This window comes from Actinomadura barringtoniae (genome assembly GCF_017573505.1).
In the GTDB taxonomy this organism is placed as follows: Bacteria; Actinomycetota; Actinomycetes; order Streptosporangiales; family Streptosporangiaceae; genus Spirillospora; species Spirillospora barringtoniae.
In genome coordinates, this window is the sequence record NZ_JAGEOJ010000005.1 from 394247 (window position 1) to 509138 (window position 114892).

Below are 114892 nucleotides of genomic sequence, written 5' to 3' on the forward strand. Positions count from 1 at the left end.
AAGGAGCCCCTGGTCCGCCTGGGCGTGCTGCGTTCAGCCCCGCTCCTGCGTGCGAACGTGGGCGCGCTCCTCTTCATGGGAGCGTTCGGCGGATTCCAGTTCCTCCTGACGCTCTACCTGCAGGAGCTGCGCGGCTGGTCGGCGCTCCAGACCGGCCTGACGATGCTGGTCGCGGGCGTCGACGTGATCCTCGCCCCGGTCCTCACGCCCCGCCTGGTGACCCGCTACGGCGTCCCGCGCGTGATCCTGGCCGCGATGTTCCTGGCGGCGGCCTGCTACGCGATCTTCCTGCGCGCCTCGATGGACTGGACGTACGCCGCGATGGCCCCGGGCCTCTTCCTGCTCGGCCTCGCGTTCACCCTGGCGTACGGCCCCCTGACCATGGCGGCCACCGAGAACGCCCGCCCGTCCGAGCAAGGCCTGGCCGGCGGCCTCTTCTACACCTCGATCCAGTTCGGCATGGCCCTCGGCATCTCCCTGGTCACGGCTGTCAACGTCGCCGCCCTCTCCACCGACCCCCTGAAGGCCATCCACATCGCCATGCTCGTCCCGCTCGGCGCCGCCCTCCTAGGCGCCACCATCACCGCCACCGGCCTCCGTCGCGCCGCGCGGCCGAGTGCGTCCGACACCCTCGCGAGTGACGCCGCCGCTGCCAACGCCGCCCCTGCCAACGCCGCCCCTGCCAACGCCGCCCCTGCTGACGCCGCCCCTGCCAACGCCGGCGCTGCTGACGCCGGCGCTGCTGACGCCGGTGAGGCCTACGCGGCGACCCGCTAGCCCGACCCGCTAGCCGGCCAGGGCGCGCTGCTGAACGACGTAGTAGCGCGCCCCGGCCGTGAGCAAGATGGCGGCGGGGAGCCAGATGGCCGCGACATGCCAGAACACCTCCTCCGTATGCCCGATGAGCACGAGCAGCAGCGGGGAGAAGAAGCCGGCGAAGAACCAGGCCAGGGCGAGAGCCAAGGTGGCCGCCATGCCCAGCGTGACCGTGCCGCGACTCAGCCGCCAGACGGCCACGGCGATCACGAGCAGGCCGGCCGGGATCGCCATCAGCGCGTAGATGAGGAGCCGCGCGCGCATGTTCGCCGGGGCGGCGCTGGTTCGCTGGGTCTTCCCGTGAGCGGCGATCTCGGTCAGAAGGCCGCGCCAGACGGTGACGGTGACCCGGTCGCCCGTGCGCAGCCGGTCCACGACCGGGCCGTCGTTCGGATACACCGTCTTGCGCACGACACCGTTCTCGCTGGTCAGGAGCGCGTAGGTGTCGTCGTGCCGACTGTTGCTCACATGAGCGCGAGTCACCGTGTACTCGCGCGTCCAGCGGCAGTCGGCGGGGCTCGCCGGGTTCTGCGGGCAGCGCGCCGCCGTCTCGTAGGCGTGCAGGTCGTCGGCTCCGTTCGGCGCGTACTTCGCCAGGACGGCGCCCATGCCCGCCACCACGAGGATCCCGAACAGCAAGGTGAGGACGGCCGCGGCCGTGTGCCGCAGGAGTCTGGTGAACAAGCCGCGAGTCAGCACGCCATAAGTGTGCAGTACGTCCCGTTATGCCCTCCTGGTGGCCTGGCGCAGCGCGGCCTCCAGCCCCAGCGGCTCGCGGGCGATGAGGGTGGCGAGGGTGGGGTCTACGGCGGCGAACTCCTTGGCTCGGGCGGCGGCGAAGATGCCCGTGAACTGGCGGGCCAGGTCGGCGGGGGTTCCGTGGGTGATGAGGTTCTCCTTGAACTGGTCGTCGGGGACCGTGATGCGAGTGATCGCGCGGCCCGTGACCTTGGTGGCGAGGGCGGCAAGGTCGTCGAAGGTGAGCGCCTGGGAGCCGGTCAGCGGCGGGGTGGGGCCCTCGAAGCGGCCCTCGTCGGCCAGGATCGCGGCGGTGGCGTCGGCCAGGTCGGCGTGGGCGGTCCAGGCGACGGGCCCGTCCTCGGGGAGAACGATCTGCCCGGACTCCAGGGTCGGGGCGATGAAGTTGATCGCACTGGAGGCGTAGAAGCCGTTCCGCAGCGAGGTGAACGGGACGCCGGAGGTGCGCAGCATCTCCTCGGTCGCGGCGTGATCGCGGCAGGCCTGGAAGTGGGATGACGCGCTCGAGCCCATCTGGCTGGTGTAGAGGATGCGGCGGGCGCCGGCGGCGACGGCCGCGTCGATGGCGACGCGGTGCTGGCGCGTGACCTCCTCACCCAGCTTGTCGACCGAGACGATCAGCACCTGGGTCGCGTTCTCGAACGCGTCGGCCAGACTCGCCGGGTCGGCGAAGTCGCCGCGGCGGACACGCACTCCCTTGTCGGCGAGCGCCTGTGCCTTCTGCGGGTCGCGGACGCTGACGCCGATCTCGGCGGCGGGCAGGCGCGTCAGCAGGCTGTCGACGATCTGGCCGCCGAGCAGTCCGGTGGCTCCGGTCACGATGATCATGCGGTTCTCCCGTGGTTCCAATGGAAACACTTTGACGTTACCACTGATAATAACCATGGAACCACAGATGCGATATCGTTGATTCATGACGCCGCGTTCGACCGAGGAGACCCGCCTGCGGGTCATCGAGGCCACCATCGACCTGCTCGCGCGCGAGGGCCGGGACGCGGTCACCACGCGCGCGGTCGCGGCCGAGGCGGGGCTGCAGCCGCCGGCCATCTACCGGCTGTTCGGCGACAAGGACGGGCTGCTCGACGCGGTCGCCGAGCACGGCTTCACCACGTTCCTGCGGTCCAAGCACGTCGACCCGGACCCGCCCGACCCCATCGAGGACCTGCGCGCGGGCTGGGACCTGGCGGTCGAGTTCGGCCTCGCCAACCCCGCGCTCTTCACGATCATGTACGTCGCGCCAGCGCGGACCGAGTCGGCGGCCTTCAAGGCCGGCATGGAGATCCTCATGGGCCGGCTCCGGCGCCTCGCCGCCCGGGGTCTGCTGCGCGTCGACGAGACCCTCGCGGCCCAGGTCATCCACGCGACGGCGCGCGGCGCGGTGCTCACCTGGCTGTCCCTGCCGGAGAACGGGCGGGACCCGGCCCTGCTGACCACGCTGCGCGAATCCATGGTCTCGGCCATCACCAACGAACGGCCTGCCGTTCAGGAGCCGGGTCCCGCGGGCGCGGCACGCGCCCTGCGCGCGGCGCTCCCCGATCAGAAAGTCCTCAGCGAGGGCGAGAAGGTCCTGCTGAAGGAGTGGCTGGACCGCATCGCCACCGAGAACGAGTAAGTCAGGAGACGAGTAGGTCAGGAGAGGACCCGGCGCGCCTTGGCTATGGCTGAAGCCGCGCTCGCGCTGACGATGCTCGTGAGATTCATGCCGATCACGCTAGAAATCACGAGCGCGCGGCGCGTCGCTCCCGGCAGCGATCTGCGGCCTCGTCCCCAGGGCGTACACCCCTGGCACACCGCTCAGGGATCACCCGCGCAGGACCCTGACACCGGCGCTATTCGGCGAGGATCCTGGCCTTCTGCGCGGCGAACTCCTCCTCGGTCAGAACGCCCTTGTCCTTCAGCTCGGCCAGCGACTTCAGCCGCTCGATCGGATCGCTCGGCGGCGCCGCCTGGACGGGCTGCGCGGGCTGGGCCGCGGGGGCCGCCTGCTGCTGGTAGCCCGTCTGCTGGTCGTACGCCGCCTGCCTGTCGGCATAGATCTGCGCGTCGCGCCCGGCGAACTTCTCGGCCTGGCGGCGCTGCACGCGCCCGTTCACGGCGGACGCCGTTCCGGCGATGATCGCCGTACGCGCCACTCCCCTCAGCAAGCCTGGCATCGCTCTCCTCCTCAGCCGGCCGCTTCGAGGGCGTCGAGCGCGGCCATCACGTCCGTGGCGGGGATCCGGGCGCTCGCTATGACCTCGCCGCCGCTCTCGCGCGCGGCGGCCACGAACGGAACGGCCCAGGTGTTCTCGTACACGATGAGAGTCGCCACGGTGCCGGTGCGCATCGCGCCGCCGGCCGCCCTGGCGTCGGACTCCCCCAGCAACCCCGACCGCGCTCCGGCCAGGTCGGCGAGCTCGCCCAGCCGCTTGGCCGACGGCTCGGTCAGGTCGACCATGAACAACGTTCCGTCCGCGCCCTTGCCGATCACCATCAGGTCGAGCACGCGGACCACGCCACGGTCGACCAGGTCCATCAGCGCCCGCGTCGCACCGCCGGTGATGCGGTCCTCGGGGAACTCGATGAGAACGAAGTCGATCGGACCATGGACATCTGCCACTGTCATGCCCGCAGATTCCGCCCGGCGGGGTGAACGCGGCATCACCCACCCGGGGTGACCGGCCCGGGAGCGCGGTCCGTGCGCACGATCCGGGCGAGCGATCCGGGGCGGGCGATCCGGCCGAACGGTGACGCTGCGCGGCGGTCTCATCTCGCTCGGTCTCTGATTCATGGTTTCTGATGATCCGTTCGCCACGGAGACGGGCGGCGGCGCGGGCGAGGACCGGCGGGTCGGCGATCGCGCGGCGGGGGTCACAGGCCGTTCGAACGTACGGCGAACGTGTGAACATATTGACCTGTTTGTCGCATTGGCCTGGATGGAAGGAAAGGGACGGTTAGCTGCAGAACACACATGAATGGGAGGGCGTCGCATGTGCGGCATCGTGGGCTGGGTCGACTACGAGCGTGAGCTGGGCCGGGAGCGCGCGACGCTGACGGCGATGACCCGGACGATGTCGCTGCGCGGGCCCGACGACGAAGGGATCTGGCTCGACGGCCACGCGGCGCTCGGGCACCGCAGGCTCGCGGTGATCGACGTCGTCGGCGGCGTCCAGCCCATGTCCCGCGGGCCCGCCACGATCGTCTACAGCGGCGAGACCTACAACTACCGCGAGCTGCGCCGTGACCTCGAGGCGCGCGGGTACCGATTCAGCACCGCGTCCGACACCGAGGTGGTGCTGAACGCCTACCTGGAGTGGGGCGCGGGCCTGGTCGAACGGATGAACGGGATGTTCGCGTTCGCCATCTGGGACCAGCGCTCACAGGAGCTGCTCCTGGCGCGCGACCGGATGGGCATCAAGCCGCTCTATTACGCGCCGACACCCGCGGGTGTGCTCTTCGGCTCGGAACCCAAGGCGATCCTGGCCAATCCCGCCTTCACGGCACGGATCGACGAGGAGGGCCTGTGCGAGGTCCTCAGCTTCTGCAAGACCCCTGGCCATGCGGTCTTCCGGGGGATGTACGAGCTCATCCCCGGCCACACCATCACGGTCTCCCGCCAGGGGCTCGCCGACCGCCGCTACTGGGCGTTGACCGCGCGCGAGCACACCGACGACGTTCCCGCGACCGTGGCCCACGTACGCGAACTGCTGGACGACATCGTCGAGCGGCAGCTCATCTCCGACGTGCCGCTGTGCACGCTGCTGTCGGGCGGGCTGGATTCCAGTGCTCTCACCGCGCTGGCGGACCGTGCGCTTGGAGAGACCGACGTACGTTCCTTCGCGGTCGACTTCGTCGACGAGACGGGCGGCTTCGTTCCCGACGCGATGCGCGATACCCCGGACGGCCCGTTCGTGCACGACGTCGCCAAGCATGTGGGCAGCAACCACAGCGATGTTGTCCTCGCCAACGACCAGCTCGCCTCTCCGGAGGCATCGCACACCGTCTTGCAGGCGAGGGACCTGCCGGGCATGGGTGACATGGACAGCTCGCTCTATCTGCTGTTCGCCGAAATCAGGCGCCAGTCCACGGTCGCCCTCTCAGGAGAGTCCGCCGACGAGGTGTTCGGCGGGTACCGGTGGTTCCACGACCCCGAAGCCATCGCGAAGCCCGATTTCCCCTGGGCCGGCCCGTTCCGTGGTGGCGGGCTGGACCTGCTCGACCAGTCCCTGCGCGACCGCATCAGCGCCTACCAGCGGCAGCGATACCAAGAGGCCATCGAAGAAGTGCCGCACCTTCCCAACGGCAACGGGTCGGTGACTCCACATGAACGCAGGATGCGGGAGGTCTGCTACCTGCACCTCACCCGGATGGTGCAGATGCTGCTGGATCGCAAGGACCGGATGAGCATGGCCGTCGGCCTGGAAGTGCGGGTTCCGTTCTGCGACCACCGGCTCGTGGAGTACGTCTTCAATACGCCCTGGTCGTTCAAGACCTTCGACGGCAGGGAGAAGAGCCTGCTGCGCGGAGCGGTCGCCGACGTCCTCCCGCAGAGTGTGGTGGAACGCCGCAAGGCCCCCTACCCGGCAACGCAGAACCCTGGATACGAACGCATGATCCGGGAACGCCTGGCAGATGTCGCCGCCGACAGTTCATCCCCCGCCCACCCGTACCTCGACCATGCCGCCATAGCGGACACCCTCGCCAAGCCGCTGGGCGGCGTCAGCCTCCAGCAAGACCGCATGTCGCTGGAACGAGCGCTCGCCCTGAACGACTGGCTAGCCGCCTACCACCCCACCGCCAACGGCGCCGCCTGACCCCACACACGCGGCGCTGCAACACGCGGCCTGCCACAACGCGGCACCGCAACGCACGGCACGCGGCACGCGGCACCGCAACGCACGGCACGCGGCACGCGGCACCGCAACGCACGGCACGCGGCGCTGCTAGATGCGGCGCTTGACGACGACGTAGTCGACGAGCATGGGGCGGCCCGAGGCCGTGGCGGCGGTGGGATCGCCGGGGAAGCCGCCGCCGATCGCCACGTTCAGGACCAGGAAGCGGCCCCGGTGCATGGCCATGTTCCACGCCTTGATGCCGGTCTTCTTGGGCGTGAGGGTGAGGTAGCGACGACCGTCGACGTAGTAGCGGATCTGCTCGTTGCGCGTGGAGCGGTCGATCTCGACGGCGTAGGTGTGGAACGCGGCTCCGCATGCCTGGCAGGGCGCATCGGCTCGCAGGCCGCGCTTCTCCCGGCACGGGCCGCCTTCCTTCACGCCGCAGTGCAGCACGCCCAGCGTGGTGCCCTGCCCGTTGCGCGACTCCATGATGTCGACCTCGCCGACCGCGGGCCATGCTGCGCCGCCCGTTCTGGCCTGGTCCCCCAGTGCCCAGAACGCGGGCCAGTAGCCGGCGCCGTTGGCGGTCGTCAGCCTCGGCAGCTTGATGCGGGCCTCGATCCGCAGGAGGCGTCCCTTGCCGCCGATGGCGAAGTCATGCCGTCGCGTCTCCACCCTTCCCGAGGTCCACGCGCCGCTGCCGTCGCGGATCGGGGTGATGGCGAGGTGGCCTTTGCCGTCCGTCGAGACGTTCCGCCGCCGGGCGGTGTAGTTCTGGATCTCGCCGGTCCCCCAGTTGGGGTCCACGCACGGGTTGTAGCAGTGCCCGCGATCGTGGATCCACTTCGCGGTCGACAGCGCCTGGCCCTTCGCCCCCGCGAAGTCGTCCCTGAAGAGGGTCTTCCAGTGCCGCGGCTTCGCGGCGACGGGATCCTTCCGCGCCGCGGTGGAACTGGTCTGCGCTGCTTGAACGCTGGAGTTCTCGGCGACCAAGGCGACGGTGGACGTGGCGACCGCCAGTCCTGCGAGGGCGGTGGTGGCGACGGTCCTGTTCAAGTGCACTCCCGGGCGTTTGGGATTGCTTGGGTTTAGATCCCCGAATGTGCAGACTTTACGCCCGATTGCTCGCCTTAACCAGCCGTCAGTTGTTGGTGAGCCAGGAGAGGAGGCAGGGAATGGACGCCCCCGCGAACCCCCGCGTCCTCTCCTGGAGTCATGGGTCCTACAGCGTGCAGGTCAGCCGCAGGGGGCGGAGAACGGGCCGTCGACCTGGCCGGTGCTCCAGGTAGCCGTGAAGTCGCCCCAGGCGTTCCCGCGGCAGTTGTAGACGGCCGTGACGATGCCCACCCCGTTGCCGCCGCTCCAGACCACTGTCCCGTTGCGCGTGATCCGCACGTTCAGGTTGGCTCCCTCACCGTCGGGCGGGAAGGCCCTGGTGCACTCGCCCTGAGCGACGATGCGCGGTGGCGGGTCGGCGGCGTACCCCGTGTCGTGCTGGGCGGACGTGCACTTGGCGAACGTGGTGGCCTGGGCGGGAGCGCCCTGGGCGGCGGTCAGCGCCGCGGCCGCGGCACCTCCGGCGAGCATCGCCGCGAACGTCCGGCGCCGCGCACGTCCTGACATCGGCGCGATTCGCATCATCCTTCTCCCTTCGCACGGTGTGCTGTCAGGAACGAAGATCGCAGCACGCCGTCCAGCGCGTACGGGACACCGGACGACACCGGACGATGTGAAGGTCATCGGCCGTGGAGAGAGCCCGGTGTCCGGTCACTGCCGGACGGCGCCGGACACCAGTGCGCGCTGGTCGAGCTTCGCCCGGACCCGTGCCGCCTCCGAGTCGGCGAACTCCTCGAAGATGGCGATGGCCTCGCTCCAGGCGGCCTGGGCGGCGGCGACGTCGCCGGTGGCTTGCAGGGCGTCGCCGATGTTGTCCAGCGCGCCCGCCTGACCGGCGAGGTGTCCCGTAGCCCTGAAGAGCTCCAGCGCGCGCCGATGACAACGGGCCGCCTCGCCATGGTCGCGGGCGCCGGCGTGCGCGAGCCCGAGGATCTCCCAGGTGTTGGCCAGGCCGAACGTGTCACCCAGGCGCAGTTGCGGCTCCAGCGCCTGCTCGCACTGCCGGATGGCCTCAACGGGATCGCCCAACTGCACGAGGACCCAGCCGATCGTTCCCAGCGCCCGAGCCTGGCCCGCCAGGCGACCGGTGCCCCGATGCAGGGCAAGCGACTGCCGTGCATGAACGAGCGCGTCTGTGGGGTCGCCTACATGCCAGGCGGCCCACGCGAGGTTCTCCTGCATGACGCCCATGCCGTCGTGGTCGTCCACCTGGCCGAAGAGCTCCAGTGCCGCCTCCATGCCGACGCGGGATTCGTCCAGGCGACCCAGCGACCACAAGGCGTTGGCTATGCCGCGCCAGGCGTGCGCCTGGCCGAGCAGGTCACCGGCCTGCTCGGCAGACGTGAGGGCGACACGATGGCTGGCAATCAGCTCGTGCCAGTGCCCACGCCGATATTGGTAGTTGGTCATCGCCCTGGCCAGCTGCCACGCATGCAGAGCAAACCCGGACTCTGCGGCCTGGTCGATGGCTGCCAGCAACGTCCGGTACTCCTTGCCGAACCAGTCCAACGCGGCTTCGGCCTCACCGAGCTCCTCCGGGGCAACCCCGGACTCCGGCTCGTCAGGGGAATCCCCCACGTAGCGATGGGGGTCCATAAGGACGCCCGCCTGATGCGCGGTGTGCACGTAGTGATCGAGCATCCGATGAACGGCACTCCCCTGCTCATCACCGGCAGCGGCCTGTTCGGCGGCGTAGGCCCGCAACAGGTCGTGAAACTCATAACGACCCGGGCTTCGTTCCGCGACCAGATGCGCCCGGGTCAGTTCGCCCAGTGCGGCGCGCGTCACAGAGGGCGGATCGCCTGCCAGGGATATCGCGACCGCCGCACCGAAGTCCGCGCTCGGGTGCAGGCCGAGCAACCGGAACAGCCGGGCCGCCTCGAGCGAGAGGGAACGGTAGGACCAGGAGAAGACCGCCCGGACGTCCGTAGCGGCGTCCCCTCCCTGGAGCGTGTCCAACGCACCGGCCCGGTCCCGCAGCTCGGCGGCCAACCGGGACAGCGGCAGGTTCGGGTCGGTGGCGGCACGTGCGGCCACGACCGCGAGCGCCAACGGGAGCCGTGCGCAGCGAGCGATGATCTCCTCAACGGAACCATCGTCGGCAAGTGGCCTGCCCAGCCGCCGCTCCAGCAACTCCCTGGCCTCCTCGCCGGAGAGCAGGTCGAGGCTCACCGAGCGGGCGCCCTCAGTCACGACCAGCGGCGTGAGCCGGTTGCGGCTGGTCACCACCACCATGCTGCCGACACCACCGGGCAACAGCGGCCGCACCTGGTCGACGTCACGCGCGTTGTCCAGCACGATCAACATCCGCCGCCCGGCCATCAGGCTCCGGTACAGCCCGATCTGGCCGGTCAGGTCGTCCGGCGTACGTTCGGCCGCTACGCCCAGCGCGTTCAGAAAGCCGCGCAGGGCCTCGGACGGGCCGAGCGCCGCGCCGCCAGGGTCGAACCCGCGCAGGTTCACATATAGCTGCCCGTCAGGAAAGTCGTCGGCGACGCGATGCGCCCAATGCACCGCCAGCGCCGTCTTCCCCACCCCGGCCGTCCCGCCGACGGCCGTGATGAGCACGGCGGGGCCAAGCTCAGCACGTGATGCCAGCAGGTCGTCCAGAACGGCCAGCAGCTCCCGCCGCCCAGCGAAACCCGCCACCGCGGGAGGCAGCATCGCTGGCACGACAGGACTCGCCTGAGCAACGCGTTCCTCTGGCCCGCGTACGGCGGCGTTACCGAACGCGTGCTCCAGCAGGCCGTGGCGCGGGCGCCAATGCTCCTCGACACCCGTGCGCAGCGACAGGCGTTCCGCCCGCCCGTGCTCGGCCGCGTGCCTGTTGATGCACTCGACCAGCGTGCTCACGACCTGCCAGTCCGGCGGGCGCCTGATGCGGCCGTTCAGGATCGCGCCGACCTGGCTCTTGCTGAGCGACAGGTGCCGCTCCAGTGCTCGCAGGCTCGGCCCGCCGGCCTCGACCCACAGCGACCTCAGATCCGCGCAGAACGACCTCAGCAGGTCTAGTTCAGCCTGAGCGGCCAATGGCTTTCCAGACGTGATGTCCAGTCACAATGGATTCACGCGGGCGACCGCTATTTGGTTCATCTCCCGCAAGCGCGAGCTACCGAACTGCCGGGCCGGCGAGCGGCCGGGCCGCTGCGAGGATCCGATAAGCCTGTCCTAATATCGCAGCATCAAAGCGGAGGGATCGGCGTGGAAAACGCAGACAAGCCAATACCGGCCGACATCGATGTCACGGTGCCGCATTCGGCGAGGATCTGGAACTACTGGCTCGGCGGTAAGGACAACTATCCCGTCGACCGGGAGGCCAGCGCTCATTTCGTCGAGATCTATCCCGGCATCATCGACGTCGCGCGCAGCGTCCGCGTCTTCCTGGGCCGCGCCGTACGGCACCTGTCCGAGGACGTCGGGATCCGCCAGTTCCTCGATATCGGCACCGGCCTGCCCACCGTCGACAACACGCACGAGATCGCCCAGCGGGTCGCGCCCGAATCCCGCGTCGTCTACGTCGACAACGATCCGCTGGTGCTGGTCCACGCCCGCGCGCTCCTGACCAGCACGCTCGAGGGCAAGACCGACTACATCGACGCCGACGTCCGCGATCCCGACGCGATCCTGCGCGCCGCCGCCGAGACGCTCGACTTCTCCAAGCCGGTCGCCCTGGTGATGCTGGGGATCATGGGCCACCTGTCCGACGACGAGGACCCCTGGTCACTCGTTCATCACCTGGTGAACGCCCTTCCGTCGGGCAGCTACCTCGTTCTCAGCGACGGCGCCAACACCAGCAAGGCGCGCGAGACGGCCCACGAACGCTACGCCGAGACCGGCGCGGTCCCCTACCACCTGCGCAGTCCGCAGCAGATCGAGCGCTATTTCGAAGGCCTCGAATTCCTGGAGCCGGGCGTCGTCCCCGTCTCGCTCTGGCGCCCCGAGCACAGCCCGTTCGGCACCCCCGCCGCCGTCGACACCTACGGAGGCGTCGCCCACAAGCGCTAGCCGCCCCCTGGTGCGCGGTTAGAGGTGCCGCTGCCGGTCGAGGACCGTACGCGGGGTGAGAACGAAGCCGACGGCCATGCCGAGCGCGATCGCGATCAGCAGCGCGACCATCTGCCCGATGTCGCGGAAGCCGGTGATCGGCTGGCCGCCGACCCAGCTGTCCAGGCCGGTGAGCCCCTTGGAGCCGGGCGTCAGCACGAAGAACGCGGTGAGGAACAGCACGTAGCGGGCCGGGCGGCGCGGTGAGGCGCGGGGGCCTCGGTCTTTCAAACGTCGGCCCCCGCACCCCTGCTCGGCATGAGTCAGGTGCCGGCCACGGCGTCGAGGAAGACGCCGTGCAGGGTCTTGTCCAGCTCAGCGTCCCGGATTCCCGGGAGGGTGGGTGGCGCCGGGACCCGTTCCCAGGACTCGGTCCACGCGTGATGGGCGTTCTGGTACTCGTACAGCCGCGCCACGTCCAGCCGCCGGTGCAGGGCCTCCTTGGTCACCTTGTCCAGCTTGAGCAGCATGGGCCGCTTGGCCGAGCTGAGGATGGTGAAACTGCCGGTGTCGACCTCGGCGGCGGCGTTCGCGAGGATCGCGCCGGCCAGCGCGTACTCGCGGGACATCTCGCTGTGCTCGATGCCACCGCCGTCGGTGCCGAGAACGGTGGGGACGCCGCAGGTCAGCAGCGTGACCAGGGCGTGCTGCTTGAACAGCGGCGCGTTCGGCTGCTGTGCGACGACCGTGGCGGCCTGCTTGATGATGCCCGCCACGTTGCCGGTCTGCGCGCTCAGCGCCTCGGTCTCCTGAACGAACGCCAGCGCGCCCGTCGCCAGGTTGCTGCTCAGGTTGACGTCCGCCCAGATCCCGGCGTCGGCCATCTGCTGGGCCTGGAGGAGCGACGCGTGCGTGACGTGCCCGAACCGCACGCGCACGTAGCGGTCGAAGTCGGTCAGCGCCCGGCCGCCCTCCTCCTTGGCCAGCGCCGAACGGAAGCGCTGCACGGCGTTCAGGATCTGCTGAACGTTGTTCTCCCCGCACAGATAGTGGGCGGGCAGCTTGGTGTCCGGGTCGTACAGAATGCGCAGCCCGGGCTGGTCCTTTCGTTTCATGGCGGCCCGTACGTCCGTCGCATCCGTGTCGACGAAGCCCGGATAGCCCTCGCCGACGTGCACGTGGGCCACGAGCGGACGACGCTGCTCGCGAGCCACCTTGAACAGCATCCGCAGGACCCGCTCGAATAGCAGCGCACCATGCCGCGTGTACCAGGTGCGCTCGGGGCTGGCGATGTCGAACCCGGTCGTGTAGCGGACCTGGTAGCGGACCGCCGCCTCCATCTGGTCGATCCACCCGGCGATCTCCTCGTGCATCGTCGGTTTGGTCCGCTTGGGCCACGGCATCGGCGCGAACTCGGCCCAGCGCCGCGTCCAGTCGTCGTACGGCCCGGCCAGGTGGGTCGACAGGCACTCCAGCGCCGCCCCGGAGGCCCCCGCCGGCCGAACCTCCTTCTCCCGCGCCGCGTCCCGCAGGCGCAGCATCGACCAGCTCGGATCCTCGCGGTACTCGTGACTGTCGCCGACCCAGCCGAGGAACGCGCCCGCCAGCATCGGCAGCCAGCGAACGACGACGCCCTGCTGCTCGGCCTGCTCGACGGCCGTCGCCGCCGCCTCGTTCTCCCGCCACTTGCCGGTCATCGACCACACCGGTACGGACTGTTCGGAGAACTGAATGTTCTGCCGCCGCAACTCACGCATCCCCGCCCCGAGCAGAGCCGGGATGGCGATCGGCAGCAGCCCACGCCCCACGTACGCGCTGTCGTAGTCGTTCTGCGGCGTCGCGGTGAGCGCGTTCTGGCAGACGTGCCGCACCACCTTGGGCAGCCCCTCGTACGCCACCTCGGTCTGCTCGATCGGCACGGTGAGGACCGCCGCCGCCAGCCTCTCCACCGCCGCCTGCTCCGGCCGCTTGCGAGACGTCTCCTTCGCCAGTTCCTTCAGCTCCGCCCGCACCTCGCCCTCGGGCACCGCCGCGGCCACCGCGTCGCACCCGGTACGGATGATCTTGATCAGCGTCCCGGCGTTCTCGGCCAGCCGGGTCTCGTCACCCGCCGAGAGCCCGCCCAGCCCCCAGCCGAGCCCGAGCACCTGCATCAGCAGGAGCCGCGTCTCGAGGTCGTACAGGATCCCCGCGAGCCGCTTCTCGCGTTCCCCGTCCTGCTTGTGCGGCGGCTTCACGTGCACCGGCACCGTCCCGGTCACCGGCGGAATCACGTGCCTGGCCAGGAAGTCCTCGATCACCTCGTTCGACGCCCCGTTGAGCTCCCCCGCGAGCGGCTTGGTCCGCCACTGCTGGATCAGCAGGTCCCCGTCCGGCGTCAGCCTGCCGAGCACCCGGTAGTGCGGGATCCCCGAGAAGTGCGTATGCGGATCGAAGTACCCGCCGTCCCCCTCGGCCGTCCTCTTGATCGTGGGCACGCAGGCCCACCCCCTCCCAAGAAGTGTGATCCAAGTCACACACTCCCGTCATCGCACCACGCACCACCCCCGATCCGCCCGCCCGCAACCGGCCGCCCCCTGCCCGCAACCGGCCACCCCCCACACCCCCCAAATGCGCCGACAACACCCCCCGATCACCCCCACCTGGCCACATCCGGCGTCCCCAGAGATCCCACCGCGAGAGTTCTGAAAGAAATCTCGGCCGGGGTGTCGGGTTGGGGTGGGGGCGTTCGTAGGAGAGGTGAGGCCGCCCGCAAGTGGGCGCCGGACGAGGCGCCGGGCGGTCCAGACTGTGGTGACGAACGTGAGAGAGGATCTTCAGATGCGGTATCTGGTTTCGGTGATCGACGACAAGAGCGATCCCGGCAGCACGGACCGGCAGCCCGCCATCAGCGAGTTCAACGAGCGGCTGATCGCCGAGGGCTACTGGGTCTTCGCGGGCGGGCTCGCGGACACCGACGCGGCCACGGTCGTCGACAACCGGGGCGAGGAGGCGGTGTTCAGCGACGGGCCCTTCGTGGAGTCCAAGGAGTACCTCGCCGGAGTCTGGGTGTGGGAGGCCCCCGATCTGGACGTGGCGCTCAGGCTCGCCACCGAGGCGTCGAAGGTCTGCGATCGCAAGATCGAGGTGCGTCCGTTCCAGTGAGCGACGTCGAGGAGGCGATCACCCAGGCCCACCATGAGGAGTGGGCCCGGGTGGTCGCGGCTCTGACCAGGCGCTTCGGGGACCTCGGTGTCGCCGAGGAGGCCGCAGCGGAGGCGTTCGCGACCGCCGTCGAACGGTGGCCGGCCGACGGCGTACCGCCGAACCCCGGCGCCTGGCTGACCATGACCGCCAACCGCAAGGCCATCGACCGGCTCCGGCGCGAGAGCAAGCGCGACGACAAGCACAAGGAGGCTCTGATGGTGTACGACCGCGAACCGCCCGAGCCTGTCGGCGCGATCGACGACGACCGGCTCCGGCTGATCTTCACCTGCTGCCACCCGGCGCTGGCGATGCAGGCCCGGGTGGCGCTGACGCTGCGCATGGTCGGCGGGCTGACCGTGCCCGAGATCGCCCGCGCCTACCTGGCGCAGGAGACCGCCGTGGAACGGCGCATCACCCGCGCGAAGGGCAAGATCAAGGCCGCGGGAATCCCGTACCGCATGCCGTCCACCGAGGATCTCCCGGCACGCGTCACCGGCGTCCTGGCCGTCCTGTACCTCGTCTTCAACGAGGGCTACCTGGCGACCAGTCCCGACACCGATCCCCTGCGTCGTGATCTGACCGTCGAGGCGATCCGCCTCACCCGCCTGATCCGCGCCCTCCTGCCGAACGACGGGGAGGTCGCCGGGCTGCTGGCCCTGATGCTGCTCACCGAGGCCCGCCACACCGCCCGCGTCTCGGGCGGCGGCGAGCTGGTCCCGCTCGCCGAGCAGGACCGCGGCGCCTGGGACACGACACTGATCGCCGAGGGCCACCGACTCGTACGCGAACGCCTCGCCGCTGCCGCCGCCGGGGTCGCTCCGGGCCGCTACCAGATCCTCGCCGCGATCAACGCCGTGCACACCTCGGCCCGCGACATCCGCGACACCGACTGGTCACAGGTCCTCGCCCTCTACGACCAGCTCGTACGTCTCGACCCTTCACCGATCATCGCCCTCAACCGCGCCATCGCCGTCGCCGAACTCGACGGCCCCGACGTCGCCCTGGCCGAGATCGACCGCCTCCAAGCCAAGCTCGCCGACTATCACGCCTTCCACGCCACCCGAGCCGACCTCCTGCGCCGGCTGGGCCGGAGCCAGGAGTCACGCGAGGCCTACGACAAGGCCATCGAGCTCGCAGGCAACACCGCCGAGACCGCCTACCTGACCCGCCGCCGCGACCAGTTGGGGTAACGCCGGGCGACCTCCCGTGGGTCGCCCCTCTGGGGCCGCGCTCCGGAACGTGAGCGGCCCGCCGGCAAAGCCTGCGGGCCGCTCATCGCGCTCGTGAGGTAACGATGCCTCTCGATGACAAGGCTGCAGGTGGCGCACGATGATCGCGATAAGTTGATCAAGATCGGTTACGGTGAGTACGCGTTCCGAAGGGTACGGAATCGCGGGCGATGATCCGGCGCTGTTCTCCCAGGTGAACGACCCTGGAGCGGCAGTCACCGCCCGCGTTCCGCCCGGGGAGGACGCCAGCACGCATCCCCCGGCGTCATCGAGCCTGTGGCACAGGGGGCACTGCCGGTACCGGGTGCGGAACGTGCGCAGCGGCGCCCGGAGGTTGCCCGTACCTGGACGGTAACGATGCGCACCAAACTGCTCACGCTGACGACCGCACTGGCGTCGGCTCTCACTGCGGGCATCCTGCCCGCAGCCGCCCACGCCTCGGACGTTCCGTTTCTCGAATGCCCGGCCGGAGAGGTCAACGTCAAGGTCTCTCCTGGCCTGACGTTCCTGCCGCAGAACCACGACCTGCACTACTTCCGGCACGAGGTCAGCGGCTGCCGGGTCCTGCGAAGCTGGGGCGTACCGGGCTGGGAGGTCGGCACCGTCCACAACGGCGTCATGGACTACCACGCCGATGGAAGAGGCGGATGCCCGTTCGGCCTCGACAGCATCGTGGACCGTGGCACCGTCGACCTGGCGTGGGATGACGGCCATGTGACCACGCTGTCGGTCCAGCCCTATTCGGCCGGACCGCTCAAGACCGGGCACGTCGACGGCACCGTGGTCAAGGGGCTGGGCAAGGGCGGCCGGTTCGACTCCACCTTCACGCTCGGCAATGCGGTCTCCCAGGCGCCGCTGTGCGTCTTCCCCGGCATCTCCGAGATCAAGGCCACGACCGACTACGTCAAGGTCTGGGACATCCCGACGGCCGCCGCTCCGGCGCAGCCACCCTCGAACGGCTATCCGCCCGAGCAGCCCAACCTCGCCTCGGGGGACGGCACCACGCCCACACGTAAGACCCTGGTCCCGGCCATGAGGCCCTACGGGGTCAGCATCGTCGTCCGCAACAGCGGCCGGACGCAGCTGCAGGACATCACCGCCGTGGACGCCACCGCCAACCCGAACGCCAAGCTGGCGGGTGTCTACTGCCAGGCCCGCGCGCTGGCGCCCGGCCAGATCACCAAGTGCGGCGGCACCGTCACCGTCCCGGCGGGCATCGGCATGAACACCAGCACGTTCGTGGTCAAGGCCACCTCGCCGGAGGGCGTCGCCGTCTCGGTCCAGAAGAACATCTACACCTACACAGGCTGACCGCACCTCAGCCGCGCACGCGAAGGGGACCGGGCCCACCGATGGACCGGGGCCCGCCGATGGACCGGGGCCCACCGATGGACCGGGGCCCGCCGATGGGCCGGACTGCCGATGGACCCGGTCCCCTTCGCACGTCGGCCGGTCCGGCACCGAAGACCGATGCCACGGCTGCCGCACGGCATGAAAATGCCCCTGACCGGATCGCGTTTCCGCAGGTCAAGGGCATAATCTCAGTGGAGGTGGCGGGAATCGAACCCGCGTCCTTCGGTGATGATTCAGGGCTTCTCCGGGTGCAGCCTGCTTAACGTTTTCTCAGCCCCGGCGCTCACGCAGGCGTGTCGCCGACGGGCTCAGTCGCTGTTTGGTGTTCCTACAAGCCCCGCGACCGGGTTCGTAGGTGGAGTCTCCTTACGATGCCAGACCCCGGGTCGGAGACTCTCCCGGGCTGACAGAGTCGCTACTCGCCTCAGGCGGCGAGGGCGAACTCAGACTGCTTCTTGTTGGCAGTTGTGATTCGCTGTCACAGGATTATCGAGGTCACGACAGCCACCCTCGACCCGCTTCCCCTGGCTCGACCTACCGAAGTCGAAGCCGGTCACCCCCATGTTGAGTTGTCAAAACGGGCGTCCCGTAGGACGTCCGAAGTAGACGCTACATGGAGAACGCGGCAGGTGCCAACGAGATTCCCGGCCATTGGATCTCTCGCCACGGGCCGGCATCTGTGCTCAGACAAAGTGACGCCCCGGTGGGCGACGAACTCGTCGTGCCCACCGGGGCCGACCGGCAGGGTCGGGCCGGTCCGGACGGCAGAGCCTCCCCCGAGACGAGGCTCTGGTCTCATCACGGCGACTGAGTCCGCAACCCCCCAAGCGGTGTCTCAGTCACCCATAAAGACGCGTGGGACCCCAGGGAAGGTTGCGACCCGAGCGTAAAGAGATAACAAAGCAGTAACGATGGGTCAGCGGGCCGCTGTAGGGGTGACCCGCGAGGCGGGGGCGCCCAGGAAGCGGGCGGCCAGGGTCGAGGCCGGCACGTCGCCCTCGACGGCGATCGCGAACGCCAGGGTGTCGCGGACGCCGACGAACCACGAGATCGTGCGGGTGCGGCCGCGCTCGGGGTAGTTCACGGTGGCCGCGACGCCGATCACCGAGCCCTTGACGCCCTTGCCCGCGGCCTTGGCGGTGCCCTCGAAGACCGAGCGCTGCATCATCCGGTTCATGCCGGCGGTCGCCGGGGCCGACAGGACCTGCGGCAGCGTGGTCTGCGGGTCTGCCGGGGTCTGGAGCAGGACCGGCGGGCGCCAGAGGCCGGTCTTGGCGCCACCGGCGGCCAGGGCCATCGACAGCGGGCTCACCTGGACCTTGCCCTGGCCGATCATGGTGGTGGCCTTCTCGGCGTCGCTGGTCGGCGTCGGCACCGATCCGGTGAACGCGGGGACGCTCAGCCCCCAGTCCTTGCCGAGGCCGAAGTTGGCGGCCTCCTTGGTCAGCGCCTGCGGGGGCAGGTTGCCGCTCAGCTTGGCCATGGTCGTCGCGCACGAGTAGGCGAAGTTCTTCTCGAGCGTCCGCTTGGCCGTGGTGGCGTACTCGGAGGTGAATGTCTGGCCGCCCACGTTGGCCGTGGCGGGACAGTCCGTGGGCGTGTCCTTCGACGTCCCCGCCTCCAGGAGCGCCTCCCCGGACACGATGCCGAACGTCAGCCCGGGCGGGTAGTGGCCCTCCATGGCGAGGTTCTGCCCGCCCGTGTTGTGGTTGGAGACGGCCAGGACGTTGCCGGTCCCCGCCTGGATGGCGACCAGCGACGCGGGGAAGGGCAGGCCGGCCAGCGTCCGGTCCGCGGCGCCCTGGACCTTGCGGTCGAGGGTCGTCTGAACGGGCTGGGGACCGACGCCGTCCCAGGAGTGCAGTTCCTCGCGGTTCTTGCCGTCCGGGTCCTGCGCGACGACCTTCACCACCGGGATGCCGGCCAGCCTGCGCTGCTGGAGCATCTGCAGGCCGCTGACGCCGATGGTGTCGCCGGGCTGGTAGGGCGCGCCGACCTGCTGGAGCCGGTCGGCGGTGGCCGGGCCGAGGTTGCCGACGACCTCGGGCGCCGCGGCGGCCCCGATCGGCAACTGCCGCTGCTGGACGACCAGCCCGGGGATGCTGGCGAACCGGGCGACGGGGTCACTGGCGGTGGTGCCGCGTTCCAGCGTCAGCAACGGCAGAAACTTGTCCGGGGGCGCCGACCGGACGCGGCCGAGCAGCCGCTCGACGTCGAGCCGGCGGCCACCGTCGATCTTGGTGGCGCGGGCGAGCGACTGGATGGTGCGCTCGGGGTCGCTCAGCCTGCCGGGGTAGACGCCGACGATGGCGGCGTTCACGGGCTTCTGCAGGCTCCGCCCCTGCGCGTCCTTCACCTCGGCGCGCGCCGGCACCTCGGTGATCACCGCGAGGCGCTGACCGGGCTTCAGGCTCGGGTGAACGATCGAGGGGTCCCAGAGGACCTTCCAGTTGCCGCCCTTGCGCTGCAGCTTCATCAGGCCGCTGTAGGTCCAGGGCTGGCCGTTCTCACCGAGGTCGATCCGGACCGAGAAGCGGACGTCGGCGTGGTCGCCCTTCTTGTCGATGCGGCCGAGGCCCAGCTTGAGCGAGGCCGCGTCGAGCTGGCTGCGCACCTGGCCGAGGGCCGCCTGGACCGTCTTCTGGTCGGCGCCGAACGTCTTGTGCGCCGCGGCCTGGTAGTTGCCGACCTGCCAGGCGATCAGGAAGTCGCGCACGGTGGGCATCGCCGACGGCTCGGCGAAGCAGCCCGATGTCAGCCCCGCGACCGCCGTCCCGCACGCCGTGAGGGCGACGGCCCGGCGCCACCTCGCGGTGCCGCGCGTGCCCCGCGCGGCGCCGCGCACGCCCCGTCTCCGGCCTCGGTTGGTCATCGACACCCTTCACCGTCTCCTGAACCGGGCCGCCGCGGCCTTCTGCATCTCCCGGTCGGCTTCCCGTTTAGCGATGGCCTGCCGCTTGTCGTACGACTTCTTACCACGGGCGAGGCCGATTTCGACCTTGGCCTTCCCGTCGCTGAAGTAGAGCGCGAGCGGAATGAGAGTCCAGCCCGGCTCCGACGACTTGGCGATGATGCGCTGGATCTCCCGCTTGTGCAGGAGCAGCTTGCGCGGCCGCTTCTCCGCGTGGTTGGTCCATGTCCCTTGGACGTACTGGGGGATGTGAACGTTCTCCAGCCAGACCTCTCCGTCGCGCACGTGCGCGTAGCCGTCGACGACGTTGGCGCGGCCGGCGCGCAGCGCCTTGACCTCGGTGCCGAGCAGCACCAGGCCCGCTTCCCAGGTGTCGTCGATGTGATAGTCGTAACGGGCACGCTTGTTCTGGGCGATGTTCTTCCGCCCGGTCTCACGTGGCACGTGATCAGCCTCGGTCTCTGTCCATTGCGCCGCCCGAGCCCACCTCCGGCAGCGTCGCGATCAGGCCGCGCAGCACGGTCCTGCCGCGCTGCTCGGCCTCTTCGGGCGGGCGGTCGGCCGAGACCGCCACATCCGGGTCGATCCCGACACCGTCGAGGTTACGGCCGTTCGGGGTGCGATAGCGACCGACGGTGAGCTCGATCGCCGAGCCGTCCTCGAGGCGGACCGGTTCCTGCACCGACCCCTTCCCGTAGGTACGCGATCCTACGATCACCGCGCGGTCCCGGTCGCGCAGGGAGCCCGCCACGACCTCGGCGGCGCTGGCGGTGCCCGCGTCCACGAGGACCACCAGCGGCGTGTCGCCGTCGCCGGGGTGGGTGACGTTCATCCGCTCGGCGGGCCGCCCCTGCCGCTCGTAGGTCACCACCAGCCCGCTCCGCAGGAACGCCGAGGCCGTCTCGACCGCCTCGTCCAGCAGGCCGCCGGGATTGCCGCGCAGGTCGAGCAGGATGCCGCCGCGGTGCCGGTCCGGCGCCTGGTCGACGGCGGCGCGCACCTGGCGGCCGACGCCGCGGGTGAACGCGCCGACCCGTACGAGCTGCATGTCGGGCGGCAGGGCACTCGCCGACACGTCGCCGCTCTGCACCGGGGTGCGGACGAGGGTGAAGCGCTTCTCGTGGTGGTCGCGGTCGACGGCGAGCTCGACGCCGGTGTCGGCCTTGCCGCGCAGGGCCGCCGCGACCTTCGTCACGTCCCAGCCGTCGACGCGTTCGCCGGCCACCCGCGTGACCACGTCTCCGGCGCGTACACCGGCCTTGGCGGCCGCCGAGCCGGGCTGAACGCTGGCCACCCGTACCGGCCCTGGAGCGGCGGTGCCGGGCGTGGCAGAGGCCGACGGCGCAGGCGCGGGCGAGGAGGTGGCGGAGGGCGAGGGCGACTCGGCGGCGGTGGGCTCGTCGCCCTCCGCGGTCGCCGCACGGGCCTGGTCGCGGCCTTGATCGCCGCCCTGGTCCCCGCTCTGATCGCCGCCCTGATCGCCGCCCTGATCGCCGCCCTGATCGCCGCCCTGATCGCCGCCCTGATCGCCGCCCTGATCGCCGCTCTGGTCGCCGCTCGGGGCCTCCGAGGTGCGACCGGCGGCGTTCTGGGGTCCTGAGCCCAGCCAGATGCCCACGCCGCTGTAGCTGCCGTTCAGGCGGCCCTGGAAGTCGTCGAACTCCTCGGCCGAGTAGTAGCGGGCCCACTTGTCGCCGAGGCGCTTCAGCATGCCGTCGATGGCCGCGCGGTCGAGCTCGCCGTGGTCCACGGGCTCGACGGACTCCTGACCGATCTTGGTGGCCGCCTCGTCCAGCAGGGACCGAGGCGAGGGGTCGGGCTGCTTGGCCGCCCCACCGCCGCTGACCACTCCGGCACCGTAGGCGCAGACGATCGCGGCGGCTATGGCGGTCCCCCGCAGCGCACGACCGGTGAACCGGAACATGCGAGCCAGTGTAATTCCCGCTGTTCTCCGGGGTGTGGACGCCCGCCGATCCGTCCCGGTCCGGCCGCCGGCCCGCTAAATCCGCAGGTAGCGGCGCAGGGTGAGGAACGAGGCTATGGCGCAGAGCAGCACGCCGAAGCAGATCGACACGACAATGACCGCGACCACCGTCCCCCAGCCGAGCTGGGTCGCGAACCCGACATTGCCCGCCAATCGGTCAATGAGCAGCATCTTGCTCCCGACCAGCAGGACCGCCGAGAACAGGCCTCCGATCAGGCCCGCGATGGCGCCCTCCATGATGAAGGGCATTTGGATATAGGTGTTCGATGCGCCGACGAGTCTCATGATGCCCGTCTCACGGCGCCGGTTGAACGCCGACAACCGCACCGTGTTGGCCACCAGCAGCACCGCGGCGATCACCTGGATCAGGGCGATCATCAGCGCGGCCCACTGCAGGCCACCGAGGATCTTGAAGAACTTCTTCAGGATCTCGCGTTCGTTGATCACCTGGTCCACGCCCGGCCGGCCCGTGATCGCCTGAATGACCTTCTCGTACTGCGAGGGGTCCTTCAGCTTGATCCGGAACGAGTCGGGAATGTCGCCCGGCTTGGTCGCCGCGACGAACCCGGGCGTGCCGGAGAACCGGTCCTTGAAGCGGTCGAACGCCTCCTGGCGGCTCTCATAGTCGACCTTCGCCACCTGCGGCATGTCCTCAAGGCTCTTCTTGAGGGTGTCGCGCTGCTGCTCGGTCGTGTCACTCCGCTGGCACGCGGGGTTGGAGCTGGTCTTGGCACACAGGTAGACCGACACCTCGACCCGGTCGTACCAGAACCCCTTGGAGGCGTTGACCTGAGCCCGCAGCAGCAGGCCGGTCCCGAAAAGCGCCATGGCGATGGCGACGGTGATGACGAGGGAGATCGTCATCGTCAGGTTCCTGCGGAGACCGATCCAGATCTCCTGGAGAACGAACTGTGCGCGCATGCCTCGCTGTCCTTGATCGCCTGTGCCCGCTGGGGAGCGTGTTCGGTGCGGGCGCGTTCCACTCGTACTTCGTACCGAATGTCATACGCCGGTTTGGACCCGCAGGTTCAGTGCGGTGGTGCCGGGGCGGTCCGCGCCGCCGCCGGCCGCCGACTGCGTGAGCTAGTAGGCCTGGCCGTAGACGCCGCGGGACTGGTCGCGGACGACCCGCCCGTCCTCGAGCTCGACGACGCGCTTGCGGAACGCGTCGACGATCGCGGCGTCGTGGGTGGCCATCACCACGGTGGTGCCGGTCCGGTTGATCCGGTCCAGCACCTTCATGATGCCGATGGACGTCGCCGGGTCGATGTTCCCCGTCGGCTCGTCCGCCAGGAGGATCATCGGCCGGTTGACGAACGCCCGCGCGATGGCGACGCGCTGCTGCTCGCCGCCCGACAGCTCGTCGGGCATCCGGTGCGCCTTGCCTTCGAGCCCGACGAGGTCGATGACCTCGGGCACCACCTTGGCGATGAAGCGCCGCGGCTTGCCGATCACCTCGAGGGCGAACGCGACGTTCTCGAAGACGTTCTTGTTGGGGAGGAGGCGGAAGTCCTGGAAGACGCAGCCGATCCGGCGCCGCAGATGCGGCACCTTCCAGTTGGTCAACCGGCTGAGGTCCTTGCCCGCCACGTGCACGTGACCCTGGCTAGGACGCTCCTCCTTGAGGATCAGTCGCAGGAAGGTCGACTTACCCGAACCCGACGGCCCGACCAGGAACAGGAACTCGCCCTTTTCGATGGCGACGTTCACGTGCTGGAGGGCCGGCCGGCCCTGGTTCTTGTAGACCTTGGTGACGTTGTCGAAATGGATCACGGCTGCATCACGGCGGTTCAGTCTAGGGGTTGGATTACGGAGGAACCTGGAACCCCGAACCTATCCGGGTCTCTGGGCCCTTCCGTTCACCTCCCGGTCGTCCGACCAGGCGGCTTCCGAGCAGTGTAGAGGGGACAGTCAACTGCCTCGGCCCATATGAGGCGGTACGCGGGGAGCGGATCCACCTGGGGCGCGGCGTGTCGGCACCTCCCCGGCCCGTTCGACCGGTTCGTGCCTGAGAGCTCACGGTCTTGCCGGATCGACCATACAGTCCGGCTACGCTGGATGATGGCGAATTGCACGGAGATTGGGGCACACGACATGAGCTGCGAACACCTGATCTGCGCCCGGTGCTCGGGTCCGGTGGCCGAAGGGCGCTGCCCGACCTGCCGGAGCGCACGCGCCGAAATCCACCGCCACGGACCGAACATCCCGCCCGCGCTGGTCCTGGCCGGCCTGGTGGCGCTCCTCTTCCTGGCCCTGGTCCTCCAGCGCGTCTACGGCTGAGAACTCCCGAGTCCGGTGAGGACTTAAGCGGCTAGGACGCCTTCGGGGGCGCGGAGGCCTTGGTGAACGCCCCGTCCTCCCCGAACACCTCGGCCTTGGACTGTTCCTTGGACTTGTCGGTGGACTTGGCCGGATCGAACGCCACGAACTGGAGCGTCTCGGAGGTCTGGATCTGCGGACCCTCCACCCCGTTCTCCAGCAGATGCGCGATCTCCGGCGGCAGCGGCGGGTTCAGCCCCTTGGCCTTGTCCTTGTCCTTCGGCTGGGTGTTGGTGTTGCGCGACAGCGAGTAGAGAACGGTCACACCGCCGTGCTCGGTCCGCAGCGGGAAGAGCGGCCAGGGTGTGGCGACGAACACGGTCTGCAGGATCAGGCCGCGCGACAGCGCCTTCCGGTGGTCCTTGCGGCTCTGGTTGTAGTAGCCGGTCGTGTACGGGCCGTTCTTCATGATGCGGGCGGTCACGCTGTCGGGGCCCTCGAACGCGAGGGTGGCGTGGATGCCCGGCACCTGCTGCGGGCCGATCAGCACCGAGGTGTCGTCGGGCGTGACCCCGGTCGCGTACCCGTCGGGGCCGACCGCGATCTTGGGCATCTTGGCCTTGGGCGCCAGCAGCGTGGACAGGCTCAGGTGCCAGGTGTCGGTCGAGCCCTTGCGGATGAAGCCCATCAGCGCGGTGCGGGTGCTCTTGGGGTCGCCCTTGACGGTCCGCGGCACCTGGGCCACGAACCACTGCGGGAACTCCTCCTTGAGCTTCGGTACGTAGAACTTCGGCGTTCCGTAGTCGAAGCGCTGCACGGGGTCGCCATCGAAGGCGGCCTTGCGGAACTCGGCCGCGGTCAGCATCGCCTGGCCGTCGGAGACCCAGTTCAGCGCCAGGCGCTCGTCCCGGGCCGCGCGGGCCACGTCGTCGTTGCCGACGAACGAGCGGAACTGGCTCTCGGCCAGCTGCGGGGTAAGAGGCTCGGGCGAGGGGGCCACCGTGGTGAGCGCGGCGCGCGGGCGTGCCTTGGACTCCTGGCCCGCGCAGCTCGCGACGGCAGGCGTGACCGCCAGCAGCACGGCGGCACACGCCGCCAGTGTGGTCCTGCGCACCGCCTGCTACCCCCGGCCCTTCCGATGATCCACCCATGATCCCCGATGGATCGCCCCTGCGGACCCGTTTCCGCCACCTGGTGACCTACCGGTCGCCGGCGTGACCGGCCCCGGCCCTGGATTCTGCCATCAGGGAGAGGACCGGGCGAAGCCGGACCTGGCCACCCGAGCTCCGTGACCGCCGGCCACCCGAGCTCCGGACCGCCGGCCACCCGAGCTCAGGACCATCCGTACCGAAGGCCCGGTCACCGGACGCTCGGGCACCCCCCGGACGGCGATAAGCTCGGTCTGTGGCAGGCATCGATCCCGAAGATCAGCTCAAGGAGCTCGGCTCGACCCTCGCGGGCATCGAGCAGGTGCTGGATCTCGACGGCATGCGGCGTGACATCGCCGAGCTGCGGGAGCAGTCGGCCGACCCTGACCTGTGGAGCGACCAGGAGCGCGCCCAGACGGTGACGCGCCGCCTGTCGTACCTGGAGAGCGAGCTCACCAAGGTCGAGGGCCTGCGGCAGCGGCTCGAGGACGTCTCGACGCTCTACGAGATGGCCGCCGAGATGGAGGACGAGGACACCCGCAAGGAGGCCGACGAGGAGCTCCTCGGGCTCCACAAGGCCGTCCAGGCGCTCGAGGTCCGCACCCTCATGTCCGGCGAGTACGACTCGCGCGAGGCGCTGGTCACCATCAACGCCCAGGCGGGCGGGGTGGACGCGGCCGACTGGGCCGAGCAGCTCCAGCGGATGTACCTGCGCTGGGCCGAACGTCACCACTACCCGACCGAGGTCTACGAGACGTCCTTCGCCGAAGAGGCCGGGATCAAGTCGACCACGTTCACCGTCAAGGCGCCGTACGCCTACGGCACGTTGCGCGGCGAGCACGGCACGCACCGGCTGGTCCGGATCTCGCCGTTCGACAACCAGGGCCGCCGCCAGACCTCGTTCGCCGGCCTGGACGTCGTCCCGGTCGTGGAGCAGAGCGACCACGTCGACATCGACGAGAGCGAGCTGCGGATCGACGTCTACCGCTCGTCGGGCCCCGGCGGTCAGGGCGTCAACACCACCGACTCGGCGGTGCGCATCACCCACATCCCGACCGGGATCGTGGTCTCCTGCCAGAACGAGCGCAGCCAGCTGCAGAACAAGGCCACCGCGATGTCGGTGCTCCAGGCCAAGCTGCTGGAGCGCAAGCGGCAGGAGGAGGCGGAGAAGATGTCCGCGCTGCGCGGTGAGGGCACCAGCAGCTGGGGCACGCAGATCCGCAACTACGTGCTGCACCCGTACCAGATCGTCAAGGACCTGCGCACCGGCGTCGAGGCGGGCAACCCGACCGCGGTGCTGGACGGCGACATCGACGAGTTCATCGAGGCCGAGATCCGCTGGATGCGCCAGCAGGAGTCCGGCGCCGAGTCCTGAGCCCGGCCACACCAACCCCTTATCGGGGCATAGCGGACATCTCGGATTCACTGTGTGATCGATCGATTACTCTGTGATGATGTTGGGGAGAGACTGCACCACCGCCTCAATCCCCCGAGGTCCTCAATGCCCCTGCGTACCGCCGCGTCCCTGGCACTCCCCCCGCTGCTGTTGCTGGCGTCCGCCGCCGCGTGCGGCGGAAGCTCGTCGTCCGCCGAGTCGAGCGGGCCGCCGGCGCTGACCAAGACCCAGGCCGAGCAGGTCCTGCAGCGGTTCGTGGCGACGGCCAACCGGGCGAGCCACGACCTGGACGACGAGACGCTCGCCGCGGTCGAGGGCGCACCGCAGCTCACCATGGACGCCGCCGCGTACAAGCTCCGCCGGGCCGCCAAGTACAAGCCCGCGGACGTGCAGGTCGCCAAGCCCACCTTCTACATCCCGCGCCTGAGCGGCTACCCGCACTGGTTCGCCGCCGACGTCATCTCCGGCAGCGGCAAGGAGACCCTGCGGCACGCGATGCTGTTCACGCAGGACAAGGCGGGCGGTCCCTGGCTGCTGACCGGCGACCCGTACCCGACCGACGCCGCGCTGAGCAAGGTCGCGCTGGACGACAAGGGCTACGCGACCGCGGTCTCGCCGACCACGACGAACCTCACGCTGCCCCCCGCCAAGCTCGCCCCGGCGCACGCGGCCCTGCTCAGCGAGGGCCCGAAGGTCCCAGGCGCCGCCGGGCTGGCCGCCGGCCCGAAGACCACCCAGGCCTATGACGCCCTGCGCCAGGCCGAAGATCAGCTCGGCAAGGGCGGCGTCACGCTCACCTCGAAGTTCGCCCCCGAGACCGTTCCCGTCCACGCCCTGCGCACCACCGACGGCGGCGCGCTGGTCTGGTACGTCGTACGCCAGAACGAGGCGTACTCCAGCCCGAAGCGGGGCAGGCTGGCTGTAACCGGTGATCTCATCGGGCTCGCCCCGGCCTCGGCGGCCAAGACTCGCCTGGACACGACCGTCCTCGTGCAGTACCTGGCCACCGTCCCGCCCAAGGGCAAGGGCCCGGCCGCGGTGACCGGCATGTACCGCAAGGCCGTGGAGGCCACGGGTTCCTGATCTCGTCGGGTGCCGGCGCGGTCCCACTCTTCCTGACCGCTGCAGTGGGATCGAGTCCGGCACCCGGCGTGCTTTTTCACCCCCTACACTGACGCGGCAATAGTTCGAGTTATCCGCTGAGGTGTGAAATTGCGCCGTTTTGTGGCCCCGGTGCTAGCCGGGGTGGCCGGGCTGGTCGCTCTCGGGGCCGCCGCGTGCTCGGCCGAGTCGGACGGCGCCACCACCTCGGCGAGCGCCGAGCCGACCGTGAGCCCGGCCGTGGGCACGGACGAGTCGTTCAAGGTGCTCAAGGACTGGGTGGCGCGGCACAACCGGGCGATCACCACGGGCGACGAGAAGCTGTGGCGGGACACCGTCACCGGGTCGCTGGAGGCGCCGGTCAGCGTGCGGGTCCGGACGTACGGCAAGCTGCCCGGGTCGTCGAAGATCAGCCTCTTCAACCCGGTGCTGTACGTGCCGCGGCAGGCGTCCTACCCGAAGTGGTTCGCCGCCGCCGCGCTTTCGGGGGCGGCGGGGCGTGGCCATGGGGGTGAAACACAGCGCTCCGGCGGCAAGGACCAGCAGGTGCTCGCGCTGTTCGTCCGTACGAGCGCCAAGGACGACTGGCGGGCCGCGCACTGGCTCACGTTCAAAGGCAAGCCGCCCGAGTTGGCCTATGACGCGCAGGGTTATGCCATACCGGCGCCGGACCGCGGCCTGCCCGCCGCGCACGGGGCCTTCCTCGCCTCAGGCGACACCTCTGGTTTCTCTCCGGACGCCTACTCGGCCAAGTCCCGGACTCCCACGTACGGCAATTGGCAGACCCCGCCGGGCCGCTACACGCCTGGACCGGGCCCTTCCTATGCGTTGCGCACGAAGGACGGCGGCTCGCTGGTCTGGTACGGCCTTTCCCAGAGCCAGACCTTCACGGGCGGCACGGAATCGACCCTGCCCCAGGAACTGCGCAACTACCTGACCAAGAAGAAGGTCGACGCGGGCTCGACCGTTCAGGCCACGTGGCAGTGGCTGGCCATCGGGTACGCGCCGGTCAGCGGCAAGGGCACGGTCCTCGGCGAGTCCGTGTCCCTTGCCGCTGTGGGCTGATGCCCAGGCCGGCCGATACCTCGGCCGGCTGATACCTAGGCTTCGGTGGACGGCAGGGCGCTGGCGGTGACCAGGGTGCGGATCGAGCCCAGGGCGACCGACAGGGTGGCCAGATCGAAGCTGTCGCTCTCCCAGATCTCGCTGAGCGTCTGCTGGGCGCGCAGCACAGCGGTCTGGTTCTTCTCGGCCCAGTTGGCGAGCCGCTCCTCGGGCTGCGCGCCCGGCGCGCTGGTGATCAGCACGTCCCGGGTGAGCGCCGCGTGCGCCGCGTACAGGTCGTCGCGGAGCGCGGAGCGGGCCATCGAACGCCAGCGGTCGTCGCGCGGCAGCGCGATGATGCGCTCGCGCAGCCGCGACAGCTGGAGCCGGTCGGCGAGGTCGAAGTAGACCTCGGCGACCTCCTCGACCGGGCGGCCGGTGTCGTGCGCGATCGTGACCAGGTCGAACGTGGAGTACGCCGGGACCAGCATCGCGACCTGCTCGGCCAGCTCGTCGGGCACGCCGCGCTCGGTGAAGCTGTCGCGGCGCTGCTCGAACGCCGCCAGGTCCAGGCCCACCAGAAGCTTGGGCAGCTGCGTGCCGAGCGCGACCGCGCCGTCGGCGAAGAAGCCGATCGTCTCCTGGATGTCGAACGGCGGCCGCCGGTTGTGCAGCAGCCAGCGGGCGCCGCGCTCGGTGAGCTTGCGCGCCTCCAGCAGCATCGCGACCTGCGTGGACTCGTCGACCTGGTGCGACAGGTCCTCGACGGTGCGCCAGAAGCGCGGCATGTCGAAGACCTCGCGGGCGACCAGGTAGGCGCGGGCGATGTCCTGCGCGGACGCCCCGGTCTCCTCGTTCAGCCGGAAGTCGAAGGTGATGCCGCTGTTGTTGACCAGGTCGTTCACCACGGCGGTGGTGATGATCTCGCGGCGCAGCGGGTGCCGGTCCATGTAACCCTGGAACCGGTCGCGCAGCGGCGTCGGGAAGTAGTTGACCAGCCACGACTCCAGGTAGGGGTCGTCGGGCAGGTCCGAGGCCACCAGCTGGTCGTCCAGCGTCATCTTGGCGTAGGCCAGCAGCACCGAGAACTCGGGGCTGGTCAGCCCGAGCCCGGACTGGCGGCGTTCGGCCAGGTGCTTGTCGTCGGGCAGGAACTCCAGGCGCCGCTTGAGCTTGCCCTCGCGTTCCAGCTTGCGCAGGTAGCGGGCGTGCACGTGCAGCATCGCCGGGGCCTGCGCGCGCGAGGCGGCCAGCACGACGTTCTGCGCGTAGTTGTCGGGCAGGACCAGGTCGGCGACCTCGTCGGTCATCTCGTACAGCAGCCCGTCGCGCTGCTTGCGGGTGAGCTCGCCGTCCCGCACCACCTGGTCGAGCAGGATCTTGATGTTGACCTCGTGGTCGGAGGTGTCCACGCCGGCGGAGTTGTCGATGAAGTCGGTGTTGACCAGGCCGCCGCCGCGCGCGTACTCGATCCGGCCGAGCTGGGTGAGGCCGAGGTTGCCGCCCTCGCCGACCACCTTGCAGCGCAGCTCCATGCCGTCGACGCGGACCGGGTCGTTGGCCTTGTCGCCGACGTCGGCGTTGTTCTCGACCGCGGCCTTGACGTAGGTGCCGATGCCGCCGTTCCACAGCAGGTCGACGGGCGCGAGCAGCGCGGCGCGGATCAGCTCGAACGGGGTCAGGGCGAGCACGTCGCCCTCGATGCCGAGCGCGGCGCGGATCTCCGGCGTCAGCTTGATCGACTTGGCGGTGCGCGGGAAGATCCCGCCGCCCTTGGACAGCAGCCCGGTGTCGTAGTCGGCCCAGGAGCTGCGCGGCAGCTCGAACATCCGCTTGCGTTCGGTGAACGAGGTCGCCGGGTCCGGATCGGGGTCGATGAAGACGTGCCGGTGGTCGAACGCGCAGACCAGCTTGGTGTGCTCGCTGAGGAGCATCCCGTTGCCGAAGACGTCGCCGCTCATGTCGCCGATGCCGACGACGGTGAAGTCCTCGTTCTGGATGTCCTTGCCGAGCGAGCGGAAGTGGTACTTCACCGACTCCCAGGCGCCGCGCGCGGTGATGCCCATCGCCTTGTGGTCGTAGCCGACCGAGCCGCCGGAGGCGAACGCGTCGCCGAGCCAGAAGCCGTAGGAGGCCGAGACCTCGTTGGCGATGTCGGAGAAGGTGGCGGTGCCCTTGTCGGCCGCGACCACCAGGTAGGTGTCGTCGCTGTCGTGGCGGACCACGTTCGGCGGCGGGACGACCTTGCCGTCCACCAGGTTGTCGGTGACGTCGAGCAGGCCGCTGATGAAGTCCTTGTAGATCGCGATGCCGGCGTTCATGAACGTCTCGCGGTCGGCGGACGGGTCGGGCAGCTGCTTGCCGACGAACCCGCCCTTGGCGCCGGCCGGGACGATCACGGTGTTCTTGACCGCCTGGGCCTTCACCAGGCCGAGGATCTCGGTGCGGAAGTCCTCGCGCCGGTCCGACCAGCGCAGGCCGCCGCGCGCCACCGCGCCGAACCGCAGGTGGACGCCCTCCAGCTTCGGCGAGTAGACGAAGATCTCGTACTTGGGGCGCGGCTGCGGCAGGTCCGGGATGCCCGCCGGGTCGAACTTGATCGAGAGGTAGGGCTTGCCCTGGTAGTGGTTGGTGCGCAGCGTCGCGGTGATCATCGCCAGGTAGGCCCGCAGGATGCGGTCCTCGTCCAGGCTGGCGACCTCGTCGAGCATGCCGCCGACCTCTTCGCCGATCGCCTCGCTGCGCTCGGCCTCGCCGCCCGAGAGCGCCGGGTCCAGGCGGCTCTCCCACAGGCGGATCAGCAGCCGGGTGATGGCGGCGTTGCGGAGCAGCACCTGCTCGATGTAGCGCTTGGAGAACGAGGTGCCGGTCTGGCGCAGGTACATCGCGTACGCGCGCAGCACCATCGTCTGCTTCCAGTTGAGGCCGACGTGGAGCACGAGGGCGTTGAAGCCGTCGTTCTCGATGTCGCCGCGCCACAGCGCCGTGAAGGCGTCCTGGAAGAGCACCTTGCGGTCCTCTTCGGCCACGTCGGCGGGCGGCTCGTACCGCAGGCCGAGGTCGTAGATCCAGTAGCGGCGGGCCGGGTCGCTGGTGCAGATCTCGTACGGGCGCTCGTCGACGACCTCGACGCCCATGTTCTGCAGCAGCGGTAGCACGCGCGACAGCGAGATCGGCGGACCCAGCCGGTAGATCTTCAGACGGCGGTCGCCCGGCTCGGCGGCGTACGGCTCGTACAGGTTGATGGAGATCTCGCCGTCCTCGGAGAGATCGTCCAGGCGGCGCAGGTCGGAGACGGCGGTACGGGCCGGGAAGTCGGCCTTGTAGCCCTCGGGGAACGCGTCGCCGAAGCGGCGGGCCAGGCCCGTGGACTTCTCCTCGCCGCACTGCTCGACGATCGCGTCCGACAGGTCGTCCGCCCACGAACGCGTCGCCGCCGCGAGCCGCGACTCCAGCTCGTCGACGTCCACGTCCGGCAGCGGGCGGCCGCGCTCGGCGCGCACCACCACGTGCAGCCGGGCCAGCATCGACTCGGTCACGTTGGCGCTGTAGTCGACGCTCACGCCGTTGAACGCGCTGCGCAGGATCTCCTGGATGCGCAGCCGGCACTTGGTCGTGTAGCGGTCCCGCGGCAGGTAGACCATGCAGGACATGTAGCGGCCGTACATGTCCTTGCGCAGGAAAAGCTTCAGCTGGCGGCGCTCGCGCAGCCGCAGCACGCCGAGCGCGATCGGCAGCAGGTCCTCGACCGAGATCTGGAACAGCTCGTCGCGCGGGTAGCCCTCCAGTACCTCGATCAGGTCCTGGCCGTCGTAGCTGTCGGCGGTGAACCCGGCGAGCTCGATGACCTCCTCGAGCTTGCGCCGCAGCACCGGGACGTGCGAGAGCGACTCGCTGTAGGCCACGTGCGTGAACAGGCCGAGGAACCGGCGCTCGCCGATCACCTCGCCGTTCGCGTCGAACTTCTTGACGCCGATGTAGTCCAGGTAGGCCGGGCGGTGCACGGTCGAACGCGAGTTGGCCTTGGTGATCACCAGCAGGTGCTTCTCGGTGGCCTTCTCCCGGACCTCGGGGGGCAGCGCCGCGAAGCTGTCGGACTCGCGCTTGTCGCCGCGCAGGATGCCGAGGCCGGTGCCCGGCTCGGGGCGCAGCGCGGTGCCGTCCTCGGTCAGCGTGTAGTCGCGGTAGCCGAGAAAGGTGAAGTGCCCGTCCGACAACCAGTCGAGCAGCTCGACGCCCTCGGCGAGCTCCTTGTCCGGCAGCCCGGGCGGCGTCTCGCGGATCTCCAGCGCGATCTCACCGGCACGCGAGCGCATCTTGGGCTCGTCCTCGACCGAGACCCGCACGTCGTGCAGGACCCGCTGCAGGTCCTTCTCCAGCTGCTCCAGGCGGGCCCGGTCGCTGCACCGGTCGATCTCGATGTGGATCCAGGACTCGTCGATGTCGGTGGGGCTCTCCAGCTTGGGCCGGAACGCCTTGAGGTGGCCCGCCACGTCGCGGTCCACGCCGAGGAGCGGGTGAACGATCAGGTGGGTCGCCAGCTCGTGCCGGCTGAGCTCCATCGTGACGCTGTCGACCAGGAACGGCATGTCGTCGGTGACCACCTGCACGACGGTGTGCCCGGGGTCCCAGCCGTTCTCCTCCAGGGTGGGGGTGAAGACCCGCACCTTCGCGCGCCCCTGCGGCCGGTCCTCACCGAGCAGCCGGTGCGCCATCGCGGGGCCGCAGATGTCGGCGGGGTCGCGGGAGAGAAGGTCCTCGGGGGCCACCTGGCGGTAGTAGAGCCGGAGGTATTCGGTCGCCTCCTCCAGGTCCCCGCCGCGTGCCCCCTGCCCGTGGGCGCACGTCTCGGCCGCCCGCCGGAGTAGATCGTCCTTGGCCTGATCGAGCTTGCCGCCCATCAACACTCCCCTAGAGACCCTCCGCCACATCATTGTGGCGCCGCTCACTGCGCCAGCGTAGCCATGAATCGACCCAAAGCCGACCGGCGGGGCCGCGACTCAAACATGGCTTTAACCGTGCCGCCAACCTTGCCGCCCGAGTGGCGAGTCAGGACGGTGAGTCAAGACTCAGTGATCCGCATCACTACGATTCTCACCGTAGACGCCGCGCACCGTCACCGCAGGAAACGGGCGGATATCCCGCCCGGAACCTCACCCGAACGGCACCCGCACGACCGACCGCGTCAATGGCCGGTCGGCGGTCGCGTCAGCGGCCGGGAGAGCCCGATCCGCCGGCCGTCCAGCCGGCCGTCGTGGCGGTCGCCTAGCCGGTCGTCCAGCCGGCCGTCGTGGCGGTCGCCTAGCCGGTCGTCCAGCCGGCCGTCGTGGCGGTCGCCTAGCCGGTCGTCCAGCCGGTCGTCGTGGCGGTCGCCTAGCCGGTCGTCTTGCCGGTGTCGCCGCCCGTCGGCTTGGTCGGCGGGTCGGTCGGAGGCGGCGTCTTGGTCGGGGGCGGGCTCGTGTCCGGCGGGGAGGTCGGCGGCTTGGTCGGGGAGTCCGACGGGGTCGGCGTGGGCGTGTGCGACGGAGTGGGCGTCGGCGACTCCGACGGGCTCTGCGACGCGGTGTCGGAGGGTGTCGGGGTCGCGGACTCGGTGTGCCGGGGAGCGCGGGTGGGGTAGGTCGGAACGTCCTCGGTCGTCGGGTCCGCGGTCGTCTGCGCCGGCGCGGTGTTGCTCGGGTCGCCGACCCGGGTGCTCGGCTGCGCGCCGCCGTCGCCGCTCAGCGCGAACGCCGCCGAGGCGATCCCGGCCGCGATGAGCAGCGCCGCGGCACCGGCCAGCGCCGCCACGCGCCGCTGCCGACCGCGCGGCGAGCCGGGCCGCTTTCCGCCGCCGCCCGGCAGTGTGTTGTTCTCGAGCCACTCGGCGGGCGTCGGGAGGTTGCGCGCCTCTTCCTCGGAGTACGGGTCGTCGTGGGCCACCTCGTCGGGCAGCGCCCGTACGACCTGCGTTTCGCTGGAAGCCGAGCCGCCGGCGTCATAACCGGCCTCGGCATGCCCACCCGGCGCGTAGACGTCATGGCCGCCCGCGTCGTAATGCGCCGCGTCGCTCACGACCTCATAAGGATCGGTACCGGCGCTGTCGTTCAGGCCCTGAGCCGCGGCGGCACCCAGCCCGGCTCCTGCGGCGCCGCCCGCAGCGGCACCGCTTGCGGCCGCGACACCGGGAGTGGCGAGGTCGTCCTCATCCCCGAGCTCGGCCGCCAGCACGCTGCCGACCGCGAGCATCGCGGTCGCGGCCTCCTCGTCGTGCGCGGCCGGGTCGGTGACGACGGCGGGCGTCGGGCCGGTCTCCTCGTGGCCGAGCAGGCGCATCAGCACCTGGCGGGCCTTCGGACGCGCGGCGGGATCCTTGCTCAGGCAGTCGAGCACCAGCTCGCGCAGCGGCCCGTCCAGGTCGTCGCCGAGCTTGGGCTGCTGGTTCAGGATGCGGTTGATCACGGCCGGGATGCTGTCCTGGCCGAACGGCGAGGACCCGGTCGCCGCGTACACCAGGGTGGCCGCCCAGCAGAACACGTCCGCGGCGGTGCCGATCTCCTCGCCCTGGATCTGCTCGGGCGCCATGTAGGAGGGCGTGCCGATGACCTTGCTGGTCAGCGTCGTGGAACCGCTGATCGCCCGGGCCACGCCGAAGTCGATGACGCGCGGGCCGTCGTTGCCGATCAGCACGTTGTGCGGCTTGAAGTCGCGGTGGATGATCTCGGCCTGGTGGATGGCCGACAGGGCCGTCGCGGTGCCGACCGCGAGCCGTTCCAGCGCGGCGCCGCGCAGCGGACCCTGCTCGCCCACCAGCTGGTGGAGGGACGGGCCGGGCACGTACTCGCTGACGATGTAGGGCCGGTCACCGTCGGCGTCGGCGTCGATGACCTGGGCGGTGCAGAACGGAGCGACCCGCTTGGCGACGTCCAGCTCCCGCAGGAAGCGCGCCCGGGCCTTGTCATCGGAGGTCAGCTCGGAGTGCAGCAGCTTGATGGCGACCCGGCGGCCGTCCTCGCCGGTGCCCAGGAAGACGGTCCCCTGACCGCCCTCGCCGACCCTTCCGATCAGGGCGTACGTACCAAGTCGCTCCGGGTCCCCCGACCGCAGCGCCCCAACCAACATGCGTGGAACAGCCCCTCTCTGGACTTGCTGAACCGATCCACGGACATGATCGGACCAAACGGACCGGTTCTCCCATGTGTGGGACGCCCCAGGCCTGGCAGGCGTTGTCCTGACCCCGCGACCATACGGCGTGATCTGACCCACCGCTTCCCGTTCAGGACAGATTTGCGGCAGAGGGCGATCCTAGTGCGATTCACACCCACGGCGATACCCGCCAACACGCCCCAACTCCGACAAAACCCCAGCTCAGAACGCCATTTCGCTAAGGTTTCAGGCGTGTAATTCGCGCGCGCCGGGTAGAAGGCCGCCTGACGATCTTCGTCGAAGGAGGTAAGACAGGCATGTCCATTCCGTTAAAGGCCGCCTACTGCGCGACCACGGTCGCGCTGGTCATCGCCCCAGGCGTCGCTGAGGCGGCCGATGACTCTCCATCAGCCAAGATCCCTGACGGCACCACCGCGACCAGCAGTGTCCAGGTCGCCGAAACGGTCAGCAGACTGCAGTTCAGTCGCGCCACGAGCCGCCTGCAGATGACCGCGACCTCAAGTCGCCTCTACCTGACCCAGGCCACCGGCTCCCTGCACCGCCGCATCCAGGCGGTGGCCGGGATGCGCACCAGGGCCTCGCGCGCCCACCTCAACGCCCAGCTGCTCGTACGGCTCCAATCCGCCGTACGCCTGCAGCGCGCCCGCATCGAGGCGCAGTGGCGGCACCGCGCCGACCGCGCGATCACCTTCGCGCTCAAGCAGCGCGGCCGCCCCTACGTCTGGGGCGGCACGGGCAAGCGGGGCTACGACTGCTCCGGCCTCACCCAAACGGCCTGGCGCAGCGCCGGCATCCGCATCCCGCGCGTCGCCGCGACCCAGTACCGCCGCATCAAGACCCGGGTGGCCAAGCGTGAACTCCGCGCAGGCGACCTGATCTTCTTCAACAGCCTCGGCCACGTAGGCATGTACCTGGGCAAGGGCAAGTTCATCCACTCGCCCCGCCCGGGCCGCACCGTGAGCGTCGAGCGCCTGAGCGGCTACTACAAGCGGAACTACGTCGGCGCCGCACGCCCGGCCTGGCGCCCGCTCCCGCAAATCCCGCTCAGCCTGGGCTGACGTTCGGCCGCGTCCCGCCCCAGGCGGGACGCGGCCGAAATAATGCCCTCATGACCACTCTCGACGGCCGCCGGGTCCAGACCCGTTCCGAGCTCATGGAGACCTACGACCTCGGCCGCAGCACCCTGGAGAAGTGGTTCCGCGAACGCTCCCAGAACGGCCACCCTGAGCCCGCCGGCACCATAGGCAACCAACTCGCCTGGGACGCCGAAGAATGGGCCCGCTGGTACAAGACCCGTGACACGTCCCCCCAGACACCCTCAGGCCTGGCCACCCGAGACGACCTCATGGCCAAGCACAACCTCACCCGCCACACCCTCAAAAAGCTCTGGGCCGAACGCGACACCAACAACCACCCCGCCCCAGCCCACCAATCCGGCAAGTCCCTCTACTGGAACGAGTCCGCCTGGACCACCTGGTACACCAACTACACCCAGTCCGCTCCCGCCGAATCCCCCGACGACCTGGTCACCCTCGCCGAAGCCGCCCGCATCCTGGGCCTGGCCCAATCAAGCGCCACCGTCTACGCCAAGCGCCCACCCGCAGGCTGGCCCGAACCCGCCGAAGAGGTCCCCCTAGCCGGAGGCCGAGTCCGCCGCCTCTACCGCCGCTCCGACATCGAGACCTACGCCGCCAAGAAACAAGACCCTCGCTAACGCTCGGGAAGAGCAAGGCCCTCGCTCCGCTCAGACAGCCCCATTAGGGCTCCGCCCCAAACCCCGACTGGGGGCAAGCCCCCAGACCCCCACCCCTTAAGTGGTTCAAGCCCTCAGCACGGCCACAGACAAGGTCGGGGCCATGATTCCAAGCTGGGCTCAAGCCTGGATAGCGAGGAGCGCGAAGCACAGGGCGGCCACGGAGGTCCCCGCGACAATGTCACCTTTCTCAACCAGGTCCCGCACCCTGGCGAGCGGCACCCATTCGATCCGCTCAGCCTCCCAGTCCTCGACCGGCGGGCCCAGATGCGTTGCTCCAGCAGCCAGGAAAATGTGGTGCCTGGCATCGGAGATCCCCGGCGTGGGGTGCACGATCGTCAGCAGGCGCATCGGGCCCGGACGCCAACCGGTCTCCTCCTCGACCTCCCGAGCCGCTGCGGCCTCAGGCTCTTCGCCATCCTTGATCCCGCCGACAGGGATCTCCCATGCCCAGGTGTCCGTGATGAATCGATGCCGCCAGATCAGGAGCACGTTCTTCCGCTGCTCGTCGAGCACTACCGCGCCCGCGCCACCGGACCGTGAGCGCATCACCCGATGTTGAAGGTGCCGTCCGCCTGTGATCTCGACGTCAGCAAGGCGGATGTCCAGCCACTCATCTCGATACAGCGGTTCCTCAGAGTGCACGATCCAGCGCATGGTCCCCCTGACGTCGGCGTCGCAGTCTTCATCACCGGTGTCATCCTCTATTGCCTGCTGACCTCAGACGCGTGGTTCACGTCCACGTGTCCGGGCCAGCCGCATTGATGGCCGGTGAGGTGCAGTCAGAGCTTGAGCACCAGCGCATCGTCGATGTCGGCCCCCGGCTGGGACTGCACTTTCGCCACCTCAGTCCATCCCCACCGGTCATACATCGCTCTCGCCGGTGCATCAGGCTGTGCCAGGAGCATCGCGTACTGCTCCGGCCGTCCCTCCAAGAGCTCGTTCAGCAGTCTGCGAGCCAGTCCGCGTCCTCGATGCTCGGCGGCCACCACCAGCTCGATCACCGAGAACTTTGACGCCGACACGACCTCCTCAGGCGGCGTCGAACCCGAGACATCGCGCCACCACCTCCCGGCCCCGAAAGGCAAACCGAAGGAGAAACCGGCGAGTTCGCCCGCATGCGACCGGGCGGCAACCAGAACGAAGCCGTCTCTGTTGGCCTGCCGAGTGGTGCGTTCTACGAAAGCCTCGCGACTGAACATCGGATGTGGCTCATAGGGCGGTTCGGCATAGGCCGGTACGTAAATCTCGGCGACTTCGTCCAGCAGGAGCAGAGCGTCCGATCCGTTCAGTCTGGTCAGCGCGTACTGATTCTCGTCAGGCATGCGAAGGCGCTCCAATCAGGCTGAAGGCCATGCGACAGGTCTGCCTGGCATCGTCGCGAGGGTTGCCTTGAAGTGTGGCGGCGAAGTTCCTGATCTTGCGCGTGATCCGTGCGCTTGTCATCTCGGTCAGCAGCGCGAGGTTGTCGTCGAAGACTCTGATCGCCTCGCCGATCTCTCCGGATAGAGCAAGCGCATCGGCCTGCAGAACGCGGTAGTAGGCGCGATTGCGAGGCTGCATGCTCGCCGTGATGCCACACAGCAGTGCCGCAGAGCGCGCGTAGTGCCCAAGGTAGCCCTGCGCGATCGCTTCCAGACCGAGCACCTCGCTCTCGCCGAAGAACCGGAACCACTCGTCCTGTAGAGGTGAGCTACCGGCCTTTCCGAGCAGATCCCAGGTGGTCCCACGGAACGACTCGTACCGAGCCTCGTCGCCGAGTCGCGCATGGCCGAGGGCGATCCTCATCGCGAGCAGGGCCCTGAGTTGAGGGTCCACCGGCCGTTCAGTGTCGAGCGCACCCTGAGCTATCGCCACGGCCTTTACCGGCTCGTCCTTGGCACGGGCGACCATCGCCATGGTGTCCAGGACTTGGAACCTGAGACCTGCGTCACCTGCACAGTGCGCAGCGTAGAGCCCGTCCTTCAGCCGTTCCTGAGCTCTGTTCAAGTCGCCGTGCTCGTAGGCGAACCAGGCGGCAGCGGCGGTGATCTCGCCGACCACCGCGTAGACGAAAGGTTCATCAGAGGGTTTCAGCGACACCTGCCCGAGCTGTCTGTTGATGCTGGAAAGGCGCGCTTCGGCGAGGTCAACGAGCGCGGCGCCACCGTGGCGCGCGTCCAGGTCGAAGAGATCCGCGACGACATCCGAGGGACGTTCCAGACCATTGATCACGTTCACGTCGCTGTCGGCTGCCCGCCGAGTCCCAGTTCCGCCGAAGAGAGGGATCGCCAGACCGGCGAGCATCAATGTGGTTCCGAACTCGCGGCGCCTCACAGCGGGTTCCGACTGATCTTGCGGGGGGCGAACGTCTGGGTTGGCCGTCCCTGCGAGATGACCGAGTCCCTTGGGCGAGAGCCCGGCCAACAGGCGAGGTGCTCCGAGCCCATCGAGCAACTTGAGCGCGGTCTCGATCGTGCAGCCGGCGGACTTGCCCGCCATGAGCCGCGAGACCGTGGCCTGTGAAAGTCCCGTCTGCTGCGCGATCGTGCTCTGCGTGGCCTGCGCGTGCCGGTGAACTCCGCGAAGCACCGTCGCCCAGTCCCAGATCGACAGTGCGTGGGCGACGGTCTCGGAGAACCAGAATCCGAGCGGCAGGTGGATGAGGCGAGGCGGGGAATCCCTCTGGGCGGTGACACATGGACCACAGACATCACCTGTCGTGTAGCGGCTCAATGGCTGATCGCACCTTGAGCAGAGCCTTCGCGTCTCGCTCATGATCTAGCCCCTCAGACCGGCCACTACACCGATTATTCATCGACGCATGACACGCAGCCGTTTCTCATGCGGTGCTGTTCTGGTCACCGGTCGACTACTCAGCGGATCCTTCTTCACGAGCACGCTTCGTCAGCGCAAGGAAGGACCGTAATGACGCTCGCCGCGATCTCCGGCCGAGACGATCTCACCTATCGACTCATCGTCCCGGCCGATGTGATGACGATCCCTGTACCGCGCAAGCTGGCCGAGATCGCGCTCGAGAACTGGCAACTCACCCATCTCAAAATGGCCGTCGCCACGGTCGTCTCCGAGCTGGTCACCAACGCCTGCAACGAAGTTCCCGGCACCGTGATCCAGACCGCTCTCGGACTCGAGGGCGGTTGGCTGCGGCTGGAGGTCCGCGACTGCTCGCCAGTCATTCCGAAGGTTCCAACAGAGCTGAGGCTGGATGCCATTGGCGGCCGGGGGCTGTGGGTGGCCTCTCACCTGGCCGACAAGTTCGGCATCGACCCACACGCCGATGGCGGCAAGACCATCTGGGCGATGTGGCTGCAAGACCCTCCGGGCGGGCGGTGTTTCCCGAGTGCGTCACAACACCCCGTGAGCCACCCGTCCGGCGGCAAACAGGTGCGGCGACCGGTCGCGCCCAGAGCTTCCGAGGAGGAAGCCGAATGACCATCACAGCCGCTAGGGCGGTGGCGCCGATCGCCGCCAACGATCTAAGGAATCTGGTCTCTTCGGAGTTGTTCGCGCGGCTCGTGCGACGCACTGCCAAGGAGCATGACCTTTCGGAGGAGATGGCGCAGCGCTCGGTGGCCCAGGCCGTCATGATGCTCGGAGCCATTGGGGACAACCCCGGCGTGACGTTCTACCCCTCCGTCGCCGTAGATCACGGCTGGCACACGTTCATCCTCGACACGCAGCACTACCACAAGTTCTGCGAACGAGTCGCAGGCACGTACATCCACCACAACCCGATCGAGGGCGCCACCGATGGCGGCGCGCTCATGAGGCGGACAGCCAATTTCCTGCGGGAACACGGCTACCCGGTGGACGACGACCTGTGGGCGGCGGTTGAGTCGGTCCACTGCTCGGGCGGCGAGAGCTGCGACAACACCATCAGGTGCAGCAGCTAGCCTGCGCCGCGCGGCCTGGTAGGTCCGGCATCCTGGGCCTACCAGGCCAACCCGAGGGAGCGTCAGTGCCTGCCGAACGCATCCACTGGGAAGACCTGCCCTGCGCGGCAAGGCAGCAGGTCGAACAGCACACCGGCCAGGTGGTGGCCGTGCGAACGGTCTCGACAGGACGTAATTCCGCTGTGGCAGCGGTTCTCGAAAGCGAGCGTGGCCGGGTCTTCATCAAGGGGGTGGATCACTCACAGCCACGGCGATGGACCCAAGACATGGAAGAGATGATCAACCCTTACGTCCTGAGCTTCACCCCCCGGCTACTTTGGCGGGTGAACGGTGACTGGGACATCCTCGGATTCGAGTATCTCGACGGCCGTCATGCCGACTACGCGCCGGGTTCCCCCGACGTCGACAAGGTTGTCCTGACCTTCACCGAGCTTGGCAGGCTCCCGTGTCCAGACCTGCCCCTCAAGCGTCCCGAACACCGATGGGGCGCTCACGTGGACGACCCTGCCGACCTGGAGTGGTTCCGCGGCGACCGGCTCCAGCACATCGATCCCACGCCTCCCAACCTGGTGATGGCCGAGGGCAAGGCATCCCTCATCGACTGGGCCTGGCCGACCCGGGGCGCGGCCTGGCTTGATCCCGCCTGCTTGGTCATCCGGCTGATCGAAGCCGGGCACACTCCCGAGCAAGCCGAAGACGTCGTAGGAGCCGTCCCCTCCTGGGGCACGGCTCCACCTGAAGGTCTGCGCGCCTTCGCCCTCGCCAACCTCCGAATGTGGTCCAAGGCCGCCAACGGCCGCCCCTTCGAGATCACGAAGGCCGCTCAAGCGTGGTTCGAGTACCGGACAGTGCAGACGGCCGCTTCCTGAATATCGGCCGGCGACCCGTCCTTGCAGACTCGAGGGCTACGCGGAGTGGTAGTCGCGGTGCGGAACAGCGCGCGCCCAAGCGGACTCAAACGCCGATCGACACTGTTCCACTACATCCGCCTCAGTCCAGAGTTGCTGCTCAGCCCTTCCGTCGTCGCCGTCGAGAACGTTGAAGATGACGACCTCGCCGTCGAGCACAAAGAAGTCGTTGCCGGGCAGGAGAAGGTCAGAGGTCTGTCGACGAGGCAGCCAGCGGGTGTCCTCTCCGGCGTTCACCAAATGCCCGGCCACGTCCAAGGCGTGTCGCATGTACTCCGACGAAGGCTCCGAGAGCACTTTGATCCGCCTGATGCTCACACCGTCCGCGACCTGTGCGGCAATCCGGACGGCGACCGGCTCGACGCACTCACGTACGGCGGCGACATCACCGCGCCGCCAGGCTGCCAGGGCTGCCTCATCGACTGCATAGTGGTCTCTCAGCTCCAGCTCGTGAGGGACAGGTGGAGATGGCTAGCGAAGCTGAGCGGTTGGTGGGGTTTCTGTACGAGGTCGGGCTGCTCAAGCGGTACAAGCGCACGGGGTGGCTGATCGCGGGGGTGAAGGAGCCCGAGAGCATCGCGGACCACTCGATGCGGGCGGCGATCATCGCGAGTGTTCTTGCGGTGATGGAGGGCGCTAGTCCGGAGCGGGCCGCACTGCTCAGTCTCTTTCACGACAGCCAGGAGACTCGTCTTACCGACTTGCCTTATTTGGCCAAGCCGTATGTCTCCAAGGCTTCCAATGAGGAAGTCACGGAGCAGCAGGTGCGCGGGCTGCCTGCTGGGGTGGCGGCGATGATCAGCGGGATTGTTGCAGAGTACGAGGGTGAGGGCAGTCCTGAGGCGGTGTGCGCTCGGGATGCGGACAAGCTGGAGTGCCTTATCCAGGCGATCGAGTATCGCGAGCATGGGAACCAGAACACGCAGGCTTGGATCGATAGCTCGCTGGCCCAGCTTCAGACGGCATCCGCTAAGCGCCTTGCCGAGGAGGCTCAGAGGGCTGGGTCGCTGGACTGGCTGACCCGTGCGCTCGCCGGTGACGACTGAGACGGAAGGCTCGCACCACTTCAAGGCGTGGGGGTCTGGGGGCTTGCCCCCAGCTCGGGGCTTGGGGCGGGAGCCCCGATAAGGCTGTCCGAGCGGAGCGAGGGCCTTTAGGGCTTGTGGGTGAAGTGCTCCAGGACTTCGGGGTTGGCCATGGAGTCTCGGTTGGCGGCCTGGTCTATGGGGGTTCCCAAGAGGATCTTGCGGACGGGGACTTCTAGTTTCTTGCCCGAGAGGGTTCTTGGGATGCCGGGGACCTGGTGGATCTCGTCCGGGACGTGGCGGGGGGAGAGGGACTTGCGGATCTCGGATTTGAGGTTGGTGGTGAGGGACTCGGTCAGGGTTTCGCCCTCTGTCAGGTGGACGTAGAGGATCAGGCGGCCCTCTTGGCCCAGGCGGCCGGTGTCGATGACGAGGCTGTCGGCGATCTCGGGGAAGGCCTCGACGACTCGGTAGAAGTCGGAGGTGCCCATGCGGATGCCGCCGCGGTTGAGGGTGGAGTCGGAACGGCCGTAGATGACGCAGCCGCCGTCGGGGCGGACCTTGATCCAGTCTCCGTGGCGCCAGACGCCCGGGAACATGTCGAAGTAGGACTCGCGGTAGCGGTCGCCGTCGGGGTCGTTCCAGAAGAAGACCGGCATCGAGGGCATGGGCTCGGTGATGACGAGCTCGCCCACCTCATCGATGGTGGGTTTTCCTTCGTCGTCGTAGGACTCGATCCTGGCGCCCAGGCATCGGCATTGGATGACGCCTGCGTGCAGGGGTAGGAGGGGCGAGGGGCCTACGAAGGCGGTGCAGAGGTCTGTGCCGCCGGACATGCTGCCGAGGAGAAGGTCCTTGCCGACGTGGGAGTAGACCCATGTGAAGCCCTCGGGGGGCAGGGGGGAGCCGGTGGAGCCTATGCCTCGGAGGGAGGTCAGGTCGTGGGAGCGGCCGGGGGTCTCACCTGCTTTGAGGCTGGCCATGATGTACGGGGCGCCCACGCCGAAGTAGGTCACGCCGGTGTCGGCGGCCAGCTTCCAGAGGTCGATGGGGGCGCCGTCGTACATGACGATGGTGGAGCCCACCAGAAGGCCGCCGATGAGGTAGTTCCACATCATCCAGCCGGTCGTGGTGTACCAGAAGAAGACGTCGCCGTGGCCGAGGTCCTGGTGGAACGAGAGGGCCTTGAGGTGTTCGAGGACCACGCCTCCGTGGCCGTGGACGATCGGCTTGGGCAGGCCGGTGGTTCCTGAGGAGTAGACCACCCAGAGGGGGTGGTCGAAGGGAACGGGCTCGAAGGCCAGCGGAACGCCCTCGCGAGGCAGCTCGCTGTAGGGGATGCCTACGCGGAGGTCTGTGGGTGAGGCGGCGGGGTCTAGGTAGGGGACGAGAACGGTGGCACGCAGGGTGGGGAGGCTGGCCTCGATCTCTTTGACGGTGTCCTGGCGGTCGAAACGCTTGCCGTTGTAGGCGTAGCCGTCGACGGCGATGAGGACCTTGGGCTCGATCTGCGCGAAGCGGTCGATGACCGAGGACGAGCCGAAGTCCGGGGAGCAGGACGACCAGATGGCGCCCAGGGACGCCGTGGCCAGGAAGCAGATAAGGGCTTCGGGGATGTTGGGCATGTAGGCGGCCACTCGGTCGCCCTTGCCCACGCCTAGGGCGACGAGGCCGGCGCGTACCTCGGCTACGTGGAGGGCCAGCTCGCGGTGGGTGATGATGCGGTGGCCACCGGCTTCGGAACGGAAGATCAGGGCGGTCTCTTCGGGGGCCTCGGAGGCGCGGCGCAGGGCGTTGGCCGCGTAGTTGATCGTCGCGCCGGGGAACCATTCGAGGCCGTCCACAGGGGTGGGGCCGCCGGTCCCTACAGGGCCGTCGCCTCGTTCGCCGACCACCTTGAAGTAGGCCCAGATCGAGTCCCAGAAGGCCTCGACCTCGGTGACCGACCACTTCCACAGCTCGTCATAGGACTCGACCAGGACGCCGCGGTCCCACAGCCAATGCATGTAGTGCGTCACGCGCGCGTTGGCGACGACCTCTGCGGAAGGCTCCCAGAGGGCCACGCCTTCGGCGGTCAGCTCGTCCATGACACCGGCCTCCTCGTCCAGACCCGCGCCACGCTGCGCGGATTTCCAGCATCGTGCGCCATACGGGTGCCGCGCAAATCAGGCGCGGGTCGGCTGTGGGTCAGTTGGGCGGCTCAGCTGTGGGTCAGTTGCGCGACGGCGTTCAGGACGGCCTTGGTGTTGGCCAGCCCGGGAAGCACGACCTCTGCCCCTGCGGAACGGAGCTCCGCCTCGGTGGCGCTGCCGGTGGCCACGGCGACGATCGGCGAACCGGCGATGTGGGCGGCCTGGATGTCGCGGGGGTGGTCGGCGATGTAGACGGTCGTGGACTCGGAGTAGCGGTTGCGGTGCTTCTCCCCCGCGCGCGTACGAGCCACCTCCAGCAGGGCGGCCTTGCTGTAGACGCCGTTCTCGTAGCCGCCCACGTCGAGTTCGAGGCGGTCGGCCAGGCCCAGCTCGGTGACCTTGAGGGTGGCGCTCGCCTGGATGGAGCCGGTCAGGACCGACTGGACGGTCCCGTGCGTGCGCGCGAGGGCGTCCAGCGCCTCGCGGGCGCCGGGCAGGACGCGGCCGTGCACCTTCAGGTCGTGGCGCCGGGCGGCGAACGCCTCGGCCAGGGCGTCCATGAAGGCGGGCAGGTGGTCGTCGGTGGTGACGATGTCGTTGAACGCCAGGGTCTCGAAGATGATCTCGGACTCGGTGCGGCCGGCGGTCGGGGCCAGCCGGACCAGCTGGCGGCCGGTCGTCCGCTGGAACGCCTCGGCGTAGGCCTCGCGGGTGACCCGCCCGACGTCCACCAGCGTGTGATCGATGTTCCACAACACCAGGCGGTTAAGCGCAGCCATCCCGTTCCCATGCACGTCCAGAGGCGCCTGCGGGCGCCGCCCGCGGGGGGCGGGTCAGAACATCGTCGGGCCTGGCGCCTACTTACCGCAAGCGGGGGAACCCTTCAGTGGCGGCCCGGCGGCCCCTCAGGTGGAGGCCCGGCGGCCCCTCAGGTGGAGGCCCGGCGGCCCCTCAGGTGGAGGCCCGGCGGCCCCTCAGGTGGAGGCTCGGGAGCGGGCGGTGCGGAAGATGCCCTTGGTGGCCTGGCGTTCGCCCAGGACGTCGTAGCTGACCTGACCGCCGTTGGCGGGCGCGAACGCCGCCAGGAAGGTGTTCAGGGTGAGCACGTCGCCGGGGTGCCTGGTGGCCTCGGCCTGGCCCTTGACCTTGACCGTACGGCTCTCTCCCGGCCCCATGAGGTCGAACTGGCAGTGCAGCCCGCGCCAGGGGCGGCAGGACGGCTCGCTGACCGACAGGATGCGGAACTGCTCCCCGGCCCGGCCGCCGATGACCTTTTCGGTGTGCACGACCAGCTGCCGTACGGGCGCCGGTCCGGTGTTGGTGACCCGGAACTCGTAGGTGTACTGGCCGCCGGGAACGAGCGAGGGCGACCCGACCGGCGTGACGGCGGGGTCGGTCTCCAGCTCCAGCCAGTCGCGCACCGAGGCGGCGTCCACGGCGCGCTTGGACCCGTCGGGACGGAGCGCGACCGCGGCCGCCGTTGCCACGGCGACCGCGGCCACGATGACCACGACGACAAGCCTGCGGCGCACGACCACTCCCCCGATTGGCGCGTTTTACCTGGTCAGGGAGGATACGTGACATCGGGTGCACTTTCCAAAACGGAACGTTACGCCCCGGTAGGCCCTAGCCCATGTGCGGGTAGCGGTAGTCGGTCGGCGGCGCGAACGTCTCCTTGATCGACCGGGTGTTGACCCAGCGGATCAGGTTGAAGATCGAACCGGCCTTGTCGTTGGTGCCGCTGGCCCGCGCGCCGCCGAACGGCTGCTGGCCGACGACCGCGCCGGTGGGCTTGTCGTTGATGTAGAAGTTGCCGGCCGCGAAGCGCAGCCTCTCGGCCGCCGCGGCGATGGCCCGCCGGTCCTGGGCGATGATCGCGCCGGTGAGCGCGTACTGGGCGATGCCCTCCATCTGGTCGAGCATCGCGTCATAGTTGGCGTCGTCGTAGACGTGCACGCCGAGGATCGGGCCGAAGTACTCGGTGGTGAAGATCTCGTCGGTCGGGTCGGCGGACTCCAGCACGGTCGGGCGCACGAAGTAGCCCTCGGAGTCGTCGAACCCGCCGCCCGCCAGGACCTTGATCGAGTCGGCGGCCTGGGCGCGCTCGATGGCGGCCTTGTGCTTGGCGAACGCCCGTTCGTCGATCACCGCGCCCATGAACGCCGAGAGGTCCTCGGCGACGTTGCCCATGGTGAGCGCCTCGACCTCGTCGCAGAACTCGTCCCGGATCCGGCCCCAGAGCGAGCGCGGGACGTAGGCGCGCGAGGCCGCCGAGCACTTCTGGCCCTGGTACTCGAACGCGCCGCGGACGAGCGCGGTCTTCAGCACGGCCGGGTCGGCGGACGGGTGGGCGACGACGAAGTCCTTGCCGCCGGTCTCGCCGACCAGCCGCGGGTAGGACCGGTAGCCGGCGATGTTCTCGCCGACGGTCCGCCACAGGTGCTGGAACGTCCCGGTGCTGCCGGTGAAGTGGATGCCGGCCAGGTCCGGGTGGGGCAGCGCGACGTTCGACACGGCCTGGCCGTCGCCGGTGACCAGGTTGATCACGCCGGGTGGCAGGCCCGCCTCCTCCAGGATCCGCATGGTGAAGTGCGCCGCGACCTGCTGGGTCGGCGACGGCTTCCAGATCACGGTGTTGCCCATGAGCGCCGGGGCGGTGGGCAGGTTGCCCGCGATCGCGCTGAAGTTGAACGGGGTGATCGCGACGACGAAGCCCTCCAGCGGGCGGTACTCCATCTGGTTCCAGACGCCCGGCGAGGAGGTGGGCTGCTGGGTGAGGACCTGGCGCCCGAAGTCCACGTTGAAGCGCCAGAAGTCGATCAGCTCGCAGGCCGAGTCGATCTCCGCCTGCTGGACCGACTTGGACTGCCCGAGGACCGTGGCGGCGTTCAGCGTCGCGCGCCACGGGCCCGACAGCAGGTCGGCGGCCTTGAGCAGGATCGCGGCGCGGTCGTCGTACGACAGGGCCCGCCAGGCCGGGGCGGCCTCCCGCGCGGCGTCGACGGCGGCGCGGACGTCGTCGTCGGTGGCGTTCTTCAGCTGCCCGAGCACGTGCCGGTGGTTGTGCGGCTCGACGACGTCCACCGGCGCGCCGCCGCCCAGGCGGCTCTCACCGCCGATCGTCATGGTGAGGTCGAGCTGCTCGCCGCCGATCTCCTTGATCTTGGCCTCGAGCGCGGCCCGTTCGCCGCTGCCGGGCGCGTACGTCTTGACCGGCTCGTTCGCCGGTACCGGAACGTTGGTGACGGCATCCATGGTCACTCCCGAAAAGTCCGACTTCGTTGTCGTAGTGCGCGCATCGTCGCGGTGCCCGAACCGAGATCTACCCGCCGAACGCGCGCGCCTAATCAGGAGGCTATGAGATCTTGCCCGAATCGCCCGATTTACACGTATCGAGCGTGATGTCAGAGCAGGTGGGCCGGCTCCTGTTCAGAGCAGGTGGGCCAGCTCCTGCGTGGCGTACCACATGAGCTCGTGGCCCTCCGCGCCGTCCACGGTGAACCGGGCGTCGTCGTCCCCCGCGTCGGCGGCGGTGAGGGCCTCGGCGGCGGCCCGTACGTCGCCCGCGGCGTCGAGATCGTCCACGTGACCGGAGGCGATCTTCTTCCACGGCACCGTGCCGCGGACGGTCACCAGCGCCGGGCTCTCGTCCAGATCGCCGCCGCGCGTCCACCGGACGACGTCGTCTGGCATCTCGACGGCCAGCACGACCCGGCGCGCCGGGGCCTTCGGGTCCGCCGCCAGCCGCCTCAGCGAGGCGCGTGCGGCCGCGGTCATGGCCGCGTACTCCAGCTCCTCCTGGTCGCCGCCCGCGTACCACTCGCGCAGGGCGGGCGTCACCGCGTACGCCGACAGCGGCGCGGGACCCAGCTCGCGGGCCTCAAGGGCGCCGGCGAGTTCGGTGAGCGTGGACGGCAGATAGACGCGCATGACGATCAGCAGTCTGCCAGACCGGCGTCTCAGCCGAGGGCACCGAGGCCGCGAAGGGCGTCGATCGTGGCGGCCGGGTCGGTGTGGTGGATGCCGCGGATGCCGATCGCCTCGGCGGCGGTGATGTTGTGCTCGATGTCGTCGATGAAGACGCAGTCGGCGGGCGCGAGGCCGAGCAGGCCCAGCGCGTGCCGGAAGATCGCCTCATCGGGCTTGCGCAGGCCGACCTCCGCGGAGATCACGACGGCGTCGAAGAGCTCGGCGAACAGGTCGCGCGGGTAGTCGTTGCCCCACGAGTTGGACAGCAGGGCCGTCCGCGTCCCGGCCGCCCGCGCCAGCCGCAGCGCCTCGTACATCGGCTCCACCGGCGCGAACTCGGCGAACATGCGCGCGATCAGGCCGTCGGCGACCACCGGGCCGCCGTCGACCGTGAGCAGCTCGGCGGCCAGCAGCCGCTCGAACTCCTCGCGGGCGAGCGTGCCGTCCTCCAGGCCGTGGATCGGGTTCACGCCGTCGCCGTCGTAGGCCTGGCTCACCCAGCCGCGCATCACGGTCTTGTAGCGCGCGGCGTCGATCCGGTCGGCGGCCAGCCAGGCGGCGACGGCGTCGTTCAGCGGGGAGGTGAGGACCCCGCCCCAGTCGGTGATCACAGCTTTCACGGTCACGTGAGCGATGGTAGGCCACCTGGCCGCCGATAACCGAACGGCGTTCTGCCAGACTGGCGCCCATGGACTTCGAACTCAGCCCGAAGGCGCGCGAATACCAGGCGAAACTGCTGGAGTTCATGGACGAGCACGTGTACCCGGCCGAGCCGGTCTACGCGGCCTGGCGCCGGGAGAACGACCCGCACGCGCTCCCGCCCGTCGTCGAGGAACTGAAGGCCGAGGCCCGCCGCCGCGGCCTGTGGAACCTCTTCCTGCCCGACGTCTCCGGGCTGAGCAACCTGGAGTACGCGACGCTCGCAGAGATCACCGGGCGGTCGCACGAGCTGGCGCCCGAGGCGGTGAACTGCGCGGCGCCCGACACCGGCAACATGGAAGTCCTGCACATGTTCGGCACCGACGAGCAGAAGAAGCGCTGGCTGGAGCCGCTACTGAACGGCGAGATCCGCTCCGCGTTCGCGATGACCGAGCCCGCGGTGGCCTCCTCCGACGCCACCAACATCACCACCTCGATCACCCGCGACGGCGACGGGTACGTGATCAACGGCCGCAAGTGGTTCATCACCGGCGCCGCCGACGAGCGCTGCACGATCTTCATCGTGATGGGCAAGACCGACACCGGCGCCGCCACGCACCGCCAGCAGTCGCAGATCCTGGTCCCCCGCGACACCCCGGGCGTGACCGTGGAGCGCCACCTGCCGATCTTCGGCTACCAGGACCAGCACGGCCACTCGGAGATCCTCTTCGAGGACGTGCGCGTCCCGGCCGCCAACCTGATCGCGGGCGAGGGCGACGGCTTCATGATCGCCCAGGCCCGGCTCGGCCCCGGCCGCATCCACCACTGCATGCGGGCCCTGGGCATGGCCGAACGCGCCCTGGAGCTGATGTGCCGCCGGGCCGTCGACCGCGTCGCGTTCGGTAAGCCCCTCGCCCAGCAGGGCGTCGTGCAGCAGCAGATCGCCGAGTCGCGGATGGCGATCGAGCAGGCGCGGCTGATGACGCTGAAGACCGCCTGGCTGATCGACCGCGAGGGCGCCAAGGGCGCCCGGACCGAGATCGCCGCGATCAAGGTGATCGGCCCGCGCGTCGCCGCCGAGGTGATCGACCGCGCGATCCAGGTGCACGGCGGCGCCGGGGTGTCCGACGACACGCCCCTGGCCGCGATGTACGCCTGGGCACGCGCCATGCGCATCTTCGACGGCCCCGACGAGGTCCACGTCCGTACCGTCGCCCGCCAGGAGCTCAGGCGGTACGAGGCGAAGTGACCCGGTCTCGGTGATCATGCAATCGGTGCGGGGACGACTGCATGATCACCGATCCTCGTTCGACCGGCTAGGCCGATCTCAGGCGTTGCAGCGCCTCGCGGACACCGCCCCTCGATTCCTCCAGCGCGACCGTCGCGCGTTCGGCGGGCACCTCCCCGAGGAGGGAGACCAGCGCCACGCGCGTGTCCCCTCCCGCCTCGGCCAGCGCGGTCTCGCACGTGAGGGTGTCGAGACCGGTGGCTTCGGTGAGGATGCGCACCAGCCGGGCGCGCAGCTTGGCGTTGAGCGCGTTCACGCTGACCATCAGGTTGGAGTAGGTCCTGCCCAGCCTGATCATCAGGGTGGTGGAGAAGGAGTTCAGCACCAGCTTGGTGGCGGTGCCGGCCTTCATCCGGGTGGAGCCGCTGATCACCTCGGGTCCGGTGGCCAGCCCGATGTGCACGTCGACCTCGTCGCCGTACGGCGTGAGCGGGTTGCAGCTGATCAGTGCGGTGCGGGCGCCGGTCGCGGCGGCGGCGCGCAGCGCCCCCACCACGTACGGGGTACGGCCGCTGGCGGCGATCCCGATCGCGACGTCGCCGGGCTGCACCTCGGCGGCGTCCCTGGCGCCCTGTTCGTCGTCGTCCTCGACGCCCGAGACCGCCTGGGTGAGCGCGCGCGGACCACCCGCGTGATGCGCGACCACCCGGCCCCAGATGCCGAACGTGGGCGGAAGCTCGGCCGCGTCCAGCGCGGCCAGCCGGCCCGAGGTGCCGGCGCCGAAGTAGTGCACACGGCCGCCCGCCTGAAGCGCGTCCACGGCCAGATCGACCAGCCGGGCGAGCTCGGGCAGAACGGCCGCCACGACCAGCGGCACGGCGGCGTCCTCGGTGTTGATGCGGCGGAGCACCTCGAGCGTTGGCAACGTGTCGACGTCGAGTGTCCGGGGGTTGCGCCCCTCGGTGGGGAGCTGCTCGCAGTCGATCACCGACGCCTCCGGTCGGGTCGCACGGTCCGTCCACGGACCGCCTCGAACGTGGCCTCCAGGGCCTTACGGGTCGAACCGAACGTGCGCTGCGCCACACCGACGAAGATGCAGTCGATCACCGTCAACTGCGCCAGCCGGCTTGCGGTCGCGCCCGATCGGAACGTGGTCTCCCGTGCGGCCGTCGTCAGGGTCAGGTCTGCGATTTCCGCGATCGGGGACTTGGGGAAATTGGTCAGGGCTACCGTCGTCACCCCCTTGCTCTTGGCAACCTCCAGCGCGTCGATGGTCTCCACCGTCGCGCCCGTGTGCGAGATCCCGATCGCGACGTCCCCGCTGTTCAGCACCGCGGCGCTGGTCAGCATGATGTGGGCGTCCGACCAGGCGGAGCAGACCCTGCCTATGCGATGCAGTTTCTGCTGGAAGTCCGCGGCGACGAAGGCGCTCGCGCCGACACCGTAGACGTCGACCCGGCCGGCGCCGACGACGGCGTCGACCACCTGTTCGAGCGTCTTGATGTCAAGCTGGGCCGCCGTTTCCTCCACGGCCCGTGCGTCGGCGAAGGTCACCTTCTCCACGATCTGTTCGAGCGAGTCGTCGGGACTGATGTCGCTGCCGATGACCCGACCGCCGGAGGCGCTCTGGGCCCTCCCCGCCTCCGTCGCCAGGGTCAGACGCAGCTCTGGATATCCATGAAACCCGATCGCCCTGCAGAACCTGATGACCGTGGTTTCAGAGGTGCCACAGGTCTGGGCGAGTTCGGTGATGGTGGAGTTCGCGACCCCTTCGGGGTCGTCGATGACGCGTTGAGCGACTCTGCGCTCGGCGGGGGGCAACGATGGCAGCAGTGAACGCACCCGGACCACGGTGCTCAGCGGCGTGGATTCCTTGGTCGCCGCCTCGACCTTGGGTGCCCCGGACTCCCCTGTGCCCCCTGGCTCTAGGCCGGTGGGTTTCCTCATGGAAGAAATTTTCTTACTCGCCGGATGTCACGTCAACGGTAGAAAAGGCTACGGTCGCCATGTGTTGACCCATTTGGCCGGTCCTTACGTGATCGGCATCGACGCGGGTGGCACGAAAACCCGCTGTGTCGTACTAACGCTCGGGGGAGCTCTGGCCGGTTCCGGAACCGGTCCCGGAGCCAACCCCAACTCCGGCGGCGATACCGCGGGTGCGCTCACCACCGCCCTGCGGGACGCACTGGGTGACCTGGACCGATCTCACATCCTCACCGGCGTGTTCGGCATCGCCGGGGCCGGTTCGGCCGGCCGTCCCGCCGCGGTCAGCGCGGCCCGGCGGGCCTGGCAGGCCGTCGGCCTGCGCGGTTCGCCCGCCGTTGTGACCGATATCGCCGTCGCCTTCGCCGCGGGGACCAACGAGGCCAAGGGCATCGTTGTGTTCTCGGGCACCGGCGCCGGCGCCGCGGTCATCAGCGACGGCGCGATCGTGCAGCGGGCCGACGGCTACGGCTGGCTGGTCGGGGACGAGGGTTCGGCCGTGTGGCTGGGCCGCGAGGCCGTACGGGCGGCGCTGGCCGCCTACGACGGCCGCGGCTCCCCCACCCTGCTCACCGAGTCGGTCCCGCGCGCGCTGCTCGGCGCGGCGGTGGTCACGGAGATCAATGCGAGCCTCCCCAGGCCACGGCCCGAACGGGCCCTCGCGATGGCCGGCGCGCCCGCCTTCGGCGGTGCCGCGTTCGGGGGGGCGGCATCCGGCGCACCCGCTCCCGGCGCTCACATCCTCGGCGACTCCGGTCCTGGTGGGCCGGGCCTCAACGGATCGGGACCCGACGGCTCGGGTCACGGCGGGTCGCGTCCCGGCGGCCCGGCGACCGGTGGACCGCGTCCCGGCGGCCCGTCCGGTGCTCCAGCGTCCGGAGGCCCGTCCCGCGGTCCGGGGTCCGGATCCCCCTCCGGTGGTCCGGTGTCCGGCGGCCCGTCCCACGGGCCGTCGCACTCCGGCTCCCCGCACGGGGGTCCCGTCTCCGGCGGCCCGTCCCATGGCGGCCCGTCCGGCGGCGCGACGGCGAGCGCGTCCGCGACCGTCACCCGTTCGGGAACGGCAATGCTCGATCCCGGCACATCCCATTCCGCCTTCGCCACCGGCGCCCTGGAGACCATGGCTCCGAACCCGCAATTGGCGCAGGCCATCATCAAGGAGGTGTACGGCCGCCCGCCCGCGGCGCTCGGCCGGCTCGGCCCAGTGGTCGCAGCCGCAGCGGCCGCCGGTGATCCCGTGGCCCGGCGCATCACCGAGGAGGCGGCCCAGTGGCTGCTGCGCGATGTCGACGCGGTGCGGCCCGCGCTCCCCGATCCCTGCGCTCCGGTCGTCATGCACGGCTCGGTGCTCCGCGAGGGGCCCGTGGCCGAGGCCGTCCACAACGGCCTGTGCGACCGGTTCGCCGACGCCCCCCGCCGCGCGGGCGACGGAGCCGTGGGCGCCGCGGGACTCGCCCTGCGGCGGCTCGGGCATCCTCTTCCTTAAGGGCTGTCCTTAATAGGGGTCGCTCTCGCACGGAGTCATGACGTCCTGAGGGGCCGTGCCCCCCTTGGGTCACATGACCACCACGGAGAGCCGTGGCCTCACAAATACCGCAATCCCCTTGCGGCACACCGGTCCACCGTGATTAAGCTGTGATCAACGGTGGAGCCAACGCCGCCGGACGGGCTCGCCTCGCGCGGGCTCAGATCCGGTGGGACCACCGGCCACAGAGTGGCCTGTACCGATTTGGCTGCGTTCTGACGCAGCGTCGTTCGACCTTGCCTTCCGCGACCGCGGGCGTGCCGCCGCATGCGCACGCCCCCGGATCGCCCCCGCGCACTCGAACGACGGCCAACTCCGTACTCCCACTCGATTGAAGGCCGTATGCGTCGCCCCGCGCTCCGTTCCCGAGTCTCCCCTCGCCATCGCCGCTCCTCCTCCCCCAACCGTGCCGCCGCCGAGGCGGCCGCGAGTCCCCCCGGTCAGGCCCCGGCCGCGAGCTCCGCCGAGCCCGCGACCACCGCCCCGCACTCCGCCGAGCACCTGGTCACGACGCGTTCCGCCGAACGCGTGGTGCCCGCACGCTCCTCGGAGGGCGCCGCCGCGCCGCGTTCCGCCGAACGCGGTGCCTCCACGCGCTCCGCCGAGCGCGCGGAGCCCGTACGTCCCGCCGGGCGTACGGGCGGCATGGGCGGAACGGACCAGACCGGGCGCGGGACCTCGCCGCCTCGCGCGAGGCGGCGGTTGGTGCGGCGATGGCGAGGGGTCCCCTTCTTGCTGAAGGGCCTCCTGCGGAGTGCCCGATGGCGCCGGTCCTTCTACGGGCTGGTCGCCGTGATGGTGCTGTTCGTGGCCGGAGTGGTCGTGGCGTACGTACGGACGCCGATTCCCACCGAGCCGCAGAAGGGCGTTACCGACCAGGGCTCCGCGGTCTATTACGCCGATGGCCGGACTCCCGCGTTCAGGCTGGGCGCCAACAGGGAGGTCGTACGGCACGGCCAGATCCCGGACCGGCTGCGCTGGGCGGTACTCGCCGCCGAGGACCGCGGGTTCTACGGCGGGCACGGCATTTCCCTGGAGGGCATGACCCGGGCGTTCCTGAAGACCGCCTCCGGGGGCGAGACCCAGGGCGGCTCCACCATCACCCAGCAGCTCGCCCGCAACTACTTCAAGGGGCTGAGCAAGAAGCGCACCATCGACCGCAAGGCCAAGGAGATCTTCATCTCCGTCAAGCTGGCCCGCAGCCGCAGCAAGGACGCGATCCTCGACCTCTACCTCAACACCGTCTACTTCGGCCGGGACACCTCCGGCGTGCAGGCGGCGGCCCGCGCGTACTTCGACAAGGACGTGTGGCAGCTGTCGGTCGGCGAGAGCGCGCTGCTGGCCGCGATGATCCAGCGGCCGACCTACTTCAAGACCCAGGGCGACGACGCCCCGGCCAGGGCGCTGCGCGCGCGGTGGCAGTACGTCATCGACGGCATGGTCAAGATGGGCGAGCTGTCGCGGGCCGAGGCCGGCCAGACGCGCTTCCCGGCGACGCGGAGCCAGTGGAGCGGCGTGAACGTGTCAGGCCAGACACTCCTGCTGAGGCAGCGGGTGCTGGAAGAGCTGCGGCAGCTCGACATCCCGCCCCAGAGCGTGGTGAACGGTCGCATGAAGATCTACACCGGCATCGATCCACGCTGGATGGCCTACGCCGAGCAGGCCATGAAGGAGCAGCAGGAACCGAACTGGCCCCGCACCGTTCGCAGCGGCCTGATCGCCGTGGACCCGCAGGACGGCGCGGTGAAGGCGTTCTACGGCGGCGACCCGAAGCGCAGCCAGTACGACTCGGTCTTCAATCCGGTGGCCCAAGCGGGCTCCACGTTCAAGCCGTACGTGCTGGCAGCGGCGCTGCGGCGAGGTTTCAATGTGCGATCTCTGGTGAGTGGGAAATCGCCTGTGAAGTTCGCGCCGAACGGAGAGCTCACCCCCATGACCGCACCGGGCTACCTGGTGAACAACGACGAGAAGATCGGCTCGCTCGGGGCGATCGACCTGGTCAAGGCCACCGCCCTGTCGGTCAACACCGGGTACGTGAAGCTCGCCTTCGAGGCCGGCCTGGACAACGTGGTCCGCACCGCCGAGGACCTCGGGGTGCCGGCCTCGGCGCTCAAGCCGTTCCGCGGGCAGGCAGGGATCACGCTCGGGATGGCCAGCATCTCCGCCGTGGACCAGGCGGCGGGGTACGCGGCGTTCGCCAACGGGGGCAACGCCGTGACCCCGCACGTCATCACGAAGATCGTCGACGCGGACGGGCACGAGGTGCCACTGCCCTGGGGGCGGACGCCGCGCAAGGTGCTGACCGACGAGCAGGCCGCGCAGACCACGTACGCGCTCCGGCAGACGGTCGCCGACGGCACCGGTAAGAAGGCCGCCCTGGCCGATCGCGACGCGGCGGGCAAGACCGGGACCACCGATCACAACCATGCGGCGTGGTTCGTGGGCTTCGTGCCGCAACTGTCGACGGCCGTGGTGATGACCAACACGGCCGGCAAGCCGCTCCAGGGCCTGGCCGGACAGCACGGAACGGTCGCCGGGGAGGGAACGCCCTCGACGATCTGGCACTCGTTCATGAGCAAGGTCACAAGCGGCATGCCGTACGAGCCGTTCGCCGAGCCCGTCTTCAGCGGGATCAGGCGCGACTGGGCCACGGGTTTCGAGGTCCCGGGGACGAAGCCGGCCAAGACGCCGGGCACCACGCCGAGCCCGAGAACGACGCCGACGCCGGGGGCCACCACCCCGCCCACGCCGAGCCCGAAGGACAAGGCGGAGCTGGACAGGTTCTGCAAGCTGCCAGAGAACCGCAATACGGCGCGCTGCAAGAAGTCAGGACTCGCCCGCTGAGGGGCTGATCGAGTCGACAGGCCGCTTGAGACCGACTACCGTCGCGCGGGTCAGATCACGATCCAGTAACACTGACCACGTCGGGGGGCCTGGTCTCGTTGCGTGCCAACCGTCCCATCGCCGTCACACGTCCCATCGGCGTCACACGTCGGATCGGCGTCACACGTCGGATCGGCGTCACACGCCCGATCGGCGTCACACGCCCGATCGCGGTCGTCGCGGCGGCGGCCCTCGTGCTGCCCCTCGCGAGTTGCGGCGGCGACCCCGCCAAGGCCGGTTCCAGCGCGAAGCCGAGCGCCTCCAAGCCGGGCAAGGCCTCCGCCGCGCCGGGTACCCGGAAGGCGGACTGGATCCCCGGCTACGTGGCCGACATGAGCCTGCCGGAGAAGGTCGGGCAGCTGTTCGTGCCCACGTTCTCCAGCGAGTCGGCCGCCAAAGAGGCGATCAAGAAGTACCACGTGGGCGGGCTGATCTACTTCCCCGGCAACATGCACAGCCCGAAGCAGACCGCCGAGCAGTCCAACGCGCTGCAGAAGACCTCCAAGGTCCCGCTGCTGCTCGGCGTGGACGAGGAGCAGGGCATCGTCTCGCGCGCCCCGTTCATCACCTCCTTCCCCGGCAACATGGCGCTCGGCGCCACCCACGACCCCGCGCAGGCCCGCGCCGCCGCCCAGGTCACCGGCACCGAGCTGCGCGCCGTCGGGATCAACCAGAACTACGCGCCGGTCGCCGACGTCAACGTGAACCCGCACAACCCGGTGATCGGCGTGCGGTCGTTCGGCTCCGACCCGGCGCAGGTGTCCACAATGCTCGGCGGCGCCATCGCCGGCTACCAGGCCGCGGGCGTCGCGGCCACCGCCAAGCACTTCCCCGGGCACGGCGACACCGGCACCGACAGCCACACCGGCCTGCCGGTGATCAAGCACTCGCGCACGACCTGGGAGCGGCTCGACGCGCCCCCGTTCAAGGCCGCGATCGCCGACGGGGTGGACTCCATCATGTCCGCCCACATCGTCGTCCCCGGGCTGGACAAGTCGGGCGACCCGTCCACGCTGTCGCCGACCGTGCTGACCGGGCTGCTGCGCGGCACACTCGGCTTCCAGGGTGTGATCATCACCGACTCGCTGGAGATGGCGGGCGCGCGCCGCAAGTACCCGGACACGGTGGTCCCGGTCCGCGCGGTGAACGCGGGCGCCGACCAGCTCCTCATGCCGCCGAGCCTGTCCCGCGCCCACGCGGCCGTGGTGAAGGCGGTCCACAGCGGCAAGATCTCCGAGAAACGCCTGGACGACGCCGTCGCGCGGGTCCTGCGACTCAAGGAGAAGCGCGGCCTGTTCTCCGGAACGCACGTCGACCCGGCCCGCGCCGACAAGGTCGTCGGATCGGCCGGCAACAAGGCCACGGTCCGCCAGGTCGCCGAGCACGCGGTCACTCTCGTACGCAACGAGGGCGTTCTGCCGCTCGCCAAGAAGACCGTCTACGTGTCGGGCCCGAAGAGCGCCCCGCTGGCCGCCGCCCTGCGCGAGCACGGCGTGCACACCACGGCGTCCCTGCATTCGGCTGACGCGGCGGTGCTGACCACGCTGAACGCGGGCTCTGCCACCGCCGCCCGGGTCAAGGCCCTCAAGGGCAAGCCGGTCGTGGTGGCCGCGCTGGGCCGCCCGTACGACCTGAACAGCGCAGACCAGGCCAAGGGCGCGCTCGCCACCTACTCCTCCAGTTCGGCGTCGGTCGCCGCGCTGGCCAAGGCTCTGAGCGGCGACCTGAAGCCCACCGGCAAGCTGCCCGTCCCCGCAGGGGGCAAGCCTGCCGGGCACGGCCTTACTTACGGCTAGTCCAAGAATCCATGGACGCGCGGCCCGGGGGCCTGCGAAGATCAGCAGCGCTTTCGCACCTCCGGGAGGTTCCCCCGTGCGTCTTCGCCTGGTCGCCGCCTCGGCCGTCGCCGTCCTGGTAGTCGTTCCCGCTCTCGCGTCCTGTAGCGGTGACTCCGGCTCCAAGCAGCCGCCCGTCACCGAGGAGCCCAACTCCCGGCCGACGGCACCGCCCCTGCCTCCCAAGCAGGCGCGTGCGGCGCGCATGGTGGTCTTCAACTTCCTGCGCGGGGTCGGATCCGGGAACGCCAAGGTCTGTGGCCTGCTGGCCCCGGAGTATCAGCGCATCACGTTCGGAAAGCCCGGCGGTTGCAGCGCTGGCTTCGGCGCGGCCCGCAAGCGCTTCCGTCCCAAGGACCTGACCGCTCTGCGCACGGTCATCGTCCCCACGGGCGAGGCGGGCCCCGGGCTCGGCGACTACACGGTCCGTTTCGAGGACCTGAAGTGGAAGGGCGACCCCGCCCGCCCCGGCGGCGTCCTGGCGGCGGTCTTCACCCTCCACCAGACCGGCAAGACCTGGCGCATCGTCGGCTAGCCCAACCCCACAACACCGCCGATCTTGCTCTCAGCGACCTCCAGAGCGCCTATTGAGGGCGCTGAGAGCAAGATCGGCGCGTTTTAGAGGCCCAGGTCGGGCAGGGCTGGGAGGTGCGGGCGGACGGCGGCCCGGGCGGCTTCGGCCGTACGGGCGGAACGGGCTGCCTCGGCGGCCTGGCGGCACTCGTCCAGGGTGTGGCGTGCCAGCGCGGCGCGCACCAGGGCCAGCGATGGGGCGCTCATGGACAGCGAGGTGACGCCCAGGCCGACCAGGACACAGGCCAGGACCGGGTCGCCCGCGGCCTCGCCGCAGACCCCGCAGCTCTTGCCCGCTTCCCCGGCGGCACTCGCGGAGAGGGCCACCAGGTCCAGGACTGCGGGCTGCCAAGGGTCCTGGAGCGCCGCGAGACCACCGATCTGGCGGTCGGCGGCGCAGGTGTACTGGGTGAGGTCGTTGGTGCCGATGCTGAAGAACTCCACCTCGGCGGCGATGTCTTGGGCGCGCAGCGCGGCGGCGGGCACCTCGATCATGACGCCCGGGTAGTCGATCCCGGCCTCGCGGCACGCGGCGGCGAAGTAGGCCGCCTCGTCGGCGTCGGTCACCATCGGCGCCATGACCTCGAGCTTGGCGGGCAGGCCTGAGGCCGCACGCGCAAGGGCTCCGAGCTGGGCCGACATGAAGTCCGGGTGGTGGCGCATCATCCGGAGCCCTCGTTCACCCAGCGCGGGGTTGGGCTCCTCACCGGGAGGCGGCAGGAAGGCCAGGGGCTTGTCCGCCCCGGCGTCCAGCGTCCGTACGACCACGCGGCCGTCGGGGAACGCCTCCAGGACCTTGCGGTAGGCGTCCTCCTGCTCGGCGTCGGTCGGCGGCGTCGAACGGTCGAGGAAGAGGAACTCGGTGCGGTAGAGGCCCACACCTTCCGCGCCATGCTCCAGCGCCGCCTCAAGGTCCTTGGGTCCGCCGATGTTGGCCAGCAGCGGGACCTTGTGGCCGTCCTTGGTCGCACCCGGGCCCGTGGCGTCCTCAAGCAGCGCGGCGCGGGCGTCGGCGGCCGACTCGGCCTTGGCGATCTCATCCTCGGAAGGGTCGATGCGGACCGTACCGGCCGCGCCGTCCACGAGCACGAGCGTCCCGTCGGCCAGGCCGGTCGCGCCCGGGCAGGCCACCACGGCGGGCACGCCCATCGTGCGGGCCAGGATCGCGGTGTGGCTGGTCGGGCCGCCCTCCTCGGTGACGAACGCGACCACCTGGGCCGGGTCGAGCACGGCCGTGTCGGCGGGCGCCAGATCTCGCGCGACCAGCACGAACGGCTCGTCAGACTCGGGCACGCCGGGCATCGGCAGGCCGAGCAGCCGGGCGATCGTCCGGTCCCGGATGTCGTCCAGGTCGGTCACCCGGGCCGCCAGGTACTCCCCCGCCCCGGCGAGCATCTCCCGGTAGACGCCGAACGCGTCGAAGACGGCCCGCGCCGCGGCGACGCCGTCGTTCACCTTGGCGGTGACGCCGTCGGCCAGGCCCGGGTCGCGGGCCATGAGGGCCTGGGCGTTCAGCACGTCCTGGCCGTCGGTGTTGCCGACCTCGGCGGCCTTGGCGCCGCGCGCCTCCAGGTCCTCGGCCACCGCCGCCAGCGCGGCGAGCGCGGTCGCGCGTTCGGCCTCGGGGTCCCCGGCGGGCTTGGCGTCCGCCGGGGGCTCGGGCACGGCACCGGCGACGGAACGGATCGGACCCGCGCCGACGCCGGGGCTCACGCCCGCGCCGTTCAGCAGGCCCCCGCCGTTCGGCAGGCCCCCGCCCTTCGGCAGGCCCCCGCCCTTCGGCAGGCCGGCGTCGTTCGGCAGGCCCGGCGTCTCAGACGTCCCGCCCGCCATCTCAGGCGTCCTGGGCGAGCAGCGCTTCGAGCTCGTCGAGCAGCGCTTCGTCGGACGCCGAGATCACCACCTCCTCGCCGTGGCGCGCGTCAAGGCCGAGCACCGCCAGGATGCTCTTGGCGTTCACCGGGGAGGCCCCGGGCTTGCCCACCGTGACATCGCCGTCGGCCTTGGCCGCGGCCTGTACGAACAGCGCGGCCGGGCGGGCGTGCAGGCCCACCTTGGACTCGATCTTGACGTTACGCTCGGTCACAACACACTCCTGTCAGCCCCCGAACACCCGCAGTGCGGGGCCCGGCGATACGTCTACTTCGTTCAGATCGGGCACCACGACGTCGGCCTGCGCGAGCGCCTGCGCCGACTGCGTGGTGGCCACCCCGACGCAGGTCATACCCGCGGCCTTGACCGCGGCCACCCCCGCGGGAGCGTCCTCGAAGGCCACCACCGTCTCCGGCGGCACCCCGAGGTGGTCGGCGGCGGCCAGAAAGCCCTCAGGGTCGGGCTTTCCGACGGTCACGTCCTCGGCGGTGACCAGGTGGTCCAGCAGTTCGCGGACGCCCAGCTCGGCGAGCAGGCCCTCCGCGTACGGCCGGAACCCGGACGTGACGACCGCCACCGGCACGCCCGCCTCGCGCAGCGCCCCGACCAGCTCGGCCGCACCGGGAACCGGCGCGACCGGCGGCAGGTCGGGGTCGTTCTCGTACGAGATCGCCTGGAGGAACAGCTCCTCCACGGTGGTGTGGTCGGGGAACAGATGGGTCAGCTCGGCGAGCACCTCGCGGCCGCGCCGCCCCGCGAACGAGGCGATCAGCTCGTCGTCGTACGGGGCGCCGTGCGCCTCGAACAGCCGCGACCACATGACGCGGTTGCGCGGCTCGGTGTCGACGAGCGTCCCGTCCAGGTCGAACACGGCCGCGCGCAGCCGCCACTCCGCGGGATCACGGCGCTCGGCCGGGTCAGGGCGCTCGGCGGGGTCGGGGCACTCGGCGGGGTCGGGGCGCTCGGCGGGGTCGGGGCTCAGCTCCATGTGAAGAGCTCGGCTCCCTTGTCGACCTCGCCGGACTCCACCACGTCCGCGATCGCGTCGGCGCCCGCGTCCAGGGCCACGACCGCGCAGATCGGCGAGCGGCCGCCCGCCTCGATCGCGGCCGGGTTCCAGGAGACCAGGGGCTGGCCCGCGGTCACCGCGTCGCCCTCGGCGGCGAGCAGCTCGAACCCCTCGCCCTTCAGCTGGACGGTGTCGATGCCGAGGTGCACCAGGACGCCGTGGTTCTCGGCGTCCACGACGACGTAGGCGTGCGGGTGCATCTTGACGATCTTGCCGGTCACCGGCGCGATCGCCTGGGCGGGGATCCGCTCGGGGTCGACGGCGGTGCCCGGTCCCACCATGGCCTGGGCGAACACCGGATCCGGCACCCCCGCCAGGCCCACGACGCGCCCGCTGACGGGCGACAGTACTCGGGTCATGGCTCTGAACTCCTTCGTCCGCGTGGAGTCGGTCGGGTCAGTCGAGGATGTCCTCGATGTCGCTGGCGATGGTGTCGGCCTCCGGGCCGACGACGACCTGGACGACGGTGCCGCTGCGCATCACGCCGAACGCGCCGGCGGCCTTCAGGCCCGCCTCGTTGACCTTGCCCGCGTCCTCGACCTCGGTGCGCAGCCGGGTGGCGCACGGCTCGATCTCGATGATGTTGTCGGCGCCGCCCAGGGCGGCGACGATGGCCTCGGCCTTGTCCATGGTCATTCCTGCTTTCGGTGCTCAGGTCTTGGCTGTGGTGGTGCGTGGAACGGTCAGTCGGTCTGGGTGACCTTGTTCAGCCCGCGCGGGACGTCCGGGTCGAGACCGAGCCTGCGGGCCAGGTTCTCGACCAGGATCTGGCCGGGCACGATGAGGCCGAGCGGCGAGACCCACTCGGGCAGCGCGGGGCCGGGCAGTGCGAGCGAGCTGGCCTGCGCCAGCCCGGTGCCGCCGCCGATGCCGTAAGCGCGGGCGCCGGCGCTCTTGACCCGCTGGGCCAGCGCGATCGTCCCCGACAGGGTCGGGCCGGCGTCGGCGGCGACCAGCAGCGCGGGGGTCTGGTCGTCGACCACGGCGATCGGGCCGTGCAGCAGGTCGGCGTACGACAGGCCCATGGCGTGCAGGTAGCACGCCTCCTTCAGCTTGAGCGCGAGTTCCAGCGCCGTACCGAACGCGATGCCGCGGCCGGACACGACGGCGCCGGGCACCTGGGCCAGCTCCTCCACGATCGCGGGCAGCGCCTCGGACGCCTCGGTGAGGGCGATCAGGCGCTCCACCTCGTCCGGCACCCGGCGCAGGTCGCCGAGGTCGACGTCGGCGCCGAGCCCGAGGGCCAGCACCGACAGCGCGGCGAGCTGGGTCGTGTAGGTCTTGGTCGCCGGTACGGCGAGCTCGTCGCCCGCCTCGGTGATGAGCGCGACCTCGGCCGCCTCGGCGAGCGGCGAGCCGGCGCCGTTGGTGATCGCGACGGTACGGGCGCCGGACCTGGTGGCCCAGTCCAGCGTCTCGACGATCTCCTCGGTCTTGCCCGACTGGCTGATCGCGACGGCGAGCACGCCGGACAGGTCCAGCTGCTTCTTGTAGGTCGTCGCGATCGACGGTGCGGCCAGCGTGGCGAGCCGCCCGGTGTGCGACTCGACCAGGTAACGCCCGTACACCGCGGCGTTGTCGGACGAGCCGCGCGCGATGAACAGAACCTGGCGGGTCCCGCGGGCGAGCAGCCCGACGTCGGACATCCGCGGCAGCAGAGCGTCGATCGTGCGGGTCAGAGCCTCGGGCTGCTCGCCGATCTCGATCCGCATCCGGCTGGTGGTCATGATCCCCCTCTGAAGACGTTCTGCCCGTTGATCCACGTCGCATGCGCGCGGAGGTCGTCTCCGAGCCAGACCAGGTCGGCGGCGGCGCCGGGGGCGATGCGGCCGAGGTCCGTCCGTCCGATCAGGTCGGCCGGGACGCGCGTCGCGGCGTCGATGGCGGTGACAAGGTCGATCCCGACGCCGACCGCGTTCGCGATCGCCTCGTCGAGGCGCAGGCCGGAGCCCGCGAGCGTGCCGTCGGCGCGCAGCGGAGGGCCGCCGCCTTCGGGCATCGTGATGGGTTCGCCGCCCAGCTCGTAGGTGCCGGGGGGCATCCCGGCGGAGGCGGCGGCGTCGGTGACCAGCACGACCCGGCCGGGCGCGGTCTGGAAGACCAGGCGCACGACGGCCGGGGCGACGTGGACGAGGTCCACGATCATCCCGGGGTGCAGCCGGTCGTCGGTGAGGGCCTGGACGGCCACGCCCGGGTTGCGGTGGTCGACACCGCTCTGGGCGTTGAAGATGTGGGTCACCTTGCGGGCGCCGGCGTCGGCGGCGAGCTTGGTCTGCTCGGCGGTCGCGTCGCTGTGGCCCACGCTGACCAGGACGCCGTTCTCGGTGAGGGTACGGATCGCGTCCAGTGCTCCATCGCGTTCGGGAGCCAGCGTCACCAGCTTGACCAGGCCGGTCTCCAGCAGCGTGGCGAGCGCCTCGGGGGTCGGGTCGGTGAGGTGGGCGGCGTTGTGCGCGCCCTTGCGCTTCTCTGAGAGGAACGGGCCTTCGAGGTGGACGCCGAGCACGCGCGTGCCCGTTCCGTCCAGGCCGGGCAGCAGGTCGCGCAGGCGGGTCAGCGCGTCGGCCTGCACCCGCACCGGCGCGGTGATGAACGTCGGGAGGAACGAGGTCACGCCCGTCTCGGGGAGGCGGCCGACGACCTCGCGCCAGCCGTCCTCACCGGCGTCGACCATGTCGTGGCCGTAGAAACCGTTCACCTGGATGTCGACCAGGCCGGGCGCGAGGACTCCGTCGGGCAGGTCCACGTCCGGGGTGCCGTCCGGGCGGCCCTCGCCGACCTCGGTGATCACCCCGTTCTCGGCGCGCACGTATCCCGGTGAGAGAACGCGGGTAGGACCACCCGCGACGGGGATGTTGATCACGCTTTTCGCGGTGATGAGAAGTGATGCCATGCGTGCGCACTCTCCGTGACGCTTGAGCCGCTCTTTGCGGTCGGATTGCCACTGGTCTAGTCCGGACTAGACCAGTACGAACCATACTCCACACAACGGTCAGAGCGAAGATGTCGGTCCGAACTTCTGAGATCGGGCCCACTCGGGGGAGGTCATCCGCTCATGAGTTCCACGGCCAGCGTGGCCGGCGGGGGCGGGGGCGGCGCGAGCAGCGCCTGGTCCTCGACGTTCGCGGTCCTGCAACGCATCGGGCGCAGCCTGATGCTCCCGATCGCGGTGCTGCCCGCGGCCGGCATCCTGCTCCGTCTCGGCCAGGCCGACCTGCTCGGCGCGGACGGCCTCGGCTGGGACCGCATCGCCGAGGTCTTCGCCGCGGCGGGCGGCGCCCTGCTGGACAACCTGGCGATCCTGTTCGCCGTCGGTGTCGCGATCGGCTTCGCCAAGAAGGCCGACGGCTCGACCGCGCTGTCGGCCGTCGTCGCCTACCTGGTCTTCGACCGGGTCTCGAAGACGATGTTCTCGCACTCCTCGCAGCTCAAGGGCACCGTCGTCCAGATGGTCCAGCAGGAGGACGGGAGCCTGAAGGAGACCATCGGGTACGGGCTGAAGAACCCGACCCAGGTGCTCGGCGGCATCGTCGTCGGCCTCATGGTCGCCCTGCTCTACCAGCGCTTCTACCGCATCAAGCTGCCGTCGTGGCTGGCGTTCTTCGGCGGGCGCCGCTTCGTGCCCATCATCAGCGCCGCCGCCGCGCTCGTGCTCGGCGTCGTGTTCGGCATCGTGTGGCCGACACTGGGCGGCTGGATCGACGACTTCGGCGACTGGCTGACCGGGCTCGGCGCGGTCGGCGCCGGCATCTACGGCATCTCCAACCGGCTGCTGCTGCCGTTCGGCCTGCACCACATCCTGAACTCGCTGATCTGGTTCGTGTTCGGCACCTACAACGGCCCGGACGGCGCGGTGCACGGCGAGATCAACCGCTACCTGGCGGGCGACCCGCACGCCGGTACGTTCCTGTCGGGCTTCTTCCCGGTGCTGATGTTCGGGCTGCCGGGCGCGGCCATGGCCATCTGGCGCGCGGCGCCTCCGCACAAGCGGGGCGCGGTCGGCGGCCTCATGATCTCGGCGGCGCTGACCGCGTTCGTCTGCGGCGTGACCGAGCCGATCGAGTTCTCGTTCATGTTCGTGGCGCCGGTGCTGTACGCGATCCACGTGGTGCTGACCGGCATCTCGATGTACGTCCTGGCCGCGATCGACGCCCAACTGGGCTTCTCGTTCTCCGCGGGGCTCATCGACATGCTGCTGAACGCGACGAAGAGCAACACCAAGCATCTGTGGGCCATCATCGGCCTCGGCGTGGTCTATTTCTTCCTCTACTTCGGGATCTTCACGTTCGTGATCAAGAAGTTCAACCTGCCGACGCCCGGCCGCGAGCCCGACGACGCCGAGGGCGCCGTCATCGATCCGGCGACCGAAACGTCGAAGTAGTACCGAACATAACGATTTCGCAGGTCACGGAGGGGCCGGGGCGGTGTCCTCACCGCCCCGGCCTCCGCCGTCCGAGAGGTGGGCGGGAGCTGGGCGGACGGCGGGATTTACAGCCCGCTGACCTGCGGAATCCATTGATCTTGGGGCGCCCGTGGCGTGATGCGGCCGTTATTCATTCGTGCATTGACACGGGTTTAATGGCTGTGGTCTAGTCCGGCCTAGACCAGTACTGACCTGACCCGACCAGTACTCCCGACCGGACTCCCCGGCCCTCGAGGACCCCCGTGACAGCCATCGACCCGAACAGCCCCGTACCGAAGTACTTCCAGCTCCGCGCGATCCTGCTCGACCTGATCGAGAACGCGGAGCTGCCGGTGGACGCGCCGATCCCGTCCGAGCGGGAGCTGTGCGCCAAGTACGACCTGTCCCGGATGACCGTGCGCCAGGGAGTCGACCAGCTGGTGACCGAGGGCCGGCTGTACCGGGTGCCTGGCAAGGGGACGTTCGTCGCACGGCCGAAGATCGAGATGCCGCTGCGGCTGGTCTCGTTCACCGAGGACATGCTGGCCCGCGGGCTGCGGCCGGGCGCGGTCGACCTGACCCGCCGCACCGTGCCCGCCGACGCCCGCCTCGCCCGGCTCTTCGAGGTCGAGGCCGGCACCCCGATACACGTCATCGAGCGGCTGCGCACCGCCGACGGCGAGCCGATGGCGCTCGAACGCGCGCACATCCTGGCCTCCCTGGCCCCCGACCTGCTGGACCGCAGGCTGGCCGACCGCTCGCTGTACGGCGTCCTCGAGGCCGTGTACGGGCTGGTCTTCGACGCCGGCGACCAGACCATCGACGCCGCGGTGGCCGACGCGGCCGAAGCCAAGCAACTCCACATCCCGCGGGGCAGCGCCGTGCTGCTCCTCCAACGCCGCTCGTACTCCAACGGCATCTGCGCGGAACTGGGCGTCTCCACCTACCGCGCCGATCGCTACCAGATCCACACCGCCCTAGGAAATCCCCCGAGCAACCAGAACAACCACAACTGATCCGTCCGGGCCGCCCCCGCAAAGGCACCCCGCAGAGGCGCTTCCGCAAAGGCCCGCCCGACTCATTCCGCCCAAGGACCCGCCCGACCCGTTCCGCCCCAAGGCCATCGCCCGGCCTTCCACACCCATGCCGCCAAGGCGCGATCCGCCGCTCTCCGCAGCGATCCGCCGGCCGCGGCCAGACGTCTAGCGCCCCATGCGTCTAGCGCGACCCCCGGTAAGAGGAGGAAACCCCCTGATGAGTTCGACAACAGCCGTGGGAAACATCCCCGGCGGGAGCTCCAAGGCCCTCGCCGTGCTGCAACGCATCGGCCGCAGCCTCATGCTCCCGATCGCCGTCATGCCCGCCGCGGGCCTCCTGCTGCGCCTCGGCCAGCCCGACGTCATCGGCGAGAACAAGGACGCCTGGTTCAACTTCTCCGGCGCCGACCGGGTCGCCGAGATCTTCGCCGCCGCCGGCGGCGCCATCTTCGACTGGCTGCCGCTGCTGTTCGCGGTGGGCGTCGCGATCGGCTTCGCCAAGAAGTCCGACGGCACCACCGCCCTGGCGGCCGTGGTCGGCTACATGGTCTTCCACTACGTCAGCATGACGATGTTCTTCCACACCTTCGACGAGAAGAGCCAGGTCTACAGCAAGATCACCAAGCAGCTCTTCGACCCGGACAACCCGGGCAAGCCGAAGGTCGCGCTCGACCTGGCGGCGGCCAACCCCACCAAGGCGCTGGGCGGCATCCTCATCGGGATCGTCACCGCCCTGCTCTACCAGCGCTTCTACCGGATCAAGCTGCCGACCTGGCTGGCCTTCTTCGGCGGCCGCCGGTTCGTGCCGATCATCACCTCGTTCGCCGCGCTGCTCCTCGGCCTGCTCTTCGGCTGGGTCTGGCCGGTCCTGGGCGACTGGATCGCCAACGCCGGCGAGTGGATGTCGGACAACAGCACGATCGGCGCGGCCGTCTACGGCGTCATCAACCGCGCGCTGCTCCCGCTCGGCCTGCACCACGTCGTCAACAACGTCGTCTGGTTCCAGATCCCCGACTGCACGGTCGGCGGCAAGGTCTACTCCGGCGACCTGAACTGCTACCTGCAGGGCCAGGACGGCGCCGGCTGGACGATGACCGGCTTCTTCCCGGTGCTGATGTTCGGCCTCCCGGCCGCCGCGATCGCCATGTGGCGGGCCGCGCCCAAGCACCGCCGCCCGGCCGTCGGCGGCATCATGATCTCCGCCGCGCTGACCGCGTTCGTCACCGGCATCACCGAGCCGATCGAGTTCGCGTTCGTCTTCATCGCCCCGGTGCTGTACGGCGTGCACGCCATCCTGACCGGCGTCTCCCTGGCCATCGCCGACGCCCTCGGCATGAAGCTCGGCTTCAGCTTCTCGGCGGGCGCCATCGACATGATCATCAACGGCAGCAAGTCCAACACCCACAAGCTGGTCCCGTTGATCATCATGGGGCTGATCTACGCCGCGATCTACTACCTGCTCTTCACGTTCATCATCAGGAAGTTCAACCTCGCCACCCCGGGCCGCGAGCCCGAGGGCGAGGAGTCGATCGCCGTCGACCCGGCGACCAACCCCGAGCTCGGCGGCGGCACCGACACCAAGGGCCGCCGTTCCAAGAAGGACCGCGTTCCGCAGGAGGAACCGGCGAAGTAGATCCACCGGGACCGACAGCCCACCGGTCCCACCCTCCGAGCCCCGTCCCCCTAACGAGGCTCGCACCCGCGGCGGCGGGGCGCCCCCCACACCCAGGCGCCCCGCCGCCGCTTGCTTGTAGGACGTTGAACGCGTTACGCCCGTGCCCGGTGTCGGTCACGGCGTATCGATCTCGGCGGCGCGGCCTCCTGGTCGGTGAATTCACCTGAACCAGGAGGTCGTTGTCATGCGCGAGCGTTTTTCGTACGTCACTGATGGCTCACTCGCTTTGCAGGCGGGGGCGGATGCGGCGTGGCAGGGACCTGGGCCCGTTGAGGCCACGGTGCGACTGGTGGTGGAAGTGATGGCGGGAACGGTGCCCGTACGGCAGCTGGCGCGGCGGGCCACGGCGGAGGTCTGCATGAGCCTGGCCGCCCACCAGGCGCCTTTAGCGAACGGGGCCCGAGTTTCGCCGCCGCGCGTACTGACGTCCTGGATGCAGGAACCGGCCGCCGGGGTGGCCGAGGCGGGGGCGGTGGTCGTACTGAACGGGACCGTGCAGGCGCTCGCATTGCGGCTGGAGTACGGGCGCGGCCGCTGGCGCTGCACGACCATCGAGACCGCCGAACGGATGGGGTCGCGCCTGCGAAAGCTGACCCTCCCCTAGGCGGCCGAGCGGACCCTGCCCTCAGCGCGAGACCAGCCGTTGACCGGCCTCAGCGCCGTCGGCTGAGCATCCTGAATGCGCGAAACGGCCTCCCGGACGGGTCCGGGAGGCCGTTTCAGAGCGTGTTACTTGTTGCTCGGGTCGCCGTGGCAGCGCTTGAACTTCTTGCCCGAGCCGCAGGGGCACGGGTCGTTGCGGTTGACGCCGGCGTACTCGTCGTCCTCTTCGACGTGGTGCTCGACGTCGCCCTCGGCGGTCGGGCCGGAGTAGTCCAGTTTCTTCGGACGCGACGGCTTGTCGTCCAGGCCCTTGGCGTGGATGTGCGGCGCATCGTCGGCGGGAACGTCGTCCACCGGGACGTCGTCGGTGGCGGCCGAGTCCGACACCGCGACCGGGTTGACGCCCACCGTCGGCGCCTGCTCGGCCTGGTCGTCGACCTCGACCTCCAGGTTGAACAGGTAGCCGACCGACTCCTCCTTGATGCCGTCGAGCATCGCGTTGAACATGTCGTAGCCCTCGCGCTGGTACTCGACCAGCGGGTCGCGCTGCGCCATGGCCCGCAGGCCGATGCCCTCCTGGAGGTAGTCCATCTCGTACAGGTGCTCGCGCCACTTGCGGTCGAGCACCGACAGGACCACACGGCGCTCGAGCTCGCGGACGACCTCGCCGCCGAGCTCGTCCTCACGCTTGTCGTACGCGGTCTGGGCGTCCTCGCGGATCTTCTCCGAGAGCGTCTCGGCGTCGAGACCGGAGATGTCGCCGCCGACCTCCTCGGCCAGATCGTCGGTGGTGACCGAGATCGGGTAGAGCTGCTTGAACGCCTTCCACAGCTTGTCGAGGTCCCACTCCTCGGCGAAGCCCTCGGCCGTCGCGCCCGCGACGTAGCCGTTGATGACCTCGTCGATCATGGTGCGGACCTGCTCGTGCAGGTCGGCGCCCTCGAGCACGCTGCGGCGCTCGCCGTAGATGACGGTGCGCTGGCGGTTCAGCACCTCGTCGTACTTCAGGACGTTCTTGCGCATCTCGAAGTTCTGCTGCTCGACCTGGCTCTGCGCCGACTTGATCGCATTGGAGACGATCTTGGACTCGATCGGCACGTCGTCCGGGATGTTCAGCCGCGTCATGATCGACTCGACCCGCGCGGAGTTGAACAGCCGCATCAGGTCGTCCTCGAGGGACAGGTAGAAGCGCGACTCACCCGGGTCGCCCTGACGGCCGGAACGACCGCGGAGCTGGTTGTCGATGCGCCGCGACTCGTGCCGCTCGGTGGCCAGCACGTACAGGCCGCCGGCGTCGACGACCTCCTCGTGCTCGCCCTTCACGGCCTCCTTGGCCTTCTCCAGCTCGTCCGGCCAGGCCGACTCGTACTCGTCCGGGGTCTCCAGCGGCGTGAAGCCGCGCTTGTGCAGCTCCAGGTCGGCGCGGAAGTCGGGGTTGCCGCCGAGCATGATGTCGGTGCCACGACCGGCCATGTTGGTCGCGACGGTGACGGCGCCCTTGCGGCCCGCCTCCGCGATGATCGCCGACTCCTGCTCGTGGTGCTTGGCGTTCAGCACCTGGTGCGGGATGCCGCGCCGCTTCAGCATCTTGCTGAGCCGCTCGGACTTCTCGACCGAGGTGGTGCCGACCAGGACCGGCTGGCCCTTCTCGTGCCGCTCGGCGATGTCCTCGACGCACGCCTCGAACTTGGCCTGCTCGGTCTTGTAGACCACGTCGGCGACGTCCTGGCGGATCATCGGCTTGTTCGTCGGGATCGGCACGACGTTGACCTTGTAGGTCTTGTTGAACTCCGCCGCCTCGGTGTCGGCCGTACCGGTCATGCCGGACAGCTTGGTGTAGAGGCGGAAGTAGTTCTGGAGGGTGATCGTGGCGAGAGTCTGGTTCTCGTCCTTGATCGCCACGCCCTCCTTGGCCTCGATGGCCTGGTGCATGCCCTCGTTGTAGCGCCGGCCGTGCAGGATGCGGCCGGTGAACTCGTCGACGATCAGGACCTCGCCGTTCAGGACGACGTAGTCCTTGTCCTTCTTGTAGAGCTCCTTGGCCTTGAGGGCGTTGTTGAGGAAGCTCACCAGCGGCGTGTTCTCGGGCGCGTAGAGGTTGTCGATGCCGAGCCAGTCCTCGACCTTCTCCACACCGGACTCGGTGATGCCGACCGTGCGCTTCTTCTCGTTGACCTCGTAGTCGCCGGGGCCGTACTCGTCCACCTGGCCCGCGGTGCTGACCAGCTCGGCGCGCTTCAACCGCGGCGTGATCTTGGCGAACTCGCCGAACCACTTGGAGTTCTGCTCGGCCGGGCCGGAGATGATCAGCGGCGTCCTGGCCTCGTCGATCAGGATCGAGTCCACCTCGTCGACGATGGCGAAGTTGTGGCCGCGCTGGACGCACTCCTCCAGGCTCCACGCCATGTTGTCGCGCAGGTAGTCGAACCCGAACTCGTTGTTGGTCCCGTAGGTGATGTCGGCGTTGTAGGCGACGATGCGCTCTTCCGGGGTCATCTGCGGGAGGATGACGCCGACCTCGAGGCCCAGGAACTGGTGAACGCGGCCCATCCACTCGGCGTCACGCTTGGCCAGGTAGTCGTTCACCGTGACGACGTGGACGCCCTTGCCGGAGATCGCGTTCAGGTAGGCGGGGAGCACGCAGGTCAGGGTCTTGCCCTCACCGGTCTTCATCTCGGCGATGTGGCCGAGGTGCAGCGCCGCGCCGCCCATGATCTGGACGTCGTAGTGGCGCTGGCCGAGCACGCGCTTGGCCGCCTCACGGGCGGTCGCGAACGCCTCCGGCAGGAGCTCGTCGAGGGACTCCCTGATGGCGTCCTTCTCGTCCTTGCCCTTGTCGGTCAGCGCGGCGACCCGTTCGGCGTGACGCTCCCGATAGGAATCGGTGAGCTCGCGCAGCTCGGCGTCGCTCATGTCGAGGAAGTCTTCCTCGATCGAGTTGACCTGATCCGCGAGCTTCTTGAGCTTGCGCAGGATTTTGCCTTCGCCCGCACGAAGGATCTTATCGATGACTGGCGGCACTCTCAGAGGCTCCTTGCAGATCGTGGGTCACCGCGACCGGCGGCACGCACACCACACGTACGATGCCATCGTAGGCGAGACCCAGGATGGTCTAGCGCACGCGAAGGCGCAATCCAAGCCCCATTCTGTTTGACCTACCCATCCCGGCGGAAGATCTAGCAATGCACCTGAGGGGGGCGTGAGATGTCAGAAGAGTCCCACGGATCGCATGCGGGCAGGCCCAGTTCCTGGGTCGCCGTCACGATCATCTTCATAGGCTTCGTCCTGGGCGGGGTCGCCCTGGTCATCGGCCCGAACTGGATCCTGTTCTGGGCAGGCGTCGCGGTCGTCGTGGTCGGCGGCATCGTCAGCGCCGCCGTCCACGTCTTCTCCGACGTCGTCGTGGACGCCCCGCGCGTCATCCCGGAGATCGTGGACTATTCCCTGTTCGGCAAGAGCACCGACCGCCGCCGCGGCGGCCTGGCCGGCGAGACCCTGGAAAGTCCCACCAGGACCGACACCCAGCAAATGCCGCACGGCTGACCATCGCCCACGACACACCCAAACCCGCAGTTCCCGAACCGCCCTGCCCACCCGTGGGCAGGGCGAACGCATCCCCGGCCCCTTCCCCAGCGTTCTCCCGGCTCAGGCGGGTGGGGTCAGGTCCAAGCCGCGGCCCATGCCGGATGGGTTGATCCTTTCTACGCGGACCGAGTCGCAGCCGACCCAGGCGGCGGCTCGCCAGAGGGCTGTGCGGAGAGCCTCCAGGGTGGATTCCTGGCGGGCGGGGGTGGTGGCCCAGGGCTCCAGGGTGACCTGGCGGGCGATCAAGGTCGTTGCCTCGCGGGCGGGGTCGACGCGGCCCAGGAGGCGGCCACCGGCCAGCAGGGGCATCGCGAAATAGCCGTGGATCCGCTTGTCCTTGGGGACGTAGGCCTCCAGGCGGTGGTCGAAGCCGAAGACGCGGGAGGCGCGGGCGCGGTCCCAGACCAGGGAGTCGAACGGGGAGAGCAGCGTGGTCACGTGGCGGCCCCGGGGCGGGGTGGCCAGGGCCTCGGGGTCGGCCCAGGCTGGCTGCTTCCAGCCCTCCACCTGGACGGGGACCAGGCCGGTGGCCTCGATCACCGCGTCCACCTGGTCCTGCTTGACGCGGTAGTAGTCCGCGAGGTCGGCCCGGGTGGCGACGGCCAGTGCCTCACCGGCGCGGCGGACCAGGCGAGTCAGGCACGCCGCGTCGTCGAGGTCCTGGTCGAGCAGGTGCGGCGGTACGACGCGTTCGGCCAGGTCATAGACGCGGCGCCAGCCCACGCGGCGGACACAGACCACCTCGCCGATGTCCCACAGCCACTCGATGCCGATCTTGTGGTCGCTCCACTGCCACCAGTCGGCGCCCGCCTTGGCGCCGCCGAGGTCCTTGGTGGTGATCGGGCCGTCGGCCAGGCGGGCCCTGATCTCGTCGCAGACGCCCTCGGGGACCTTGTGCCAGCGCCAGCCCCGTTCGACGAACGCGCGGCGCCGGAACGCGAACGAGGGCCATTCGGAGATCGGCAGGATCGAGGCGGCGTGCGCCCAGTACTCGAAGGCGCGCGGCTTGTCGCCCCAGTAGGCCTTCTCGACCGTGGCGCGCCCGACCGGCCCGAGGCGGGCGTACGGGATCAGCTCGTGGGAGCGGGCGAGCACCGAGATCGTGTCGAGCTGGACGGCGCCCAGGCGTTCGAGCAGGCCCGGGACGCCGCCGTCGCGGCCGCCCGAGCCCAGCAGGCCCTGGGCGCGCAGCTGCATGCGGCGGGCCTCGTCGGCGGTCAGTACGTTCACGCCGCGATCGTAGAACGCGACACCGACAAAACGCCTTCAACGGTTGCCCCGCGTCCGCCAGCGACGGCCAAACGGCCTCCGCGGGCGGGTCGGACGGCCGCCGAAGGCGATCCGGTGATCGCCCGGAGGCGGGCTGGTGATCGCCCGGAGGCGGGCTGGTGATCGCCCGGAGGCGGGCTGGTGATCCGGAGATCCGGGTCAGGTGATCTCGAGGAGTTTCTCTCGGACGGCGTAGACGACGGCTTCCATCCGGGAGTGGAGCTGGAGCTTCTCCAGGATGTTGCGGACGTGGTTCTTCACCGTGTTCTCGGAGATGAACAGCTCCTTGGCGATCTCGCGGTTGCCGAGGCCGCGGGCCACCAGGCGGAGGACTTCCATCTCGCGCTCGGTGAGGCGGGGCGCCGGGACCTGCTGGGTGCGCTCTTCGCTGCGCTTGGCCAGCGAGGCGAACTCGGTGATCAGCTTGGACGCCATGGACGGGCTGATCAGCGACTGGCCGCCGTGCACGGCCCGGACGGCCTGCGGGACCTCGTCGATCGAGATCTCCTTGAGCAGGTAGCCGCTGGCCCCGGCCTTGATGGCCTCGAAGAGGTCCTCCTCCTCGTCGCTGATCGTCAACATCACGATCTTGGCGCTGGGGGCGGCGTCCTTGATGGCCGTACAGGCTTCGATGCCGCTGCGGCGCGGCATCCGGATGTCCATCAGCACGACGTCGGGCAGCAGGTCGCCGGCCATCTCGACCGCCTCGTGACCGTCACCGCCCTCGCCGATCACGTCGATGTCGTCCTCGCCCTGCAGGACCATCTCCAGGCCGCGGCGGAACAGCGCGTGATCGTCGACGATCAGCACCCGGATCGAGTCGGCGGGTGCCTCCCCGTCCCGGCCTCCTGGTCTTGCGGTGTCACCGGCGGCCTGACGGGGAACCGCCGCGGCGCCGCGAGTCTCGGGATTCTCGCTCACCTGAGTCGCGGCGTGGAGGAGACGCCGCTTCCCCCCTTCACAGTCCGTGATCTTGGGTCTCTCGGAGGGTCCCGGGGTCGTTCCCCCGGGGAACGCGTGGGGCCCGGGGTCGCCCCCGGAGAAACCTTGTCGCGGAACGGTGGCCCGAGCGAACCGGCGCGCCGTTCACGCGCTGCCGATCGCCCCGGACCACCGTGTCCACGGCCTTGTGCGTAACGCTTTCTAGATCATGACATGCTCTGGACGGTGACGTGACGCAAGTGCCACATCACTCTTCGACAAGGCGGATGACTCCGTAGTCCCACCCTCTCCTCCGGTATACGACGGAGGGGTGGCCGTTGGCCTTGTCGCGGAAGAGGAAGAAGTCGTGGCCCACCAGCTCCATCTCGAAAAGGGCCTGCTCGATGCCCATCGGTTCGGCCTTGTGGAACTTCTCGCGGACGACGACGGGTCCGTCGCCCTCCATGGCGATAGGGACGAGGTGCTCGTCGAGATCCTCCGACGCGGCACCGTCGTAGCCGTCGTTCTCCGACAGTGTGGTCACCGGTCCGGCGTCCTCGGTCGCCGGTTCGAGCATGACTTCTGGGAGCGGCTCCATGGTGGCCAGCTTGGCCGGAGCCCGGCTGCCGTGATGGACCTTGCGGCGGTCGCAGTCGCGGCGTAGGCGGGATTCGAGCTTGTCGAGCGCCAGGTCGAGCGCTCCATATCGATCGTCGGCCGCGGCCTCCGCCCGGATGACCGGCCCGCGCTGGCGAACGGTCAGCTCGACCCGTTCGCGCGTGTCGGCCTGGCGTGGATTGCGTTCCTGGGAGACCTCCACGTCCACCCGGATGACCTTCTGGTTCAGTCTCTCGATCTTGGCCAGTTTGTTGTCGACGTGCCGCCGGAACCTGTCGTTGACGTCCGTACGGCGGCCCTTCACGATGATGTCCACGCGGGACCCCCCTTCTCCCGGAAATAACGGGCTCCCGATGTTCGGGGTCGCACCCGCCCGGCCGACCTGGTCTTCGTCCCCACATTCGCCTGCCGAGGGGCTCGCGGCGCTATCGCCACTACTGCCCTTCTCCCGGTTCGAGCGATGTCTGATCGCTCGGCGGGGCAGGACTTACTCCTAAGGCGCACCGTGATCGGTCGACGAAAAGTCGCCTTACGTGGGCCGCTTCGCCTGCGCCTGGCATCGGCTTGCCGGACCGCCTGACGTGCTCTCGAAGAGCACGGCGATCCGACGCAACCACGGACCCGGGCGGGTGCCATGTCAGGAACGCTAACCCCTTACGCCACGAATGTCAGGTGGGTGAACGGAGGAAAAACTCACGCACCGTCATCGACGCACCTCTCACCGCCGTCTCATACGGCTCCCGGGCCGCCGCTGGCGTGCCGTGGATCCCCCTGAACGCAGGGGTTCCATCCGGCGGCCTCCACCCAGGTCACCGCGATATGGCCGCTTGGTGAGTTTTGAAAATCCAGACCGCGTCGATGACCGGCCGTGACTGTTGATAACACAACCATCTACCCCATCCCGGACAACTCGCTCCGCCCGCCGTCACGGTTTGTAACTCTCTGCCATCCCGGCCGCCCCGCATGAAGAAAGTCACCATTTCCTTCTCGTCGCCGCCACGGTGGCGATCCCCACCACCTCCGCCCCACCCGCCCTCAGCGCCCGTACGGCCTCAGCCGCCGTCGCCCCGCTCGTGATCACGTCGTCCGCCACCACCACCCGGCGCCCCGCCACCCCCACGGCCTCCATCGCCCCCACCAGGTTGGCCGCACGCTCCCCCGCCGAGAGCCCCGCCTGATCGGCCACCCGCCGCCGGTGCCGCAAGGCGTCCGCCGCCTCGACCCGAACCCCGCCCGCCCGCAACACCCGCGCCGCCTCGACCACCATCCGCCGCGTAGCGTCGTACCCCCGCCGCCGCACCGCCCCCCGAGCCGAAGGCACCCCCACCAACCAAACCCCGCCCTGGGCGCTGGGCCGCTGCCACGTGTCCGCCCCGCGCACAGCAGCCAGCCCGCCGGCCCCGCTCAATTCGAGCCAGGCGCCCGGCCCGCACATGCCGCCCGACCCACGCACGGCACCCGCGCCGCACCCAGCGCCCGGCGTACGCACAGCATCCGGCCCACGCACAGCATCCGGCCCACGCATGGCGTCCGGCCCACGCATGGCGTCCGGCCCACACCCCGCATCCGGCCCGCACACTCCGCTCAACTCGTGCCGGGCGCCCGGCCCACGTGAGTCGACCGGCCCGCGCACGGAACCCAGCCTGCGCACGGCATCAGGGCCGCGCGCCGTGCCAGCGCCGCGCGCCGTCTCAGAGCCCCGCGCCATGTCAGGGCCGTGTGGGCCGGCCGGCCCACGGGGGTTGGCTGGGCTGCGCGGGGTCTGGCGCCCGGCTGGGGCAGGGGGCTCGCAGGGTCTCTGCCCGGGCGCCGGGCTCAGGGGCCGGGAGGGCGGGGGCGCGTGGGTTAAGGCGGCTTGGGTGGAACGGGCCAGAGCGGCCCCTAGAGGGGCTGCCAGGGCGGTCCGGCCTCTTTCCTTGTGGGAGACGATCAACGCGCGTACAGGGCCCTCGTAGGGCGCTATGGACCATGGTGGGGGCAGGGCCGGGGGGCTGGGGGTCGGCCAGGAGAGGGTGGGCGGGCCCGAGAGGTGGGCGGCGCAGGGGGCGCAGAGAAGGGTCGGGGCCTGGCCGCAGCCTGCGCAGCGTTCGGGAAGGACCAGGTCGAGCAGCGAAGCGAATAAGCGCATGACTCGACGATGCGGCCCCGAAACGGCGGGTGGAAGGGGTGCGCGGGATTGTGGATAACTAGCGGGGATAGGTGGGGCCGGAGCCCTTGATGTCGCAGGCCCATTCGCTGAACGGGTCGCGGGCGCTGCGCTGGCGGCAGACCTGGTCGCGGTCGCCGGTACGGGTGCCGACCAGGACCGGGGCGTCGGGGGCGGCGGTGATGGTCCAGGCCTCGCCGGACAGGGTGCCGTTGCCGAGGCCGCTGACGGGGGCGCCGCTGACCGGGACCAGGTACGGGAGGATCTGCGCCTCGCCGTGCTGGCGGCCGAGGACGACGAGGTTGCTGTAGTCGCGCCAGGCCAGGTCGCGGGGGTCCTCGAGCTCGGAGCTCACCGGGAGGAACGAGCCGGCGTCGATCTCGCCCTTGGGGCCGTGCGCGATGCGGCCGACCTGGATCTGGGTCTTGCCGTCGACCTTGACGATGGCGGCGGCCCGGACGCCGTCGCGGGCGATGCGGAAGGCCAGGACCTCGCGGCCGCTCAGGCCCCAGATCTTGGCGCGCTGGGGGGCCGCGCCCCGCTGACGGGTCCACAGCCAGGACTTGTCCTTGGTGGTCTCGACGAACCACAGGACGGTGTTGCGGTCCCAGGTGGGCGCGGTGAACGTGGAGCCCTTGGCCTGGTGGTTCAGGAGCGGCGGGCGGACGAGGCCGCCGGAGGTGAGGTCGGCGGTGAGCACCTGGGTGCGGTCGGGGCTCAGGCCCGCGGCCTCGAGGGTGTCGGGAGCGACGGCGGGAACGGTCATCGGCGTGTTGACCGGGGGCGCGTCGCGGACCGTGGTGCCCTGCAGCGTGCTGAGGTGGCCGTTCAGACCGACCAGGTAGGGGGTCTGCTGGATCCGCGGGTCGTTGTTGCCGTCCGGGTCCTTGTCCGACCAGTCGTGAACGGACTGGGTCGAGTCCCCGTCCTCGGGGGCGACGGTCTTGCCGGCGATCTGCAGCCGCCAGTCCTTGATCTCGGAGATCTGGCGGAGGGTCCAGCTGATCTGGGCGGACATGTCGTCGACGTCGCCCTTGGACGCCTCGCGGCTCAGGTTGACGGTGGCGACGTTCTTGTCCTCGTCGACCGAGACGCCGCCGAGCAGGCGCGTTCCGGCGGGGAACGCGCTGGTCACGGCCTGGCTGAGCCAGGGCGTCGGGCCGCCCAGCAGGGCCTGGACGAGCTGGGTCGACAGGCTCTGCCGGTTGGCGTACGGCATGAAGATGCCGTTGGGCACGAGCGTGTCCTTCTCGGGCCCGAAGAAGTAGAGGTTCACCGGCCGGAACGCCTGGTCGACGTCGCTCTTGGTCAGCAGCAGGCTGGTCTGGGCCTCCTGGGGCAGGGCGGTGATGCGCCAGCCCTGCTGACCCCGGCCGAGCGTGAAGACGGCCTGGATGTGCTTGGGGTCGGCCGCGTACTGCCCGGCGGAGGTGATCGTGCCGAGCTGGTTGCCGTACACCCGGACGGTGGCCTGGTTGCCGTTCGACTTCACGATGTCCACGTCGGGGGTGTTCTGGAAGACGGTGACGGCGGGCCGCCCGCCGGGCGTCCAGACCGAGGGGCCGCCCAGGTACTGGCGGGCGACGCGGTGGTCGTCGTCGAAGCTCGCGGACGCCGACAGGAAGCCGCGGACGATGTCGTCGGCGCCCCAGCCGGGGCGCGGCGGCTTGGGGATCAGCCGTACGGTCGGGTCGTCGACCTGCTCGGCGCGGTCCGCGGACTTGCCCGACACGACGCGGCCGCCGGTCGGCACGCTCGCGCAGCCGGCACAGGCCAGCAGGACGGCCGCGGCTCCGGCCAGGGCGGGACGCAGATCGATCATTCGCCGGCCTCCAGCTCCGCGAAGAGGGTCCGGGAGGTGTTCGCGCCCGGCGGTACGAGGGGCAGCGGCGATCCGCGCAGCTCGGCGCCCGCGACGCGCGGCAGCGACAGCCGGAACTGCGAGCCCATGCCCGGCTCGCCCCACGCCTGGAGCCAGCCGCCGTGCAGCTGGGCGTCCTCGCGGGAGATGGACAGGCCCAGGCCCGTTCCGCCGATGGTGCGGGCGCGCGCGGGGTCGGCGCGCCAGAAGCGGTCGAAGACCATCTGGCCCTCGCCGGGCCTCAGGCCGACGCCGTGATCGCGGACGGCCACGGCGACCGCGTCGCGGTCGGCGGCCGCGGACACGATGATGTCCTCGCCCTCGCCGTGCTCCACGGCGTTGAAGAGCAGGTTGCGCAGGATGCGCTCCACCCGGCGGCGGTCCACCTCGGCCATGCACGGCTCGCCCGGCAGCTGCAGAACGATCTTGCTGCCCTTGCGTTCGGCCAGGTTCTGGGTGTCGCCGACCGCGCGCAGCACCAGGTCGCGCACGTCCACCGACTCGGCGTCCAGGGTCGCGGCGCCGGCGTCGTGGCGGCTGATCTCCAGCAGGTCGGCGAGCAGCGACTCGAACCGCTCCAGCTGGCTCTGCAGCAGCTCGGCGGAACGGCCGACGGACGGGTCCTCGAAGGTGTCGCGGTACTCGTAGAGCATGTCCGCGGCGATCCGGATCGTGGTGAGGGGCGTGCGCAGCTCGTGCGAGACGTCCGACACGAACTGCCGCTGGACCTGCGACAGGTCCTCCAGCTCGCCGATCTTCTCCTGCAGGTTGGCGGCCATGTCGTTGAACGAGGTGGCCAGCCGGGCGAGGTCGTCCTCGCCGCGCACCCGCATCCGTTCCTCCAGCCGCCCGGCGGCCAGCCGCTGGGCGCCCTGGGCGGCGAGCCGTACGGGCGTGACGACCTGCCGGGTGACCAGCGAGGCGATCGCGGCGAGCAGCAGGACCAGCACGACGCCGACGCCGACCAGGGTGCGCTGCACGTCGGTCAGCGTCTTCTGCTCCTGGCCGAGCGAGAAGAGGTAGTAGAGCTCGTACTGGCCGACCCTGCCGCCGGCGATGAGGCCGCGCTGCGTGGGCTTGCCGTCGATGTAGCTGAGCTTGCCGTAGGTGTAGGCGCGGGTCGCGGTACCGCTCTGGATCTCGGTCCGCAGCCGGTCGGGCACGCTCTCGGGTCGCAGCCCGTTGGTGGCGAAGCCGTCCACGAACTTGGAGCTGGTGTCGCGGACGAGGACCTCGTACATGCCGGACGGGCCGCTGCGCCGCCTGAGCTCGTTGGCGACGGTCTTCACGCGGTTCGGCGAGGTGTCGGCCGAGTTGGAGGACGAGCCGGAGGCCGCGCCCGGGCCCGTACCGGGGCCCGAGTCCGAGGAGGACGTGGGCGGGGACGAGACCCCGACGGACTCGCGCTGCAGCAGCGACAGGCCCTCCTCCAGCTGGCCCATCGCCGACTTGGTCTTGGTCTCCATCAGCGCCGAGGTGATCTGCTGCTGGAGGAAGACGCCGAGGATCGCGACCACGACGACCGAGATGAACAGCGTCGAGGTGACCACGCGCACCTGGATGGAGCGCCGCCACCGGGCGTAGACGCGGCGGAACGCACGCTGGACGAACCGGCGCAGCCTGCCCAGGGCACGCCGGACCCGGCGCCTGGCGGCCTTCAGGTTGAGGGCGGCGCGGCCAGGCGCCTTCATGGCCGCCATGCCCGCACGCGCGCCGTCCACCGCATCTTCGTCACCGGGGGTCCGAACCTAAGAGAACACGGGGGGAGCCGGCTCAGGCCGGACCGGCCTTGTAGCCGACGCCGCGCACGGTGACGACGATCTCGGGCCGTTCCGGATCCTTCTCGATCTTGGCGCGCAGCCGCTGCACGTGCACGTTCACCAGGCGGGTGTCGGCGGCGTGCCGGTAGCCCCACACCTGCTCCAGCAGCACCTCGCGGGTGAAGACCTGGCGCGGCTTGCGGGCGAGCGCCACGAGCAGGTCGAACTCCAGTGGGGTGAGCGGGATGTGCTTGTCGCCGCGCTTCACCGAGTGGCCGGCGACGTCGATCGTGATGTCGCCGATCAGCAGGGTCTCGGGCGCGGGCTCGTCGGTACGGCGCAGCCGGGCGCGGACTCGCGCGACGAGCTCCTTCGGCTTGAACGGCTTGACGATGTAGTCGTCGGCGCCGGACTCAAGGCCGAGGACCACGTCGACGGTGTCGCTCTTGGCCGTCAGCATGACGATCGGAATGCCGGACTCGGCGCGGATCTGGCGGCACACGTCGATGCCGTCGGCGCCGGGCAGCATAAGGTCGAGCAGCACGAGGTCGGGCCGGGTCTCCCGGAACGCCTCAAGCGCCTTGTCGCCGTCGTGCACGAACGACGGCTCGAAGCCCTCGCCCCTCAGCACGATGCCGAGCATTTCGGCGAGCGCGAGGTCGTCGTCGACGACCAGTACACGTCCTCTCATGGCCCTCATCGCTACAAAGTCGGGGTTCGGTGATGTGAGGTGAGTTGAGACACACCTTGGCGTGCAAGGTTACCCGCGTTTGCCTTGTACATGACCCTCCTGTCCCCCGCGTGCCCGGCAACGGCCGCCATAGAGGCCCCGTAACGCCGTAAAAGAAGGCCGGGATTGTCAACATGGACTCCTGAAAACGCTGTCCGGTTGACCGTGTCGCGTGCGCGGGTCGCAAAAGACGGAGGAGATACGGCACGGGGATCAGGCGCGGGGATCACAAGACGATCAAGACAGCCGGGTCGACATGCCTCGATCGACAATTCGGGCACCGCCCTCGTGACAGGATGACCTGACCAGTCATCGCTCAGGGAGCCAGGAATGCCGGGACCGAACGGGGCCGACCGCGACGCCGCGGCCCTGCTGGGCGGCGACATCCCGTTCCGGCCGATGTCGATCTCGGAGATGCTGGACGGCGCGGTCGCGGGCATCCGCCGCCATCCGCGCGCGACGCTCGGCCTGTCGGTGACGATCACCACGGTGATCCAGATCGCCGGGTCGCTCACCGCGTTCTTCCTGATCGGCGACCAGTCCAAGCGCGAGGTGTCGCCCCTGCCGCTGCTGCGGTCGGTCGGCACGCAGCTCACGCTGGGCATTCTCGGGCTGGTCCTGTCGGCGTACGGGATCGTGCTGCTGTCGGGGTTCCTCGCACCGGTCCTGGCGCGCGGGATCTTCGAGGATCGGCCGACCTCGCTGCGGCAGGCCTGGCGCGACACCCGGCCCCGGCTCGGCCGGCTGGCGGTCGTGGCGCTGGTGGTCATGGGCGTGGCGCTGCTCGGGCTGCTGGTGCCGATCCTGCCGTTCATCCTGCTGGCCGGGGCGGAGGCGCATCCCGCGCTGATCATCCTGGCCGGGCTGATCGGGTTCCCGATCGGCCTCGGGCTGATGATCTGGCTGTACGTCCTGCTGGTGCTGGCCGCGCCCGCCCTGGTGCTGGAACGGCAGAGCATCGGCGGCGCGCTGAAGCGGGCCAGGACGCTGTCGCGCGGGCGCTGGTGGCGCACCTGCGGGACGCTGCTGCTGGCCCTGCTGATCACGGTCTTCATGGGGTTCTTCGCGCTGCGGATCCCGTTCCTGATCGTCGAGCTGTTCTTCGACCACCCGCAGGGCGGCGAGCTGATCGTCGCACTGACGATCGACACGCTGGGCAGGATCGTCAGCTGGACGGTCGTGCTGCCGTTCGACGCGGGCGTGCTCGTGCTGCTCTACCTGGACCGCCGGATGCGCCGCGAGGGGCTCGACCTGGACCTGCGCACCCGCCCGCAGGCCCCCGCCCCCGCCCCCGCGCCCGCCGCCGAGGACGACGCGGCGCCGGAGGGAACGGCGTCCGAGGGCCCTGACGACGACGGCTTCTTCGACCAGTGGCGGCCCAGTCCCCTGATCGAACGCACCCACTTCGGGGCTCCTTATGATCATTGATCCGATCGGCCGGGACGAGGCCCGCGAGCTGGCCAGGCGCGAGCTGGAGAAGCCGATCTACCAGCGCGACAAGCCGTCCTGGCTGGGCCGGTTCTTCGAACGGCTCTCCGACTGGCTGCGCGGGCTGTTCGACCGGGTGTCCACGCCGAACGCGCACGGCAGCACGCCCGGCTGGATCTCCTGGGCGATCATCATCGTGATCGCGCTGGTCGCGGTCGCCCTGGTCCTGTGGGTGATGCGCGGGCGGCGGCTGGCCCGTTCCCGCGCCGAGGCGCTGCTGGACGAGACCCCGTCGACCGCGCGCGACCACCGTTCGGCCGCCGAGGAGTACGCGGCGGCCGGGCGCTGGCCCGAGGCGATCCGGGAACGGCTCCGCGCGATCGCCCGCGATCTCGAGGAACGCGCCATCCTCGGGCCCCGGCCCGGCCGTACGGCCGACGAGCTGGCGGCCGAGGCGGGCGAGGCGCTGCCCGACCTCGCGGACGACCTCCGCGTGGGCGTACGGATCTTCGACGACGTCTGGTACGGCGACCGTCCCGGCACCGCCGACCAGTACGCCGAGCTCACCCGGCTGGACGAACGGGTCCGCGCGACCCGCCCCCGGCCTCTGGAAAGCGAGACCGGCGACGGTGAGGGCGGCGACCGGGAGCCGTCGGACCCGGGCACCGAGCCCTGGGCACCCCCGGTCACGGCCTCGGCCTCGACCCTGGCGGACGGCGGTGACCAGCGGTGACGAGCACGATCACGCCGCCCGCCTCCGGAACGTCCTCAGGCCCCTCTGGTGGGGCTTCCGGGGGCGAGCCGACCGCGCGCCAAGTGGCGGGGCGCCGCTGGCGCGCCTCCCGCGGCGTCATCGGCACGATCCTCGTCCTGATCCTGGTCACGATCGTGATCGCCGCACTGAAGCCGTCGGGCAAGCCGGACGACCTCGACCCGACCTCGGCCTCCCAGGGCGGTACCCGCGCCCTCGCCGAGACCCTCCGCCAGCACGGCACGCCCGTGTCGGTGGCCCGCAACAGCGAGCAGGCCGTTCAGCAGGCGACCTCGACGACCGTCCTGGTGGTCACCCGCCCGGAACGCCTCACCCGCACCGACGTCGACCGCCTCAAGCGCGCAGGCGGGGACGTGCTGCTCGTCGAGCCCAGCCGTGACCTGCTGGACGCGCTGGCACCCGGCGTCCAGGAGGCCGTTCCGACGTTCGAGGCCGCCGACCAGCCCGACTGCACGCTCCCGGCAGCGGTCATGGCCGGATCGGTGGGCTTCGGCGAGGCCCAGCTGTACGAGGCCCCGCCCGGCGCGACGTCCTGCTACAAGTCCGACGGTCTCGGCCGCCTCGTGCAGATCCAGACGGTCGGCGGCCGTACGGTCACCGTGATCGGTTCGGCCGATCCCCTCACCAACAAGAACCTCGCCGACGACGGCAACGCGGCGCTCGCCATGAACCTGGCCGGCGCCCGTTCCTCCGTCGTCTGGCTCATGCCCGATCTCCCCACCGCGGGCGAGGGCGGCGACCGCTCCTTCATGGACCTGGTCCCGTTCGGGGTGAAGCTGTTCGTCCTGCAGTCGCTCGTCGCGGTCGCCCTGCTCGCGCTGTGGCGGTCGCGGCGGCTCGGCCCGGTGGTCGCCGAGGCGCTGCCGGTGGTCGTCCGGTCCAGCGAAACCGTCGAGGGCCGCTCCCGGCTCTACCGCGCCCACCGCGCCAGGGACCGGGCCGCCGACGCGCTGCGCGCCGGTGCGCGGGAACGGCTCGTACCGCTGCTGGGCCTGCCCCGCAGCGCCGCGCAGGACCCGGCCTCCGCCCAGGAGATCGTCACCGCGATCGCCGCCCGCACCACCCACGACGAGGCGACGATCAACGCGGCCCTGTACGGTCCTGAACCCGGGGACGACGTGCAACTGGTGGGGCTCACCGACTTCCTCGACGACCTGGAAAGGCAGGTTCACGACTCGTGAACAACCCTGTAGAGCTCGCCAAGGACGACGACCCGCCCAAGGCGGAGGACGCCCCGGGGACCGTGGAGGGCGCCGCGAGCGCAGCGGGGGCGGCGGAGGCGCGCGCCGCCCTGGCCGCCCTGCGCGCCGAGGTCGGCAAGACCGTCGTCGGCCAGGACTCGGTGGTCACCGGCCTGGTCATCGCGCTGCTGTGCCGCGGCCACGTGCTGCTGGAGGGCGTCCCGGGAACGGCCAAGACGCTGATGATCCGGACGCTGTCGCAGGCGCTCGACCTGGGCTTCAAGCGCGTCCAGTTCACCCCGGACCTCATGCCAGGCGACGTCACCGGCTCGCTGATCTACGACAACCGGACGGCGGAGTTCGAGTTCCGCGAGGGCCCGGTCTTCACCAACCTGCTCCTCGCCGACGAGATCAACCGGACGCCGCCGAAGACCCAGGCCTCGCTCCTGGAGGCCATGGAGGAACGCCAGGTCTCGGTCGAGGGCTCGCCGCGCATGCTGCCCGACCCGTTCGTCGTCTGCGCCACACAGAACCCGATCGAGTACGAGGGCACCTACCCGCTCCCCGAGGCGCAGCTGGACCGGTTCCTGCTGAAGCTGACCGTTCCGGTGCCGTCCCGCGACGACGAGATCGCGATGCTGCAGCGGCACGCCGCCGGGTTCGACCCGCGCGACCTGTCGCAGGTCAACGCGGTCGCGGGCGCCGCCGAGCTGGCCGCGGGCCGTGCCGCCGTACGGACCGTTCACCTGGACCCGAAGGTCGCCGCCTACGTCGTGGACCTGTGCCGCGCGACCCGCCAGTCGCCGTCGCTCGCGCTCGGCGTCTCCCCGCGCGGCGCGACCGCGCTGCTGGCGACCTCGCGCGCCTGGGCGTGGCTGTCGGGCCGCGACTACGTGACGCCCGACGACGTGAAGGCGCTCGCGCGCCCCACCCTGCGGCACCGCGTCCAGCTGCGGCCCGAGGCCGAGCTGGAGGGCGCGACCGCCGACGGCGTGCTGGAGGGCATCCTCGCCCACGTCCCCGCCCCGCGCTGATGGCGCTGACCGGGCGCCTGGCGCTGCTCGCGGCGCTCTGCGCACTGATCCCGATCGTCGCGCCGAGCTGGTGGACGCTGCTCGCGGTCTGGGGCGTGCTGCTGCTCGGCGTCGTGCTCGACCTCGCGCTCGCGGGGAACGTACGGGCGCTGCGCTTTCACCGCAGCGGCGACAAGAACGTGCGGCTCGGTGAGACCGCGCAGGTCGCGCTGACGGTCGAGAACCTCGGCAGCCGCCGCGTCAAGGCGCGGGTGCGCGACGCCTGGCCGCCGAGCGCGCAGGCCACGCCGCGTTCCGTCACGGTGGACGTGCCCGCCGGGGAACGCCGCCGCGTCGACATGACGCTGGTCCCGTCCCGCCGCGGCGACAGCCAGGCGGTCACGGTCACGGTCCGTTCGGTCGGCCCGCTCGGCCTCGCCGCCCGGCAGCTGTCCCGCTCCGCGCCCTGGACCCTGCGCGTGCTCCCCGCGTTCCCGTCCCGCCGCCACCTGCCCGCCAAGCTGGCGCGGCTGCGCGAGCTGACCGGCCAGCACGTCGCGCTGATCCGCGGGCAGGGCACCGAGTTCGACTCGCTGCGCGAGTACGTGGACGGCGACGACGTCCGCTCGATCGACTGGCGGGCCACCGCGCGCCGCGCCGACGTGGTCGTACGGACCTGGCGGCCCGAGCGCGACCGGCGGATCTACCTCGTCCTGGACACCGGCCGCACCTCCGCCGGCCGCGTCGGCGACATCCCCCGGCTGGACTGCTCGATGGACGCCGCGCTGCTGCTCGGCGCGCTGGCCTCCCGCGCCGGCGACCGGGTCGACCTGCTCGCCTACGACCGCCGCGTGCGCGCCCGCGTCGAGGGCTCCTCGCGTACCGAGGTGCTGCCCGCGATGGTGCAGGCCATGGCGCCGCTGGAGCCCGAGCTGATCGAGCTGGACGCGGCCGGGATGGTCTCCACGCTCATGTCCCGCGTACGGCAGCGCTGCCTGGTCGTCCTGCTCACCGAGCTGAACACCGCCGCGATCGAGGAGGGCCTGCTGCCGCTCCTGCCGCAGCTGACCTCCCGGCACCTGCTCATGATCGCCGCCGTGTCCGACCCGCGCGTGGACGAGATGGCCGCCGCCCGCGGCGACCTGCCCGCCGTCTACGACGCCGCCTCCGCCGAACGCGCCCGCGCCGAACGCCGCCGCCTCACCGCCGAGCTCCGCAAGTACGGCGTCGAGGTCGTCGACGCCCCGCCCGAAGAGATCGCCCCCGCCCTCGCCGACGCCTACCTGGCCCTCAAGTCCGCCGGAAGGCTGTGATTTTGGCATTGCCCTCGGCGTCGGGCGCAGAGCGCCCTCCTTCCACGGGCAACGCGGCGATCGCTGGCATCGCGCCCGGCTCGCCTGGCGGCTCGCTCCGCGATCAGTTCCTCGCAGGCTCGGAACTGCCTTCGGACGCGATCGCAACGCTGGAGGTGGGTGGGTGGTGTCTCTAACCGCTGACGGGGGCGAGGTCGGGCTGGTCGGCGGTGTCGCCTGTCTCGCCCTCGCGTGCGGCGCGGCGGCCGAGCACGATGACGTACGTCAGGAAGGCCGACCAGGCGATCACGCCGATGCCGACCCGGAGCCAGGTCGTGTGCACCCAGCCGGTCACGAAGCCCTCGATCAGGCCGGAGACGAACAGGACGCCGACCAGGCCGATGGCGATGCTGATGGTCGCGCGGCCCTCCTCGGCGAGTGCCTGGCCGCGCGTACGGCCGCCGGGGTCGATGACCGTCCAGCCGAGCCGCATGCCCGCCGCGCACGCCAGGTAGACGCCGGTGAGCTCCAGCAGGCCGTGCGGCAGGATCAGCCCGAAGAAGACGTCGCCCTTGCCGTAGGCGAACATCAGCCCGGCCGACAGGCCCAGGTTGGCCTGGTTGGACAGCAGCGCGAAGACCGCCGGGATGCCGAGCAGGATCCCGAAGATCACCGCCATCGCGGACACCCAGGCGTTGTTGATCCAGACCTGGAACGCGAACGAGGACGCCGAGTGCTCGGTGTAGTAGTTGGCGAAGTCGTGCTCGACCAGCTGGCGGGCCTGGTAGTCGCTGAGCAGCGAGGCCTGCACCTCATGGCTGTGCACCACCCAGATCGCCAGGGCCAGCGCGAACAGGTTGCCGACGACCGCGTTCCCCAGCCACCACCAGCGCATCCGGTACGCCGCCGCCGGGAACGAGCGGGTCAGGAAGCGCGAGGCGTCCCGCCACAGCGGCGCCTGCGCTCCCGCCACGGCGGCGCGGCCCCGGGCGACCAGCTGCGACAGCCGGCCGACCAGCATCGGGTCGGGCGAGCTGGACCGCACCACCGACAGGTGGGTCGCGGCCCGCTGGTACAGCTCGACGAGCTCGTCGACCTCGGCGCCCTGGAGCTTACGGCTGTTGTTGATCAGCTGCTCGAGGCGCAGCCACTCGCCGTTATGGGCGGCCACGTAGGCATCGACGTCCACCCGCCGAGGTTAGCGGTTCGACGGACCGACCGGGCAAAATGGACCCCAGACCCGACCCAGGAGGACGCATGGCCGAGCTAGTCACCGGTGAGGCCGTCGCGCTCGAGATCCGGGTCGCGCGGCTGGCCAGCCGGGGCTGCGCCCTCCTGATCGACGTGATGCTCCAGGTGGTCCTGCTCAACTTCGCGATCTACCTGACCAGCCTCACGGCGCTGGTGGCCGACGAGGCGTGGTCGGTCGGGCTCGCGATCCTGGCCACCGCGGCGGTGCTGGTCGGCTACCCGTGCACGTTCGAGACGCTGTCGCGGGGCCGGACGCTGGGCAAGCTGGCGCTCGGGCTGCGCGTGGTGGCCGACGACGGCGGCCCGATCCGGTTCCGGCAGGCGCTCGTACGGGCGTTCGCCGGGGTGCTGGAGTTCTGGATGCTGTACGGGTCGCCCGCGCTGATCGCCTCGCTGTTCAGCAAGCGCGGCAAGCGGCTCGGCGACCTGTTCGCCGGAACGATCGTCATCCAGGAGCGGGTGCCCGCCTCCTCGATCCTCGGCCCGGTCGCGGTGATGCCGCCGCAACTGGCCGGCTGGGCGCGCACGCTGGAGCTGTCGCAGATCTCCGACGAGCTGGCGATGAACGCCCGGCAGTACTTGGCCCGGTTCTGGGACCTGCTTCCTGAGGTGCGCGACGCGCTGGGGCAGCGGCTGGCCGACCAGGTGACGGCCCGGGTGAGCCCGCCTCCGCCGCCGGGGGTGCGCCCGGAGATCCTGCTGTCCGCCGTGATGGCCGAACGCCGCCAGCGCGAGGAATGGCGCCTGGCCCAGCGCCGGGCCCGCCGGATGCGGATCGCAGGCCAGCCCGTCACCATGTGGCAGCCCACCCCCATGGCTGCGGCCATGGCCGTAGCGGGAGGCCCTCCGCAGCAGATGCAGCCCCAGGGCCCGCCCGCTCCTCCCCCGTTCAGCTCCCCTGCCCCTGGGCAGCCCCGTTTCCTGCCGCCTCCCAACTATGGCTCCGGCCCGTACCAGGAAGTCCTGGGCCCGCCCAGGCCACAGGGCCCCTGGCAGGGCCCACCCCAGGGCCCGCCTCAAGGTCCGCCACAGGGGCCACCTCAAGGCCCGCCGCAGGGACCGCCCGGCCGCCCTGGCCCGCCGTATGGCCAGCCCCCACAAGGCCAGCCATACGGCCCGCCTCAGGGACCGCCGCAAGGTCAGCCTTATGGCCCACCGCAGGGCCCGCCCCCGCAATGGCCTCAGCAAGGACCACCCCCGCAAGGCCAGCCGCCCCAGGGACCGCCCTACGGCCCGCCCCAGGGACCGCCTCCGTACGGGCGCCCCTACGGTGAACCACCGCAGGACCGGCGCTAGGCGCGCTGGCCCTGGCTAGAGCTGACGCCCGCATTCGCACGCGAGCGCGCTACCTTCGCCTGGGGGCGACGCCGAAGGCGAGCCTCCAGGCGAAGACGGCGAAGCCGTGTCGGGCTCGCCGCTTTTGCGGTTCGGGCCCGGAGCCGCCAGGCTCCGGGCCCGAGGCCGGAAAAGAATCAAGCACTGCAGTATTGGGCCTGCTTGCCGATGGCGCGGTACGGGCAGTCCGCGTATTCGGTCAGCGTGAGCAGGGCGTTGCGGTTGTTGCTGACGAGGCTGTCGATCTGCGAGGGCGGCGGGTAGAAGCTGCTGCCCGCGAGCTCGACGGTGAACGAGAAGAGCCGCTGGGTGCCCGAACGCTGCGTTCCCCACGTCCAGTCGTCGGTCGTGCCGTCGGTGATGTACAGGTCACTCGACTGTTCGGGCGTGTAGCCGTTGCTCTGGGCCATCTGCGTTCCGATGGTGCGGTGCGTGGCCTCTTCATCGGAGGTCATCGTTCCGGGGACCGTGTTGGAGTAGGTGTAGCCGAACGGCCAGAGCACCAGCTTGGCGTTGGAGTGGATGTCCAGGAACAGCTTCAGCTGCTGCACGCCGTTGACGATGCGGCTGTTGACGAAGTTCATCATGACGTTGGTCTCGGGCGCCGACGCCGCGCTCGGGCCGCGGTAGGTCTCGCTGGACCCGTTGCCCGACGAGCCTCCGCAGCAGCCCCACTTGTAGGGGAAGTTGCGGTTCAGGTCGGTGCCGATGGAGGTGGAGTTCGGCTGGCGGTTCTTGCGCCACATCCGGCCCGGCTGGGTGTCGCTGGTCATGTCGTAGACCTGGCCGTCCGGGTTCATGATCGGGATGATGTAGATCTCCCGGCTGTTCACGATGTCGGTGATGCGGGCCGTGGAGTTGTACTGCTTGGTCAGGATCCCGATCAGGTCGAGCGCCTGCTCGTCGGTGATCCGCTCGCGCGCGTGAATGTTGGCGATGTAGAGCACCTCGGGCTCGGCCTCGTCGGTGTTCACGTTGTCGCTGATCTTCACGCCGACGATGTCGCGGCCCTGGTAGGACTTGCCGAAGACCACCTTCTTGGCGATCTGCGGGTAGTTGGCGACCGTCTGGTCGATCTCCGCCAGCGTCTCGGCGTAGGTGTGGTACGAGGTGGCGGCCAGCCCCGGCACCGGCTTCTCGGCCGGCAGCGCGCTGAGCTTCAGGCCGAGCCGCTTGATCGCGGCGACCTCGGCGGGGATGGCGCTGACCTCCACCGAGCCGTCGTCGCGTACGCGGTCGATCGACGCGCCGGTGCGGGCGAGGCCGGACCGCTGCTGCGGGGTCTTCGCGCCGGTGACGAGGTAGCGGTGCGAACCGGGGTCGGGGGCGGCCTGGGCGATGGGTTGCATCGCCGTGACCATGACGAGCGCCGCGAGCGCGGCGATGAGCGTCGCGAACCTACGGGGGATCACCATGTGCGGGACGATGAACCGGTTCGGGGGTTTTTACAATGGATTCAGTTCCAATCAAAACCGCATTGAAATTTCAGCGGCGCGAACTGAAAACCTCTTAGGCGAGGGCGAGATTCGGCGGTGACTCGAGCTCGGTGAGCTCGATCCCGGGCGCGTCCAGCACCACGTCCCCGGCAAGGTGCACGAACGTCACCTCACCGGTCGCCAGGTCGGTCACCTCGTACCGTTCCACCGGCAGCGGCGCGGTGTCGGTCTCGTGCGTCTCGGTCCCGGCCAGCCGCCAGCGCCACAGCTCGGTCAGCGCCGAGAGCGGCCCGCTCAGCCGTACGAGCCGTACATCGGCCTGCTCGCCCGCCTCCAGCCGCAACGACCGCGCGATCGCGACCAGGAACCCGGGCGACTCCCCCACGAACCCCGCGGCGCGCTCGCCATGCTCGACGGCCTCATCACCGCCGCCGCGCACCCAGGCCAGATCGTGTCCGGTCACCCCGCCGCGCAGCCACCAGTCCGGCACCCGGACCTCGACGCGGATCTGCCGCCAGCGCCCGTCCACGACGAGATCGACCCGCTGGCCGTCGGCGCGTTCACCCACGTACCGCCATCCACCGGGGCCGGGCGCGCACTGGAAGCGCTCCGCGAGCTCCTCCTCCAGATGCAGGTACGTTCCACGCGGCACGCGAAGGACCCTACAGCAGCGACCTCGTCAACCCTTGCCCTGCGACGGAACCTCCCGTGGGCACAACCTGCAAACGATCTTGAAGCCCATGGGCTTTCCGGCGCCACGGTGTAATGATCTTGGTCACACCTCCCCGCAGCGGAGGAGAGCACGGATGCGCGTACGAGCAGCAGTCGTAACCCTCGGAATCGCCGGCCTGACCCTGGGCACGCTCACCACGCCCGCGCACGCGAGCAGCTGGACGCCCGCCGGCGTCTTCAAGACCAAGTACGCGTGCGTCGACGCCGGTCAGGCCTATGTGCGGGAGGGGTGGAACGAATACTCCTGCACGACGACCAAGCCCCCGTCGACCTATTCGCTCTGGATCCGGTGACCCTCTCCCCCCGAGAGTCACTCACTCTCTGAGAGTCGCTCTCTCCCTGAGATGCGGCGCGGCCTCCACCCCCGGAAGGCCGCGCCGCAGCACGTTCAGGAGCCGATTCGCCAGGAGTGGAGGTATTCCTCCTGGTCGGGGGTGAGGGTGTCGATGCCGATCGCCATGGAGGCGAGCTTGAGCCCGGCCACCTCGGTGTCGATCTCCTTGGGAACGTCGTGCAGGGCCGGTTCGAGGTTCTGGTGTTCCTTGGCCAGCCAGGCGCAGGTGAGGGCCTGGTCGGCGAACGACATGTCCATGACGGCGGCGGGGTGGCCCTCGGCCGCGGTCAGGTTGACCAGGCGCCCCTCGGCCAGCAGGACGAGCCGGCGCCCGTCGGACAGCACGTACTCATCGGCGAGAGGACGGGAGTCGCGGTGCACCTCGACGGCCAGGTCGCCGAGGCCGCGTACGTCGATCTCCACGTCGAAGTGTCCGGAATTGGCGAGGATCGCGCCGTCCTTCATGACCGCGAAGTGCTCGGCGGTCACGACGTCGCGGTTGCCGGTGACGGTGATGAACACGTCGCCGTGCGCGGCGGCCTCGGCCATCGGCTCGACGCCGAAGCCCTGGAGCGCCGCGTCCAGCGCCTTGACCGGGTCGATCTCGGTCACGACCACGCGGGCGCCGAGGCCGCGGGCGCGCTCGGCCAGGCCACGGCCGCAGTAGCCGAAGCCCGCGATCACGACCGTCTTGCCCGCGAGAAGGGTGTTGGTGGCCCGGATGATGCCGTCGAGCGTGGACTGGCCGGTGCCGTAGCGGTTGTCGAACATGTGCTTGGTGTCGGTGTCGTTCACCGCCACCATCGGGAACCGCAGCGCGCCCTCCAGCGCCATCTGGTGCAGCCGGATCACGCCGGTGGTGGTCTCCTCGCAGCCGCCCTTGACCGTTCCGATCAGGTCGCTGCGGTCGGTGTGCAGGGTGTTGACCAGGTCGCAGCCGTCGTCCAGGACCAGGTCGGGGCCGGTCTCCAGCGCCTGGTGGATGTGCCGGTAGTAGCCCTCGCGGTCGATGCCCGAGCGCGCGAATACCTCCGCGCCGTACTCGTGCGCGAGCGCGGCGGCGGTGTCGTCCTGCGTGGACAGCGGGTTGGAGGCGGCCAGCGCGACGCTCGCGCCGCCGGCCTGCAGGGTGCGGATGAGGTTGGCGGTCTCGGTCGTGACGTGCATGCACGCCGCGATCTTCAGCCCGTCCAGCGGCCTGTCGACGGCGAACCGCTCGCGGATCTGCCGCAGCACCGGCATGCTCCGGTCGGCCCACTCGATCCGCTTGGTGCCCTCGTACGCCAGCGAGGCGTCGGCGATGTCGCTCATCTTTCCCTCCAACCGCAAGCCGCCGTACCCCCGGCGCGGGTGGCGCGGGCGTACGGCGGCGGAACGCTAACCGATCTTTATCGGATCACCGGTCAGTAGCGGTAGTGGTCAGGCTTGTACGGGCCCTCGACGTCCACGCCGATGTACTCGGCCTGCTGCTTGCTGAGCGTCGTCAGCTTCACGCCGAGCGCGTCCAGGTGCAGGCGGGCGACCTTCTCGTCCAGGTGCTTCGGCAGCACGTAGACACCGACCGGGTACTCCTCGGTCTTGGTGAAGAGCTCGATCTGCGCGATCACCTGGTTGGTGAACGAGTTGGACATGACGAACGAGGGGTGGCCGGTGGCGCAGCCCAGGTTCATCAGGCGGCCCTCGGCCAGCACGATGATCGTCTTGCCGTCGGGGAAGGTCCAGGTCGCGACCTGCGGCTTGACCTCCTCCTTCACGATGCCGTCGATCTTGGCGAGGCCGGCCATGTCGATCTCGTTGTCGAAGTGCCCGATGTTGGACACGATCGCCTGGTGCTTCATCCGGCCCATGTGGTCGGCCGTGATGATGTTGAAGTTGCCGGTCGTGGTGACGAAGATGTCGACCTTGTCGACGACGTCCTCGAGCGTGGCGACCTGGAAGCCGTCCATGGCGGCCTGCAGCGCGCAGATCGGGTCGATCTCGGTGACGATCACCCGAGCGCCCTGGCCCTTGAGGGCCTCCGCGCAGCCCTTGCCCACGTCGCCGTACCCGGCGACCAGCGCGACCTTGCCGCCGATGAGCACATCCGTCGCGCGGTTAAGCCCGTCGATCACCGAGTGCCGGCAGCCGTACTTGTTGTCGAACTTGGACTTGGTGACCGAGTCGTTGACGTTGATCGCCGGGAAGGCCAGCGTGCCCGCCTTGGCCATCTCGTACAGCCGGTGCACACCGGTCGTGGTCTCCTCGGTCACGCCCTTGATCGCGCCCGCGGTCTCGGTCCACCGCCCGTTCCGCTCACCGATGGTCCGGCGCAGCGTCTCGAGGATGATCCCCCACTCCTCGGGGTCGCTCTCGTCGGCGGTCGGCACGGCGCCCGCCTTCTCGTACTCGGCGCCCTTGTGAACGAGCAGCGTGGCGTCGCCGCCGTCGTCCAGGATCATGTTCGGCGGGGTGCCGTCGGGCCACGAGAGGGCCTGGTCGGTGCACCACCAGTACTCCTCCAGCGTCTCGCCCTTCCAGGCGAACACCGGAACACCCTTCGGGGCCTCCACGGTCCCGTCCGGGCCCACCACGACCGCGGCGGCCGCGTGGTCCTGGGTGGAGAAGATGTTGCAGGACACCCACCGCACGTCCGCGCCCAGCTCGACCAGCGTCTCGATCAGCACGGCGGTCTGGATCGTCATGTGCAGCGAGCCCATGATCTTGGCGCCGCGCAGCGGCTTGGCCTCGGCGTACTCCTTGCGTACGGCCATCAGGCCCGGCATCTCGTGCTCGGCGAGCCGGATCTCCCGGCGGCCGAAGTCGGCGAGCGAAAGGTCGGCGACCTTGTAGTCCATGCTTACGTAGCTCCTTGCAGTCCACGACCGTCGAGGTTGAGTCCGCCCGCGAGTCTAAGGGCGGCCTAACCCGAATCGCACGGCCGGAGGCGACTTTCTAACAGAAATTTGTCAGAATCAGCTCCATGCGCATCACGGAGGCCGCCCGACGGCTAGGCACCTCGCCCCGCATGCTCCGCTACCGCGAGGCTCTGGGCCTGCTCCCCCCGACCCGTGAGCAAAGCGGCCACCGCCGCTTCGGCGACACCGAACTCCGCGCCGTAGCCCTAGCCCTGGCCCTGGAGAAGCGCTACGACGTAGGCCCAGCCGAACTGGCCTTCGGCCTCCGCGTCCTAGCCGAACCCGAAGTCCAAGCCCGAGTCCGCGAACTAGGCGAACGCATAGGCCGCCTGTCCGCACCCCCCACCCGAGCCCTCGACTTCGAAAAGGAAAAGGCCCTACGCCTCCTCCGCCGCCGCCCCTGACAGCAAAATGGTCCCTCGCTACGCTCGGGGCTGCCTCATTGGGGCTCTCGCCCCAAACCCCAAGCTGGGGGCGAGCCCCCAGACCCCACCTCTCAAGTGGTTCAACCCCTCCACCACTGCAAGGGCCGCTGAAGTGGGTCTTGGTCTTCAGTTACTGACGACGATGGCCACGGCGAGATACTTGCTTCCCAATAGCGGGAAGCCCCAGGACAGGTCGGTGCCTCCCTTTAGGGCACCCAGCGCGCAGGCGAACCGGTCTTCTCGGCTGGTGGCGGTGGCCTGCGAGTAAGCCATCTTGGGCGCGTACTGGTCGAAGACCCCTTCGAGCCAGCTCACAGCGTCCTCGGGCGTGCTGGCCTTCCGTTCCAACATGCTCTGTGGCTTCTTCAGCCAGTCGCGGGTCATGACCGGAGGTGTGGCCATGCTGAGGTCACCGCACAGCGAGTCACGCCTGGCGCCCTGGACCGTGGCTGTATCCCCGTGCCAAAGAAAGCAGTGAAAGGCCATCGAGAAGCGTCCTTGGAAGAAGGCAGGCCCCCGGCCAGGGCGGGGCCTGCTCAATAATTGCCGCGCCTAAGAGACGACGGCGGCCAGGGCTGGGGAGTCTGCGGGCAGGTCGAACTCACCCGCCTTCGCTCCTGCGATGAAGTCGCGCCACTCGAAGTGGTCGAACTTGGAGACGTTGCCCGCCTCATCGGTGACGATGACCGCGTCACGGACGATGGCGACGTTCACACACCCACACGTCTCTTGCTGCCCATCGCACTTGCTGGATCTGATGAACATGTGGTCCCCCTCGGGTCGTCGGGCGTTGGAATCGGGTGACCACGGCCGCACACTCAGCTCGGCGTGGCCGGCCGGGATCATTGGGCAGGAGGTTTCCGGCGCGCTCGAAGGCCCCACGCGGCGGTTGGGCGCTGTCCAGATGCCAACGGAGCTACGACGGCGTCGGTGGCGCCAGGCCTAGTTCGGCCCACACGACCTTGCCGCCGTCGGCGGTGGGGTTGCTGCCCCACGTTCGTGTGAAGTGCTCGATCAGGAAGACTCCGCGGCCGCTCTCAGCCAAGGGGTCTGGCTCGTTCTTCGCCGGCTTCTGCTCTACGTCGTCCCACACCTCGACGACCGGGAGCCCACTGTCGCCGATGAAGATCCGCAGGGTGATCTCTTGTCCGACCACCGACGCTTGCAGGGCGTTGGTCACCAGCTCGTTCACTACGAGCTTGCCGTTGTAGACGGTCTGAGCATCGAGGCCCCAGAAGGCCAGCGTTTCTTCCGCCATGCGCCTCGCGCGAAGGCATGCCTCGGGCACAGGAGACAGGGCGAGCGTAAAGATGAACGCATCATCGAATTGCGGCAAAGCGCTCACAGGCTGCCTCTCAGCGACATGGGCGTGGTCACGGTGTCGCCACAGACGGTGACACGGAGCCATGAGGGCTGGCCAGGATGTTTCGATTTGTTTCTCGCATCCCAGGAAGGGACCTGAATCCTGCTAGCTGGGTAGCTCCGTTGCGGCTTCTCGTTCGTCAGGCAGTTCTGCGCGTAGCTCGTCCATGAGGCCCGTGAGGATCGCGCGTGCCTGCGCGCCGTACGAGGCGATCGCGGCGAAGCGGCGGAAGGCAGCGGTGTACGCCTCGATCTCTTGAGGCTGGGCGAGATTCAGCTCGGCAGAAAGCGTCTCGACCTGAACGAGACGATCGTCGAGGATCCAGAAGCCGTGCACGGGGACACGGGTGTAAATGGCGCGAAACCCGATCACGCCGAGGCGCACGTTCGTCAGCGCCGTCGCGGAGATCAGGCGGTCGAGTTGTGCCAGCATCACCTCGGGGGGACACAAGCGATACCTCAGGGCGGCCTCGGTGACGATGATGTGGAATCGCTTGGATTGGTCGTAAAGGATGTGCTGCCGGGACATACGAGCGGCGACGGCGTCGTCGATGTCGTTCGGAACACCCAGGTTGGCGATCGCCTCGGCGAAGATGGCGCGAGCGTAACTCCCGACCTGAAGGAGGCCGGGAACCAGTGACGGCTCGAAGGCTAGGAAGACCCGGGTCCTTGCGTTGACGGCCGCAATGTCGTCCTGGTGACCGCGCGCTCCGCCACGCAACAGCCGGCGCCACTCGGCGTATCTAGCGTCCAACGTGTGCAGCGACGCAAGGAGACCTTCCAACTCCCGCACGCCCTCAGTCCCGCATTCACGGCACCATCCCCGGACATCGGAGTCTGATGGGGTCTGGCGCCCGTTCTCCAGCTTCGAAATCTTGGAATGCGGCCAGCCGAGGCGCTCGGCCAGCGTGGCGCCGGTAAGCCCGGACCTCTTCCGTAGCTCCCGGAGCCGGCCGCCGAGCGCCTCGCGCTCATACTGAACCGACGTCACAGGCAGGTTTCTACCCGAGACGATGAACCTCCGCGAAATGTTCGGGAAGAAGAGCGTGGGAGAACGCTCGGCCGAACGCCGCAGAGAGGTCGCCCAGCGGATCGCCGGTGATGATCTCGGCGCCGAGGAAGCTGCCGCGATCATCGAAAAGCAGCTTGGCCGCGCGAGCCGCCGATGTCCCTACATCGAACAGCCAATAGTCGAAGACGGGAAGGTCGAGGTCGGTGGCCTGCGCGCGGTCCAGGTAGCGGATGTCCTCACCCGCCTCGATGTTGTGCGGTGCGACTCTCATGACACCGCAGCGTTGATACTCGGAGAGAGGTACGGTCACGACTCTCACTCTCCGGAACAGTTTGCCCTCTTCGGTTCGGGCGCGGATCATGTCGAGCCACGGTTTGGACCAGGCCATGTCGTCCGGTTCTCCGGCGACGAATCTCCGCACCACCTCGTCTTCAAGGTCACTGCGGTAGTAGTCGCGCAGCTCGATCCGGTCGGCCGTGGCGGAGAAGGCATCGAAGAGCCGCCCGAACGCCTCGCTGGTGATTCGCGTCAACCGAGCGGCTCCTGCTCGTTCTCGGTGTCGCCCTGCCGTGCCTCGATGTAACGCGGATCGTCGGTCATCGGGTTGTCGGCGAATCGCAGCAGCGCGCGCGGGACCTCGATGTCGATTTCCCTGACTGGAACCCTGCCGAGATCGGCGAGCGCTTGTGGGTCAGTGATCGCGTAGCCGCGGACGACGATCGTGCCCCGATCGGTCTCGTACAGGGTGGGTGACTGCCCGTTGTAAGAGTCGCTGCCCAGGAACCTCACGCGCATCGTCTCGACCTCCGGTCGTGGAGTTTCAGCAACTTTCTCATAAGACCGTCCACTCACGTTGGCGTCAAGAATCCGCATGGCTACGCACTGCTATCCCGAAGTGTTGAACCATTAAGGGGTGGGGGTCTGGGGGCTTGCCCCTAGCTGGGGTTTGGGGCGGAGCCCCAATGAGGCTGTCCGAGCGGAGCGAGGGCCTTTTGGGGTGGGCCCTCGCTCCGCGAGGGGTGGTTAGGAGGGGGTGCCGAACCAGCGGGTGGCTTGGGTGGTTAGGGACTGCTGGTCTTCGCCTACCCAGGCGACGTGGCCGTCGGGGCGTAGGAGGACGGCGGGGGCGCCCAGCTCATCGGTGCGGTCGGGGATGTAGTCGATTCGGTCGGACCAGGCGTCGATTGAGAGGTTGCCGGTTTGGTCTAGGAGGATGCCTCGGCCCTTGTGCATGAGGTCGTAGAGGCGGCCTTGTTTCAGGGCTACGTCGCGTAGGCGCTTGCCTAGGAGGGGGTGGCCTTCGCCAAAGTCGTAACGGATCTCGATACCGGCGATTTTTTTGGCGATTACGTAGCGGTTCACTTCTTCGAAGTCCATCAGCTCGGCTAGGAGGCGGCGGACTGCCTGCGGGCCCGGTTCGGTGGACATCAGCTCCATCTGCGCGCGGGTGTGGTCCAGCACGTCGGCGGCCACCGGGTGGCGTTCGGAGTGGTAGGTGTCCAGGAGGTCCTCGGGGGCCCAGTTGTTCACTGCGGCGGCCAGCTTCCAGCCGAGGTTGAACGCGTCCTGGATGCCTAGGTTGAGGCCCTGTCCACCGGTCGGAGGGTGGATGTGCGCCGCGTCACCGGCTAGGAATACGCGATTGGTTCGGTAGCGGTCGGCTAGGCGGGTGGCGTTGCCGAAGCGGGAGAGCCAGCGGGGCGAGTGGACGCCGAAGTCGGTGCCGGCGACGGCCCGCAACTGCTGCTTGATCTCGTCGAGGGTGGTCGGGGTCGTACGGTCCTCGGCTACTCCGTCGGCGGGGACGACTACGCGGTATACGCCGTCGCCTAGGGGGCCTAGGCCGAAGCGTTTCTGGGTTTCGCGGACCTTGGCGACGATGGCCGCCACCTCTTCGGGCGGTGTCGTGGCCTCCATCTCGCCCAGGAGTGTCTCGATCGTGGACTGCTCGCCGGGGAAGCCGACGCCTAGCAGTTTGCGCACTGTGCTGCGGCCGCCGTCGCAACCGACGAGGTAGCGGGAGCGGAGTTGGGTGCCGTCGGCCAGTTCGGCGGTCACGCCGTCATCGGTTTGGTGCAGGGCGACCAGTTCGGTGCTGCGGCGGATCTCGGCGCCCAGTTCGTTGGCGTGCTCTTCCAGCAGGCGGTCGGTGGTGGTCTGCGGGATGCCCAGGACGTAGGAATGGGCGCTGTCGAGCTCGGGCCATCCCTTGTCGATGCCGGCGACGAAGCCGCCTGCCTGGACCTTCTTACCCAACGCTAGAAACCGATCCAGCAGGCCGCGCTGGGCCATCACCTCGATGCTGCGGACGTGCAGGCCCATGGAGCGGACGAACGGCGGTTGCTCCGGCTCCTTTTCGAGCACGACCACGTTCACGTTGTGCAGACGCAGTTCGGCGGCGAGCATCAGGCCGGTCGGTCCGCCGCCGACCACGATGACATCGAACAAGAAAGCCCCCTCGTGGAAAATCGGGCCAGGCGCGTTTTCGCAGGCACTGGCCTCGGCGGACGATTGTGCGGCATGACGGGGGCCTTGCCGCAAGTCCCCCACTGCGCTATAGATTGAAAATGGAGGGAGGCCTTGCGGCCTCCTTTTTCAATTCAGGCGCTGTTGGCTCCGGGGACTACCAAGCCGGACTCGTACGCGAGCATGACCGCTTGGGCTCGGTCGCGGAGGCCCAGCTTGGTGAAGACGCGGGCCACGTGGGTTTTGACGGTGTGCTCGCTGACCACCAGGCGTGTGGCGATCTCGCTGTTGGACAGGCCGCCGGCGATGAGGACGAGGACCTCGGTCTCGCGGGCGGTGAGCGTGGACAGCTCGGCGGGGGCCTGGGGGCGGTTGCGGCGCTGCTGGGTGAACTCGCGGATCAGGCGGCCGGTGACCTGGGGGGCCAGGAGCGAGTCGCCGCGGGCCACGACGCGTACGGCCGAGACCAGTTCGTCGGCGGTGGCGTCCTTCAGCAGAAAGCCGCTCGCGCCGACCGACAGGGCCTCGTAGACGTACTCGTCCACGTCGAAGGTGGTGAGGACCAGGACGCGGATCGCCTCGGCGCCGGGCTGGGCCAGGATGCGGCGGGTGGCCTCGATGCCGTCCATGCCGGGCATCCGGATGTCCATCACGACGACGTCGGGGCGGTCGGCCTCGGCCAGCCGTACGGCCTCGCGGCCGTCGCCGGCCTCGCCGATCACCGAGATGTCGTCCTGGGCGTCGAGCAGGGCGGCGAAGCCCGCGCGGACGATCGTCTGGTCGTCGACGATCACGACTTTGATCATCGTGACCGCCCGTCAGCGGTGTCCCTCGGGATCACGGGTCGGGTTCCCCTCCCTCGACAGCGGAAGCTCGGCCTCCACCACGAACCCGCCCTGGGTGACAGGGCCGGCGGAGAACCGTCCGCCCAGCATGGTCGCACGCTCGCGCATGCCGACGAGCCCATGTCCGCCGCCGGACATCTCCGCCGGAGCCGGCTCAAGCCGGGTCCTCCCGATCTGACGCTCCCCGGTGGCCCCGGGTTCCCCCGCGATCACGTCTTTATTCAAGATCATGGTCGGCGCGTCGGCGCCGCTGTCTCGTACATGGACGGCGAGACGGTCGGGCAGGTAGGTCAGGTCGACCTGCACCTCGGCGCCCGGCGCGTGCCGGCGCGCGTTCGTGAGGGCCTCCTGAACGATCCGGTACGCCGAGAGCTCGACCGTCGTGGAGAGGAGGCGGGGGTCGCCGTGCACGGCCAGGTCGACCCGGCCGCCGGCGCCACGGTGCTGCTCGATCAGGTCGGGCAGCCGGTCCAGGCGGGGCTGCGGGGCCGTCTGCGACTCCGGCTCGGGCTTGGCGTCGGCGCGCAGCACGCTGAGCAGCCTGCGCATCTCGACCAGCGCGTCCCGCGCGGTCTTGGCGATCTCGGAGTAGCCGGCGCGGGCTTCGGGCGACAGGCCGTCCATCGTGTACGGGGCGGTCTCGGCCTGAACGGCGATCATCGAGACGGAGTGCGCGACGACGTCGTGCAGCTCGCGGGCGATGCGGGCGCGTTCGCGCATGACCGCCTGCTCGCGCTGGACGGCGGTGAGGCGGGTCAGGGTCTCGTTGTTGCGTTCGGCCGCCGCGGCCTCGGTGCGGCCCGCGCTCTCCACCGCGCGGCGCGCGTCGCCCAGGCCGATCGCCGCCAGCACGGCGACCAGGGCGGCGGGCCACGGGATGTCGTCCAGGGTGTTGGTGGCCAGGTAGACCACGCCGACCGTGGCGACGCTGCCGACCGCCAGGACGCCCGCGGACTGGCGCGGCAGCTGCCGGCCCAGCGCGTACAGCGTGTAGAGCGCGGCGAACGTGGTGGTGATCAGCAGGCCCTGGCCGGTCAGCAGGCTCGCGGCGAAGGCGCCGAGGACCACGGCCGCGACCGGGCGCAGGTTGTCCTGGCGCCACACCAGCGGCAGCGTCGTCGCCACCGCGAATCCGCCCGCGATGCTGAGGGGTGACTCGGAGCTGGGCGCGAGCTCGGCCAGCGCGGCGATGGTCAGCGCCAGGCCGGTGATCGGCCCGAAGTACCAGGCCGAGGCGAAGTCGACCCAGGTGTTGATCCAGCGCGGCAGGGGCGCGGTACGGGTCGTCCTGCCGGACGGGGCGTCAGGTGCCGTCTCCCCCGGCCCCGGCATGCCTGGTGGCACGTGCGCGCCGGGCGGGACCGGGCCACCAGGTGGAACGGGCCCGGGGGGCGGAGGCGTGTGGCGGGACTGGCCGTAGAGCTTGCCGCCCAGCCAGGTGCCTATCGGGCGCAGGAGTGCCCCGATGCCGGTCAGGACCCACAACAGCAGCTGGCCTATACCCGCGACGATCCTGCCTGACAGCCGCCAGGCGTGATGTGCGAGGGCAGGGCCGAAGTCCGCCTTTGGTGGCGTGTGGCCGCGCGAACGGTGCGGGGCGTTATCGGTCTGGTTGTCGCTGGTCACCTATCAATAGTGTCCCCTCGACCCTGATGCTCACCTCACCGTGCGGAGTTATGCCCAGGGTCCGTATCCCCCTGGAGGACGACCCGGTTTCCCTCCTTACGGGGGACGTGAGAACGATCCCGGCGAACGTAATGTCTTTTACGTGACCGACGCGGCGGCCCCTCCGACTTAGGGGGTTCGGCGGGACTGCCGCGGTCACGCCAGAACCGTCCGGCTTCAGGGGTCCGGACGGGGAGCATGGGAAGGCGCCCTCGCTGGTCGGCCGGTGGGATGTGTCTCTGCGGAGGCACGACCGGTCTTGCCTGGGCTGGGGTCGACCGGAACGACGGCCGGCCGGCGAGGGGAAGCCGATCCCTGATCTGTACGAGGCGTTTGCCCGCAGGGCGCGCCAGCCCCTTCACACGTTGATAGATCTGCCGGAGAAGGCGACGCTCCGGGGGTCTGATCATGGCTTTTCTCCGCACTGCAGGCGCGTACGGCGTCACGCTCAGTGCCTGCTTCTCCGCATCCGCCGCTCCTCTCGCGGCCGGTCCATCCGTCCCTGACGCGCACGCGGCGCCGTACCCGCAGTTGCGCCCGGCGCCGTACGCGGCGCCCATCGCGCGGGCCGATTGCGTCTGCTGGCGGCTCATCCAGCCGGACGGCACGTTCCCCGACTCCACGCTGGGCGAGGTCACCACGCCCGCCGACGGTACGGGCTGGGCGGCCGGAAGCCGGGGTGAGGCGCCTCTCCTCCTGGGCTGGAACGGGCATCGCTGGCACGAGAGGCGCATCCCCCTCCCCGCTGACACTTTGCTTGAGGGGGTCTCAGCCGTCTCAGGAAAAGAAGCCTGGGCCGTGGGCCTCGGTAAGGACGGCACAGGCCGTACTGCCCATCTGAGCGGCGCCAAGTGGGTCAAGGGCTCCCTCCCTGGCGGGCGGCCGGTCGTGCCGCGTGCCGTAGAGGCCCGTACGCCCAACGAGGCCTGGGTGGTCGGCAGCACAGGCGGAATCGCGGGCAACCGTGCCGCCGCGTGGCGCTGGAACGGCAAGGCCTGGGCGGCCGTCCCCGTCCGTACGGGATCAGGGGGCAACAGCGAACTGATGGCGATCTCGTCCCGTTCCAGCGAAGACGCATGGGCCGTCGGCTCAGCCGCACCCGCCCGCCAGTTGCTCATGCGCTGGAACGGAAAGGCCTGGAAATCAGTGAACGGCCCTGATCTGCATGGAGAGAGCACGCTGGCCGATGTCGTGGCCCTGGAATCGGGAGAGGCCTGGGCGGTCGGCACGGCCTCCCCTGGGCCCGCCGGGTCCGCCTCTGAGGTCCCGCTGGCCGAACGCTGGGATGGCAAGGCCTGGAAGGTCGTCGAGGTCCCCGGCGTGAACGGCCGGTTCTACTCGGTGGCCGCGGACGGCGGCACCGGGATCTGGGCGGCCGGCGAGGACGATGCCGCGCACCCGCTGCTCGCCCACTGGGACGGCATCCGCTGGGACGTCTCGCGCCCCACGCTGCCCCAGGGCGCCGACCAGGGCGAGGTCTGGGCGATCTCGCACATCCCCGGCACGCCCTACCTGCGTGCGGTGGGCTGGTACGCGCGGCCGGGCGACAGGCAGCGGCACGCGGTGACCTGGACCAACTCCCCCAGGCCCCGCTGAAGCCAGACCCGCTGACCCCGGCCCGCTGCCCGGCCCGCTGACCCCGGCCCGCTGCCCGGCCCGCTGACCCCGGCCCGCTGACCCCGGCCCGCTGACCCCGGCCCGCTGACCCCGGGCCTGGCTGACCCCGGGCCTGGCTGACCCCGGGCCCGCTGAAGTTAGGGCTTGTGCGTCAGGAGGAGGCGGACGCCTCGGGCTTGGACTGCGAGACCTCCCGGTCCGGGGCGTCCAGGGCGGGCTCCAGGTAGATCAGCTTGGCGTCCGGGAACTTGGAGCGCACCTGGGCCTCGGCGGCGTCGATGCCCCGGGCGACCTCGGCTGCCGTGTCGTCGTGGTTCACGGCGATCTTGGCGGCGACCAGCATCTCCTCCGGCCCGACGTACTCGGTCCGGATGTGGATCACATGGTCGACCTGCTCGACCGTCTCCAGCTCGGCGATGATCTGGTCCTCGACCTCGGGGCCCGCGCCCTCGCCGATCAGCAGGCTCTTGGTCTCGATGGCGAGGATGGTCGCGACGGCGCCGAGCAGGATGCCGATCGTGACCGAGCCCACGCCGTCCCAGACGCCGTCCTCGGTCACCACCGCGAGCGAGATGCCGCCGAGCGCCAGGATCAGGCCGACCAGCGCCGCCAGGTCCTCCAGGAGGACGACGGGCAGCTCGGGCGCCTTGGCGCGGCGGATGAACTGCCACCAGGAGTTCTCGCCGCGCAGCTGGTTGGACTCCTTGATCGCCGTACGGAACGAGAAGCTCTCCAGCCCGATCGCGATGATCAGGACGGCGAACGCCCAGATCGGCGACTCCACCTTCTCCGGGTGCTGGATCTTGTGGACGCCCTCGTACAGCGAGAACGCGGCGCCGACCGTGAACAGCACGACCGCCACCACGAACGCGTAGAAGAACCGTTCGCGGCCGTAGCCGAACGGGTGCTTGGTGTTACTGGCCCGCAGCGAGCGCTTGCGGCCGAGCAGCAGCAGGCCCTGGTTGCCGGAGTCGGCGACCGAGTGGATGCCTTCGGCGAGCATCGAGGTCGAGCCGGTGAAGCCGAACGCGACGAACTTCGACACCGCGATCCCCAGGTTGGCGCCCAGCGCCGCGATGATCGCCTTCGTCCCGCCCTCAGCACTCATCTCTGGACAATCCTCGCTTTGAGCTCCTGGATGGCCGCTACGGGCGTGGGATCGACGCCGAGCGCGATGGCCATGTAAACCGTCACATAGTCCCCAAGCGCGATCAGCGTAGCGATCCTTTCCAGCGGATGCTCACCCTCGGCTTCGATCTCGGTGACGGCGACGCCGCGGTCGCGGGCCAGCTCGACGGAGACCTCGCGGCGCTTGGCGATCTGCTCGTGCTCCTCGGTGTCGCGGAGAACGACCAGGTGAAGCCCGTGCTCGGACTCCTCGGCGCGGTCACGGAAGAAGTCCTCGGGATCGGACGGATCCGATCCCCCGCTCCCGGCGAAGAATCCGTCGAACGCCATCACCTGATTGTGATCGGCCTCGGGGAGCTCGCCGTAGACGCCGGGGTACTTGGCGTTCTCGTTGAGCTGGCAGCAGAAGCGGTAGGCGGCGGTGCCCGCGAGCGCGGACGAGCCCCAGACCAGCGGCACGTCGCCGGCGATGTCCAGCGCCATCCGCTTGGCCGGGTTGACGAACGGCTCGCTGTCGGGCCGGCAGCGGTGCGCGACGTCCTCCAGGCGCGCCGCGGTGGCCTCCAGAAGCGGGTCCGGAACGTCGGTCAGGCCGAGCGCCCGCGCCGCCATGATCAGCGGAACGGTCAGGCCCCAGATCGTGGCGCGCGGCTGGCCGACCGAGTTCACCGGCACGTAGAGCGCGCGGTTCTGCGCGGCGATCGCCGACAGCGGCGAGTCCGCGCCGCCCACGAAGAGCAGCCGGCAGCCCCGGCGGGCGGCCTCGGCGGCGACCGCGAGGGTCTCCTCCGTACCGCCCGAGCACGACACCGCGATCACCAGGTCGGCGGCGCCGACCCAGCCGGGCAGCCGGTAGCCGCGCACGGTGGTGATCGGGACCGGGCAGCCGATGCCGCAGACCGCGGCCAGCACGTCGCCCGAGATGCCCGAGCCGCCCATCCCGGTGACTACGATCGCCCGCGGCCTGCCCTCCTCGGCCAGCGCATCGAGGCCGGCCTCGGCGGTCAGCCGCGCCGCCTCGCGGATCTGGGCGGCCGACGAGGCGACCTGGCGCAGCATGCCGCCCTGGTCGGCCGCCTCGATCGCCGCGGCGTCGTCGAGGCGCGCGGGATCGAGATCGCTCATGGGGCCGGGGTCCGGGCCTCGTCGACCAGCAGGACCGGGATGTCGTCCCGCACGGGGTAGGCGTAGCCGCAGGAGCCGGTGCAGACCAGCTCGGCGTCCCTGTCGCCCGAGGGGGGCCGACCCCCCGCGCCCCCCGCCCCGGCTTCGCCGGGAACGTTGTCCTCCGGCCGGAGCGCACCGCCGCAGTTCGGGCAGGCGAGGATCTCCAGCAGCCAGGAGTCGAGCTTCACGGTCACTTCCCCCTCACGATCGCGAGGACCTCGTCACGGATCTCCGCGAGGGTCTTGTCGTCGTCCGCCTCCACGTTCAGGCGGAGCAGCGGCTCGGTGTTGGACGGCCGCAGGTTGAACCACCAGGTGTCGGCGCCGACCGTGAGGCCGTCCAGTTCGTCGATCGTAACGCCGGGTCGCCCGGCGAACGCGGAGCGGACCCGTTCGGCGGTGCCCTCCTGGTCGGCGACCTCGCTGTTGATCTCGCCGGAGGCCGGGTAGCGGTCGTACTCGGTCAGCAGCGCCGACAGCGGCCCGTCCTGCTCGCCGAGCGCGGCCAGCACGTGCATCGCGGCCAGCATGCCCGAGTCGGCGAACCAGAAGTCGCGGAAGTAGAAGTGGGCCGAGTGCTCGCCGCCGAAGACGGCGCCGGTCTCGGCCATCTCCTGCTTGATGAACGAGTGGCCGACACGGGTGCGTACCGGCTCGCCGCCGTGCTCGCGAACGATCTCCGGAACGGCCTTGGAGGTGATCAGGTTGTGCACGATCTTGGCGCCGGGGTGCTTGGCCAGCTCCCGTACGGCCACCAGGGCGGTGACCGCGGACGGCGACACGATCTCGCCGCGCTCGTCCACCACGAAGCAGCGGTCGGCGTCGCCGTCGAAGGCCAGGCCGATGTCGGCGCCGGTCTCGCGCACCTTGGCCTGCAGGTCGCGCAGGTTCTCCGGCTCGATCGGGTTGGCCTCGTGGTTCGGGAACGTGCCGTCCAGCTCGAAGTAGAGCGGCACCAGGTCGATCGGCAGGCCCTCGAACACCGAGGGAACGGTGTGGCCGCCCATGCCGTTGCCCGCGTCCACCACGACCTTGAGGCGCCGGATGCCCGACAGGTCGACCAGCGTCTTCAGGTGGTCGGCGTAGCCCTTCAGCAGGTCCCGCTGAGAGACCGTCCCCGGCGTGCCGTCGTAGGCCGGGACGCCCTTCTCGACCAGCTCGCGGATCTCGGTGAGCCCGGTGTCGCGGCCGATCGGCTTGGCGCCCGTACGGCACAGCTTGAGGCCGTTGTAGCGGGCCGGGTTGTGGCTGGCGGTGAACATCGCGCCGGGCAGGTCCAGGCTGCCGCTGGCGTAGTAGAGCAGGTCGGTGGACCCCAGCCCGGCCTCGATCACGTCCGCGCCCTGGCCCGTCGCGCCGCGCGCGAACGCCGTGGCCAACGGGACCGACGAGGGCCGCATGTCGTGGGCGGTGACGACTGAGGTGGCCCCGGTCACCCGGACGAAGGCCGCGCCGATCGCCTCGGCGGTCTCCTCGTCCAGCTCCGCAGGCACCACGCCGCGGATGTCGTACGCCTTGAAGATCTTGGCGAGGTCGGCCACTCCTGCTCCCTGTCCAGATGGCTTGAAAACAAGAGCCTATCGGGATAGCCGACGATCACAGCCCGCTGTGTCTCATTGCCTTTGCGGCCTCGGGCCCTCGCCTGGCGGCTCGGCCCCGAACCGCAAAAGCGGCGAGCGCGACATCGCTTCGCGATCTGACCGGCTGACTTCGCCTACGGCTCGTCACCCGCTCAGGTAGCGCGCTCGCGAGCGCGGCCGGGCTTTGCGCGGCGTCACGCAGCCGGGCTTTGCGCGGCGTCACTCCACGGGGGCTGTGCCGGAGTCGGAGCGGAGCACTCGGAGGTGGCCGCGGCGGCCTACCTCGGTGCCCTGGCCGACCGGCTCCTGGCGCCCGCCGGGGGCGGGCTTGGCGGCCTCCCGGACGGCGTCCGCGAGGGCCTCCAGGTCGTCGTCGCTGGGCTCGGCCTCTTCACCGACGGGCAGCCGGACCAGCTCCCAGCCCATGGGGGCGGTGAGCCGCTCGGAGTGCTCGGCGCACAGGTCGTAGCAGTGCGGCTCGGCGTACGTGGCGAGCGGCCCCAGGACCGCCGTCGAATCACGGTAGACATAGGTGAGCGTGAAGACTGCGGGCGCCTTGCAGGCGGTGCGGGAGCAGATGCGGACGGGGCTCACGATGGCCGACCGTACCCCGGTCCCGTCGCCTCCGCCACCACCCCGCAGCACGTGTCGCCGTTACCGGTCGATTTACCCTCGGAACGCTACATACCGTGCGGTGTCCGGCGCTCAGCGGCGCGGTCCCGGCCGGTGCGGGGCGGTTCCCAGCCAGCACGCGATGGCCGCGCCGCGGGCGCGCACGCCCAGCTTGGCGAAGATCCTGTTCACGTGGTTCTTCACCGTGTACTCGGACACGACGAGCAGGCGGGCGATCTCGCCGTTCGAACGCCCCTGCGCGATGAGATCCATCACCTCGGTCTCCCGCTTCGACAGCCCGAGATCCGCGCATGGCCGTCCTGCCGCGCCCGGCAGCCCCGGCGTGTCCGCCGCGGCGGGCCCGTCCGTCGCGGCGGTCCAGGCCGAGGCGGCCCGGTCCGCTGCGGCCGGCCAGGGCGAGGCGGCCCGGTCCGGTGCGGCCGACCCGTCGGTGGTCGGCCGGTCCGAAGTGGCGGGCCAGGTCGAGGCGGAGGCTGAGCCCGAGGCGGCGGAACGGTCGGGCGAGGCTGGGCGGCCGGATGCGCCGGACCCGCCGGATGCGGCGGAACGGTCGGGACGCGCGAGTCGGCCAGGCGCGGCGGAACGACCGGGTGCGGCGGGACGGTCGGGCCGCGCGAGCCGGCCGGGTGCGGCGGAACGACCGGCTGCGGAGGAGCGGTCGGGCGGGGTCAGGGGGCCGGGGACGGCGGGGGCGGGGGTTTCTCGGATGGCGGCGACCACGGCTCGGCCGGCGGCCGGGGAGAGGGGACAGGCGCGGTCGGCGGCGGTGTCGCGGACGGCCGTGACCAGCTCGTCCACGTCGAACGCGCCGTGCACCAGGTAGCCGGTCGCGCCGTTGCGGATGGCGGCTCCGACGACGTCGGCGTCCGAGTCGTACGACAGCATGAGGACCCGGGCCAGTTCGCTGAGCGGCCGCGCCGCCGCGACGCCGTCCAGGACCGGCATGCGGACGTCGAGCAGGACGACGTCGGGGCGCAGGCGGCCGGCCTCGGCCACGGCCTGCTCGCCGTCGCCCGCCTCGCCGACGACGTCCAGGCCGCCCGCCTCCAGGAGTGATCTGAGGCCCGTGCGGACGACGGGGTTGTCGTCGACGACCAGGACCCGGACCGTTGAACCGCTCATGACGCCTGCCTTTCGGGTGATCCGGTCCTCGGAACGAACGCCGGCGGGCCGGGCACGATCGCCTTGACGGTGGTCCCGGCGCCGGGGGCGGAGCCGACCTCGAGGTCGCCGCCGACCCGGCGGACCCTTTCGCGCATGCCGACCAGGCCGTAGTGACCATCGCGCGTGAACATCGAGAGCTCGTCGTCGGCGGGCGGCTCGAAGCCGCCGCCGTCGTCCCGTACGGTCAGCTCGATCCGGTGGGCCGTGTCGAGCCGCAGCCGCACCTCGACCGACCGCGCACCCGCGTGGCGGGCCACGTTCGACAGCGCCTCCTTCAGGACCGCGACGACCTCGTGCCTGATCAGCAGGGGGACGTCGCGGAGGCCTGGCTCGTCCTCGACCTCGGTCTCCAGCGGAACGCCGTAGGCGCGGCTCCATTCGGCGGCGGTCTGGCCGACGGCCTCCACCAGCGGGCCGATCTCCTCCCGCAGGTCCGCGATGAGCCCACGGGCCTCGCGCGAGGCGATCTGGAGGGCGTCGACGATGTCCCTCGCCGCGTGTTCGGCACGGTCGGGAGAACGGCGGATCCACGTGGGCAGGGCGGTCGCCGACAACGCGATGCCCTGCAAGGTCTTGGCCAGGGAGTCGTGCATCTCGCGGGCCAGGCGCGCGCGTTCCTCGGCCGCCGCGGACTCCGCCTCGGCCCGCCGCCGCGCGGCCTCGGCCTCGGCGTACTGGTCGAAGAGGCGCCGCAGCGCCACCCCCGCGCACGCTGCCAGCGGGTAGAAGCCGGGCAGGGCGACCAGCGTTCCGGCCGTGGCGACGCCGTCGGCCGCCGTCTCGCCCAGGCCGACGGCCGCGTAGTAGAGCAGGATCTGCGCCACGCAGATCGCCAGCATCCAGCGCCAGGGGTACATGACTCCGGCGATGGCCGAGGTCAGCACGGTGAAGGCGAAGCATGGGCCGCTCACCCCGGTCTGGGCGAGGACCGCGACCACCAGCAGCGCGTCCAGCCACCACAGCGCGGGCCACTTGGTCAGGCACGGGAGAACGGTTCGCCAGGCGAACAGGACGAAGGCCGTCTCCAGCGTCAGGACCGCCATCGTCGCCAGCGACGGGCCGTCCAGCCGGTCGGGCGGCAGCTGCGGCACCGCCATGGCCAGCCCGAGCCAGCGGAACAGCAGAAGCAGCCTGAGCGCGACGCCGAGCCGGGCCCAGGCGGGCGCGAGCGGCTCCGGGACGCCGTCACAGCGGATCAGCCTGCGCATAGGACCTCATCGGACATGCGCATGGCGTCCGACCGCTGGAACAGCCCCATGATCTGCCGCGAGTTGTCGATCTTGAACGCGCAGCCGCCGGTCGACTTCGCCACGTCGCGCAGCTCAGGGGCCACCCCGCCGTCGAAGTCCAGCGCGATGACGTTCACCGGGCGGGCCGGGTCGAAGCTCGTCCCGACCTCCTTCAGCGCCTTGGCCTCGCCTGAGTGGCGGTCGCGGCCACCGGCACCGCTCGCGCCGCCCGCGGTCAGCACCAGCACGATGTTGAGCCTGTCCTCGGCGTAGTCACGCTTCATCTGCCGGTACGCCGCCGCGATCGAGGCGTACAGCCCGCCGCCGCCCACCGGCCGCCGCTGCACCTGCCGGAGCGCCTCCTGGAGGCGCAGGCGCTGGCTGACGCCCGCCGCGGAGGTGTCACCGAGCTCGGCCACAGACGCCAGATCGCGGTACGAGCGCCCGCGGCGTCCGGGCGACACCGACCACAGGCCGAACGAGGCGTCGTCGCGCATGGCGGCGAAGCCCGTGGTCAACGCGCTCAGCATGGCCGAGAGCCTGGCGCCCGGGCCGTTGGTCGGGACCGGCGAGGGACCGGAGGCGGCACGCGGCGGGTCGATCAGGACCAGCACGCTGGTGGCCTGCTCGAACTTGAGCCAGGCGTCCCGGATCCGCGCCGCCTCGCCGTCCTGGAGCACGGGCCGCTGCCCGGTGGCGGCGGCGCCGCGGAGGCCGATCTTGCGCAGGTCGCCCGCCGTCCGTGCCGAACGCAGGTCGGCCTGGAACGTGGCGGCGATCCGCTTGGCGTCG

Annotated in this window: 102 protein-coding genes and 1 other RNA gene (2 of these 103 cut by a window edge); 36 read left to right on the forward strand and 67 right to left on the reverse strand. The window is 70.1% G+C overall.

What is annotated here, in order from left to right:
* Positions 1-777, forward strand: partial view of an MFS transporter gene (locus tag J4573_RS14625; protein WP_208255976.1) — the 3' portion only. It extends 747 nt beyond the left edge of the window; the window shows 777 of its 1524 coding nt (coding positions 748-1524); the start codon falls outside the window, past its left edge; the stop codon is at positions 775-777.
* 9 nt (positions 778-786) lie between these two features.
* Here the strand turns inward: J4573_RS14625 and J4573_RS14630 are convergent, their stop codons facing one another.
* Together J4573_RS14630 and J4573_RS14635 are read right to left on the reverse strand one after the other, a co-directional pair.
* Positions 787-1515, reverse strand: a complete 729-nt coding sequence (locus J4573_RS14630; protein WP_208255977.1) for a hypothetical protein — start codon at positions 1513-1515, stop codon at positions 787-789.
* A gap of 24 nt (positions 1516-1539) precedes the next feature.
* A complete protein-coding gene (locus J4573_RS14635; RefSeq protein ID WP_208255978.1) occupies positions 1540-2403 on the reverse strand; it encodes an NmrA family NAD(P)-binding protein in 864 nt (287 codons plus the stop codon).
* A gap of 85 nt (positions 2404-2488) precedes the next feature.
* Between J4573_RS14635 and J4573_RS14640 the strand changes: the two genes are divergently transcribed.
* Positions 2489-3187 (forward strand): TetR/AcrR family transcriptional regulator, encoded by a 699-nt coding sequence (locus J4573_RS14640; RefSeq protein WP_208255979.1) that lies wholly within the window; start codon positions 2489-2491, stop codon positions 3185-3187.
* A 217-nt stretch (positions 3188-3404) separates the two neighbouring features.
* Here J4573_RS14640 and J4573_RS14645 read toward each other — a convergent pair whose 3' ends face one another.
* Both J4573_RS14645 and J4573_RS14650 read right to left on the reverse strand, forming a co-directional pair.
* Positions 3405-3728 (reverse strand): SHOCT domain-containing protein, encoded by a 324-nt coding sequence (locus tag J4573_RS14645; protein ID WP_208255980.1) that lies wholly within the window; start codon positions 3726-3728, stop codon positions 3405-3407.
* A gap of 11 nt (positions 3729-3739) precedes the next feature.
* On the reverse strand, positions 3740-4180 hold the full coding sequence (locus J4573_RS14650; RefSeq protein WP_208255981.1) for a DUF6325 family protein: 441 nt from the start codon (positions 4178-4180) through the stop codon (positions 3740-3742).
* A 364-nt stretch (positions 4181-4544) separates the two neighbouring features.
* Between J4573_RS14650 and asnB the strand changes: the two genes are divergently transcribed.
* Positions 4545-6368: an asparagine synthase (glutamine-hydrolyzing) gene (gene asnB / locus J4573_RS14655; RefSeq protein ID WP_208255982.1), complete on the forward strand. Its 1824-nt coding sequence runs from the start codon at positions 4545-4547 to the stop codon at positions 6366-6368.
* 129 nt (positions 6369-6497) lie between these two features.
* On the opposite strand, the gene J4573_RS14660 is transcribed toward asnB, so the two are convergent.
* From J4573_RS14660 to J4573_RS14670, 3 genes are all read right to left on the reverse strand, one after another.
* Positions 6498-7445: a family 16 glycosylhydrolase gene (locus J4573_RS14660; RefSeq protein WP_208255983.1), complete on the reverse strand. Its 948-nt coding sequence runs from the start codon at positions 7443-7445 to the stop codon at positions 6498-6500.
* A gap of 180 nt (positions 7446-7625) precedes the next feature.
* Positions 7626-8012: a hypothetical protein gene (locus J4573_RS14665; RefSeq protein WP_208255984.1), complete on the reverse strand. Its 387-nt coding sequence runs from the start codon at positions 8010-8012 to the stop codon at positions 7626-7628.
* Between the two features lie 144 nt (positions 8013-8156).
* Positions 8157-10535 (reverse strand): ATP-binding protein, encoded by a 2379-nt coding sequence (locus tag J4573_RS14670; protein WP_208255985.1) that lies wholly within the window; start codon positions 10533-10535, stop codon positions 8157-8159.
* Between the two features lie 171 nt (positions 10536-10706).
* Here J4573_RS14670 and J4573_RS14675 point away from each other — a divergent pair, with 171 nt between their 5' ends.
* A complete protein-coding gene (locus J4573_RS14675; protein WP_307796632.1) occupies positions 10707-11510 on the forward strand; it encodes an SAM-dependent methyltransferase in 804 nt (267 codons plus the stop codon).
* A gap of 18 nt (positions 11511-11528) precedes the next feature.
* Here J4573_RS14675 and J4573_RS14680 read toward each other — a convergent pair whose 3' ends face one another.
* Positions 11529-11780 (reverse strand): threonine/serine exporter family protein, encoded by a 252-nt coding sequence (locus tag J4573_RS14680; RefSeq protein WP_208255986.1) that lies wholly within the window; start codon positions 11778-11780, stop codon positions 11529-11531.
* Between the two features lie 32 nt (positions 11781-11812).
* Complete coding sequence (locus tag J4573_RS14685; RefSeq protein WP_208255987.1) at positions 11813-13966, reverse strand: amidohydrolase family protein; 2154 nt, start codon at positions 13964-13966, stop codon at positions 11813-11815.
* 343 nt (positions 13967-14309) lie between these two features.
* On the opposite strand from J4573_RS14685, the gene J4573_RS14690 reads away from it, so the two are divergent.
* The 3 genes from J4573_RS14690 (at position 14310) to J4573_RS14700 (ending at position 17215) form a co-directional block, all read left to right on the forward strand.
* Positions 14310-14633: a YciI family protein gene (locus J4573_RS14690; RefSeq protein ID WP_208255988.1), complete on the forward strand. Its 324-nt coding sequence runs from the start codon at positions 14310-14312 to the stop codon at positions 14631-14633.
* Entirely contained in the window at positions 14630-15865 is a 1236-nt protein-coding gene (locus tag J4573_RS14695; protein WP_208255989.1) for an RNA polymerase sigma factor, read from the forward strand. The genes J4573_RS14690 and J4573_RS14695 overlap by 4 nt, the downstream gene beginning before the upstream one ends.
* Before the next feature lie 396 nt (positions 15866-16261).
* The gene (locus J4573_RS14700) at positions 16262-17215 is read left to right on the forward strand and encodes a hypothetical protein (RefSeq protein ID WP_208255990.1); all 954 of its coding nucleotides are present in this window, start codon (positions 16262-16264) and stop codon (positions 17213-17215) included.
* Positions 17216-17446: 231 nt separating this feature from the next.
* Here the strand turns inward: J4573_RS14700 and ssrA are convergent.
* From ssrA to ftsE, 6 genes are all read right to left on the reverse strand, one after another.
* Positions 17447-17818: a transfer-messenger RNA gene (gene ssrA / locus J4573_RS14705) on the reverse strand.
* 355 nt (positions 17819-18173) lie between these two features.
* Positions 18174-20129 carry a penicillin-binding transpeptidase domain-containing protein gene (locus J4573_RS14710; protein WP_208255991.1) on the reverse strand — a complete coding sequence of 652 codons (1956 nt, stop codon included), beginning with the start codon at positions 20127-20129 and terminating at the stop codon, positions 18174-18176.
* A gap of 9 nt (positions 20130-20138) precedes the next feature.
* The gene (gene smpB, locus J4573_RS14715) at positions 20139-20612 is read right to left on the reverse strand and encodes an SsrA-binding protein SmpB (protein WP_208255992.1); all 474 of its coding nucleotides are present in this window, start codon (positions 20610-20612) and stop codon (positions 20139-20141) included.
* Positions 20613-20616: 4 nt separating this feature from the next.
* Complete coding sequence (locus J4573_RS14720; RefSeq protein WP_243772967.1) at positions 20617-22092, reverse strand: S41 family peptidase; 1476 nt, start codon at positions 22090-22092, stop codon at positions 20617-20619.
* Positions 22093-22167: 75 nt separating this feature from the next.
* Positions 22168-23073: a permease-like cell division protein FtsX gene (gene ftsX / locus J4573_RS14725; protein ID WP_208255993.1), complete on the reverse strand. Its 906-nt coding sequence runs from the start codon at positions 23071-23073 to the stop codon at positions 22168-22170.
* A 162-nt stretch (positions 23074-23235) separates the two neighbouring features.
* Positions 23236-23925: a cell division ATP-binding protein FtsE gene (gene ftsE / locus J4573_RS14730; RefSeq protein ID WP_208255994.1), complete on the reverse strand. Its 690-nt coding sequence runs from the start codon at positions 23923-23925 to the stop codon at positions 23236-23238.
* 321 nt (positions 23926-24246) lie between these two features.
* Between ftsE and J4573_RS14735 the strand changes: the two genes are divergently transcribed.
* On the forward strand, positions 24247-24432 hold the full coding sequence (locus J4573_RS14735; protein ID WP_208255995.1) for a hypothetical protein: 186 nt from the start codon (positions 24247-24249) through the stop codon (positions 24430-24432).
* A 31-nt stretch (positions 24433-24463) separates the two neighbouring features.
* On the opposite strand, the gene J4573_RS14740 is transcribed toward J4573_RS14735, so the two are convergent.
* Positions 24464-25525 carry a DUF8094 domain-containing protein gene (locus J4573_RS14740; RefSeq protein WP_208255996.1) on the reverse strand — a complete coding sequence of 354 codons (1062 nt, stop codon included), beginning with the start codon at positions 25523-25525 and terminating at the stop codon, positions 24464-24466.
* Positions 25526-25815: 290 nt separating this feature from the next.
* On the opposite strand from J4573_RS14740, the gene prfB reads away from it, so the two are divergent.
* From prfB to J4573_RS14755, 3 genes are all read left to right on the forward strand, one after another.
* Entirely contained in the window at positions 25816-26934 is a 1119-nt protein-coding gene (prfB, locus tag J4573_RS14745; protein WP_208255997.1) for a peptide chain release factor 2, read from the forward strand.
* Positions 26935-27060: 126 nt separating this feature from the next.
* Positions 27061-28038, forward strand: a complete 978-nt coding sequence (locus J4573_RS14750; protein ID WP_208255998.1) for a DUF8094 domain-containing protein — start codon at positions 27061-27063, stop codon at positions 28036-28038.
* A gap of 129 nt (positions 28039-28167) precedes the next feature.
* Positions 28168-29121, forward strand: coding sequence for a DUF8094 domain-containing protein (locus J4573_RS14755; protein ID WP_208255999.1), 954 nt, complete (start codon positions 28168-28170; stop codon positions 29119-29121).
* Between the two features lie 35 nt (positions 29122-29156).
* On the opposite strand, the gene J4573_RS14760 is transcribed toward J4573_RS14755, so the two are convergent.
* Together J4573_RS14760 and J4573_RS14765 are read right to left on the reverse strand one after the other, a co-directional pair.
* On the reverse strand, positions 29157-34001 hold the full coding sequence (locus J4573_RS14760) for an NAD-glutamate dehydrogenase (protein ID WP_208256000.1): 4845 nt from the start codon (positions 33999-34001) through the stop codon (positions 29157-29159).
* Between the two features lie 472 nt (positions 34002-34473).
* Positions 34474-36201: a serine/threonine-protein kinase gene (locus J4573_RS14765; protein ID WP_208256001.1), complete on the reverse strand. Its 1728-nt coding sequence runs from the start codon at positions 36199-36201 to the stop codon at positions 34474-34476.
* Between the two features lie 341 nt (positions 36202-36542).
* Here J4573_RS14765 and J4573_RS14770 point away from each other — a divergent pair, with 341 nt between their 5' ends.
* Positions 36543-37304, forward strand: a complete 762-nt coding sequence (locus tag J4573_RS14770) for a C40 family peptidase (RefSeq protein ID WP_243772968.1) — start codon at positions 36543-36545, stop codon at positions 37302-37304.
* A 50-nt stretch (positions 37305-37354) separates the two neighbouring features.
* The gene (locus J4573_RS14775; protein ID WP_208256002.1) at positions 37355-37960 is read left to right on the forward strand and encodes a hypothetical protein; all 606 of its coding nucleotides are present in this window, start codon (positions 37355-37357) and stop codon (positions 37958-37960) included.
* A gap of 159 nt (positions 37961-38119) precedes the next feature.
* On the opposite strand, the gene J4573_RS14780 is transcribed toward J4573_RS14775, so the two are convergent.
* From J4573_RS14780 to J4573_RS14790, 3 genes are all read right to left on the reverse strand, one after another.
* Positions 38120-38656, reverse strand: a complete 537-nt coding sequence (locus J4573_RS14780; protein ID WP_208256003.1) for an NUDIX domain-containing protein — start codon at positions 38654-38656, stop codon at positions 38120-38122.
* 125 nt (positions 38657-38781) lie between these two features.
* Positions 38782-39324, reverse strand: a complete 543-nt coding sequence (locus J4573_RS14785; RefSeq protein WP_208256004.1) for a GNAT family N-acetyltransferase — start codon at positions 39322-39324, stop codon at positions 38782-38784.
* Positions 39317-40714, reverse strand: a complete 1398-nt coding sequence (locus J4573_RS14790; protein ID WP_208256005.1) for an NsdA family TPR-like regulatory protein — start codon at positions 40712-40714, stop codon at positions 39317-39319. The genes J4573_RS14785 and J4573_RS14790 overlap by 8 nt, the downstream gene beginning before the upstream one ends.
* Before the next feature lie 192 nt (positions 40715-40906).
* Here J4573_RS14790 and J4573_RS14795 point away from each other — a divergent pair, with 192 nt between their 5' ends.
* The 3 genes from J4573_RS14795 to J4573_RS14805 all read left to right on the forward strand — a co-directional run bounded on the left by J4573_RS14795 (position 40907) and on the right by J4573_RS14805 (position 42761).
* A complete protein-coding gene (locus J4573_RS14795; RefSeq protein ID WP_208256006.1) occupies positions 40907-41431 on the forward strand; it encodes an ATP-binding protein in 525 nt (174 codons plus the stop codon).
* On the forward strand, positions 41428-41892 hold the full coding sequence (locus J4573_RS14800) for a glycine-rich domain-containing protein (protein ID WP_208256007.1): 465 nt from the start codon (positions 41428-41430) through the stop codon (positions 41890-41892). The genes J4573_RS14795 and J4573_RS14800 overlap by 4 nt, the downstream gene beginning before the upstream one ends.
* Positions 41893-41957: 65 nt before the next feature.
* Positions 41958-42761: a hypothetical protein gene (locus J4573_RS14805; protein WP_208256008.1), complete on the forward strand. Its 804-nt coding sequence runs from the start codon at positions 41958-41960 to the stop codon at positions 42759-42761.
* Positions 42762-42797: 36 nt separating this feature from the next.
* Here the strand turns inward: J4573_RS14805 and J4573_RS14810 are convergent, their stop codons facing one another.
* A complete protein-coding gene (locus J4573_RS14810) occupies positions 42798-43247 on the reverse strand; it encodes a DUF6879 family protein (RefSeq protein ID WP_372442840.1) in 450 nt (149 codons plus the stop codon).
* A 20-nt stretch (positions 43248-43267) separates the two neighbouring features.
* Here J4573_RS14810 and J4573_RS14815 point away from each other — a divergent pair, with 20 nt between their 5' ends.
* The gene (locus tag J4573_RS14815; RefSeq protein ID WP_208256010.1) at positions 43268-43846 is read left to right on the forward strand and encodes an HD domain-containing protein; all 579 of its coding nucleotides are present in this window, start codon (positions 43268-43270) and stop codon (positions 43844-43846) included.
* A 107-nt stretch (positions 43847-43953) separates the two neighbouring features.
* Here the strand turns inward: J4573_RS14815 and J4573_RS14820 are convergent, their stop codons facing one another.
* From J4573_RS14820 to J4573_RS14845, 6 genes are all read right to left on the reverse strand, one after another.
* Entirely contained in the window at positions 43954-45912 is a 1959-nt protein-coding gene (locus J4573_RS14820) for an acetoacetate--CoA ligase (protein ID WP_208256011.1), read from the reverse strand.
* Positions 45913-46025: 113 nt separating this feature from the next.
* The gene (locus J4573_RS14825; protein WP_208256012.1) at positions 46026-46736 is read right to left on the reverse strand and encodes an HAD family hydrolase; all 711 of its coding nucleotides are present in this window, start codon (positions 46734-46736) and stop codon (positions 46026-46028) included.
* 195 nt (positions 46737-46931) lie between these two features.
* Entirely contained in the window at positions 46932-47489 is a 558-nt protein-coding gene (locus J4573_RS14830; protein WP_208256013.1) for a hypothetical protein, read from the reverse strand.
* A gap of 94 nt (positions 47490-47583) precedes the next feature.
* Positions 47584-49212: an L-glutamate gamma-semialdehyde dehydrogenase gene (gene pruA / locus J4573_RS14835; protein WP_208256014.1), complete on the reverse strand. Its 1629-nt coding sequence runs from the start codon at positions 49210-49212 to the stop codon at positions 47584-47586.
* Between the two features lie 174 nt (positions 49213-49386).
* Positions 49387-49887, reverse strand: a complete 501-nt coding sequence (locus J4573_RS14840) for a DUF6912 family protein (RefSeq protein WP_208256015.1) — start codon at positions 49885-49887, stop codon at positions 49387-49389.
* 29 nt (positions 49888-49916) lie between these two features.
* Positions 49917-50552: an HAD family hydrolase gene (locus J4573_RS14845; protein WP_307796633.1), complete on the reverse strand. Its 636-nt coding sequence runs from the start codon at positions 50550-50552 to the stop codon at positions 49917-49919.
* A 62-nt stretch (positions 50553-50614) separates the two neighbouring features.
* Between J4573_RS14845 and J4573_RS14850 the strand changes: the two genes are divergently transcribed.
* Positions 50615-51814, forward strand: a complete 1200-nt coding sequence (locus J4573_RS14850; RefSeq protein ID WP_208256016.1) for an acyl-CoA dehydrogenase family protein — start codon at positions 50615-50617, stop codon at positions 51812-51814.
* 67 nt (positions 51815-51881) lie between these two features.
* On the opposite strand, the gene J4573_RS14855 is transcribed toward J4573_RS14850, so the two are convergent.
* Together J4573_RS14855 and J4573_RS14860 are read right to left on the reverse strand one after the other, a co-directional pair.
* The gene (locus J4573_RS14855) at positions 51882-52781 is read right to left on the reverse strand and encodes an N-acetylmuramic acid 6-phosphate etherase (RefSeq protein ID WP_208256017.1); all 900 of its coding nucleotides are present in this window, start codon (positions 52779-52781) and stop codon (positions 51882-51884) included.
* On the reverse strand, positions 52778-53740 hold the full coding sequence (locus J4573_RS14860; protein ID WP_243772969.1) for a MurR/RpiR family transcriptional regulator: 963 nt from the start codon (positions 53738-53740) through the stop codon (positions 52778-52780). The genes J4573_RS14855 and J4573_RS14860 overlap by 4 nt, the downstream gene beginning before the upstream one ends.
* A 61-nt stretch (positions 53741-53801) precedes the next feature.
* On the opposite strand from J4573_RS14860, the gene J4573_RS53975 reads away from it, so the two are divergent.
* From J4573_RS53975 to J4573_RS14885, 4 genes are all read left to right on the forward strand, one after another.
* A complete protein-coding gene (locus tag J4573_RS53975) occupies positions 53802-55262 on the forward strand; it encodes an N-acetylglucosamine kinase (RefSeq protein ID WP_307796634.1) in 1461 nt (486 codons plus the stop codon).
* Between the two features lie 381 nt (positions 55263-55643).
* Complete coding sequence (locus J4573_RS14875; RefSeq protein WP_208256018.1) at positions 55644-58145, forward strand: transglycosylase domain-containing protein; 2502 nt, start codon at positions 55644-55646, stop codon at positions 58143-58145.
* Positions 58146-58378: 233 nt separating this feature from the next.
* A complete protein-coding gene (locus J4573_RS14880; RefSeq protein ID WP_307796635.1) occupies positions 58379-59980 on the forward strand; it encodes a glycoside hydrolase family 3 protein in 1602 nt (533 codons plus the stop codon).
* Positions 59981-60056: 76 nt separating this feature from the next.
* Complete coding sequence (locus tag J4573_RS14885; RefSeq protein ID WP_208256019.1) at positions 60057-60554, forward strand: hypothetical protein; 498 nt, start codon at positions 60057-60059, stop codon at positions 60552-60554.
* Between the two features lie 83 nt (positions 60555-60637).
* On the opposite strand, the gene ptsP is transcribed toward J4573_RS14885, so the two are convergent.
* From ptsP to nagA, 7 genes are read right to left on the reverse strand one after another with little or no spacing between them, the layout of a single operon-like run.
* Complete coding sequence (ptsP, locus tag J4573_RS14890; RefSeq protein WP_208256020.1) at positions 60638-62425, reverse strand: phosphoenolpyruvate--protein phosphotransferase; 1788 nt, start codon at positions 62423-62425, stop codon at positions 60638-60640.
* Position 62426: 1 nt separating this feature from the next.
* Positions 62427-62678 carry an HPr family phosphocarrier protein gene (locus tag J4573_RS14895; protein WP_208256021.1) on the reverse strand — a complete coding sequence of 84 codons (252 nt, stop codon included), beginning with the start codon at positions 62676-62678 and terminating at the stop codon, positions 62427-62429.
* Positions 62679-62690: 12 nt separating this feature from the next.
* On the reverse strand, positions 62691-63452 hold the full coding sequence (locus J4573_RS14900; protein WP_208256022.1) for an HAD family hydrolase: 762 nt from the start codon (positions 63450-63452) through the stop codon (positions 62691-62693).
* Positions 63443-63892 carry a PTS sugar transporter subunit IIA gene (locus J4573_RS14905; protein WP_208256023.1) on the reverse strand — a complete coding sequence of 150 codons (450 nt, stop codon included), beginning with the start codon at positions 63890-63892 and terminating at the stop codon, positions 63443-63445. The genes J4573_RS14900 and J4573_RS14905 overlap by 10 nt, the downstream gene beginning before the upstream one ends.
* 37 nt (positions 63893-63929) lie before the next feature.
* Positions 63930-64163, reverse strand: a complete 234-nt coding sequence (locus J4573_RS14910; RefSeq protein WP_208256024.1) for a PTS sugar transporter subunit IIB — start codon at positions 64161-64163, stop codon at positions 63930-63932.
* A gap of 53 nt (positions 64164-64216) precedes the next feature.
* Entirely contained in the window at positions 64217-65260 is a 1044-nt protein-coding gene (locus J4573_RS14915) for an SIS domain-containing protein (protein WP_243772970.1), read from the reverse strand.
* Positions 65257-66426, reverse strand: coding sequence for an N-acetylglucosamine-6-phosphate deacetylase (gene nagA / locus J4573_RS14920; protein ID WP_208256025.1), 1170 nt, complete (start codon positions 66424-66426; stop codon positions 65257-65259). The genes J4573_RS14915 and nagA overlap by 4 nt, the downstream gene beginning before the upstream one ends.
* 162 nt (positions 66427-66588) lie before the next feature.
* Here nagA and J4573_RS14925 point away from each other — a divergent pair, with 162 nt between their 5' ends.
* The 4 genes from J4573_RS14925 (at position 66589) to J4573_RS14940 (ending at position 71251) form a co-directional block, all read left to right on the forward strand.
* Positions 66589-67914, forward strand: coding sequence for a PTS transporter subunit EIIC (locus J4573_RS14925; protein ID WP_208256026.1), 1326 nt, complete (start codon positions 66589-66591; stop codon positions 67912-67914).
* Between the two features lie 284 nt (positions 67915-68198).
* Positions 68199-68951 (forward strand): GntR family transcriptional regulator, encoded by a 753-nt coding sequence (locus tag J4573_RS14930; protein WP_208256027.1) that lies wholly within the window; start codon positions 68199-68201, stop codon positions 68949-68951.
* A gap of 238 nt (positions 68952-69189) precedes the next feature.
* The gene (locus tag J4573_RS14935) at positions 69190-70605 is read left to right on the forward strand and encodes a PTS transporter subunit EIIC (RefSeq protein ID WP_208256028.1); all 1416 of its coding nucleotides are present in this window, start codon (positions 69190-69192) and stop codon (positions 70603-70605) included.
* A gap of 226 nt (positions 70606-70831) precedes the next feature.
* Entirely contained in the window at positions 70832-71251 is a 420-nt protein-coding gene (locus tag J4573_RS14940; protein WP_279575464.1) for an Rv3235 family protein, read from the forward strand.
* A 125-nt stretch (positions 71252-71376) separates the two neighbouring features.
* Here the strand turns inward: J4573_RS14940 and secA are convergent, their stop codons facing one another.
* Positions 71377-74271 carry a preprotein translocase subunit SecA gene (gene secA, locus J4573_RS14945; RefSeq protein ID WP_208256031.1) on the reverse strand — a complete coding sequence of 965 codons (2895 nt, stop codon included), beginning with the start codon at positions 74269-74271 and terminating at the stop codon, positions 71377-71379.
* A 183-nt stretch (positions 74272-74454) separates the two neighbouring features.
* On the opposite strand from secA, the gene J4573_RS14950 reads away from it, so the two are divergent.
* Positions 74455-74793, forward strand: coding sequence for an HGxxPAAW family protein (locus J4573_RS14950; protein ID WP_208256033.1), 339 nt, complete (start codon positions 74455-74457; stop codon positions 74791-74793).
* Positions 74794-74895: 102 nt separating this feature from the next.
* On the opposite strand, the gene J4573_RS14955 is transcribed toward J4573_RS14950, so the two are convergent.
* The 7 genes from J4573_RS14955 to mtrA all read right to left on the reverse strand — a co-directional run bounded on the left by J4573_RS14955 (position 74896) and on the right by mtrA (position 84101).
* Positions 74896-76065 carry a winged helix-turn-helix domain-containing protein gene (locus tag J4573_RS14955; protein WP_307796636.1) on the reverse strand — a complete coding sequence of 390 codons (1170 nt, stop codon included), beginning with the start codon at positions 76063-76065 and terminating at the stop codon, positions 74896-74898.
* A 198-nt stretch (positions 76066-76263) separates the two neighbouring features.
* Positions 76264-77025 carry a response regulator gene (locus tag J4573_RS14960; protein WP_208256034.1) on the reverse strand — a complete coding sequence of 254 codons (762 nt, stop codon included), beginning with the start codon at positions 77023-77025 and terminating at the stop codon, positions 76264-76266.
* 268 nt (positions 77026-77293) lie between these two features.
* Positions 77294-77959, reverse strand: a complete 666-nt coding sequence (gene hpf, locus J4573_RS14965) for a ribosome hibernation-promoting factor, HPF/YfiA family (protein ID WP_208256035.1) — start codon at positions 77957-77959, stop codon at positions 77294-77296.
* Positions 77960-78616: 657 nt separating this feature from the next.
* Positions 78617-78964, reverse strand: coding sequence for a ComF family protein (locus J4573_RS56075; RefSeq protein ID WP_307796637.1), 348 nt, complete (start codon positions 78962-78964; stop codon positions 78617-78619).
* 865 nt (positions 78965-79829) lie between these two features.
* On the reverse strand, positions 79830-81611 hold the full coding sequence (locus tag J4573_RS14975) for an LpqB family beta-propeller domain-containing protein (protein WP_208256037.1): 1782 nt from the start codon (positions 81609-81611) through the stop codon (positions 79830-79832).
* On the reverse strand, positions 81608-83341 hold the full coding sequence (gene mtrB, locus J4573_RS14980; RefSeq protein ID WP_208256149.1) for an MtrAB system histidine kinase MtrB: 1734 nt from the start codon (positions 83339-83341) through the stop codon (positions 81608-81610). Before mtrB ends, J4573_RS14975 begins: the two co-directional genes overlap by 4 nt.
* 82 nt (positions 83342-83423) lie before the next feature.
* Positions 83424-84101, reverse strand: a complete 678-nt coding sequence (mtrA, locus tag J4573_RS14985) for an MtrAB system response regulator MtrA (RefSeq protein ID WP_151558308.1) — start codon at positions 84099-84101, stop codon at positions 83424-83426.
* Between the two features lie 369 nt (positions 84102-84470).
* Here mtrA and J4573_RS14990 point away from each other — a divergent pair, with 369 nt between their 5' ends.
* From J4573_RS14990 to J4573_RS15010, 5 genes are all read left to right on the forward strand, one after another.
* Entirely contained in the window at positions 84471-85568 is a 1098-nt protein-coding gene (locus J4573_RS14990; protein ID WP_208256038.1) for a glycerophosphoryl diester phosphodiesterase membrane domain-containing protein, read from the forward strand.
* Positions 85558-86301, forward strand: coding sequence for a DUF4129 domain-containing protein (locus tag J4573_RS14995; RefSeq protein ID WP_208256039.1), 744 nt, complete (start codon positions 85558-85560; stop codon positions 86299-86301). The genes J4573_RS14990 and J4573_RS14995 overlap by 11 nt, the downstream gene beginning before the upstream one ends.
* Positions 86298-87521 (forward strand): DUF4350 domain-containing protein, encoded by a 1224-nt coding sequence (locus tag J4573_RS15000; protein ID WP_307796638.1) that lies wholly within the window; start codon positions 86298-86300, stop codon positions 87519-87521. The genes J4573_RS14995 and J4573_RS15000 overlap by 4 nt, the downstream gene beginning before the upstream one ends.
* Positions 87522-87583: 62 nt before the next feature.
* The gene (locus J4573_RS15005; RefSeq protein ID WP_208256151.1) at positions 87584-88555 is read left to right on the forward strand and encodes an AAA family ATPase; all 972 of its coding nucleotides are present in this window, start codon (positions 87584-87586) and stop codon (positions 88553-88555) included.
* Positions 88555-89847, forward strand: a complete 1293-nt coding sequence (locus J4573_RS15010; RefSeq protein WP_208256040.1) for a DUF58 domain-containing protein — start codon at positions 88555-88557, stop codon at positions 89845-89847. Before J4573_RS15005 ends, J4573_RS15010 begins: the two co-directional genes overlap by 1 nt.
* A 172-nt stretch (positions 89848-90019) precedes the next feature.
* Here J4573_RS15010 and J4573_RS15015 read toward each other — a convergent pair whose 3' ends face one another.
* Positions 90020-91015, reverse strand: a complete 996-nt coding sequence (locus tag J4573_RS15015) for a stage II sporulation protein M (protein WP_208256041.1) — start codon at positions 91013-91015, stop codon at positions 90020-90022.
* Between the two features lie 68 nt (positions 91016-91083).
* On the opposite strand from J4573_RS15015, the gene J4573_RS55300 reads away from it, so the two are divergent.
* Positions 91084-92373 carry an RDD family protein gene (locus tag J4573_RS55300; RefSeq protein WP_279575465.1) on the forward strand — a complete coding sequence of 430 codons (1290 nt, stop codon included), beginning with the start codon at positions 91084-91086 and terminating at the stop codon, positions 92371-92373.
* 176 nt (positions 92374-92549) lie between these two features.
* On the opposite strand, the gene J4573_RS15025 is transcribed toward J4573_RS55300, so the two are convergent.
* Both J4573_RS15025 and J4573_RS15030 read right to left on the reverse strand, forming a co-directional pair.
* A complete protein-coding gene (locus tag J4573_RS15025; RefSeq protein WP_208256042.1) occupies positions 92550-93827 on the reverse strand; it encodes a M14 family metallopeptidase in 1278 nt (425 codons plus the stop codon).
* Between the two features lie 94 nt (positions 93828-93921).
* Positions 93922-94500: a hypothetical protein gene (locus tag J4573_RS15030; RefSeq protein WP_208256043.1), complete on the reverse strand. Its 579-nt coding sequence runs from the start codon at positions 94498-94500 to the stop codon at positions 93922-93924.
* A gap of 154 nt (positions 94501-94654) precedes the next feature.
* Between J4573_RS15030 and J4573_RS15035 the strand changes: the two genes are divergently transcribed.
* The gene (locus J4573_RS15035; protein ID WP_208256044.1) at positions 94655-94873 is read left to right on the forward strand and encodes a hypothetical protein; all 219 of its coding nucleotides are present in this window, start codon (positions 94655-94657) and stop codon (positions 94871-94873) included.
* A gap of 95 nt (positions 94874-94968) precedes the next feature.
* Here the strand turns inward: J4573_RS15035 and ahcY (J4573_RS15040) are convergent, their stop codons facing one another.
* Together ahcY (J4573_RS15040) and ahcY (J4573_RS15045) are read right to left on the reverse strand one after the other, a co-directional pair.
* A complete protein-coding gene (gene ahcY, locus J4573_RS15040; protein WP_208256045.1) occupies positions 94969-96225 on the reverse strand; it encodes an adenosylhomocysteinase in 1257 nt (418 codons plus the stop codon).
* Positions 96226-96317: 92 nt separating this feature from the next.
* Positions 96318-97748: an adenosylhomocysteinase gene (gene ahcY / locus J4573_RS15045; protein ID WP_208256046.1), complete on the reverse strand. Its 1431-nt coding sequence runs from the start codon at positions 97746-97748 to the stop codon at positions 96318-96320.
* Positions 97749-97873: 125 nt separating this feature from the next.
* Between ahcY (J4573_RS15045) and J4573_RS15050 the strand changes: the two genes are divergently transcribed.
* On the forward strand, positions 97874-98212 hold the full coding sequence (locus tag J4573_RS15050; RefSeq protein WP_208256047.1) for a MerR family DNA-binding transcriptional regulator: 339 nt from the start codon (positions 97874-97876) through the stop codon (positions 98210-98212).
* A 147-nt stretch (positions 98213-98359) separates the two neighbouring features.
* On the opposite strand, the gene J4573_RS15055 is transcribed toward J4573_RS15050, so the two are convergent.
* From J4573_RS15055 to J4573_RS56080, 9 genes are all read right to left on the reverse strand, one after another.
* A complete protein-coding gene (locus J4573_RS15055) occupies positions 98360-98617 on the reverse strand; it encodes a hypothetical protein (RefSeq protein WP_208256048.1) in 258 nt (85 codons plus the stop codon).
* Positions 98618-98785: 168 nt separating this feature from the next.
* The gene (locus J4573_RS15060) at positions 98786-98947 is read right to left on the reverse strand and encodes a hypothetical protein (protein WP_307796639.1); all 162 of its coding nucleotides are present in this window, start codon (positions 98945-98947) and stop codon (positions 98786-98788) included.
* Between the two features lie 202 nt (positions 98948-99149).
* On the reverse strand, positions 99150-99641 hold the full coding sequence (locus tag J4573_RS15065; protein ID WP_279575466.1) for an ATP-binding protein: 492 nt from the start codon (positions 99639-99641) through the stop codon (positions 99150-99152).
* Between the two features lie 60 nt (positions 99642-99701).
* Positions 99702-100586 carry a helix-turn-helix domain-containing protein gene (locus tag J4573_RS15070; protein ID WP_208256051.1) on the reverse strand — a complete coding sequence of 295 codons (885 nt, stop codon included), beginning with the start codon at positions 100584-100586 and terminating at the stop codon, positions 99702-99704.
* A gap of 10 nt (positions 100587-100596) precedes the next feature.
* On the reverse strand, positions 100597-101139 hold the full coding sequence (locus J4573_RS15075; protein ID WP_208256052.1) for a DUF6879 family protein: 543 nt from the start codon (positions 101137-101139) through the stop codon (positions 100597-100599).
* The gene (locus J4573_RS15080; RefSeq protein ID WP_307796640.1) at positions 101136-101402 is read right to left on the reverse strand and encodes a hypothetical protein; all 267 of its coding nucleotides are present in this window, start codon (positions 101400-101402) and stop codon (positions 101136-101138) included. Before J4573_RS15080 ends, J4573_RS15075 begins: the two co-directional genes overlap by 4 nt.
* A 228-nt stretch (positions 101403-101630) precedes the next feature.
* Complete coding sequence (gene rox, locus J4573_RS15085; protein ID WP_208256054.1) at positions 101631-103055, reverse strand: rifampin monooxygenase; 1425 nt, start codon at positions 103053-103055, stop codon at positions 101631-101633.
* Positions 103056-103207: 152 nt separating this feature from the next.
* Positions 103208-103879 (reverse strand): response regulator, encoded by a 672-nt coding sequence (locus J4573_RS15090; RefSeq protein WP_208256056.1) that lies wholly within the window; start codon positions 103877-103879, stop codon positions 103208-103210.
* A gap of 12 nt (positions 103880-103891) precedes the next feature.
* The gene (locus J4573_RS56080) at positions 103892-105544 is read right to left on the reverse strand and encodes a sensor histidine kinase (protein ID WP_208256058.1); all 1653 of its coding nucleotides are present in this window, start codon (positions 105542-105544) and stop codon (positions 103892-103894) included.
* Positions 105545-105991: 447 nt separating this feature from the next.
* Between J4573_RS56080 and J4573_RS15100 the strand changes: the two genes are divergently transcribed.
* A complete protein-coding gene (locus J4573_RS15100) occupies positions 105992-107179 on the forward strand; it encodes a hypothetical protein (protein ID WP_208256059.1) in 1188 nt (395 codons plus the stop codon).
* Between the two features lie 172 nt (positions 107180-107351).
* Here the strand turns inward: J4573_RS15100 and J4573_RS15105 are convergent, their stop codons facing one another.
* The 8 genes from J4573_RS15105 to J4573_RS15140 all read right to left on the reverse strand — a co-directional run.
* Positions 107352-108308: a cation diffusion facilitator family transporter gene (locus J4573_RS15105; protein WP_208256060.1), complete on the reverse strand. Its 957-nt coding sequence runs from the start codon at positions 108306-108308 to the stop codon at positions 107352-107354.
* Positions 108305-109453, reverse strand: coding sequence for a bifunctional phosphoglucose/phosphomannose isomerase (locus tag J4573_RS15110; protein WP_208256061.1), 1149 nt, complete (start codon positions 109451-109453; stop codon positions 108305-108307). The genes J4573_RS15105 and J4573_RS15110 overlap by 4 nt, the downstream gene beginning before the upstream one ends.
* Positions 109450-109683 carry a Trm112 family protein gene (locus tag J4573_RS15115; RefSeq protein ID WP_208256062.1) on the reverse strand — a complete coding sequence of 78 codons (234 nt, stop codon included), beginning with the start codon at positions 109681-109683 and terminating at the stop codon, positions 109450-109452. Before J4573_RS15115 ends, J4573_RS15110 begins: the two co-directional genes overlap by 4 nt.
* A 2-nt stretch (positions 109684-109685) precedes the next feature.
* Positions 109686-111035, reverse strand: a complete 1350-nt coding sequence (locus J4573_RS15120) for a phosphomannomutase/phosphoglucomutase (protein WP_208256063.1) — start codon at positions 111033-111035, stop codon at positions 109686-109688.
* A 258-nt stretch (positions 111036-111293) separates the two neighbouring features.
* On the reverse strand, positions 111294-111668 hold the full coding sequence (locus tag J4573_RS15125; protein ID WP_208256064.1) for a DUF3499 domain-containing protein: 375 nt from the start codon (positions 111666-111668) through the stop codon (positions 111294-111296).
* A gap of 111 nt (positions 111669-111779) precedes the next feature.
* Positions 111780-112829: a response regulator transcription factor gene (locus tag J4573_RS53995; RefSeq protein WP_243772971.1), complete on the reverse strand. Its 1050-nt coding sequence runs from the start codon at positions 112827-112829 to the stop codon at positions 111780-111782.
* Positions 112826-114079: a sensor histidine kinase gene (locus tag J4573_RS15135; protein WP_208256066.1), complete on the reverse strand. Its 1254-nt coding sequence runs from the start codon at positions 114077-114079 to the stop codon at positions 112826-112828. The genes J4573_RS53995 and J4573_RS15135 overlap by 4 nt, the downstream gene beginning before the upstream one ends.
* Positions 114067-114892 carry the 3' end of a substrate-binding domain-containing protein gene (locus J4573_RS15140; protein ID WP_208256068.1) on the reverse strand. The gene runs 950 nt beyond the window's last position, so only the last 826 of its 1776 coding nucleotides appear in the window; its start codon lies beyond the right edge, outside the window — the gene reads right to left on this strand; its stop codon occupies positions 114067-114069. Before J4573_RS15140 ends, J4573_RS15135 begins: the two co-directional genes overlap by 13 nt.

Excerpts from the sequence above, each read along its gene's own strand:
- J4573_RS14910 (WP_208256024.1), bottom strand. The coding sequence starts at position 64,163 with ATGGACAAGGCCGAGGCCATCGTCGCCGCCCTGGGCGGCGCCGACAAC.
- nagA (WP_208256025.1), bottom strand. The coding sequence starts at position 66,426 with ATGGCATCACTTCTCATCACCGCGAAAAGCGTGATCAACATCCCCGTC.
- J4573_RS15135 (WP_208256066.1), bottom strand. The coding sequence starts at position 114,079 with ATGCGCAGGCTGATCCGCTGTGACGGCGTCCCGGAGCCGCTCGCGCCC.
- J4573_RS14825 (WP_208256012.1), bottom strand. The coding sequence starts at position 46,736 with ATGGCTGCGCTTAACCGCCTGGTGTTGTGGAACATCGATCACACGCTG.
- J4573_RS14820 (WP_208256011.1), bottom strand. The coding sequence starts at position 45,912 with ATGGACGAGCTGACCGCCGAAGGCGTGGCCCTCTGGGAGCCTTCCGCA.
- J4573_RS14925 (WP_208256026.1), top strand. The coding sequence starts at position 66,589 with ATGAGTTCCACGGCCAGCGTGGCCGGCGGGGGCGGGGGCGGCGCGAGC.
- J4573_RS14735 (WP_208255995.1), top strand. The coding sequence starts at position 24,247 with ATGAGCTGCGAACACCTGATCTGCGCCCGGTGCTCGGGTCCGGTGGCC.
- J4573_RS14770 (WP_243772968.1), top strand. The coding sequence starts at position 36,543 with ATGTCCATTCCGTTAAAGGCCGCCTACTGCGCGACCACGGTCGCGCTG.
- J4573_RS14840 (WP_208256015.1), bottom strand. The coding sequence starts at position 49,887 with ATGCGCGTCTATCTGCCGTCCACGCTCACCGAACTCGCCGGCGCCCTT.
- J4573_RS15100 (WP_208256059.1), top strand. The coding sequence starts at position 105,992 with ATGGCTTTTCTCCGCACTGCAGGCGCGTACGGCGTCACGCTCAGTGCC.
- J4573_RS14700 (WP_208255990.1), top strand. The coding sequence starts at position 16,262 with ATGCGCACCAAACTGCTCACGCTGACGACCGCACTGGCGTCGGCTCTC.
- J4573_RS14800 (WP_208256007.1), top strand. The coding sequence starts at position 41,428 with ATGACCATCACAGCCGCTAGGGCGGTGGCGCCGATCGCCGCCAACGAT.
- J4573_RS14760 (WP_208256000.1), bottom strand. The coding sequence starts at position 34,001 with ATGGGCGGCAAGCTCGATCAGGCCAAGGACGATCTACTCCGGCGGGCG.
- J4573_RS14905 (WP_208256023.1), bottom strand. The coding sequence starts at position 63,892 with ATGACCCGAGTACTGTCGCCCGTCAGCGGGCGCGTCGTGGGCCTGGCG.
- J4573_RS14940 (WP_279575464.1), top strand. The coding sequence starts at position 70,832 with ATGCGCGAGCGTTTTTCGTACGTCACTGATGGCTCACTCGCTTTGCAG.
- J4573_RS14750 (WP_208255998.1), top strand. The coding sequence starts at position 27,061 with ATGCCCCTGCGTACCGCCGCGTCCCTGGCACTCCCCCCGCTGCTGTTG.
- J4573_RS15105 (WP_208256060.1), bottom strand. The coding sequence starts at position 108,308 with ATGAGTGCTGAGGGCGGGACGAAGGCGATCATCGCGGCGCTGGGCGCC.
- J4573_RS14650 (WP_208255981.1), bottom strand. The coding sequence starts at position 4,180 with ATGACAGTGGCAGATGTCCATGGTCCGATCGACTTCGTTCTCATCGAG.
- J4573_RS14815 (WP_208256010.1), top strand. The coding sequence starts at position 43,268 with ATGGCTAGCGAAGCTGAGCGGTTGGTGGGGTTTCTGTACGAGGTCGGG.
- J4573_RS15025 (WP_208256042.1), bottom strand. The coding sequence starts at position 93,827 with ATGGTGATCCCCCGTAGGTTCGCGACGCTCATCGCCGCGCTCGCGGCG.
- J4573_RS14935 (WP_208256028.1), top strand. The coding sequence starts at position 69,190 with ATGAGTTCGACAACAGCCGTGGGAAACATCCCCGGCGGGAGCTCCAAG.
- mtrB (WP_208256149.1), bottom strand. The coding sequence starts at position 83,341 with ATGAAGGCGCCTGGCCGCGCCGCCCTCAACCTGAAGGCCGCCAGGCGC.
- mtrA (WP_151558308.1), bottom strand. The coding sequence starts at position 84,101 with ATGAGAGGACGTGTACTGGTCGTCGACGACGACCTCGCGCTCGCCGAA.
- J4573_RS15090 (WP_208256056.1), bottom strand. The coding sequence starts at position 103,879 with ATGATCAAAGTCGTGATCGTCGACGACCAGACGATCGTCCGCGCGGGC.
- J4573_RS14795 (WP_208256006.1), top strand. The coding sequence starts at position 40,907 with ATGACGCTCGCCGCGATCTCCGGCCGAGACGATCTCACCTATCGACTC.
- J4573_RS15110 (WP_208256061.1), bottom strand. The coding sequence starts at position 109,453 with ATGAGCGATCTCGATCCCGCGCGCCTCGACGACGCCGCGGCGATCGAG.
- J4573_RS14860 (WP_243772969.1), bottom strand. The coding sequence starts at position 53,740 with ATGAGGAAACCCACCGGCCTAGAGCCAGGGGGCACAGGGGAGTCCGGG.
- J4573_RS14640 (WP_208255979.1), top strand. The coding sequence starts at position 2,489 with ATGACGCCGCGTTCGACCGAGGAGACCCGCCTGCGGGTCATCGAGGCC.
- J4573_RS14665 (WP_208255984.1), bottom strand. The coding sequence starts at position 8,012 with ATGTCAGGACGTGCGCGGCGCCGGACGTTCGCGGCGATGCTCGCCGGA.
- J4573_RS14975 (WP_208256037.1), bottom strand. The coding sequence starts at position 81,611 with ATGATCGATCTGCGTCCCGCCCTGGCCGGAGCCGCGGCCGTCCTGCTG.
- J4573_RS15055 (WP_208256048.1), bottom strand. The coding sequence starts at position 98,617 with ATGACCCGCGACTGGCTGAAGAAGCCACAGAGCATGTTGGAACGGAAG.
- J4573_RS15080 (WP_307796640.1), bottom strand. The coding sequence starts at position 101,402 with ATGCGCGTGAGGTTCCTGGGCAGCGACTCTTACAACGGGCAGTCACCC.
- J4573_RS14775 (WP_208256002.1), top strand. The coding sequence starts at position 37,355 with ATGACCACTCTCGACGGCCGCCGGGTCCAGACCCGTTCCGAGCTCATG.
- J4573_RS14720 (WP_243772967.1), bottom strand. The coding sequence starts at position 22,092 with ATGTTCCGGTTCACCGGTCGTGCGCTGCGGGGGACCGCCATAGCCGCC.
- J4573_RS14785 (WP_208256004.1), bottom strand. The coding sequence starts at position 39,324 with ATGCCTGACGAGAATCAGTACGCGCTGACCAGACTGAACGGATCGGAC.
- ftsX (WP_208255993.1), bottom strand. The coding sequence starts at position 23,073 with ATGCGCGCACAGTTCGTTCTCCAGGAGATCTGGATCGGTCTCCGCAGG.
- J4573_RS14710 (WP_208255991.1), bottom strand. The coding sequence starts at position 20,129 with ATGACCAACCGAGGCCGGAGACGGGGCGTGCGCGGCGCCGCGCGGGGC.
- J4573_RS14875 (WP_208256018.1), top strand. The coding sequence starts at position 55,644 with ATGCGTCGCCCCGCGCTCCGTTCCCGAGTCTCCCCTCGCCATCGCCGC.
- ahcY (WP_208256046.1), bottom strand. The coding sequence starts at position 97,748 with ATGGACTACAAGGTCGCCGACCTTTCGCTCGCCGACTTCGGCCGCCGG.
- J4573_RS14950 (WP_208256033.1), top strand. The coding sequence starts at position 74,455 with ATGTCAGAAGAGTCCCACGGATCGCATGCGGGCAGGCCCAGTTCCTGG.
- J4573_RS14850 (WP_208256016.1), top strand. The coding sequence starts at position 50,615 with ATGGACTTCGAACTCAGCCCGAAGGCGCGCGAATACCAGGCGAAACTG.
- J4573_RS14995 (WP_208256039.1), top strand. The coding sequence starts at position 85,558 with ATGATCATTGATCCGATCGGCCGGGACGAGGCCCGCGAGCTGGCCAGG.
- J4573_RS14635 (WP_208255978.1), bottom strand. The coding sequence starts at position 2,403 with ATGATCATCGTGACCGGAGCCACCGGACTGCTCGGCGGCCAGATCGTC.
- J4573_RS14645 (WP_208255980.1), bottom strand. The coding sequence starts at position 3,728 with ATGCCAGGCTTGCTGAGGGGAGTGGCGCGTACGGCGATCATCGCCGGA.
- asnB (WP_208255982.1), top strand. The coding sequence starts at position 4,545 with ATGTGCGGCATCGTGGGCTGGGTCGACTACGAGCGTGAGCTGGGCCGG.
- J4573_RS14900 (WP_208256022.1), bottom strand. The coding sequence starts at position 63,452 with ATGGAGCTGAGCCCCGACCCCGCCGAGCGCCCCGACCCCGCCGAGTGC.
- J4573_RS14690 (WP_208255988.1), top strand. The coding sequence starts at position 14,310 with ATGCGGTATCTGGTTTCGGTGATCGACGACAAGAGCGATCCCGGCAGC.
- J4573_RS14990 (WP_208256038.1), top strand. The coding sequence starts at position 84,471 with ATGCCGGGACCGAACGGGGCCGACCGCGACGCCGCGGCCCTGCTGGGC.
- ptsP (WP_208256020.1), bottom strand. The coding sequence starts at position 62,425 with ATGGCGGGCGGGACGTCTGAGACGCCGGGCCTGCCGAACGACGCCGGC.
- J4573_RS15050 (WP_208256047.1), top strand. The coding sequence starts at position 97,874 with ATGCGCATCACGGAGGCCGCCCGACGGCTAGGCACCTCGCCCCGCATG.
- J4573_RS53995 (WP_243772971.1), bottom strand. The coding sequence starts at position 112,829 with ATGAGCGGTTCAACGGTCCGGGTCCTGGTCGTCGACGACAACCCCGTC.
- J4573_RS14780 (WP_208256003.1), bottom strand. The coding sequence starts at position 38,656 with ATGCGCTGGATCGTGCACTCTGAGGAACCGCTGTATCGAGATGAGTGG.
- J4573_RS14765 (WP_208256001.1), bottom strand. The coding sequence starts at position 36,201 with ATGTTGGTTGGGGCGCTGCGGTCGGGGGACCCGGAGCGACTTGGTACG.
- J4573_RS15035 (WP_208256044.1), top strand. The coding sequence starts at position 94,655 with ATGCGCGTACGAGCAGCAGTCGTAACCCTCGGAATCGCCGGCCTGACC.
- J4573_RS14915 (WP_243772970.1), bottom strand. The coding sequence starts at position 65,260 with ATGACCACCAGCCGGATGCGGATCGAGATCGGCGAGCAGCCCGAGGCT.
- J4573_RS15065 (WP_279575466.1), bottom strand. The coding sequence starts at position 99,641 with ATGGCTCCGTGTCACCGTCTGTGGCGACACCGTGACCACGCCCATGTC.
- J4573_RS55300 (WP_279575465.1), top strand. The coding sequence starts at position 91,084 with ATGGCCGAGCTAGTCACCGGTGAGGCCGTCGCGCTCGAGATCCGGGTC.
- ahcY (WP_208256045.1), bottom strand. The coding sequence starts at position 96,225 with ATGAGCGACATCGCCGACGCCTCGCTGGCGTACGAGGGCACCAAGCGG.
- J4573_RS15010 (WP_208256040.1), top strand. The coding sequence starts at position 88,555 with ATGGCGCTGACCGGGCGCCTGGCGCTGCTCGCGGCGCTCTGCGCACTG.
- pruA (WP_208256014.1), bottom strand. The coding sequence starts at position 49,212 with ATGGATGCCGTCACCAACGTTCCGGTACCGGCGAACGAGCCGGTCAAG.